Origin of the sequence: Planococcus sp. SSTMD024 (assembly GCF_041320495.1) — a bacterium.
Taxonomy (GTDB): domain Bacteria; phylum Bacillota; class Bacilli; order Bacillales_A; family Planococcaceae; genus Planococcus.
Genome location: NZ_JBGGNS010000023.1, coordinates 141,885 through 257,227, shown reverse-complemented (window position 1 = coordinate 257,227; position 115,343 = coordinate 141,885). Strand labels below are relative to the sequence as shown.

Sequence of the window (115,343 nt, the reverse complement as noted above, 5' to 3'; positions counted from 1 at the left end):
GGCGTCGCGCAGATCGTGCCCATTGCCGCGTTCACTTCATTGGTCGCGACGGCTTTGCTGACGGCATCAAGCAGCAGGTCGCCGGATAGGCTATTGCCTTGCTGCATGTATTTTTGGAGAAGCACTGCGTCGCCACCGGTCAAGCCGGAAACGGAATGGACGCCTTTTAGCCCTTTTTCGACCGCTTCTTCCATGACAGTCAAATTGCGCTCCATTTGCTGCATGATATCTTCCCGCGAACGGTCTGTGATGAGCATCTCCTGTTCGATCATGATCTCGGAAATGAGCTTGCCTTCTTTTTCTGCCCGTTCGACGAGCTCCCTTACATTTCGGAATAGAACATCCATTTCTCTTACCTCCAGTTTAGTCGGCGATGCGCGTGACTTGCGTAATATTCGGCAACTCGCGCAACTCGCCCATCACTTCTTGATCGACTGTCTGATCGACTTCGATGACCATCAACGCCATGTCCCCGCGCTCTTTGCGGGATACTTCCATATGGCCGATGTTGATATCGTATTTATATAAACAATTCGCTACGTTTGCGATACAGCCCGAGCGGTCGTCATGGACGACGAGGATCGCCGGGTGGTTGCCGGATAGCCTGAGCGGGAAACCGTTCAGTTCCGTAATTTCAATTTTGCCGCCGCCGATGGAAATTCCCATCATCGACATTTCGGATTTTTCATCCCCGATGACAATGCGTGCAGTGTTCGGGTGATCGACATGTCCCGTTTCCGGGATGAATTCATAGCTCATGCCGATCTTCTCCGCTTCTTCGAAAGCAGTTTTAATGCGTTCATCGAAGGTATCGTAATCCAATAAGCCGCCGATAATCGCCACGTCGGTCGAATGCCCTTTATAGGTTTCGGCGAAAGAACCGTACAAATGGATCTTTGCCCACGCCGGCTGCCTGCCGAACAAATCCCGCGCTACCCTGCCGATGCGTGCGGCACCCGCGGTATGCGAAGATGAAGGCCCGATCATGACCGGGCCGATTATATCAAAAACAGATTTGAACTTCATGCTCAAACCCCTCACTTTCCGTCTCGTATAATTTCATTTTACATGAAAAGCGCTTTGGAAACAAAGATAATAAAGCGCATACATTGTCTTAACCGTGGGCTTTCCCTGCCCCCTGTGAAAGCTTTTGCTGTTTTGCACCCTTCTCCACTTCACTTGGCACTTTTCTATTTTGCGAAAATAAAAAAACGGAAGCCCGGTGTCTTGTTCCCGGACCTCCGCCTAACATTATTCAACTGCCAAAATATATGGATAAAGCGGCTGCTTGCCGTTGTGGATTTCCACTTCGACGTCGTCGTTCAATGATTCGATGAACGCGCCGAGTTTTTCGGCATCCGCTTCACTCACGTCCTCACCAAAGAGGATCGTGACGATCTCTGCATCCGCATCAACCAGCTTTTTGCATAATTCTTCTGTAACTTTTTCAAGGCTTTCATCCGACACGACGATCTTGCCTTCTGAAATTCCCATGAAATCGTCTTTCTTGATGGAAACGCCGTCGATCGATGTATCGCGCACCGCGAAAGTGACCGACCCCGACTTGACGTGCTGGATCGCATCTTTCATTGCCTGCTGGTTGTCCGCGACAGCGGCTTCGGGATTGAAAGCGAGAAGTGCCGACATGCCTTGCGGGACATCTTTTGTCGGTACAACGGCCGCTTCGATGTCGAGCAGCTCTGCCGCTTGTTCTGCTGCCATGATGATGTTTTTGTTGTTCGGCAAAATCAGCACGCGCTCTGCCCCGATCGAACGGACGGCATTGACGATATCTTCCGTGGACGGGTTCATCGTCTGGCCGCCTTCAATGACATAGGAAGCGCCGATTGAACGGAGCAATTCCGCTACGCCTTCGCCCATCGCGACCGTAACGATTGCATATGGATGCTTCGCTTCTTCAACTGCCGCTGCCTTTTTATGGCCTTCGCCGACAATATCGGTATGCTGCTGGCGCATATTTTCGATCTTCATGCTGATCAGGCTTCCGTATTCCTGGCCGTATGTAAGGACTTTCCCCGGCTCTTCGGAGTGGATATGGATTTTCGCGATCTCGTCATCTGAAATGACGAGAAGCGAATCGCCGTAAGCGCTCAAATCCGTCCGGAACGCCGCTTCATTGAATGAGCGTTTGCCGTCTTCGAATTTGACCATGAATTCCGTGCAGTAGCCGAATTCGATATCTTCCGTATTCATAAAGCCAGCGATGTTCTTATGGTGCTCAGCGCTGACCAGTTCATCCATCGAATTGTCGACATGCTTCTCCGGCAACTCTTCACCTTTCAATGAGGCAAGGAAACCTTCATAGACATAGACGAGGCCTTGCCCGCCGCTGTCGACGACTCCGACTTCCTTCAAAACCGGCAACAGGTCCGGCGTTCTTTCGAGTGACGCTTTCGCTTCCGTAACGACCGCTTCGAACAGGACGACGATGTCCTCTTCACTGTCCGCCAGGCTCATTCCTTTAGCCGCCGCATCTTTGGCGACGGTCAGAATGGTGCCTTCGACCGGTTTCATGACTGCTTTATACGCGGTCTCGACACCATGTTGCAAGGCTTCAGCCAATTTTTTGGAAGAAAGTTCCGGCTCATCGGCGATAAATTTGCCAAATCCGCGGAACAATTGGGATAAAATAACGCCCGAGTTGCCGCGCGCGCCCATAAGCAAGCCTTTCGATAGCGCGCCGGCCGTTTTCCCGATATGTTCTTGTGCATGGGATTCTGTCTCTTTCGCACCGGATGTCATCGATAAATTCATGTTCGTCCCGGTATCGCCGTCCGGCACCGGGAAGACGTTCAATGCATCTACATAATCCGCATTTTGGTATAGATGGTGCGAACCCATCTGCACCATTTCAGCGAATTTCACTCCGTTTAATGACTTCATAACCGAATTTTCCTCCTCTTACGGGTTCGTCACACGAACGCCCTGGACATAAATGTTTACCGCACTAACCGGCATGCCCAATGTTTTTGTAATTGTATATTTCACTTTGGATTGGACTTGATACGCCACTTCCGAAATTTTCGTTCCGTAGCTGATGATTACGTACATATCAATAACCAAATCGCCATCTTCCTGGCGCACAAGGACTCCTTTGGCAAAGTTCTCTTTGCGGAGAATGTCCGTGAGGCCATCGCGGATCTGGTGTTTGGTTGCCATTCCTACGATGCCGTAGCATTCAATCGCAGCACCGCCGGCTATTTGGGCTATCACATCATTGGAAATATCGATTTGACCATATTCATTGTTCAACTCAATCGACATTAAAATTCCTCCTCGAGTCCTATTTCACTCTTTTCATTCTACATGAAAGCCCTTTATAAGAAAAGCCAACGTTTTGCACTGTAAAGGTTTTTTTCTTGAAAGGCTATGAATTTCACTTGCGCCCCTGTTTTTTCTATGGTAAATTATTAAAGTATGTGAAACGAAAAACGAACTGAAATTCTATTATAATTTTCAGCTTCACTTGTGAGGAGGGACTTACATGCCAAAAGTATGTGCAGTATCTGGACGTAAAGCTCGTTCTGGAAACAGCCGTTCACACGCGTTGAACTCGACAAAACGTACATGGGGAGCAAACCTTCAAAAAGTTCGCATCCTTGTAGACGGCAAGCCGAAACGTGTATGGGTTTCCGCGAGAGCATTGAAATCAGGAAAAGTTGAGCGCGTCTAAACCGCTCATGAATAATGCCAGGTCTGACAATTGTCAGCCTGGCATTTTTTCGTGCGTTCAATCCGAACTTTCGATGACGATCAAATGGCCGCCCGTAAACTCAAGCTTTCCATCTTCCAACAATTCATTGCTGATAAAACGGGTCGAACCGAACGGGATCCGCTCATCGTTCACGGGATACTTGAATCCCTCTATCGTAAAGCCGCTCACTTCTTCGGCAAATGGATAGAAGGAAACGTAATTGAAATCTTGATCCACTTTCATCTGATACGTTCCGGGTTCCATGAAACGGATGCGGTTTTGTTTGTTCAATACTATGAAATCGATATGCGGATAGCTTCTTTGGTAAGCGAAAACGATGTGCAAGGCAGCCATGTAATGGTCGAGCCTGCCTCCGGTCACCCCGGTGACGATGACAATGTCCGGCTCATAATGCATCGCTTTCTTCAAGGCAAGTTCCGTATCCGACTCATCCTTATCCGCCGGCGACCGTTCAAGCGACGGAAAAGCCGAGCGGATTTTTTCGTACTCGCTGTCCGTCACCGAATCGAAATCCCCAATCGCTTCCATCGGTTCGATGCCTAGCCCGAGCAGCGTCATGACCCCTGCATCCACCCCGATATGCACCGCCCCTTTATACGAAGAAAGGTCCGGCAATTCATCTGCCGGACCCCCTGCTGTTAAGACGACAATCACAAGATAACTCCTTGCCCCGCTTTTTTGATCGCTTGCAGAGCTTGTGTGCGGTCTTGTTTGCCGAAAATGGCAGATCCGGCCACAAAAACGTTCGCTCCTGCTTGTGCACACGGAACAATTGTTTCTTCATTGATGCCGCCATCGATTTGAATATCGATGGACAAGCCTTTGTCTTTAATTAGCTGCGACAATGCCGCAACTTTCGGGACCACTGAATGGATGAATTTCTGCCCGCCAAAGCCAGGATTGACGGTCATGAACAGCACCAAGTCAATATCTTCCAGGACATGCTGGATCGTTTCGATCGGCGTGTGCGGATTCAAGACGACTCCCGGCTTGACGCCAAACGACCGGATCAATTGGATTGTGCGGTGAAGATGCGGGCATGCTTCGACGTGTACGGTAATATAATCCGCGCCAGCTTTGGCGAAATCCTCGATATAACGGTCGGGGTTCTCGATCATTAAATGAACATCGAGCGGAAGCTGTGTCAACGGGCGCAGTGCATCGACCACAATCGGCCCCATCGTGATATTCGGGACAAAGTGGCCGTCCATGACATCGATATGGATCCAATCGGCTCCAGCTTTCTCGACTTCCAGTACTTCTTGCCCAAGTTTGGCAAAATCTGCTGCTAAAATTGACGGTGCGATTTTAATCATGTGAATACCTCGGCTTTCGATTCATTATTTCTTCCAAAAATTTCAAGTAATGCTTGTATCGGTATTCCGGAATGTCCCCATTCTCTACCGCTTTTTTGATGGCGCATTTCGGTTCGTTCAAATGCAGGCATTCGCGGAATTTGCAGCCGCCTGAGCGCTGTTCCATTTCCGGGAAACAGGCCGAAAGTTCCTCTTTTTCTAGCTGGTCGAAATCGAACGAGCTGAATCCGGGCGTATCCGCCAGCAAGCCGCCGTTCACTTCGATCAATTCCACATGGCGCGTCGTATGCTTGCCACGGTTCAATGCTTGCGAAATGTCATCGGTCTTCAACTTCAATGATGGCAAAATCGTATTCAGCAAAGTCGATTTTCCGACTCCGGACTGCCCTGCAAGAACGCTTGTCTTGCCTTCTAGCACCGGGATCAGCCTTTCTTGCAATGTCGGGTCGTCCATGAAAGATTCAATGACTTCATAGCCGATCGTCCGGTAATCATTTGCATAGCGATCCAGTTCTTTTTGCTCTGATTCCGATAATAAATCGATTTTCGTCAGGCAAATGACCGGCTGGATATCGAACGATTCAACAGCGACGAGGAAACGGTCCAATAACAGCGGGTGGAAATCGGGCTGCTTCGCTGAAAACACCAAAATTGCCTGGTCGATATTCGCAATCGGCGGGCGCACCAGTTCGTTTTTGCGTTCGTCGATATCCAATATCGTCCCTTCCCGGTCGTTATCCGCTTTGTATTCGACAAAATCCCCGACGAGCGGCGTGATTTGGCGGTTGCGGAAAACTCCGCGGCCCCGGCATTGGGTGTAACGTTCCCCGTCATCATCCAATACATAATAGAAGCCGCTCAACGCTTTTCTGATCTGACCTTTCGGCATAGCACCACTCCTTATCCATTCATTGTAGTTGTATTAATCTGCGTTCTCATAGTCCACTGTCTTCTCCAGGATGATCGTGGCATCCCTAACGATACGGTAGGAAGCGCTTGCGCCTTCAACGATCTGCATTTCAATCTGGTGTTCGGTCGTTTCCGTGATGGTGAATTCCTCGACCGGTTCGACCATGCTTTGGTTCTGGTCCTGGATATAGACGCGAATCATCTGTTCGACCGGATCTTCGCCTTCATCCGCAGGTTCAGCCGGCTCATAAGGGATTTCCACGGTTTCGACATATGTCTTTACCGGAAGCTCTGCACTGCCTGAAGACAAAACGACTTCAATCGTGCTTCCGACTTCGAGCATCTCTCCGCCCGCGACGTTTTGCGACAACACCAATCCCGCTTCTACAGAATCGGATTCTTCTTCACGGACGATGCGGATATTGAATCCCGACGAACGTGCATATTCGTTCAACTCCGCTTCGCCGTATCCGCTCAAATCTTCCACTTCACGCATGTCGGGCCCTTTGCTGACCACAAATTCGACTTCGGTCTCGCTGATGACGACTTCACTTCCCGCTTCAGGGCTTTGGCTCAGAATCGTGCCTGGCGCTTCATCGGAAAATTCTTCCCGTGAATCGACCGAAGCATAATTCGAACCTTCGAGCATGCGCTGGGCCTGTTCAAGCGAATCGCCGACATAATCACCGAACTCGGCCGTTTCTTTGCCCAGGCTGATAAATAAGCTGATGCTCGACTCGGGGTCGCGCATCTTCCCTGCTTCGGGAATGGTGCGGATTATATGGTTTTCATCGACTTCTTCAGAGAATTGTTCGGATTCTTCCGCGACGACAAAGCCGGCAGCGGCCAGCTCTTCATGCGCCGCTTCCCGCTCCATGCCGGAAACATCGGGAACGGCGACTTGCCGCGGCTGGAATAGTCCCGGAAATGCCAATGCGACAATCAACCCAGCCAATACTAAAGCAGTGAAAATCCCGAGGACAATCGGGGTTTTCTTGCGCTTTTTCTTCTCAGCCGGTTTTTTCGGCTCTTTCTTATCCTCTTTGAGAGGAAGTGCCATCGTTTTCGTTGCATCGGCCTGCTCGTAAGTTCCGGAATCTTTGATCGCCGGCATCGCACGGGTTTCCCCTTCATCTATCGGCACCGCAAACTTCGGTTCGTTGAGCCTTTCGGGAGTTAGCGCCGTCGAAAGGTCTTCCGCCATTTCATCTGCTGAGGCATAGCGGTATTGCGGGTTTTTAGCAGTTGCTTTCAATACGATATTTTCCAGGCTTTGCGGAAGGTCAGGTACGGTTGCCTTCAGGGACGGCGTTTCCGTCTGCAAATGTTTCAAGGCGATGGCGACGGCCGATTCACCTGAAAATGGCAGCTTACCTGTCAATAACTCGTACATGACGATGCCGAGCGAATAAATATCGGATTTTTTATTGGCCGTGCCGCCCCTCGCCTGTTCAGGGGATAAGTAATGAACAGTGCCAAGCACTGAATTGGTCTGCGTATAGGACGTGGCACTCAATGCCATGGCTATACCGAAATCCGAGATTTTGACATTGCCGTCTTCATCCACCAGGACGTTCTGTGGCTTGATGTCCCGGTGGACGATGTGGTTGTGGTGGGCATGGGCGAGTGCCGATGCCAATTGCTTCATGATTTCCACGGCACGTTCCGGTTCTACCGGGGAATGTTTGATGATGTATTCTTTCAATGTATCTCCTGGCACATATTCCATGACGAGATAAGGCAAGGCATTGTCTTCCCCGACATCGAAAATGCCGACGATGTTCGGATGGTCGAGGCTCGTAGAAGACAGCGCTTCCCGTTTGAAGCGCCGCCGCAATTCCTCTTCATTGCTGAAGTCGTAGCGCAGCACTTTGATAGCGACATCGCGGTCGAGGATCATGTCATGCGCCAAATAGACATTCGACATGCCCCCGCTGCCGATCGCTTCAAGCACTTTATAACGGCCATTGATTCGTTTTCCGACCAGCATTGCTACACCCCCTCACCAAGCGCCGTCAACAATACGAATGAAATATTGTCTTCACCGCCGAGGTCATTGGCAAGCGCAATCAAAGCTTTGCCTTTTTGGGACAGCGAAGCTTTCGAACGGACAATCGAGGAGATGTCCCGCTCGCTCAATTTATTGCTCAAGCCGTCCGTGCAAATAAGGAAATACGGGATGCCGGCGAGCGAAAAATGATGCATTTCCCGCTCGATATCGGGCTCCGTGCCAAGAGAGCGCAAAATCCAGTTTTTCTTCGGATGGTCTTCTGCCTGCTGTTGGGTGATTTCCCCGCTATCGACCAGCACGTTGACATAGGAATGGTCGCGTGTCATTTGCGTCATCGATGGCCCGATGAGATACGCACGGCTGTCGCCGATATGGCATAGCACGCAATCGTCCCCTTCAATCAATGCGGCAATCAGAGTCGTGCCCATCCCTTTGCATTCGCTATGGGTGACGGAATGTTCATAGACTAGCCGGTTGACTTGCAACACTTGGCCAGATAGCCAAGCCATCTTTTCTTCCGTAGTCCCGAACGTTTCTGCGTCCGCCTCCATAAATCTTCTGCCGAGCTCATCAACTGCCATCCGGCTTGCGACATCTCCTGCATTATGGCCGCCCATGCCGTCTGCAACCAGTGCGAGCAATAAACCCCCGGGGCGTTTAAGCACAGCGACTCGGTCTTCGTTGACTTCTCTTTTTCTACCGGTATCGCTTTCAATTACATACTGAAACAATAGTGGACACCCCGCTTTTTAGCTTTCGGCAACTTTGCCGTCGGTTTTTCTGAAACTTGCGATAAAAAATCCGTCACTCCCGAAATCCTGCGGGAATACTTGGACAAAGCCCTGGCCTTTGCTTTTGAAAGCGGCAGGCAATTCAGCAGGAATCTGTTCCATTTGCGGATGTGTGTTCATGAATTTTTCGGCAGTTCCGCGGTTCTCTTCGGTATCGACCGTACACGTACTGTAGACGAGGACGCCGCCCGGCTTCAAGAGCTTCGCCGCTTCATCAAGAAGCGCAAGCTGAATCGTCTGCAAGCGCCCGAAATCGTCCGGCGTTTTCGTGTATTTGATATCCGGCTTGCGTTTGATGACGCCGAGCCCGCTGCACGGTGCGTCCACCAGAATGCGGTCGAATTTTTCTTCTCCGAAGCGTCCGCTGCTTTCCCGGCCGTCTCCGACTGTGGTCTCGATTGTTTGATGCCCTAAGCGCTTTGCGGTTTCTTCAATCAACTTGACTTTATGGGCGTGCAAATCCATCGCCAGCACTGTCCCGTGCCCTTTGAGCTTTTCAGCGATATGGGTCGTCTTTCCACCAGGTGCCGCGCACATATCCAGCACCATCATGCCGGGTTCCACTTGCAATGCGTAAGCCGGCAGCATCGAACTTTCGTCTTGAATCGTGATGAAGCCTTTTTCAAAAGCTTGCGTGCGCACCGGCTGCCCGCCCGTGACGACGAGGCATTCAGGGATGATTTTGCTTGGTTCGGCAGACAATCCTTCCGACTCGAGCATTTCAATCACTTCGTCAGGAGTTGCCTGGACAGTATTGACACGCACTGTCTGAAGCGGCGCTTTGTTATTCTCCAGTGCCATTTCGCGGGCTTTTTGCATACCGAATTGTTCAGACCAGCGCTTGATCATCCACGCCGGGTGGCTTGTTTCGATGGAAATCTTTTCGATTGGATCGGCGATTTCATTGAATGAACGCACGCCTGACCGCTGGACGGAACGCAATATGCCGTTGACGACAGATGCGATGCCGCCGTGGCCGCGCCGTTTGGCGATTTCCACCGCTTCGTTGATGACAGCATGGAACGGGATGCGGTCCAAGTAAACGATCTGGTAAAGCGATAAGCGCAAAAGCGTGCGCACCCATGGGTCGAGTTTGCCTTTGATATACGGTTCCAAGTAGTAATCCAAGGTCATTTGATGCTGCAGCGTACCGTAAGTGATTTCCGTCAACAAACCTTTGTTTTTGGCGGAAATGCCGTAGCTGTCCATTGTCGAATTCAATAAGAGGTTGCTGTATGCCTGTTTGTTTTCCACGGCATAGAGAATCGACAATGCCGCATCCCTCACATTGCCGTGGATTTTCTTGTTTTTCATTCGAATCGATCCCCTGCCTGTAATTTCGGCCCGCGCAAATAATCTTCGGCCGTCATGCGTTTTTTCCCGGCCGGCTGCAATTCCTTGATGGCGAGCGTGCCTTCGCCGGTTTGGACGATGATGGCATCTTTTGTCAATTCGACGATTTCACCCGGCGCGCCGGTTTTCCCGCTGCCGGCGATTTCCGCCCACCACAATTTGACATTGGCGCCGCCGAGAGTAGTAAATGCGACCGGCCACGGATGCAATCCGCGCACTTGGTTATAGATATCGCGGGCAGATTGGTTCCAGTCGACGCGTTCCTGCTCCCGTGAAATATTGCGGGCAAACGTGACGCGCTCCTCGTCCTGCGGAATCCGCGGGTTGGTCCCGTCAACAATCGACGGCAAGGTTTCTTTCAATAAGTCCATCCCTGCCGCACTCAATTTCTCGAACATGCTGCCGGTATGGTCCGTCTCTTCGATCGGCACCGATTTTTGCGAGATGATGTCCCCCGCATCCAAACGGTCGACCATGTACATGATCGTTACGCCGGTTTCTGTTTTGCCGTCAATGATCGCCTGGTGGATCGGCGCACCGCCCCGGTATTCCGGAAGCAGCGAGGCGTGCACGTTAATGGCGCCGAGTTTCGGGGCTTCCAGCACAGACGTCGGCAAAATTTGCCCGAACGCAGCCGTAACAATCAGGTCCGGGTTAAGGTCGAGGATTTTTTGTGCCTGTTCGGGATCTTTCAGCTTTTCCGGTTGGTATACCGGCAAGCCAAGTTCCAAGGCTTGTTCTTTCACCGGTGTCGGCGTCAGGATTTTCTTCCTGCCGACAGGGCGGTCGGGCTGTGTGACGACCGAAACGATGTCGTATCCTTCTTCGGCAAGCATCTTCAGGATCGGCGCTGAAAATGCCGGCGTTCCCATGAAAACAATTTTGGTCAAAGCGAATCCTCCTCTTCCTGCTGGCGGATCAGTTCATCCAATTCTTCCTGGGTGATGTATTTCTCGATTTTGCTTGTGAACAACACACCGTCCAAATGGTCCATTTCGTGGAGGATGGCGCGTGCTTCGTAGCCTTCCGCTTCCAGTTCATACCAGGAGCCGTCGCGTTCCTGGGCTTTGATTTTGATGCGGCCATGGCGCTCGACTTCGCCGAAAATGCCCGGGAAACTCAAGCAGCCTTCGATATCCGTCTCTTTCCCTTCGAATAACGCGAGTTCCGGATTGATCATTTCAATCGGCTCTTGTCCTTCCTGAAAATCAACGATCGCGACGCGCAGCGAGACCCCCACTTGCGGCGCAGCAATGCCGACGCCGTCCGCTTCGATCATCGTCTCATGCATGTCGTCCAATAAGACTGCAAGCTCGCGGTCGAATTCAGTGACCGTCTTGCATGGCGTTTCTAATACCTTGTTCGGGTGTTTCACGATTTCACGGATTGCCATTTCAATTCCTCATTTCTCTTACATGACTGTTGTCGGATTCATGTCGATGGACAAAGTCGCACCCGTTTTGATCCAGTCGCTGCGGTAGATTTTGATCAATTGCTGCAGCACGTCAGCCAGCTTCGGTTCATTTTTGTATTTTATCAAACATTGGTAGCGATATCTATTGTTCACGCGGGCGATGAGCGATGCGGAAGGCCCGATGATAATGGTTTTGGGCGACAGCCGGTGACGCAAATATTCGGTCATTTGCTCGGCATAGCCCGACACTGTCATCAAGTCCTCATGGGTGAACTGGATATTGACGACATAATAATACGGTGGGTATCCGCTTGCGCGCCGCATGGCCATTTCCTGTTCATAGAACGGTTCGTATAGTTGATCTTTTGCAAGCGTGATCGCATAATGCTCGGGTGTATAAGTCTGCACATACACTTCACCCGGCAGCACGTCGCGTCCCGCGCGCCCGCTCACTTGCGTCAACAATTGGTAGGTTTTCTCGGCTGCGCGGAAATCCGGCAAATGCAAAGTCGTATCCGCCGACAAGACACCGACCAATGTGATATTCGGAAAATCCAGGCCTTTGGCGATCATTTGCGTACCAAGCAGAATATCGGCTTTGCCTTCGCCGAACGCAGACAAGATCTTTTCATGCGCGCCTTTATTGCGGGTCGTATCAACATCCATCCGTAAGACACGCGCATCCGGCACAAGCTTTGCCAGTTCCTCTTCGACTTTTTGGGTTCCTGTGCCGAAAAAGCGGATGTGGTCGCTTTCGCATTCCGGGCAGGTCGTCGGTACGGGTTCGTCGTAGCCGCAATAATGGCATTTCATGCGTTCGCTCGCCCGGTGATAAGTCAGCGAAATATCGCAGTTCGGGCATTGCAAAACGGTTCCGCAATCGCGGCATAAGACGAATGACGAGTAGCCGCGCTTGTTCAAAAACAGCACGACTTGCTCTTTTCTCGCCAGGCGCTCGCGTATCGCTTCCGCCAATTCTACGGAAAACATCGACCGGTTGCCGGTTCGCAGCTCTTCGCGCATATCGACAATATGGACTTCAGGCAATGGCTGGTTTTTCGCCCGGTTTTTCAGCGCCAGTAATTCATAAACGCCTTTTTGGGCGCGCGCATACGATTCAAGTGATGGCGTCGCGCTTCCGAGAATAACGGGGCATTGATGCTGCTGGCTGCGCCAAATCGCTACATCGCGTGCGTGGTAGCGGGGCGAATCGTCTTGTTTATAGCTCGATTCGTGCTCTTCATCGAGGATGATCAAGCCGAGATTTTGAAATGGCGCAAAAATTGCTGAACGGGCACCCACAACGACTTTCACTTCCGCACGCTGGATTTTCCGCCATTCATCGTATTTCTCCCCTGCTGATAATCCACTGTGGAGTACGGCGACCAAATCGCCGAAACGTTCCTTGAAGCGGATGGTCATCTGGGGCGTCAAGGAGATTTCCGGAACGAGCATGATCGCTTCCTTGCCCTGTTCAAGCACTTGGGCAATCGTCTGCAAATAGATCTCCGTTTTTCCGCTGCCGGTGATGCCGTGAAGCAAAAAAGTCTTTTCCGTATTGAGCGAGGATTGAATGGCATCGAATGCCGTCTGCTGCTCGTCCGTCAAATCCAAGGCGATTTTTTGTTCAATCGCTGTCAGAAGTGATGGATCCCTGTACGATTCCATGGACGAAAAATTGGCCAAGCCTTTTTCCGCCAGCGCATTGACCGTCGGAAGGGAGACCCCCGCCTGCTTTTGCAGCTGGGAGGATTCAAAGCTTTGGCCTGCGTGTTTCAGGAAAAATTCCTGCAGTTTCAATTGCTGTTTGGCGTTTGCTCTTATGGAAGTATTTTTTATATTCTCTAGCGATTCTGTAATGTGGACCATGCGTACCTTTTTCACGCCGGTCTTCTGCTGGATATTCGTATCCGCCATCACCGTGCCTTTGTCCATTTCCTGTTTCATGAGCCCGTATACGGTTTCCGCTTCCTGCGCACGGACAAAGTCGCGCGTGCCGAAATACGGATGCAGCTCTTTTGGCAGCTCGTCTATAGGTGCATTCAACACGAACCGCTTCTCGTATTTGGCGCGCAGTGCTGCCGGCACCATGACTTGCAGGGCATCAATTTCAAAACACACCGTCTGGCGTTTCATCCACTGGGCGAGCTCGAGCATTTCCCCGTTCAATACGGGTACGACATCCATCAATTCATGGATCGGCTTTAGCCGTTTCGGGTCAAATTCGGATGTTTCTTTGATAGTTGTAATAAAGCCGAGCACTTTGCGGTTGCCAAAAGGCACTTTGACGCGCATGCCCGGCACGGTGAGGGCCTGGAATTTTTCCGGCACTGCATAATCGAACGGCCGGTCGATCGGATGTGCGGCAACATCGACGATGACTTCGGCAATCATTTTGCAAATTCCTTTTCGGTGATGAGCGATAGCAAATCGAGCGCAAGCGCTTTTTTCGGCATGACCGGGAAGGTCTTTTCGAATTCCCCGCGGCCATATACCGTCACTGCATTGGTATCATGGTCAAAGCCCGCTTGGTCTGCGCTGACGTCATTGGCGATGATATAATCAGCGTTTTTCCGCTCGAGTTTATCTTTGGCGTATTGCGCCACATGATCGGTCTCTGCCGCGAAGCCGACCAGGATTTGATGGTTCTTCATTTGGCCGAGCTGTTGGAGGATGTCTATCGTGCGCTCCAGCTCAAGGACCGAATTGCCTTCTTTTTTCTTGACCTTCTGTCCCGCGATAGCCGCCGGGCGATAATCTGCGACAGCTGCCGTCTTGACGACCAAGTCTGCATTTTCGTATTCGCCAAGCACCGCTTCGAGCATCTGCTGGGCGCTTTCGACTTGAATGCGCTTAACCCCGCTTGGCACCGGCAATGAAACCGGGCCGCTGATCAAAACCGTGTCAGCGCCGAGTTCAGCTGCCGCTTCTGCCATGGCATAGCCCATCTTGCCGCTTGAAAAATTCGTCAAAAACCGTACCGGGTCGATCCGTTCACGCGTCGGCCCTGCCGTCACGACCACTTTCTTGCCTTTTAAAGGCTTGTTTTTCGTGAAATGGCCGGCTACCAGTTCGGTGATTTTCTCCGGTTCTTCCAAACGCCCTTTGCCGACATAACCGCAAGCCAAAAAGCCTTCAGACGGCTCGATGAAACGGATGCCGTCATGATGCAAACGGTCGATATTGCGTTTAACTGCCGGATGGTCGTACATATGCACATTCATCGCAGGCGCAACCCAAATCGGCGCAGTCGTTGCAAGGAGTACGGTCGACACCATATCATCGCCCAGCCCATTGGCCATTTTCGCGATCATGTTCGCCGTCGCAGGCGCGACAATCACAAGGTCCGCCCAGTCCGCCAAATCGATATGGGCGATGACTGAAGAATCTTTCTCATCGAATGTGTCGAAATAGACATCGTTTCTGGACATCACCTGGAACGATAAAGGCTGGACGAATTGCTTCGCTGATTCTGTCATGATGACTTTCACGTCCGCCCCTGCCTGGGACAATTTACTGACAAGTGCGACTGCTTTATAGACGGCGATGCCGCCGCTTACACATAATAGGATTTTTCGATTTGCCAACACCGCTAAACACCCTTTCTAAACAACAAACTCCCAAAGAACAGTTTCGCTCTGGGAGTCGTCAATTGAGATCATTGGTTAAATTTCGTCTTCGTAAATCGCGGATGCATCTTGCTGAACCGGCGTCAATGCGCCTTCTGCAATCTCTTCAAGCGCTTTTCCAACCGCTTTATGGGATGTGTAGGAATCCAGTTTTTCATCGCCATGTTCATGCAATTGGCGGGCTCTCTTGGACGCCAAGGCGACCAGGGAGTATTTTGAATCGATGCGGCTTTTCAATTTATCAACGGATGGGTATAACATCAGGCATTCTCCTTTAGCATATCTAAGTATCTTTTTTCGACGCGTTCCCGCTTGCAATGTTCTGCGATGATGATGGCGTTGATGCGGTCGCATGCATTTTCCACTTCATCGTTCTCGACAACGTAATCATACAGGTTCATCATCTCGAGCTCTTTCCTGGCGGCATGGATGCGGGAGGCGATCACTTCGTCCGATTCCGTGCCGCGGCCGACCAAGCGCTCTTCGAGTTCCGACAGGCTAGGGGGCGCAAGAAAGATAAACAAGCCATCCGGCACCTTATCGCGCACTTGCGCTGCCCCTTGCACTTCAATCTCCAGGAACACATCACGCCCGGCATCACGCATTTTATTGACGTATTCGAGCGGCGTGCCGTAATAATTGCCGACATACTCGGCATATTCAAGCAATTGCCCTTGGTCGATCAGTTCTTCAAACTCATGACGGGTCTTGAAGAAATAATCGACTTCGTCCACTTCCCCTTCACGCGGTGCGCGTGTCGTCATGGAGATGGAATATTCATAATTCGTATCCGGCTGTTGGAACAGCTCTTTTCGCACCGTGCCTTTGCCGACGCCCGAAGGCCCCGACAGCACGATGAGCAGTCCACGTTGTTTTCTCATTTTATCCCTCGCTTGCCTCATCATCATTTTCTTCAATCCGCGCAAGTGCCGTCTCGACCGACAAAGCGGAAATGACCACATGATCGCTATCCATGATAAAGATCGACTTGGTCTTCTTGCCGCCTGTCGCATCGACGAGCAGGCCTTTGCTGCGCGCTTCCTGCATCAAGCGCTTGGAAGGCGCCGAGTCCGGCTGGATCATCGAAACGATGCGGTTCACTGACACCGCATTGCCCGACCCGATGGATATAAACTTCGGCTTTCTCTTCATCTTCCTCACCGCCATCGATGCTCAAGTAATATATTCACGCTTAAAACTAACTGTCTTATTATATCATATTCTTCCGCGAAAATGATAAGATGGAACAAAACGATTTGAAAGAGGGATTTTTCATGGCATTTGATGGATTATTTACGAAAGCGATGACGAGCGAATTGCAACAGCTCATCACCGGAAGGATTTCAAAAGTTCATCAGCCTAATCAGCTCGAACTGCTCCTGCATATACGCGCACAAGGAAAAAACCATAAACTGCTCATCTCGATCCACCCGTCCTATTCGCGGATCCATCTGACGAACACGGCAAACGTCAACCCGTCAGAACCGCCGATGTTTTGCATGCTGCTCCGGAAGCATATTGAAGGCGGCGTCATCACAGGCGTCCAGCAGCACGGATCCGACCGGCTGATCATCCTGCGCATCCGCGCACGCAATGAAATCGGCGACGAGATTGAACGCGAGCTTCATGTTGAAATGATGGGCCGGCATTCGAATATCATTTTAGTCGACGCTGAGCGCGACATGATTCTCGACAGCCTCAAACATTTGCCGCCGAGCGTCAACTCCTACCGGACGATTTTGCCTGGCCAGGATTATATTTTTCCGCCGAATCAAGATAAACAAGATCCATTTGCAGCGGATGCAGACTTCAGCGGGCTCACCGACAAGGAAATCGTCTCCCGGTTTGCCGGCTTTTCCCCGCTGACAGCGAAAGAGCTGAATTACCGGCTCGAGCAGGATCCGGAAAGCGCAGCTGCCTTTTTGCAGGATTTCACTGCTCCGGAACCAAACGGCTATTATGTCGAACAGCAAGGGAAAAGCTATTTTTCTGCGACTGAATTGACGCATCTCGGGCAGGACAATATGCGCTTTGACAATTTATCCGAATTGCTCGACCGGATTTATTATGCGAAAGCCGAACGCGACCGCGTCAAGCAGCAGGCAGGTGATTTGGAGCGCTGGCTGCAGAACGAAATCGCCAAACTGAAATTGAAGCTGAAAAAGCTTCAGAAAGAACAGGATCAAGCGCAAAAACGCGATCAATTGCAATTGAACGGCGAATTGATCATGGCCAATCTGCACACCATCAAAAAGGGAATGAAACAAGCGGAAGTCGTCAATTATTATAATGAAGAAACTGTGACAATCACGCTCGACCCGCGCAAAACCCCGATCGAGAATTCCCAGAAATACTACTCGCGCTATCAAAAGGCCAAGACGGCCGTCGTTAAAACGCATGAGCAAATCGAGAAAACGCAAGAAGACATCCGCTATTTCGAATTGCTCATGCAGCAAGTCCAGCAAGCCGGGCTCTCCGATATCGAAGAGATCCGCGAAGAGTTGGCGGAGCAAGGCTATATGAAGGCACAGAAATCGAAGAAAAAGAAAAAACCGCAAAAACCGAATGTCGAGCATTATGTATCAAGCACCGGCATCCCGATTTCCGTCGGCAAGAACAATAAGCAAAACGATTACGTGACATTCAAAGTCGCATCGAAATCCGATACATGGCTGCACACGAAAGACATTCCAGGGTCGCACGTCATCATCCACTCCCAAGACCCGGATGAAGACACCATCCTAGAAGCTGCCAGCATCGCCGCTTATTTCAGCAAAGCGCGCGAATCGGCTTCCGTCCCTGTCGATTACACCGAAGTCCGCCAAGTGAAAAAACCGAGCGGCGCCAAGCCGGGATTCGTAATATATTTCGAGCAGAAAACCGTTTATGTTACACCTGATGAAGACCTGGTATTGAAATTGAAGAAATGAGTTAAAACCTGCCCGTACTGGCCATCCGCTGGCACGGGCGTTTCATTGAGTTCGTTTTTGTTTACATAATAATATTATAATATCATTAAAATCGACAAAGCATTGCCCCAAGCTATAGTTAATGCTATCTTTTTATAGGACATATTATAAGGAGGCCTATCATTGACTATTTTAACGAAACGAACATACATAACTGCTGCCCTGTTCGGTACGGCAGCGGTTGCCCTATCAGCTTGCGGAGATGATGCTGCTGAAACGGAACAGCCATCGGAATGGGACCGCATCCAGGAAGAAGGCGTGTTGACAGTTGGTACATCCGGCACGCTTTTGGCCACTTCGTTCCGCGACGAAGAAAGCGGCGAATTGACCGGCTTTGAAGTGGAAGTCGTGCGCGAACTCGGCGAACGCTTGGACCTTGAGGTCGAATTCCGCGAACTCGGTTTCGACGAAATGCTGACAAGTGTCAGCACGGGCCAACTCGATATGGCAGCGAACGATATCGAAGTGACAGAAGACATGACCGATCAATTCCTGTTCTCCACACCGATCAAATATTCCTACGGGACAGCGGTCGTCCGAAAAGATGACCTGTCCGGCATCGAATCTTTGGAAGACTTGGAAGGGAAAAAAGCAGCCGGCGTCTCGACATCCGTTTATATGCAGATCGCCCGCGATTACGGGGCTGAAGAAGTGACCTATGACAACGCGACAAATGAAATCTATTTGCGCGATGTGTCGATTGGCCGGACCGACGTCATTTTGAACGATTATTATTTATCGAAGTTCGGTGTAGCCGCTTTTCCGGAATTGAACATCACCATCCATCCCGATATTCAATACTTGCCGTCTGAAGTCGGCCTGGTCGTCAATGAGGATAATGAAGAACTCCTCGAACAAGTGAATGCTGCACTTGAGGAAATGCTATCCGACGGCACGATTAGCGAAATTTCAGCTGAATTCTTCGACGGAGCGGATGTCTCGGTCGAACCGGATATCGAAGAGGAAAATTAAAGGAGGCCCATAGCTATGAGCGATATTGAATGGGGGCTGTTGTTCGACCCGGAGCTTGCGATCAATTCCTTGCCCTATGTGCTTGAAGGCATTTGGCTTACATTATTGATCTCGATGGGCAGCATGCTCGGCGGCCTGGTCATCGGATTTTTCATGGCGCTCGCCAGGACGTCGAAACAGCCGCTGCTCCATCTGCCGGCGCGCCTGTATATATCATTCATGCGGGGAGTGCCGATTCTCGTCATCTTGTTTTTACTGTATTTTGCACTCCCTGTCATCGGCCTTGAATTCACCGCCTTGCAAGCAGCGCTCATCGGCTTCACCATCAACAGCGCTGCCTATATCGCCGAAGTTTTCCGATCGGCACTTGCTTCTGTCGACAAAGGGCAATGGGAATCGTCCACCGCACTCGGACTCAGCTATTGGCAGACGATGCGCAGGATCATCCTGCCGCAATCGGTCCGTATAGCCGTGCCGCCTTTGTCGAATGTCTATTTGGACTTGATCAAGGCCTCGTCTCTCGCGGCGATGATCACGGTGCCCGAGATTTTCCAGAAAGCGCGGATTGTCGGCGCACGGGAATACGACTTGTTGACATTGCTCATCCTGGTCGCGCTCATCTACTGGGCCATTTGCACAGTCATGACCGTGCTGCAGAACTACCTGGAAAAACGCTACGCCGAATACCTATAAACCTAAAACCGCACCGGAAATTTATCCGGTGCGGTTTTATTATTCAAAGGCTTCGTCTTCCATGTACATGACTTCCCATAAATGGCCGTCCGGGTCGTGAAAACTCCAGGAATACATAAACTTATTGTCCATCGGCTCGTTCGCGGAACTGCCCCCTGCTGCCATCGCTTTTTCCACCCATACATCGACTTCTTCACGGCTTGATGCCGACAAGGCAACGATTGCCTCTGCACTTTTGGAGGTATCGGCAATGTCTCTATGGGTGAAGCTTTTGAAAAAGTCCTCCACCAGCAGCATGGCGTACATATTGTGGCCGATGATCATGCAGGTGGCGTTATTATCCGTCATCCGTTCATCGAAATCAAAGCCCATCTCGCCAAAAAACTTCATCGACCTCTCCAAATCCTTAACCGGCAAATTAACGAAAATTTGGTTCGCTTGAATGGCCATGTCTCCGCTTCCCTTCTTTTTCGTTTATCGTTCACTCTTCTATTCGTTGAATGGGTTGAAAATCCTGCTTATCATTTCAGTTTATTCAGCCCTCTTGCATAAAATCCGGCCATCTCTTCTTCAGGCACAAGCGCTCCTCCCGTCAGCCAGACGATATGTGCCGCTTTTTCCGGATCGACGCCATGTTCTTTGGCATAATTTGTCGCTGCCAGCATGAATGGCCCGGCAAACCCGGCTGCTGCAGAAGGTTCGACCTTGACCCCTTCACTGTCTTTCAACATGGCGAGCAGCGGGAACAATTCCTCGTCCTCGACCGTTGCAATGGCCGAAATCAATTGCTCAGAACTCGTCGACGCGAAGCTCGATGCCCTGCCGACTGCGAGCCCGTCCGCTTCCGTCCTGTTGTCGATGCCGATGTCCTGGACACAGATGCCGCTCTTCAAGCCCGTCATGAGCCCGAGCAAGACAGCAGGGGAATGCGTCGGTTCGATGAACACCGGGTGGACGTGATCACCGAACATGTGGCGCAGCCCGAATGCGATACCCCCAGGCGCCCCGCCGACACCGCATGGCAAATAGACGAATAGCGGATGCTCCTTGTCTACCGGAATGTCTCTTTGTTCCAGTTGATGTTTCAAACGGATCGCAGCAACGCCATAGCCCAAAAACAATTCACGGGATTTCTCATCATCGACAAAATAGCCGTTCGGCAGATGGAGCGTCTCTTCGCGCCCTGCCGTGACCGCTTCACTGAAATCACCGTTGAATTCGACAACGCGTACCCCTTTTTTCCGAAGCAACTCTTTTTTCCACGCTTTGGCGTCCGCTGACATATAGACGGAGACCTTGAAGCCGAGTTCAGCGCTGAGTATGCCGATGCTCAAGCCCAGATTTCCTGTCGAGCCGACGCCGACAGAATAGTTTCCGAAGAATTTTTTGGCTTCATCCGTTGCAAACCATTCATAAGCTTCCTCACGCGTGATGTGCCCTTCTTTCAACGCCAGGCTTTCTGCATGGCGCAGCACTTCAAAAAATCCGCCGCGCGCCTTGACCGATCCCGCAACCGGCAATTCATTGTCGCATTTGATAAATAGCTTCCCCGGCAACTGCTCACCATAGTATGTTTCCAATTGGGCTTTCATGCGATCGGCCGGCCGCAATTCCGATTCGATGATGCCGCCCGTTTCAATCGTCTCGGGGAACACTTTCATCAAATACGGAGCGAAGCGCAACCATAATTGTTCTGCCTCTTCCAGGTCATCGATTGTCACCGGCAATCCTTGTAATTGATCCATTTCCCGGCGTTTAGGATTCAGCCAGACGACCGGCTTCAAGTCGAGCAAATCCGCCATCAACGGATATTCATCCGTCCATTTATGGATTTCTTGTTTGGTAAGTCCCATGTCTACCGCCTCCTTATCGTTAGTTGTACCATACCCCTTTTTCTTATTCTTTATTTCCCCGCATGGCTGAAAAAAACCTTCGCCCATCAACAGGATGGGCGAAGGTTTTCTTATGAAGTCAATGCGCCGGCTTTCAGTTTTTCGTGCCACTCGCTGAGCATCGGCAAATCTTCTGCTGCTATCGCTCCGCTTTCCCTGGCTTGTTCAACCAGTGCCGGGAAATCCGTCAAGGTCCGGAAGGTGAAGCCGGCTTCCTGTATCGCTTGCTCTGCCTGTGGCAACCCGTAAGTGAAAATCGCCGCGATTCCCGCAACTTCAAATCCGGCATCTTGTAACGCTTGTGCCGCCTGCAGCACCGAGCCGCCTTTCGAGATTAAGTCTTCGATAACAACCGCTTTTTGACCTGGCTCTATTCTTCCTTCGATCAAATTCGATTGCCCGTGGCCTTTTGGTTTCGAACGCACATAAACCATCGGCAAATCAAGGCGTTCCGCCACCCATGCCGCATGCGGGATGCCTGCTGTTGCGGTGCCCGCAATCACTTGCGTACCCGGATACTCGCGGCGAATCGTATCCGCCAGCCCATCCGCGATTGCCTTGCGGACTGCTGGATACGACATCGTCAGCCGATTGTCGCAATAAATCGGCGATTTGACGCCTGATGCCCACGTAAAGGGATCATTCGGGCGCAGCTCCACTGCGCCGATGGACAGTAGTTGTTGTGCGATTTGCTTTTTCATGAACGACCGCTCCATTCTCCGTTAATATAGTCATAGCTTTTTTGCGGGTTTTCCGAGCGGGTGATGGCTCTCCCGACGACAATATGGGTTGAGCCTTGTGCTTTTGCATCACCAGGCGTTGCGATGCGCTTTTGGTCGTGGCTTTCCGATGCAGCCGGGCGGATGCCCGGTGTGACGCGCAGGAAATCTTCGCCGCATGCCTCGCCAATCGCTTTTGCTTCATGCACCGAACAGACGACACCGTCAAGCCCTGCCTGTTTGGCGAGTTTCGCATAATGCAAGACCGACTCTTCCAGGCTCACCGGAATCAATTGCTCTTGTTGCATTTGCTGCTCACTGGTCGAGGTCAATTGCGTTACCGCAATCAACTTTGTTCCGCTGCCCGAAAGCCCGCGTTTTGCGGCTTCCATCATGGCCAACCCGCCTGCTGCATGGACATTGACCATATCAACGCCAAGCTCTGCTATGCGGCGCATGGCCGATTCGACGGTATTCGGGATGTCATGCAATTTCAAATCCAGGAAAATGTCATGGCCATAAAGGTTCAATGTATCGACGAGCTCCGGCCCTTCCTGATAGAACAATTCCATTCCCACTTTCAGAAACAAGGGTTCCGTGAACTCCGACAAGAATTCTTCCACATCGAGTTTCGACGGGAAATCGAGTGCAATAATCGGTTTGGTGGTCATAAGCGATGGCTCCTTCCGGTGAGTTCTTGAACGGATTCGTAACCAAGTTCATGCAAGCGTTCCGGCAGTTTGTCGATCAGTTCAGGGCACACGAACGGGTTGACGAAGTTTGCTGTACCGACTGCGACCGCATTCGCTCCCGCCGATAAAAAGTCGATGACATCATCCACTTCCGCAATGCCCCCCATGCCAATGATTGGCAAACCGGTATGGCGCCGCACTTCATATACCATGCGCAGTGCCACCGGTTTGATCGCAGGTCCTGACAAACCACCTGTGATATTGGCGATGACCGGTCGGCCCGTTTTCGCATCAAGCCGCATGCCGAGCAGCGTATTGATCATCGTGATCCCATCCGCCCCGCCTTCTTCGACCGCTTTTGCCAGGTGGACGACATCGGTAACGTTCGGCGATAATTTCACATAGACCGGCACGTCCGAGACGTCTTTTACCATGCGCGTCAATTCTTTCGCGACATTCGGGTCCGTCCCGAATGTGATGCCGCCTTGCTTGACGTTCGGGCAGGAAATATTCAACTCCAGCGCATGGACATTCGGCGCTTTGGAAATGGTTTTTGCCACTTCAACATAGTCTTCTGCGAGTGAACCGGCCACGTTGGCGATGATCGGCACGTCGAATTGATTGAGCCACGGCAGTTCTTCGCCGAACACTTTTTCAAGCCCCGGGTTTTGCAGCCCGATGGCATTGAGCATGCCGGAGGAAGTTTCCGCAACGCGCGGTGTCGGGTTGCCAAGACGCATCTCGGCAGTTGTCGCTTTGATCATGATTGATCCGAGTTTCGACAAATCATAGAGCTGGGCGTATTCTTTTCCGAACCCGAAGCAGCCGGATGCCGGCATGATCGGATTTTTCAAGTCAAGGCCAGGCAATTTCACGCTTAAATCCGTCATGAAATCACCACCCCTGCTGGAAATACGGGGCCATCTGAACACACTTTGATGTAATCCGTTTCGCTTCTGGTCGTCCGGCAGACGCATGCAAAGCATGCCCCGATGCCACAGCCCATGCGCTGTTCATACGATAAAAACCCTTTTTTCTCTGGGTACGCCCATTGCACCGCTTCAAGCATCGGTGTCGGCCCGCAAGAATAATACGTGTCGAAATCGCTCGGCAACGCGTTTAAAATATGCGTCACGAAGCCTTCTGTCCCGTGCGAACCGTCGACTGTCGCAATATGCGTATCGCCGAGAGCGCGGAATTTATCTTCGTAAAACACCGCTTCACTGCTTTCAAACCCGAGAATGTGGACGGTTTCCACACCTCTTGCATTCAACTGCCGCGCCAGTTCGTAAAGCGGCGGCACGCCAATCCCCCCACCGATCAAATAGGCTTTCTTTCCAGCTTCATCAACCGGGAAACCATGGCCCAGAGGCCCCAGCACATCCAATGTGTCACGTTCTGTCTTTTGGGACAATAAGCCGGTTCCGCGCCCTTCCGACCGGTAGATCATTGTGAAGCTGGATGCTTCCTTATCGATTTTTGCCACTGAAATCGGCCGGCGCAATAACGGTTCGAAACTGTCCGCCACGCGCACATGGACAAATTGCCCTGGCTCTTTCATTTCCTGTACCAAAGATCCCGTGACGGTCAGTTCGAAAATGTTCTTGGCGATTTCAACTTGGGAGACGATCGCCATGTTCTCCTGTTTGATCATACACCTGCCCCCATTTCCTCTGCCTGGAAGGTCATCGATTCGATGACTCTGAGCATCGCTTCCGCTGTATCGAGTGAAGTCAAGCACGGAACGCCGTTTTCAACCGATTCCCGGCGGATGCGGAACCCGTCGCGCTCCGGCTGCTTGCCTTTTGTCAAAGTGTTGATGACGATCTGCGCATCGCCGTTCTGGATGACATCCAGCAAAGTGCGGCCTTCCGCACCGATTTTTCCGACTTCTGCCACGGCAATGCCGGCAGATTCGAAAGCTTGCGCCGTGCCGCCAGTTGCCATAATTTGGTATCCGATGTCCCGGAAGCGTTTCGCGAGCCCAACGGCTTCTTCTTTATCCTTATCCGAGACGGTCAGAAGCACGGTGCCATGGTCTTTCACTTCCATGCCGGCCGCAGCCAATCCTTTATAGAGCGCTTTTTCAAGCGTCACGTCTTTGCCCATCACTTCCCCAGTCGATTTCATTTCCGGCCCGAGCGTGATGTCGACGCGGCGCAGTTTCGCGAATGAGAACACCGGCACTTTGACGTAGACGCCTTTTTTCAGCGGCGCAAGGCCCGTTGTATAGCCTTGGTCGACAATGCTTTGCCCCAAAATCGCTTTGGTCGCGATATTTGCCATCGGGATGCCGGTGATTTTGCTGAGGAACGGCACCGTGCGGCTTGAGCGCGGATTGACTTCGATGACGAACACCTCGCCTTTTGAGATGACGTACTGGATGTTCAAGAGGCCGACAATGTTCAAGCCTTTGGCAAGCCGTGTCGTGTAATCGGTCAAGGTTTCGATTTGCTGCGGCGAAATATTTTGCGGCGGATAAACCGCAATCGAATCTCCAGAGTGCACGCCTGCCCGTTCGATATGTTCCATGATCCCCGGTATCAAAACGTTTTCTCCATCGCTGATGGCATCGACTTCAATTTCTTCCCCCGTTAAGTAGCGGTCGACTAATACCGGATGTTCCGGGCTTGCTTCGACTGCGTGCTCCATATAATGGATCAAGTCGCCTTCGTTGTAGACAATTTCCATCGCACGCCCCCCGAGTACGTAAGACGGGCGGACCAGTACCGGATATCCGATGTCGGAAGCGATAACAACTGCTTCTTCTGTCGACACCGCCGTTTTGCCGAGCGGCTGCGGGATGCCGATTTCATGGAGCGCCGCTTCGAACTTGTTGCGGTTTTCCGCACGGTCGATGTCTTCTAAAGTCGTACCAAGAATCTTCACGCCGTTTTTCTCGAGCTTGTCGGCCAAGTTGATTGCGGTCTGCCCGCCGAATTGGACGACGACGCCTTTCGGTTGTTCGAGGTCGATGATGTGCATGACGTCTTCAATGGTCAAAGGCTCGAAGTAGAGCTTGTCGGAAATCGAGAAATCCGTCGACACCGTTTCCGGGTTGTTGTTGATGATGATCGCCTCATACCCGGCTTCTTTGATTGCCCACACGGAATGGACCGTTGCGTAATCAAATTCGACGCCCTGTCCGATGCGGATCGGGCCCGATCCGAGCACGATGACACTTTCTTTGTCGGTGCGGATCGATTCATTTTCATCTTCGTAGCTGCCGTAGAAATAAGGCGTTTCCGATTCAAATTCCGCAGCGCACGTGTCGACCATTTTATAGACCGGCATCAAGCCCTGCTCTTTTCGCCATCCGTATACTTTTGCTTCTTCCGATGTCCATAACTTGGCGATTGTTCTATCCGCAAAGCCCATGCGTTTCGCTTTTTTCGCCGTCTCATAATCAAATGGGTTTTGCTGCAAGGTTTCTTCAAAGCGCACGATCTTATCGAACTTCTCGAGGAAGAACAAATCGATTTGGCTCCAGTCGTGGAGCGTTTCGATCGTCACGCCGCGGCGGAGTGCTTCGCCGATAAAGAACAGTCTTTCGTCGCCCGCTTTGCGGATGCGTTTTTCTATCCATTCGTCGCTCATGTCCGTGCCATTTTTCAGCTCCAAGTGGAATTGCCCGGTTTCCAGCGAACGGACCGCTTTCAGCATCGACTCCTCGAACGTCCGGCCCATTGCCATGACTTCGCCGGTCGCTTTCATTTGCGTACCGAGGTTGCGTTTGGCCGCTTCGAATTTATCGAATGGCCAGCGCGGGATTTTCGATACGACATAGTCAAGTGCTGGCTCGAACGCGGCGTAAGTACGCCCTGTCACCGGATTCATCATTTCGCCAAGCGTCAAGCCGACAGCGATTTTGGCTGCCAGTTTCGCGATCGGGTAACCGGTCGCTTTGGAGGCAAGCGCTGAAGAACGGCTGACGCGCGGGTTCACTTCGATGATGTAATAATCGAAGCTGTATGGGTCGAGTGCGAGCTGCACGTTGCAGCCGCCTTCGATTTTCAAGGCGCGGATGATTTTCAACGACACATTGCGGAGCATTTGGTATTCGCGGTCTGATAAGGTCTGGCTCGGCGCCACGACGATCGAGTCGCCGGTATGAATGCCGACGGGATCGATGTTTTCCATATTGCAGACGACGATGGCGGTGTCTTCCGCATCGCGCATCACTTCGTATTCAATTTCTTTGAAACCGGCGATCGATTTTTCCAGCAAGCATTGCGTCACCGGGCTGTATTTCAAGCCTGATGCGACGATTTCCTGCAATTGCTCGTCGTTGTGGCAAATGCCGCCGCCCGTTCCGCCGAGTGTAAACGCCGGGCGGACGATGACCGGATAGCCGATCCTTTCCACAAAACGCTTCGCTTCTTCCATATTGTGGATGATGTCAGATTCCGGTACCGGTTCGCCGAGCTCGTTCATCAAGGTGCGGAACAAATCGCGGTCTTCCGCTTTATGGATCGCTTCCAGCTTGGTCCCCAAGATTTCAATCTCCAGTTCATCCAAAATCCCTGATTCGTCCAGTTCAATGGCCATGTTGAGCCCTGTTTGCCCGCCAAGTGTCGCAAGCAATGCATCCGGGCGCTCTTTTCTAAGGATGCGGCTGACGAATTCCAAAGTGATCGGCTCGATGTACACTTTATCGGCGATTTCGGTATCGGTCATGATCGTTGCCGGGTTGGAGTTGATCAAAATGACGCGGTAGCCTTCTTCTTTCAGAGCGAGGCAGGCTTGTGTACCGGCGTAGTCAAATTCTGCAGCTTGGCCAATGACGATCGGGCCTGAACCAATTACGAGGATGCTTTTGATATCTTGTCTTTTAGGCATGTTGTTGCTCCTTCCGCTGTGCGTTCATCATTTCCAAAAATCGGTCGAATAGATAATTCGAGTCTTCCGGCCCCGGAGAAGATTCCGGGTGGTATTGCACGGTGAAAGCTGGGTAATCGAGATGCGCCAGCCCTTCGTTCGTTCCGTCATTGATTGCGGTGTGCGTCACTTTCAGCCGCGTACCTTGCAAGGTCTCTTCATCGACTGCATAGCCGTGGTTTTGTGACGTGATTTCGATTTTGCCGGTCACCAGGTCGCGTACCGGGTGGTTGCCGCCGCGGTGGCCGAACTTCAGCTTGAACGTCTCGGCTCCGCACGCTCTTGCGAACAATTGATGCCCGAGGCAAATCCCGAAAATAGGCACTTCACCGAGCAATTCGCCGACGACTTCCACACATTCCGGAACGTTTTTCGGATCTCCCGGGCCGTTCGACAACATGACGCCGTCCGGGCCCCAGGCGAGAATTTCCTGCGCGCTCGTATTGTGCGGCACGACGATAACGTCGCATTTGCGTTTGTTCAGTTCGCGCAAAATCCCGTGCTTCATGCCGTAATCGATCAAGACGACGCGCTTGCCGCGTCCCGGGCTTGGATAAGGGCGTGTGATCGACACTTGCGCCACTTGATCGGTCGGCAAGTGGGTTTCTTTCAGCTTCTCGACCACTTGTTCTACATTCGGTTCTTCCCCAGCAGCCGTCAAGATGCCTTTGATCGACCCGTTAACGCGAATCAGCCGCGTCAGCTTCCGCGTATCGATTCCGGCGATTCCCGGGATGCCCTTTTTCTCGAGCAATTCGCTCAAGCTCATCGTGCTTCTGAAATTTGACGGGAAATCAGCTGCTTCCCGGACGACCATGCCTTTGACTGCCGGGTCGATCGATTCGAAGTCGTCGCTATTGATGCCGTAATTGCCTTGCAGCGGGTAAGTCATCGTGACGATCTGCCCGCAATACGATGGGTCGGACAAAATCTCCTGATAGCCGGTCATGCTCGTGTTGAACACCACTTCCCCGAATGATGCCGATTGTGCGCCGAACGCTTCCCCCGCGAATACTGTTCCGTCTTCTAAGATCAAATAACGTTTCATCAGTTTTCCTCCTGCCATACGATGTCACCGCCGAAAATGGTCATGACTGGCCAGCCGGTGCAAGTTTGTCCGCCAAATGGCGTATTCGTTCCTTTGGAAAGGAACTCTTCCGTGCGGATTTCCTGCTGTTTCTCCAAGTCGAGCAGTACTAGGTCGGCCGCTTGCCCTGCCTCGAGCGTCCCGTAAGGAAGGCCGAACACATCCGCCGGCTTTTTCGTCAGCCAGCCGATCAATTGGCCGAGTGTCCATTTGCCGCTTTGCACAAATTCCGTATAAAGGAGCGGGAACGCTGTTTCGAATCCAACGATGCCGAATGGCGCTTTTTCCATGCCGTTCGCTTTTTCTTCCGCAGCATGCGGGGCGTGGTCAGTCGCAATGAAATCGAGCGTGCCGTCGAGCAGCCCTTCGTGAAGCGCTTCGTAATCTTCTTGTGCGCGAAGCGGCGGGTTCATTTTGTAATTCGCATCGTCGCCCGGGATGTCCTCTTCCGTCAACAAGAGATGGTGGGGTGTCACTTCTGCTGTGACGCGGACGCCTGCCCGTTTCGCATCGCGGATGACGCGCACCGACTCTTTTGTGCTGACGTGGCAGACGTGATAGTGGGCCCCTGCTGCTTCAGCGAGGAGAATGTCGCGTGCGATATGGACCGATTCCGCAACGGACGGGATTCCCGGCAAGCCCAGCTCGCGGCTTCGTTTGCCGTCGTGCATGACCCCGCCGTAGATCAAGCTATTGTCTTCGCAATGCGCGATCACAGCCATATCGAGTGCGGCCGCTTCTTTCATCGTCTCGAACATCATCCCCGCTTCCTGGATGCCCACCCCGTCGTCAGTGAACGCAAAAGCGCCGTGTTCTTTCAGTTCCTTTAAGTTCGTGCGTTCTTTGCCTGCTTCGCGAATCGTGATCGATGCATAAGGCAAAACCCGGATGAGCGCATTTTTTTTGATCAAGCCATTGACGTGATCGAGATTTTCTTTCGTGTCGGGTACCGGCCGTGTGTTCGGCATCGCGCAAATGGTTGTGTAACCGCCGCGCGCTGCTGACTTCGTGCCGCTTTCAATGGTTTCTTTCTTTTCTCCCCCCGGTTCACGCAAATGGACATGGACGTCCACAAATCCTGGTGCAATCATTCGGCCTTTGCCGTCGATTTCCGTTTCTCCTTGCCCGTTCAACTGTGCGCCGATCTCCTCGATACGGCCCTCCTTGACACGGATGTTCGTTTCCTCCAAGTGTTCCCCGTTCAATATTTTTACGTTCTTAATAAATAATCCCATTTTATTCTCTCCCTTTCATTGCATATTCAAGTACAGCCATTCGGACGAAAACGCCATTTTCCATTTGTTTGAAGATTCTGGAACGCTGGCATTCGACAAGCGAATCCGCGATTTCCACTCCCCGGTTGATCGGCGCTGGATGCATGATGATGGCGCCATTTTTCATTTTGCGTTCGCGCGCTTCTGTCAGCCCGAATTCTTTATGGTAGCGTTCTTTGGAAAACAGCGCGGAGACGGCGTGCCGTTCATGTTGCACGCGGAGCATCATGACGACGTCCGTTTCGCCGATCAAGGCATCCAAGTCATCGCTCGTCTCGTATTCACCGCTCCACTCCTCCGGGCAGACGAAGCTGACGTTCGCGCCGAGCTGTTTCAGCGCGGCCGCATTCGATTTGGCGACACGGCTATGGGCGATGTCGCCGACAATCGTCACGTGAATGCCGTCAATGCGGCCGAATTCCTGTTGGATCGTATACAGATCGAGCAATGATTGCGTCGGGTGCTGGCCAGAGCCGTCGCCGCCGTTGATGACCGCTACCTTGCAGCCTGCTAGCTGCTCGTAATACTCTTCTTCTTCGTGGCGGATGATCACCGCCTTGACGCCGATCGCTTCCATCGTTTTCACCGTATCATAGAGCGTTTCGCCTTTGAGAATACTGGAAAAGGCCGTTTCGAATGGCAGTACGGAAAGCCCGAGCCGGTGTTCAGCCATCTCGAAGCTCATTTTCGTCCGTGTGCTCGGTTCGAAAAATAAATTGACGACCGCCCCGTCGAGTGATGCTGTCTCACCCTTTTCGAACTGCTCGGCACGCTTCAGCAAGTTCATGATTTTTTCATTCTCGAGATTGTTCATCGTTAACAGATTCGGCAATTTGCTCACGCCCTTTCGTTGACTGTACAAAAAAACACCTTCCCAGGGGCAGGAAGGTGTAAGGAAATAAGGGTAGACTGCACCCCTATCCATAACCCTTTCCATGCCTCTCTGGACATTCCTTAAAAGGTAAGTTTATTCAGTTCCATCATCCAACTCCTGTTTATCAAGCCCAGGCAGGATCAAGTTCAAGATTACGCCGACGATGGCAGCGAGCGCCATTCCTTCGATCGCGAACGATTCGCTGAACTCCAGTTTCGCACCGCCAATCCCGATGACCAGGATGACCGACGAGATAACCAAGTTGCGGTTGTTGCCGAAGTTGATGCCGTTATCGACAAGCATCCGCAGCCCGGACGAGGCGATGATGCCAAACAACAGGATCGAGATGCCTCCGAGCACTGCTGTCGGAATCGTGTCGATGACCGCCATCAATTTTCCGAAGAAGGAGAACAGGATGGCGAATACCGCAGCACCCAGAATGACGTAGACGCTGAACACTTTCGTGATGGCCAGTACTCCGATGTTTTCGCCGTAAGTCGTTTTCGGCGGCCCCCCGACAAGCGAGGAGATGAACGTTCCGATGCCGTCGCCCAAAATCGAGCGGTGCAGGCCCGGGTCTTTTATGTAATTGCGCTCGACGATCTTGCCGAGCACCAGCTGATGCCCGATATGCTCAGAGATCGTGACGATGGCGATTGGCACCATGACGAACAGCAAGGTCGGCGTCACTTGGAAAGAATAATCGACGCCCGGCAAGAGAAATTCCGGTACTTGGACCCAATTTGCAGCAGCCACCGGGCTGAAGTCAATGATGCCGATCAGCGCCGAGTAAGCGTAGCCCGCGATGATGCCGATCAGGATCGGCATGAGCGAGATGATGTTCTTGAAATAAATATTGCAGATGATCGCAGTAGCGAGCGTGACGAGTGCCGCTGAGAAATGCAGCAGGCTGTACTCAGAACCGCCGTCTGCCGTCGGGATGTTCATGGCCATGTCGACCGCTGTGCCGGACAGTGCCAGCCCGATGACAATGATGACGGGGCCGACGACAATCGGCGGCAAGAGTTTCATGAGCCATTTGTAGCCGGTCTTCCAGATGATCAGCGAGACGATCGCGTAGACGAGCGAGACGAACATCGCGCCGATCATCGCCGAGCCGATGCCGCCTGTTTCCGTCGCAATCTGTATCGGGACGATAAAGGCGAATGAAGACCCGAGGTAAGCCGGCACTTTGAATTGCGTGATAAGGACAAAGATGATGGTGGCGATGCCGCTCGTCAATAGCGCGATCGCGGGGCTCAAGCCAACCAGCTGCGGTACCAGGATCGTGGCGCCGAACATGGCGAACATGTGCTGCAGGCTAAGGGAAATCCATTGCCCCGTTTTTGGTTTATCGTGTATGTCTAGAATGGCATTGCTCAAGCTGTTTCTCCCCTGTCTCTGTAGTAATTCTTAGTCGTTGATGGTGACGCGGTCGGTGCTGTCGCTTTCTGTCATCTCGACGACAATCCGTTCTTCGCTCGATGTCGGGATGTTTTTCCCGACGTAATCGGAACGGATCGGCAACTCCCGGTGCCCCCGGTCGATCAGGACGGCAAGCTGGATTTGTGCCGGCCGCCCGAGGTCCATGACCGCGTCCATTGCTGCGCGGACAGTGCGGCCCGTGTAGAGTACGTCGTCTACTAGGATGACTTTCTGGTCTTTGATGCTATGTTCGATATCGACTTGTTGGACAAGCGGTTCCTGGCCTGGGTTTTTCTGGCTTAAATCATCCCGGTAAAGCGTGATGTCCAGTTCCCCTGTCAGAATGGCTTTGCCTTCGATTTGTTCGATTTTCTCCGCCAAACGCTTGGCGATGAATGCGCCCCTTGTCTTGATGCCGACTAGGATGCACCCGTCGATTCCTTTATTGCGCTCGATGATTTCGTGGGCGATCCGTGTAATCGCGCGTCCAATCGCCTTGTCATCGAGAATGACCGCTTTTTCTGCCATGTGTTCCACTCCTTTGTGATTGCATCGAAATTTCTGCATGAAAAAAACCCTCCGCCGAAGAGGCGAAGGGTGCATAAGCGCAGAAAAAAACCTTCCGGAAGACACACTTCCGGCTTTGCGAATATCCCTTTTCAGCCTCTCTGGACTGTTCTTAAAGGTGATGCGTATTCAATTGACTGGTCTTAGTATAAAGAACAGCCCTTTCATTTGTCAACCCCCTCAGCGGAGAGTCTCGAGAAGTTCTTCGAATTCAGCTGGCAAAGCCGACGAGAATTCCAGGTATTCCTTTGTCCGCGGATGGATAAAGCCAATCACTGCCGCATGCAAAGCCTGGCCCCCGATATCCATCGTCTTTCTCGGGCCATATTTCGGGTCGCCGGCAAGCGGGAAGCCGATATAACGCATGTGGACACGGATCTGGTGTGTACGGCCTGTTTCAAGCCGGCATTCCACCAATGTGAAATCACCGAAACGCTCAAGCACGGTGAAATGCGTTACCGCATGCTTTCCTTTATCGACCACAGCCATCTTTTGGCGCTCTTTCGGGTCACGTGCAATCGGCGCATCAATTGTGCCTTTGTCATGGGCGATATGCCCGTGGACAAGTGCGATGTATTTGCGCGTCACGGATTTTTCGACCAATTGGTCCACCAAGGATGCATGGGCAAGGTCGTTTTTCGCGACCATCAACAAACCCGACGTATCTTTATCGATGCGGTGGACAATTCCCGGGCGCACGATGCCGTTGATGCCGGAAAGATCGGTGCAATGGTACATGAGGCCGTTGACGAGCGTCCCGCTCGCATGTCCCGGCGCAGGGTGGACGACCATGCCCTTCGGTTTGTTGACGACGAGCACGTCTTCATCTTCGTAGACGACATCGAGGTCCAAATTTTCCGGTTCTGCATCCAATTCTTCCAATAGCGGCGGCGCGATGATGATTTCATCTTCCAGCCGCACTTTGTAATTCGGTTTCACTGTTTCGCCGTTCACTTTGATATGGCCGTCTTTGACCCAATTGCTGATCTGTGAGCGCGACCATTCCTCATCGATGGCGGAAATCACTTTGTCGATTCGCTCGCCTTTTTGTTCTTCTGTAATGTTTATTGTCAGTTCTTCCATTAAGACACCTTTTTCTTTTGTTGTTTTTCATCCATGATCACATAAATGACCATTAAGACGACGCCAATGGTCAATGCAGCATCCGCTACATTGAAGATCGGAAAATCATAATTGATTACTGGAATCAGCACATCGACAAAATCGACGACTTCCCCGCGGTACATCCGGTCGATGAAATTACCGATTGCGCCTCCCAACAGCACCATCAGCGCCAATTGAAACAGCGGCTGCCCTCCGGCATGCTTGTGGAAATAATACAGAATCGCCACGATCACCACAACAGTGATGAGGGCAAACAGCCACATCTGCCCTTCTAGCATCCCCCAAGCCGCGCCGCGGTTGCGGTGGGAAAGCCATCCGAGATACGGTTCGAGCACAGGAATCCGTTCCCCGAGCTCCATATTTTTGACGACCAGCCATTTGGTCCATTGATCCAACGCAATAATTAGTAGAGCAATCCCATAATAAATCACTTGTATTTCCTCCATCATTCATCAGTCTATTCATTTTAACACAGAGCAGGCGAAAAAAGAAAAAAGTCCGAAAACCGGATAACCGGCTTTCGGACCGTTCAAACTTAAGCGTATTCGATTTCAACGACTTCTGCACAACGCGGGCAAAGCTCAGGGTGTGCTTCCGATTCGCCGACATGCTTCGAGATCGTCCAGCAGCGGCCGCATTTCTCGCCTTGTGCTTTTTCGACGACGACTGACACTTCATCAAGTGACAATGCGTTTTCCGGCGCCTGCTCTCTCGTTCCGCCGAATTCATATTCGGAAACGATGAACAATTGCGCCAGATTCGAATCGATCGCCGGCAATAAGTTCGCCAACTCGTCACTTGCAAAGACCGTCACTTTCGCTTCCAGTGATTTCCCGATCGTTTTCGCAGCACGCGCTTCTTCCAAAGCTTTCAAGACATCGTCGCGGACGTCCATGAAACGGCTCCATTTTTCTTCGAGATCCTTGAATTCTGGGCGCTCTTGGGCTTTCGGGAAGTCGGTCAACTGGACGCTTTCTTCTGAAGCGGCTTCCAGATACGACCACATTTCATCCGCCGTATGCGGCAAGATCGGGGATGCAAGCTTGACAAGTGCCATCAAGCTGTCGAACATGACTGTCTGCATCGCACGGCGGTGCGGATGGTCAGCGCGTTCGATATAGACGACGTCTTTTGCGACATCGAGATAGAACGAGCTGAGGTCATTGGCGCAATAGCTGTTCAATGCCAGATAGACAGATGCGAATTCATAGTTCTCGTAGCCTTTTGTCGCTGTTTCGATCAATTTATTCAATTTCATCACCATGTATTGGTCCATTTCACGCATGTCTTCAAACGCTACGCGGTCTTTTGTTTCATCGAAATCAGCCAAGTTGCCGTGAAGGAACTTCAGCGTGTTGCGGATTTTGCGGTACACTTCAGACACTTGCTTGAAGTTGTCATCCGATACGCGCACATCCGCCGTGTAGTCGACAGAAGAAACCCACAGGCGCAAGATGTCTGCTCCCATTTGGTTCATGACTTTTGCCGGCACGATGACGTTGCCAAGCGACTTGCTCATTTTGCGGCCATTGCCATCCAATGTAAAGCCATGGCTCAAAACGCCTTTGTACGGGGCGATGCCGTTGATGGCGACGCTCGTCGTAAGCGAGGAGTTGAACCAGCCGCGGTATTGGTCAGAGCCTTCAAGGTACAGGTCCGCCGGGTATTGCAGGTCTTCGCGCTCATCGAGCACTGCCTGGTGGGACGAACCGGAATCGAACCAGACGTCCATGATGTCCATTTCTTTCGTAAAGATGCCGTTCGGGCTGCTCGGATGCGTGAACCCTTCCGGCAATAATTCCGCTGCCGTGCGCTCGAACCAGATGTTCGACCCGTGCTCGCGGAAAAGATCCGCAATATGCGCAATCGTTTCTTCCGTGATGACCGGATCGCCATTTTCCGCATAGAATACCGGAATCGGAACGCCCCATACGCGCTGGCGGGAGATGTTCCAGTCGCCGCGGTCGCGCAGCATATTGTAAAGGCGGGTTTCGCCCCATGCCGGCGTGAAATCCGTCTCGTCGATCGCTTTTAAGATCTGGTCGCGGAACGCATCGATCGATACGAACCATTGCGCCGTCGCCCGGTAGATGACCGGTTTTTTCGTGCGCCAGTCATGCGGGTACGAGTGGGTGATGAATGACAAGGCTTCTAAAGCGCCTGCTTCATCGAGCGCTTCAGTGATCGATTTATTCGCTTTGTCGTAGAACTCGCCCGCAAATCCTGGCGCTTCTTCTGTCATGACGCCGCGCTCATCGACTGGGCACAATACATCCAAGCCGTATTTCTTGCCGATCAAGAAGTCATCTTCCCCGTGTCCGGGAGCGGTGTGGACGCAGCCTGTACCGGAATCGGTCGTGACGTGGTCGCCAAGCATGACGAGTGACGTGCGGTCATACAATGGGTGTTTTGCCTGGATATGCTCCAGTTCCTGGCCTTTTACTGTGCGGACCACTTCGTAATCCGTCCAGTCCAGCTCTTTCGCCACTTCTTCGAGCAAATCTTTCGCGACGACAAATGTCGAACCGCCGTGAGCGACTTCCACGTAATCCAAATCGGCATGGACGGAAATCCCGAGGTTGGCAGGGATCGTCCAAGGCGTCGTCGTCCAGATGACCAGCTTCGTGCCCTCATCCAAAACGCCTTTGCCATCTACCACCGGGAAGGATACATAGATCGATGGCGACTTTTTATCGTGATACTCGATCTCCGCTTCAGCAAGGGAAGATTCACTCGACGGCGACCAGTAGACCGGCTTCAAGCCTTTGTAGATATAGCCTTTGTTGGCCATTTTACCGAATACTTCGATTTGGCGCGCTTCGTATGATGGCTTCAATGTGACGTATGGGTTTTCCCAGTCGCCGCGTACGCCGATGCGTTTGAATTGTGAACGCTGGCTGTCGATCTGTTCGTACGCATATTCCTCGCACAGCTTGCGGAATTCCGCGAGCGACAATTCTTTGCGGTTGACACCTTTATTCGTTAACGCCTGCTCGATCGGCAAACCGTGCGTGTCCCAGCCTGGAACGTACGGGGCATGAAAGCCCATCATGCTGCGTGAACGGACGATCATATCCTTCAAGACTTTGTTTAAAGCGTGTCCCATGTGAAGATCGCCGTTTGCGTATGGCGGCCCGTCATGAAGCACGAAGAACGGGCGGCCTTTCGTCCGGTCCTGCACTTTTTTATAGATATCCATTTCTTCCCACTTTTTTTGCATTTCAGGTTCCCGGTTCGGTAAATTGCCGCGCATCGGAAACTCGGTTTTTGGCATCAATAACGTATCTTTATAATCCATTTTCCATTCCTCCTGTAAGCATAATAAAAAGCCCCCATCCCTGGAAAGGGACGAGAAGCTCGCGGTACCACCCTTGTTGCAGCTAAATGCTGCCAACTCTACACCGTAACGTGGCGGGGACGGGCCCGGTTACTTGCGTTCACCGGTCCAGCTCAGGAGTGATTTTCCAAAACGGCCCCGCGCCAGGCTTCCACCGCCCCCGGCTCGCTCGATCGGATTTCCGTTTTGTACTGTCTCCATCAATGCGTTTATGAGTATGTCGTAATTATAGAAGTAGAATAGATTGCAGTCAAGGTCGGGCTTATTCCTTCGCTGTTGACTCTGCTTCATTTTTTTCGATTTGCTCTAGCTTGTCTGTATCCAAATCGTATTCAAGCAATGTGTTCCAATCTTCCGTTTCGATCAAATCAAGCTGGGCTTCCACCAGCATCTTGAAACGGTTGCGGAAAATCTTCGACTGCTTTTTCAGCTCTTCAATTTCGGTCGCGATGCGGCGCGCTTTCGCAAGGGATTCATTGACAATGCGGTCTGCATTTTTCTCCGCTTCCTGGACGATCAAATCCGCTTCTTTCTGTGCGTTGCGGCGGACTTCTTCCGAAGCTTCCTGCGCCACGAAAATGGATTTCTGCAAAGTCGTTTCCAGGTTCGTGAAATGGCCCATGCGCTCATCCGTGGATTTCATGCGCTCTTCCATTTCAGTACGTTCTTTAATGACTTTTTCGTAATCTTTCATAATCTGTTCAAGGAATTCATTGACCTCGTCTTCTTGATAACCGCGGAATGCACGGCTGAACTCTTTATTATGTATATCTAATGGTGATAAAGGCATCATATCTCTCCTTACTCTCTGAATGGTTACACTCATTATACCTGTCATGGCGAGAAATTTCAGTACTATTCACCACATTCGGCCGTGTTTTATTTTTTCAATTCCAATTTGCCGATCTGCAGGCGGATCTTGTCCTTTTTTGTCCGCCCTTCGATTGCGATGATTTGCACGCGCCCGAGCCCTCTCGCTGAAATCAAATCGGATTCATGCAATTCGAACGACACACTTTCTTGTGCTGTCCAATTGACTTTCACTTTTCCGCCGCCAATCAATGCGGCTGCTTTCTGGCGGGAAATCTTATAGACCGAACTCATGACCGCATCAAGCCGCAGCGAACTGACCGTATGCGCTTCCTCTGTCCACTCCTCGATAACCGGGAGATAATCGGCGGGGTCGGTCACTTCTTCGAGCTGGACTTTCACTTTCCCGGCGCTAATGAAATTGGCACGCAAATACGGCGCAATTTCAGACATTACCGCGAGCTGCACGGTCCCTTCGCCGATCCGGATGTCGCCAAATTTCCCGCGTTCCAAACCGAGCGACATGAGGGCACCGAGAATGTCCGGGTGCTTCAATGTGACGAATTTAACCGGATAGCGCAGCTCGAACATGGTGACTTGAAAATCACTTTCTTCCGGCACGTAATACGCGGGATGCAATAAAACGCGCTGGCGCTCTGCCTGGTTGAACAAGCCGGAAGCGGCCATTTGCACATCCCTCCCGCCGATCAGCGATTTGACGATAAAGCGCTGGCGCGGGTCCAGAAAATCCGTAAGTTTCGGCGCATACATATCTTCTACGTCTCGCAGCCAATCGGATGCCTGTTCGATAAATTGTTGTTCGTCTTTGCGGAAATGCTGGAATATCTCTTCCATGGGCCGTTCCCTCCGGTTTCGTGGATTCGTTCGTTGTTTAACAAGCATTCTACAAACAGCAGAAAAACCCTTTCGCTGTTTGCCGCAAATAAAAAAGACAGAGAAATGGATTCTCCGTCTTCCTCTACCAGCTGCTTATTAGAGAAGATACTCAGCCAATGTAATGATTCCTTGGCTTGCGAGGCTCAATGTGAAAATGGCCACAATCGGCGAGATGTCGATCATGCCGATTGGCGGGATGAAGCGGCGGAAAATATCCAGATAAGGATCGGTAATCCGGGAAATCATCTGCCCGAATGCCGATTCCTTGATGCTCGGCACCCAGCTCATGAAGACGCTGATAATCAGGATATAAAAGTAGATGTTTATAGCGCTTAACAATAAATTTACGAGGAGATACATTCGATTTTTAGCACCTTTCTATTGTTGATCGTCGTGATAATAGTCAGAGATGGCACCATCCACTTCGACCGTGTCCGGCACGCATAGGAAAATGTCGGTTCCGATGCGCTGAATGTCTCCACCTAATGCATAGACAGTGCCGCTCAGGAAATCGATGATCCGAAGGCCTTGGTCCCGTTCAATGCGCTGCAAGTTGACCACGACGGCCTGTTTTGTTTTCAAGCTTTCTGCAATATCCTGCGCTTCCGCATAGACACGCGGTTCCGCCAAGCTGACTTTCGATGAAGAAGCAGATGAATTCTGCAAATTGACTAAATTCTGCACGGTAGGTTCCTCCAAATTCTCACGGCGTTCTTTGACTGGCTTTGGTGTTTTTGGTGCTTTCTTCTGCGGCTGTTCAGCAGCTGCCGGGGCAGGTTTTTCATAACGCTGAACGGGCCGCTGCTTGCGTTCTTCCTGGACGGGTTCTTCCTCGTACTCGTCCAGATAAAAGAAATTCTTGAATTTATCCTTCATGCTCATCTTTCCGCCTCACTTTCCGATCCTACCAATGCGGTCCCGACGCGCACAAATGTCGCGCCTTCTTCAGCCGCAATCAGGTAATCATTGGACATGCCCATCGACAATTCTGTGCAAGGGGCGTGCTTCCAGTTGTTCGCAGCGATTTGCTGCTGCAAGTCTTTCAACCCTTTAAAAGTCGCTCTCAATAAAGTTTCATCTTCTGTGTTCGGCGCCATGGTCATCAAGCCCACCACATGCACCTTATCGAATTCCTTCAAGGATTCAATAAAAGCAGGAACTTCTTCAGGAGAAAAGCCGCTTTTGGAATCCTCACCGGAAACATTGACTTGGATAAAGCAATTGACAGGCTTATCGGCGCGTTTTTGGATTTCTTTCGCCAGACTCAGCCGGTCCAGTGAATGAAGGTAATCGATGAGGCCGATCACTTCTTTGACTTTCCGCGACTGAAGCGTGCCGATATAATGCCAAACAACATCGCCTTTGATCTCACCATTTTTCAGCTTGAGGCCTTCCGGGCGGTTTTCGCCGAGGTGGCGGATGCCTGCATCGACGGCTTCTTGCGTTCGGTCGATTCCGACTTGTTTGGTGACTGCGACGATTTCAATGCCGCGATGGATTTGATTTAATGTATGGGTCATTTCTTCAAATTTCGGTTTAATCGCTTTCATCTGCTCACAACTTTTCTATAGACGTTCACTTTATTGTACCAAGCCGAAGCTGATTTATCAATTCAGCCTTGCATTAAAACAGTAAAGACACCCATTTTTCAACAAAATTATGAAGGAACCGTGGCAACCGCCTCCAAACAAAATTGCCTTGCCATCTTAAAACAAAAAAAACAGCTGCCATAGCGGCAGCTGTTGTCATATTAACGGCGTTTTTGTCTGTTGCGCAGGAATGTCGGGATATCGAGCGCATCTTCGCTTTGCTTGTCCTGGCGCTGAGGCTCCTGGTTATAGTAAGGAGTTTGCTCTTCGCGGCGCTGGGATTGTTCTTCGCGGCGTGCTTCACGGATGGAAGGAGCCGGGTTTTGCTGTTGGATCGATTGGATGCGGTTTGCGTTCAATCCAGACCCACGCGGCGCGCGTCCAGCAGGGTTCAATTGTTCTTCATTGAAACCAGTAGCGATGACCGTTACGACGATTTCATCTTTCAAGTTGTCGTTGATAACAGAACCGAAGATCATGTTCACTTCTTCATCGGAAGCGGAAGCGACGATATCGGCTGCTTCCTGTACTTCATACAAGCTCAAGTTCGACCCGCCTGTAATGTTCATCAAGACGCCTTTTGCCCCATCGACAGATACTTCAAGCAATGGGCTCGATACAGCTTTTTTCGCCGCTTCGGCAGCACGGTTTTCTCCAGAAGAGACACCGATCCCCATAAGTGCTGAGCCTTTGTTCGACATGATCGTTTTCACGTCGGCAAAGTCAAGGTTGATAAGACCAGGAACTGCGATCAAATCGGAAATGCCTTGTACACCTTGGCGAAGAACATTATCCGCTTCACGGAACGCTTCAAGCATCGGCGTGTTCTTGTCGACGATTTCAAGAAGACGGTCGTTCGGGATGACAATCAAAGTATCGACCGATTCTTTCATCGTCGCGATTCCGCCGATAGCTTGAGTCGAACGCTTGCGCCCTTCGAATGTGAACGGGCGAGTGACGACACCCACTGTTAGTGCGCCAAGCTCTTTTGCGATGCCTGCGATGACAGGTGCAGCACCCGTACCGGTGCCTCCACCCATACCGGCAGTTACGAAGACCATGTCGGCTCCACGCAAAGCTTCTTCGATCTGTTCTTTGCTTTCTTCCGCCGCTTTTTTCCCGACATCCGGGTTAGCGCCGGCGCCAAGGCCGCGCGTCAATTTCCCGCCAATTTGCAGGCGTGTTTCCGCTTTTGAAAGGTTCAAGGCTTGTGCGTCAGTGTTGACAGCGATGAATTCCACGCCTTGAACTCCATGTTCGATCATCCGGTTGACTGCGTTGTTTCCGCCGCCACCGACACCAATGACTTTAATTACGGCTAATGCATCGATATTTGTATCAAATTCCAACATTCTTTTTTCCTCCTAAGATTGCTCAGCTTTTGAACATAAGCCGGACACAATGATGATTTTATTCAAAAAAACGATCAAACATTTTTTTGGCTTTGCTTACGACACCTTCATTTTCCTGTTTCGGTTGTTTCGGCTGTTTTTGCTTTTTCGGCTGCTGCTCCACATACTCAGGTTTCTGAGAATGTGCAGCCGCCGCTGAACTATGGCCGACGTTCCCATAGAATAAATCCTCTGCATATGCGTATTGGATCAAGCCGACCGCTGTTGTGTACTGCGGCTCGCGAACTCCGATGAATTCAGGCGTGAACAGGCGCACCCGTGTTTGGAGGATGCTTCTTGCCAGTTCTGGCAGGCCGTCCATTTTGGCCATTCCGCCCGTCAATACGACGCCGCCAGGCAGCTCATCGACGCCGAGGCGGTATAACTCATCCAAAATCAATTCGAAAAGTTCTTCCATGCGAACTCCGATTATTTCAGATATGTATTTTTGGCTGTATTGTTCTCTTGAATCCGAACCGATCACCGGCACTTCGAATACCTCTTCTTCAGAAGCGTCGTCGAAGAACGCGTGGCCGTGCTCGAGCTTGATTTTTTCTGCCTGCTCTGTCGGGGTTTTCAAGACGATCGATAAATCTTTCGTCACATGGTCGCCTCCGACTGGAATGACGGATGCTGCACGAAGATGGCCGTCCCGGAATACTGCGATGGAAGTCGATCCGCCGCCGATATCGATGCAGGCCGTGCCGTGGTTTTTTTCGTCTTCTGTCAATGCATAGCTTCCGGCTACTAGCGGCTGGACATAAATCTCGCGGATTTCAAGGCCTGCGCGTTCAACACAGCGAAGCACATTGTGCAAGACTGTTTTCGAAGTCGTCACCATTGTACCATCCATTTCAAGGCGGATGCCGATCATGCCTCTAGGGTCTTTGATCTCGCCCAAGTGGTCGACGACATATTCTTCGGGAATGATGTTGACCAGCTCACGTTCCGGCGGAATCGACATCACTTGTGCCGCTTCCAAAACGCGTTCTAGGTCCTCATCCGTAATTTCACGGTTTTCGCTGTTTACTGCAACGATTCCTTTAACCGGCTGCAATGCCACCTGGTTAGCCGGAATGCCCAGCACAACTTCGTGGATTTCTTTGCCGATCATGCGCTCTGCCTGATCGACGGCTTTTTTAATGGACTGTACAGTTGCATCTATATCAACAATCGCACCTTTTTTGATTCCATTAGATTTGACGTTGCCAACGCCGATGACGTGCAACGATTTATTGGTCATTTCCCCGATCAATACTTTGACGGAGGAAGACCCGATATCCAAACTTACATATAATTCTGATTGACTCAACTCGTGGCACCTCCTTATAAAACTTCTCTACATTACATTCTATTGTAAAATACACACCTTGTCTAAGTAAAATAGCGAAACTTAGAAAATTTTCCTGCAATTCGTCAATTTGCCTCACCAAGCTTCTTTTTTTCAGCCCATTTCGAAAGCAAAATGCGGCGGATCACTGCAATGTTCTGGAATAGCCGCACGCCGAACGCGAAAATAGCGGCCAAATACAAATCTACACCTAAATGAACACCGAGAAAAGCCAGGCCTGCTGCAAGCACAATATTAAAGAAAAAACCGGAAACGAAAACTTTATCATCATATACCTGCTGCAAGTGCGCCCGTATGCCCCCAAAGAGCGTATCGAGCGATGCCAGCACCGCTATCGATAAATAACTGGCGTATTCAGGCGGTATTTGGATATCCGTCAGCAAGCCGAGCGAAATGCCTAGCAGCAATCCTAAAATCGATATCCACATCTCTATTCCCCCTCCCCGGCTTCAAGATGCTCCATATTGATCTCTTCATCAAAGGATGGCAGCGCCAATTCTTCCTGCGGCTCAGAAATAGTTATTGTCAAATCGTCTATGTAAAAATCATCGTGAATTGCGGAAGCTGTCAAATAACTAGAAAGTTTTCGCGCTTCTTCCATGCTCGCTGCCGCAATGCCGATCGTAAACGGCGGCGTCGAGATGGGCTCTGTATTTACCGTGGTATAGCCATTAATATCGCGTATGGCCGTCGTGTTGATAACCCGCTCCCCCGCAATCGCTAACTCGATGCCGTCAAAGCGGTTGATTTCATTTACCAAGCGGATCAATAAATCCGGCGGAATTTCCGTTATTTCGGTTCCAAGCGCAGTCGCTTCAAGCGATGGGCTGATCTCGAGTTCAATTCCCGGACCAGTCACTTGCGAAAGGCCAGCGGAGATCCGTAAATCCTCGACCGTCTCTTTCAAAACCGCCTCTGGATCTTGAGTCGCTTGATCGCCATATTTGCCGATTGTCTCGTCAAGCAGGCTGATTTCCGACAGCAACTCGGAATGGAGTTGCTTTTCCCGCGATAATTGCTGGCGGATTTCCCATGTATCCCGGGAATCCCGGGTATTATCCGTGTTCACCGTATTGTATTGTGTCGCAGTCATAAAACCGATGACAAAAAGAATGACCGTGAAACGGCCAGTAATGCGTTTTTTCATCGCCATCCCCCTGTATCCAACTCCGACAAAAGCGCCGGCATGCGTATGGCTTTCCCTGAATCGAGCGTCACAATGATGTTGTCGTTGACGAGCTGGTCCTGGACGCCGCCAGAAAGCTGCAGGGAGGCAGTCAAAACTTCAGGGCTGCCAATTGCTTCGATCGTAAACGGCGCAGGATGCTTGACGCCATCCACTGTAATGACGGGGCCTGTGCAGACGATATGGGAATTGCCGTGAATGCGTTGCCCATTCACGGCAATCGCCTCGGCTCCGGAAATATAGAGTTCGTTGATCACTTGGAACACATGGCTTTCATGGACAATATAATCGTTCGGGTTTACATGGTCAGCTGTGTAATCGCCGTCTTCGAGAGTCACTTTCAAGCCTTGCCCCTTAACCGGAACAAGCCCGAGGAAGCGTCTCAATTCTTCTGCTTCCCGGGCGTATGCCTTATAGTTTTCTTCGCCATCCACCACAGACCGTTCGAATTCCTGAACGGCTTTTTGCTTGTCGTCAAGCTCTGCTCGCAATTCTTTGTTGCGCTCTTGCTGTTCGATCAATTCTTTCCGATATTGTTCCTTTTGCTCAAAAAAGTTAGCTCCAGTAAAATCATTTTCCGCTTCCCGCTGGTTCGATAAACTATAGGAATAGGCCATGATGAATCCGACAACCAAGAAAACGAGCGAGAAGATAATCGACTTGCTGATGCTTTTGCGGTCATTCTTCTTCGGCATTTCCAAGTTCCTCACCCGCTTCCGCCAATCCGAACACATCGTTATAGGAACGGAAATAGATGCCGACTTCCATGTCGATAATGCCTTTGCGGTCTTCTAATTGGGCGGTGACTGACGGATAATAATTTATCTTCTCTGCCAAAGTCGATAAAATCGCCTTGATTTCATTTCCGTCATTCATATAGATTGTGATGTAATCTGCACGTTCCTGTTCCGTATCCAAAATGACTTGAGAGATGAGATTTTGCACTTCCGGGTCGGTTTTAATTAATTGCTCAATCAATGCTTCCCGTTTCGCTTCATCCTCGAAATTCGAAAAAATGGGTCCTTCAACGACACTGATCGGCTGGTTGAGCACGACGCCATTCGACAAGACCACCTGATAGCTATTGCCTTGATCCAAATACCCCATCTCGACAAATTCCTCGATTTCGATTTCAACGGAAGTCAGCCATTTCTTTTCGACAGTTGCCGATTCGACCCATTCAAGCGATTCGATTTCTTGTTCGATCTCACCACTGTCAAATGACCACATCGAATCCCCAACTTCCAACGTGCTGGCCTGCTTATAACTCTCGCCACCGAATAATTCAGCGCCTGTTACTTTGATGTCGCGAATCTCACTATAAGTGGACTGGCTGTACAAAAGAATGAAGAGCAACGAAACGAAAAGGGTCAACAAAGCCGCAAACTTGCGGTTCGACCTTTTTCTGCGCCGCTCCCGGAGCGTTGGTATGCGTTCTTCGATGTCTATAACTTTGTCCATATCCGCCGCTCCTTCACCTTATTCGTTCGCTTCTGTATATTTTCGGGCCGCTTCGATGAATGCATCGCCACGGACCTCAAAACTTTCGTATTGATCCCAGCTCGCACAGGCAGGAGACAATAGGATCGTATCCTGCGGGGATGAACTGCTGACCGCTTTTTCGACAGCATCGTCCATTAAACCGGCTTTGATGACAGTCGGGACATGGCAGCTTTCTGCAAATTCAACAAAACGGTCTGCCGTCTCGCCGAAAGTGACGAGCACTTTCACGCGATCCATGTATGGGCGCAACTCTTCCAGGGAATGCTGGCGCTCCAATCCGCCTGCAAGCAAAATGATGTTATCGCTGAATGCTTCCAGCGCACTTTTGGTGGCCAGTGCATTCGTCGCCTTTGAATCGTTATAAAAGCGGCGCTCCTGCCATTCCCCCACAAACTGGGAACGGTGCTTGACTCCAGTGAAAGAAGTCAAGACGCGGATGATGGTTTCTTTTGTCCCTCCGGAAAGGAGTGCTGCTGCAGTGGCGGATAGAATATTCTCGAGGTTATGCTCACCGGCCAGCATGATTCGTTTGCGTTCGATCAACGGTTCGCCTTGCCAATAAATATACTCGCTGTCTGCGCTGATGCTTTCTTCGGTCCGCCCTTTCAACGTAAAAGGAATCCCTTGTGCTTTGACCGTTTTGGCATGATCCACGAGAATCTGCTGGTCGGCATTGTAGATAAAATAATCTTCACTCGTCTGGTTTTCGGTAATTTTCTTTTTCGACCCGATATAATCTTCGAGCGATCCGTGATAATCGAGATGTGCTTCGTATAGATTGGTGATGATCGAGATATGCGGGCGGAAGGATTCCGTGCCTTTTAATTGGAACGACGAGAGCTCTGTGACAATGACGTGGTCAGCTGTCGCTTTTTCTGCTACTCCGCTTGCCACCGTGCCGATGTTTCCGGCAATGAGCGGCGACTTGCCGTCCTGATTTAGCATATGGAACAACAATGTCGTTGTCGTGGTTTTGCCGTTCGATCCTGTGATGCCAATAAACGGCGCTTCACTGATGCGGTAGGCCAGCTCGATTTCCGTCCACACCGGAATGCCTTTTTCCAGTGCTTTCTGGATGAGATGGTTACGGTATGGAATTCCTGGATTCTTGATGACCAGTTCAAAACCTTCGTCCAATAGATCTTCAGGATGGCGCCCGCAAATGACGGTGACCCCCAAATTCAACAGCTCCTGGGCTTCTGGGTTTTCTTCGAATGGTTTGGAATCATTGACCGTTACAAATGCGCCGAGTTTATGTAAAAGGCGCGCAGCCGTGAAGCCGCTTTTCGCCAATCCGAGCACAAGCACTTTTTTTTGATGCAGTTGCGGCAAATCCTTCATTTACATGACCTCCAATAAAACGGCAATCGCGGCGCTGATGAAGCCGACACCCCAAAAGACGGTGACGACTTTCCATTCAGACCAGCCACTCAATTCAAAATGGTGATGGATCGGGCTCATTTTGAAAATGCGTTTTTTCCGTAGTTTAAAGCTTCCGACCTGCAAGATGACCGAAGCGGTTTCAATGACGAACACCAAACCGATCAACAGCAGTAGCAATTCCTGTTTTAAGAGGATTGAAACCATGGCAAGCGCTCCGCCGAGAGCCAAAGAGCCTGTATCGCCCATGAATACTTTTGCCGGATATTTGTTGAAAACGAGGAATCCAATCAATCCGCCTGCTACGGCAAACGTGAACAACGCGATTCCGGTTTCCTGCTGGATGATCGCCAGTAGGCCGAATGCAGCAAAAGCGATGGATGCTGTTCCCGCGACCAGCCCGTCAAGCCCGTCCGTCAAATTGACGGCGTTTGAGAAGCCGACCAGCCAGAACACAATGAACAAGACGTATACCCAGCCAAGTTCGATGGAGGCATCCGTAAACGGAATGCCTAGCGCCGTATCAAATCCATTTGCGCGAAGCAAAAAGAATGACAAAACGGCGATGACGATTTGCGCCAGCAATTTCTGGAGCGATGTCAGCCCCAAATTGCGTTTCAGCACCACTTTGATGAAATCATCCAAAAATCCGATCAATCCATAACCGAATAGGACAATCAGCAAAATGACCACTTGCGTATCCAATTCTTCATTAAATGCAGCGACTACCAATACAGTCGCGATGATTGAGATCAGAAACACCAATCCGCCCATCGTCGGCGTCCCTGTTTTTTTCAAATGCGATTCCGGCCCTTCCTCACGGATGCTTTGGCCGAATTTCATGCGTTTCAATAGCGGGATGAATACAGGCATCAATGCGACTGTCATGACCAATGCCATCCCAAATCCAAATATAGTTACAGCTTCCATTAATAGAGCTCCTTTGAAGACGAGTACACTCGTTCATTTATTCATTTTCGTTATTTATCGGTTGTTCCGTTTGTTCTTCTGTTGGTTCTTCTGCTATTGGTTCTGTTGCGGGTTCAGTGGCTTCTTGGCCATCCATTCCTGCTGGTTCCGTAACAGGCGGCTGTTGTGCCTCTTCGGCATTCAGCGATTGCTCTGGATAGAACACTTCCGGTGGCTGCAATTCGATGATAACAGATTCTCCGCTCTCTGGCACTGTGCCCTCCGCAACATTTTGCGTCATGGCAAAGCCCTGGCCTGCGATTTCAAGCGGCAATCCGCTGAGTGCTTGGAAGGCCAAAAGCTCACGTTTCGACCACCCTGTAAAATCAGGGATGGCCGTTGTGCCGCCAGTTCTTAAGATGATGTTTTCTCCGGCCACCAGCTTCTCGCCGGCTTTTGGGTATTGGTCGCTTATTTGAGAATTATCGCCGGCAATGACCGGGTTCAACCCCTTGGCCTTGAGCTGAGTGACTGCTTCTTCCATAGGAAGCCCTTTATAATCGCCGATTTCAACCGTTTTTGCTTCTACAGAGTTCTCAGGTGCAATGTTCAAATACTTCAATCCGTTTTCCATGACAGAAGTGAAGATTTTTGAAACCGGCACAGAGCCGTATTCATCCGCAGGCAATTGAGGCTGCTGCACACCGATATAAATCAATAGTTCCGGATCTTCTGCCGGTGCCATTCCGAGGAAGGAGAACAAATAATTATTCGTACCCGTCATGTATCGCCCGTCTTGACCGGGAACTTGTGCGGTACCGGTCTTCCCGGCAACAGAATAGTCCTGCAAGGCGAAGCCTTGCGCAGAGCCGACTTCCGAAGTGACAGTGGAAGCCATGATGTCACGCACTTTTTTCGCCGTTTCTGCTGAAATCGGCGTGCCTGCTTGTTCAGGTTCGGATTTCACTGTCACGTCGCCCGTATCCGGATTTTTGATTTGATCGATGATATACGGCTTCATCATCGTGCCGTCACCTGCAATGGCTGTAGCTGCCTGGATCATTTGGATCGGTGTGACAGTAGAGCCCTGCCCGTAGGAAGTGGTCAATTTATTGATCGGGTATTGATCGAGGATTTTTCCTGCCGCTTCATTCGGCAAGTCAATTCCCGTTTTTTCGCCAAAACCGAATGCATCAATATAAGTCATGAAATTATCCGCGCCGAGGCGCTCAAGCAAATAACCCATCGATACGTTGGATGAACGCTGGAAGCCTTCAAGAAACGTGATGCTGCCCCATCCACGGCCGCTGTTATGGTCGCCGATCGTACGGTCCAGCAATGTATAGGTTCCGGAATCGTAATAGGCATTCGGGTCCCATTTGCCTTCTTCGACAGCCGCTGCCAAGGTGAAGACTTTCATCGGCGAGCCTGGCTCGATCGTCAGCTCGATGCTTTCGTTCAGCCAGTTGTCCGATAAGCCTTCACGCGTATTCGGGTTGAATGTCGGACGCTGGGACATGCCCAAAATTTCGCCTGTATCCGGATCTGCGATCACGGCGATCATGCGTGCGGGATTGTATTCTTCCTGGACGCTCGACATGGCATCTTCCAAAAAGTTCTGAAGCGTGCGGTCCAGCGTCAATTGGAGATTGGATCCATCGATAGCGGGAGTGACAGCTTCTTGGCTATTCGGCAATAAATAACCCCATTTATCAGTATCGAACTCCATTTTCCCGTTCTTGCCCGTCAATATTTCATCATGGATCGACTCCAAGCCCATCTTGCCTTTGGTCTTCACTTGGCCATCTTCGAACTCTTCTTTCATGGCAAAGCCAATCAAATGGGATGCGAACACACCGTTCGGGTAAAGGCGTTTAAGGTCCTTGACGAACAATAAGCCCGGTAAGTCTTTTTCTTTCATCTCAAGCATTTGGGTATGGCTGATTTCACGTCCGGCTGCGCCGAATTCCACCTGGTAGCGGTCTTTTTCCATGCCATTCTCCAAAATGCTTACCAGCTCTTCTTTCGGCGTCCCCAATTGCTCTGAGAGGTACGCTGCCGTTTCTTCGGCATCGATAACGTGGTTCGGTTCTTTTGGATTTGCCGTCACCGATTCATCCAGCACGGCCACTAATTTATACGTCAATGTATCTTCTGCAATGACTTCCCCGTTACGGTCCAAAATCTTCCCGCGTTCTGCGGTCAATACTTCTTCCTGGCTGTATTTTGCTGCCGCCCGGGCAGCCAATTCCTGCCCTTCCACTTTGCCCGTCGCTTGAATTGTGATTATTCTGGCCATTAAAAGGAAAAAGAGCCCTGCAAATAATAAAAATAGCAGAAAGGCTCCTCCTTGAAAACGAAATTTTTTCTTCATTGTCCCGGCACTACCTTTACATTTCGCTCATTTAATTTTAAGCCGTAATCCTTTGCTTTCGACCAAATGCGCTCATATGAAGACAGTTCACTTACTTGCACGGACAAATCGGTATTTTGTTTCGTCGTTTCATTGATTGAATTTTCAATTGTCTGGATTTCCTGCGTGGAGGCTTGGATTGTCGACTGATTTTGCAAGACGAGCAATGCGCACATGATGCAGACCGCCAGGAAAGCTGTATAAAGGATTTTCTCGCCTTTGGTGATGCGTTTTTTCTTTTTTGCCGGCTGTCTATTCGGACTTTGCGGAACGGCCGGCTGTTGGATGTAGGTTTGGGTTCTCGCATTCAACGCCATTTAAACACGTCCTTAGAGTTTGATTTTCTCCGCAATCCGCAACTTGGCGGAACGCGACCGATTATTATGCGCCAATTCTTCTTCCGATGGCAATATAGGTTTTCGTGTAATTAATTTCAATTTCGGTTCAAGACCGTCCGGGATGACCGGCAAATTCGGCGGCAGTTCCGGAAGCGATGAAGCTTCCTTGAATAAAGCCTTCGTCAAGCGGTCTTCAAGTGAATGAAAAGTGATGACGCTGATTCTTCCGCCAATTGCGAGCAGGTCGATCGCATCTTGCAAGGAAGTTTCAGCAGCGCCCAGCTCATCGTTTACTGCGATACGGATCGCCTGGAATACGCGTTTTGCCGGATGGCCGCCTTTACGCCTTGCGGGTGCTGGAATGCCGTCCTTGATGCACTCGACCAGCTGCGCTGTCGTTTCGATCGGTTGCTTTTCACGGGCAGCTTCAATTTTCCGTGCAATCTGCTTGGAGAATTTTTCCTCCCCGTAGCGGTAGAAAATGCGTACGAGGTCTTCAAAGCGCCATTCATTCACGACATGGTAAGCGCTCAATTCCGCACTTTGGTCCATGCGCATATCGAGCGGGGCGTCATGATGATAGCTGAATCCGCGTTCCGGTGTATCGAGCTGGGGCGATGAAACGCCCAGGTCGTACAAGATGCCGTCAACTTTCACGACTCCGTGCTTTTCCAATTCTTCCTTTAAATACTTAAAATTTGCATGGATAAAAGTGATCTTATGTAAATGGTCTTTCAGTTTTTCTTTTGCATGTTCGATTGCTGTTGCATCCTGATCAAAGCAGTACAGATGTCCCTGATCGGATAGCTGCTGGGCCAAATATTCGCTATGGCCCGCGCCGCCGAGTGTACAATCTACATATATGCCATCAGGACGAATGTTCAGCCCATCGACAGTTTCATGCAGCAAAACTGTAGTGTGATTGAACAACCCAGTCCCCCCGTTCATTTATTTAAAAATCAAAGTCAGTTAAGTTTTCGGCAATTTCATTAAAGGATTCTTCGGATTCTTCGAAATACGCTTCCCATGCGCCTTTTGCCCATATTTCAAAGCGATTGGAGACGCCAAGGATGACGCATTCCTTTTCGATTTTCGCATATGATAAAAGGTTGGCAGGTATATTGACGCGCCCCTGCTTATCAAGTTCCACTTCCTGGGCCCCTGAGAAGAAAAAACGGGTGAATGCGCGTGCATCTTTTTTCGTAACTGGCATTTCTTTTAGTTTTTCTTCAATTTTATTCCATTCATTCATTGGATAACCAAATAAGCACTGATCCAGGCCCCGAGTGATCACAAAATGCTCACCAAGCAATTCACGGTATTTTGCAGGTACGATTAATCTGCCCTTAGCATCAACATTGTGTTGAAATTCGCCCATGAACATGCCTTTCACCCCACTTATTATAATTAATGTACCACATTCCCCCACATGCCACCACTTGTTTTTGAAATATTTCACTATTGTTACAGCATTTCATCTCAAAGAGTTTACTTCACATAAAAAAAGCCTGCGTATGCAGGCTTTTCCAAGTTAAAGAATGACAATTTTGTGGGTAGTATCATATTTCATCGGCAGCGCTAATAGGTCTTCCACTAAAGCTTTGCCATACTGGTTTAAATATGGGATCGGGTTATAAATCCGCTCCTGCAAACCTGATTCAGGCAACAAGGCGTTTTCGATCGCCGTCAGCTGGTTGAACTGCGTGCTGTTCTGGATTGCCACTTCGTCTTGCAGCTTGTGTTTCAGGAAATCCAGCTGAGCCAAGTGGATGCGCAAGTTCTTCTCAGCCAAAGGCGTAAGTCCGGCGCTGACCGTTGTAACACGGCTGATCAGTTCTTCGTACTCTTCAGTCAACGCTTGCTTGACTTCATCGATTTTCGCTTCCGTCTCTTGGTCTCTTATGTGATCGAAAAGTTCATTGCGCAATTGGGGAATTTTCCGCTCAACGACGACCTCTTCAAAACTCAAGTGCTGTTTCTCCAAAAGCGCCGCAGTCCGCCGGTCGACCAAGCTGACGCTGAGCCGCGGCATGACAATCGGCATTTCCATTCCCATCAGATCGAATGCGCCTTTCAACGCCGCCCAATACGCGATTTCTCCTGGCCCCCCGACAAAAGCGAGCACCGGAAAGACAAGATCCTGCATCAACGGCCGGGTTACAACATTATTGCTGAGACGTTCCGGCTCATTCTTGGCAATCTCCAAGAGTTCCGGTTTTGTAAAGCTTAGCGCCGTATTCTTGACGGCAAAACGGCTTCCATCCCGCTCAAGCAATAGGCGTTCGCCTTCGATGGTGATGAAGAGATGCGCCGCTTCCTCTTTGCCATCGATCCCTGCTGCGTAGCCATCCTTTTGAAGCGCAGTTTCAGTTTCCACGACCGTCTTTGCTATCGCTCCGCTGTTTTCGATAAGCCGGGTGAAAAAGCTTGATTCATAGGCGCGCAATTGCTCATACGCCGCGTCGATATAAAGCAAGCCTTCTTGATTGAAGAAATGGTTGAGCAAGCTTGTGAAAAACGCAGTAAATGTCTCAGCTTTCTCCAGATGGCTAAACACTAAGGAATGGATCTCCTTCGTATGGGCGGTTTCAGGCAAACTGCGGAAATATTCTTCCAAAAACGTCTCGATTTCATCCGCTTTCAACGGGGCGTGTGAAGCAGCGCATTTCCCCAGTTTGGCGTGGGGATAATTCAGCTTTTCGACACGGCCGTTCGTTTCGCGGTAAATATGGCAAATCTCGGCCAAATCATGGTCTTCCCCGGCGATCCAAAACACCGGCACAACCGGTGTATCCAGCTTATCAGAAGCTTCTTTCGCCAATAAAATCGCAGAGATCGCTTTGTGCACCGTATACAAAGGGCCTGTCAATAACCCGGCCTGCTGGCCAGTCACGACGACCGATGCACCTTTTTCGAAACGCTCAAGATTTTGCCTCGCCGCTTCAGAGATCCCGAAATTCTCCATATAACTTGCGATAATGGACACCAGTTTTTCCCGGTCGACCGGATGGCTTTCAAGGGTTTCAAGCCTTTTGCGGGCTTGATCCAAAGAAGGGTGATAGGAAAAATATTGCAGTATATTTTGTTCTTCGTTCGTATAATCAGCCATCAATTTGGAGGATGGCGGTATGTATTTCTCCTCTAATTTCATGAATTTGAATCCCCTTTTCGCTTTACATTCAAAGACTACTATAACAAAAGGAGGATTGCTTGAGAAAAAATCCGCTTAGCGGAATGACTGGACCGCTAAAAAGATAAGCCCGGCAAGCCAAGTGGCGGCATAAATGGCGGATAACGCCAAGAAACAAATCCGCCAGACTTTGCGCAGGAATTTGATGACTTCCAGTTCTTTCTGGGTTTTCCATTCACGGATCAGCAGAAAAATGGCAAGCAATAACGCCGCCATGAAAATGAATGGCTGAACTTCCACGCCGTACAGCAATTCGATTGATGCCGGCACGGAAAAGAATAATAGAAAAGCGGTGACATCGGCAGCGATGCCGAGTGCTTTGCGTTTTTTGGATTTATAGGTCAACACGTAGACAAATAAAAACAAGATAAATGGGACGTAGAGCAACACGTTCCCTGCAGTAGATATCCATTCCATCAGTTTTCCTCAACAGTCTTCAATAAATGGTAGAACGCTTTAAACAAAGGCAGATCCAATTTCGAAATTTGCAGTATATACAGCATCAGCCCGTCCACATCCATCGGGTCATTGGCCATGCGGTCTGCTAGCATAGACGATATTTCTTCCGGCCGTGACGCGCAATAGGCAGCAACGCGTTCGATCGGCTGCAAGCTTTCGATTTCCGGAAACGCCAAATACATCTCATTGTACAGGTTGCGAAATAATTCATAAGCATTCGGATCGGTAATCAAACGCCCCTTTTCGATCTTCATCAACGCCGTCAATGGATTGATGAGGCTGTCCCGCAACAGCTGTTCAAACAGCCGCTTCTCGATGTCCTCTGTCCATTGCACCGTCATATGGGCCATTTTCGCGAGCGCCTCAAATTGCGCAGGCTCGCCTTTCAACAAGCCCAGGCTGAGCTGCGGCGTTTTCGTGTAGCTAATTTCATGCGCATTGACTTTGACCGCGTCGCAATCCAAAGTGCCGGCTGCGATTTGGCGATGTGCCAATAAACGGGCTTTTTCGATATAGAGCATTCCTTGCTGCACAAACACGAGCGGATTGCCCGGCCGGCGGATTTTTAACAGCCTTAATATTGGCGGCAGTTCATCTGAATGAACCGTAATAAATATGTATGCATCCGGGTCCACCTGTTCAAGATCGGTATAAACGGCGATTCGCTGTTGTTCTGTCCCGCATATGAGGCCATGCGTGTTTAGCTCAGCGGCTTGTTCTTCATTCGTTGTGATCAGCTGAACATCGCCTTGTTTTTTCAATAGATGCGCCAGCAGCAATGCCTGGGCGTTTCCGCCGATAATTGCGAATTTCATGGAAACCCCTCCTTTTTTCAGAGCAATCGTAGGTAGGAGACGCCCTGTCGTGCCGAGCGTCTGCTAAAAAAGAAGCCTGCCTTATTAGGCAGACTCCACGTCTATTACTCATTATACAGGAATGATCGGATGTTTTCGATATGGCAAAGGCAAATCTTTCGTCGCATAAATCGACAAGCGCTTGGACAATTCGTCGCGAAGTGCATACGGCGCGACGATTTCATCGACGATGAGTTCTGATGCCAAACGGTAAATATTAATTTCTTCTTTGTATTCCTGGTGCTTCTGCTGCACATAGGCCAGGCGTTCTTTCAGGTCTTCAATCGCTTCGATCTTGTTGGAATAGACCGCATTGACCGCCGCTTCAGGGCCCATGACGGCTATTTGGGCCGTCGGGAGCGCAATGCATACATCCGGTTCGAACGCTGGCCCTGCCATTGCATACAACCCGGCGCCATATGCTTTACGCACGACGACCGAAATCTTCGGCACAGTAGCCGAACTCATCGCAGAGATGAATTTGGCCCCGTGGCGGATGATTCCTGCGCGTTCCACTTTCGTGCCGATCATAAATCCAGGCACATCCGCGAGGAATAAGAGCGGAATCGAGAACGCATCGCATAAGTTGATGAACTTGGCGCCTTTGTCCGCAGAATCCCCGAACAGCACGCCGCCTTTCACTTTCGGCTGGTTGGCGATGATGCCGACCACTTGCCCATCGATGCGTGCGAGGCCGGTGATCAATTCCGGCGCGAACAGTTTTTTGATGTCGAAGAAGCTGTCTTCATCGATCAATTGGTCGATCAATTCATACATATCAAACGGGGCATTCTGGTTTTCCGGAATGATTTCTTCGAGGCTGCGTCCCGCTTTCTTCGCTTTCGCTTCGAGCACTGCAGGCTTGCCGGCAAAGTTTGCCGGGAAGAAGGCCATATAGCGGCGCGCTTCCGAAATTGCCTCTTCTTCAGTGGAGACCAAAACATCGCCGACGCCGCTGACGGTACAGTGCATGCGGGCGCCGCCCATTTCCTCGAGTGACACTTTTTCACCGATGACTTTTTCCGCCATGCGCGGCGATCCCAAATACATGGAAGCGTTGCCTTCGACCATGATGACGATATCGCAAAATGCCGGGATGTACGCTCCGCCTGCCGCAGATGGGCCGAACAACAAGCATACTTGCGGCACCATGCCGGACATGCGCACTTGGTTGTGGAAAATGCGCCCTGCGCCGCGGCGGTTCGGGAACATCTCCAATTGGTCGGTGATGCGTGCGCCTGCTGAGTCGACCAAGTAAAGCATCGGCACTTGCATCTTTTCAGCTGTTTCCTGGATGCGGATGATCTTTTCCACTGTCCGTGAACCCCATGATCCGGCTTTAACGGTCGAATCGTTCGCCATGACGCAAACGGTTTCGCCGTTTACTTTGCCGATCGCCGTCACGACGCCATCAGCCGGAAGATCTCCCGCTTCCACATTCGCGAAGCGGCCATCTTCAATATAATCGCCGTCATCGAACAGCAAGTTCAAGCGGTCCCTGACGAACAGTTTATTGCTTTCTTTCAACTTCTCATGGTATTTCTCGTGGCCCCCTGCAAAAATCTTCGAAAGTTTTTCTTCGAGCCGTGCATTATATCCTGTTGTTTCAGTCGTTTTCGTCATTTCTTCCACCCCTTTGGATTCAAATGCCTTATTCGCCGAGCGTCACCAGTGTGTCCCCTTCGTTGACAAAGCTGCCAACTTCCACATCGACTTTTTCGACTTTCCCGCCGAATTCCGCTTCTACCGGTATTTCCATTTTCATCGATTCAAGAGTCATGACGGTCTGCCCCGCTGATACGGAATCCCCTTCGTTGACTGAAATATTCAAGACCGTCCCCGCCATAGATGCTGTTAGTTGTTTCATACTGTTTTTTCCTCCTTTTGTTGTGTAAGCCACTGAGCCAATACGGCCGTCGCATAATTTCCTTCTCTAAATGATTTGGATTCGATGAATTGATCAAATAACGGCAAATTGGTCTTTACCCCTTCAATCGCCGTTTCGTCAAAGAACTTTCTGGATTTCTCCAAGACTTCTTCCCGCGAAGTTCCGGTCAAAACCACCTTGGCGATCATCGGATCATAGAACGGCGTCACTTTATTGCCTTCTTCGTATCCCGTTTCAATGCGTGCGCCAGCACCCCATTTCAAGATGGATAATGTTCCTGGCGACGGGAAGAACGTTTTCGGGTCTTCCGCATAGATGCGGTACTCAATTGAATGGCCGTTTGTATGGATCGTGTCCTGCCCGGGCAAGGTTTCGCCCCTGGCCACATTTATTTGCCATTCGACAAGGTCGACACCTGTTACTTCTTCCGTAATCGGATGTTCCACTTGCAGGCGGGTATTCATTTCCAGGAAATAGAAGTCGTTATTTTCATCGACGATGAACTCGACCGTTCCCGCATTTGTGTAACCGACCGCGCGCGCAGCTTGAACGGCTGCTTCACACAGCTTGGTTCTTGCTGATTCCGGCAAGTCCGGAGACGGCGATTCTTCGATAACTTTTTGATTGCGGCGCTGCACAGAGCAATTGCGTTCATACAAGTGGACGATATGGCCTGACGCATCACCGAAAATCTGCACTTCGATATGGCGTGCATTGGCAATGAATTTCTCCAAGTAGACGATGTCGTTCCCAAAGTAGGCTTTGGCGCGGTTTTTGACCGAATCAAACTGTTGAGTGAGCGCTTGCTCATTTTCACACAACACCATGCCGATGCCGCCGCCTCCCGCACTCGCTTTGAGCATTAACGGATAACCAATTGCTTTTGCTTCCAAGACAGCTGCATCAATATTAGATACCCCTTCGGCTGTCCCAGGAACGACGGGCACACCGGCCTGTTTCATCGAACGCCGCGAGCCGAGCTTATCCCCCATCGTTTCGATGACTTCGGGTTCCGGGCCGATGAAGATCAGCCCGGCTTGTCTGACCTTGCGCGCGAAATCCGCGTTTTCCGATAGCAGGCCATAGCCTGGATGGATCGCTTCAGCGTTACGCTTTACAGCTTCTTCAATGATTTTATCTGCTTGTAAATAAGATTGCGCGACCGGGTTCGGGCCGATCGCTGCCGCTTCTGTCGCTTCTCTCACATAAGGCAGTTCCCCGTCCGCCTCAGAGTGGATTGCGATGGTTTCGATGCCGAGGCGGTCGCATGTGCGGATGATGCGCCGTGCAATTTCGCCCCGGTTGGCAATCAGGATTTTTTTCATGTATGAAATACCCCCTAAGTTTTCTCCCTTCTCTAGCATATACGAATTTTGTAAGCGATTTCAACTATTGAAAAAAATATTTTCCATAATGTTCCGTCTGCTTTGTTCTATCACATAACGGAGCCGTCGTTTATCCATAAATAAAAGCCCCCGCAGGAGCCTTATTTTTTATTTTTGTTCAAGAACCCCTCCACAGCGTGATGATGAGCTTCTTCTGCCCACAATCTGGCGCACTCGCGGATTTCCTGATCGACCCGCGGTTTCAAATTCGTTTCCTCCCATTTGCGTAGCGCGATTTCTTTATACGCGCGGTGCACGGCCGGCAGGACACGGTTCATCGACGCCAAAAATCGTTCAATATCCCCGTCCTCTTCGATGATGGCACTGGCCCATCCGTTCTCAAGCAATTCAGCCGCTGTGTAGGCGCGCGCATCACTGAGCATTTTAAGTGCCGCATCGTGCTTCAAAGTTTCAAATAGATAAGTGCCGCCGCCCCAGCCGCTCGTGATAGCCAGTGCCCCTTGGATAAAGCCGCATTTGGCATGGCCCTTCACCAGCCGGTAATCACACGCCGTCGCAATCTCACAGCCGCCGCCGACCGCGGTGCCATTAATAAGCGCAATGACCGGAACCGGAATCGTCTTGATGCGGTACAGGGCTTCGCCCATACGGCTGAGCATCGGCCACGCCTGCTGTTCTGTTTTCAGTTCATGAAATACCGACAAATCGCCGCCTGAACAAAAGGCCTGCTCGCCTGTTGCCGTGATGATGACATAGCGGATGTCTTCTGTTCTTGCGCGCGTTGCGAGTTCTTCAAACCCTTCCATCACCTCACTGTTGATAGCGTTGCGAATATGGGGCCGGTCGATCGTAAACGTCATTACCTGATTTTTTGTTTCGATTATGTATGCCATGTTTTGACTCACCTCTGGCTCTAGTTTACCTGTTTTTCGGCAAATGAAAAAGGTTATCCGGAGCCATGGCCTCCAGATAACCTTTTTCTAAGCAAATACTGTTTTATTTGCTAGCTACTACTTCTTTGCCTTTGTATGATCCACATGCTTTGCAGACATGGTGAGCCAATTTACTTTCGCCACAGCTTGGGCACGCTACCATACCAGGTACGGATAGCTTGAAATGCGTACGGCGTTTTCTTTTAGCGGTTTTGGATGTTCTTCTGAACGGTACAGCCATTGGTGACACCTCCTTACAATGATTCTATTCATCTGTCTGATCGAAATACTTGGCTAAATCAGCCAGTCTTGGATCCGGTTTTGATTGCGCTTCTTCCTTCTTGGCCAGAACTTCTTCATCTGACAAATAAGACCAGTCGTTGCCGCCTTTGATGACGGTTTGTTCTGAGTCTTCCTTGAAGACCTGTATTGGGACTTCAAGGGCGATCAGCTCTTCCAAAATCGGCTGAAGATCAATGACTTCAGTCGTTACCGCGTGGACATATTCGTCCTCGCCTTCTTCACGGCCTTTTTCAGACCAATCGAAGATTTCCACGGTGTCGATGCTGACCGGATATTCGACATCTTCCCAAGTTCGTGCACAGGGCAGCGTAAGCGTCCCTTCAAGATGAAGCATGCACGTCATTTGTTGCGAACCAATCGTACAGTGTCCTGTGACGTGTATAGGAGATACGGCGCGAATATCGCTATTGCGCTTTTTCGCCTCATCCAATTGAACATACTGGTCAATTGGCATCCCGTCGTTACGATACTTTTGTAGCTGTTGAATCGCTATTTTCATAAGTAATCACCTCAAGACAACAAAGTTGATTATATAATGTAGAACAAACGATGTCAAGAAAAAATCTTGTCACCATAATTCGCTCATCGTTATACTATATAAGTTGAACAAATGCTTTAATAATTTAATATAAAACGATATTCCGCAAAACAGCTAGCTTTCCTGGGGGCTTGCGCTGAACTAATTCGGGCTAGCCGCCCGAATGGATTTCAGCACTTCGTCGAAACGGAGTTGAAAAACCGCCTCCGTTTCTGCTCCCCAAGGAGTCTGCGCTATTTTGCTCCATATCTGCTAAATATCTCAAATGAAAGAGTGGAAAGCGTCCGTCTCGAACGGTTTCATTTCTAACTTTTACGGATTATAAAATTTTTGTTTAACTTATATACAACCAATCATACCAAAAGAAGGTGCTGTAATGAAAGCGACAGGAATCATTGTTGAATATAACCCTTTCCATAATGGCCACTTGCATCATGCGGCGAAAGCAAAAGAGCTGTCAGGGGCTGATGTAGTGGTCGCCGTCATGAGCGGCCAATTCCTCCAGCGCGGCGAGCCGGCGTTTGCTGATAAATGGACGCGCACGGAAATGGCACTCTCGGCTGGGATCGATGTGGTCATTGAATTACCCTACGCTTTTGCGACCGCGCAGGCTTCGGAATTCGCGCGAGGTGCCATCGAATTACTCGATGCAGCAGGATGCGCCTGTTTTTGCTTCGGCAGCGAACAAGGCGAGATCGAACCGTTCCTGGCCAGCCTGGAGTTATTGGATACAGAAAGGGAGCAATACGAACATGTCATCCACGACAAGGTGCAAACCGGCATCAGCTACCCGAAAGCACTGAATGATGCGTACCTGTCTTTAACGAAAGGCAGCGGCCGTTACGCCGACTTGACCAAACCGAACAATATTCTCGGCTATCATTATATAGAAGCAGCCCGCGCGATCAACAGCGCGATGGCACCATTGACAATACAGCGCATCGGTGCAGGCTACCACGATCCGCTAGAGCCCGGCGTCGCGATCGCCAGTGCAACCGGCATCCGCAATGCCTTTTTCGAAGGCGAGGAGCTTGGAGAATTGGCCCCTTATTTACCGTCGAGCAGCCTCCATTTGCTTGAACGCGTCCACGCGGAACAACAAGGCTTCGTCGATTGGCAACGATTCTATCCCATGCTGCGCTTCACGATTTTGCGCGAAGGGCCAAAAGCACTGGCACGGTTTGCCGAAGTGACGGAAGGCATCGAGAACTTGATTCACGAGTCGGCGAAGCGCTCGGAAACCTTTGACGCATTCATCAGCCGAGTGAAGAGTAAACGCTTCACACGGACTCGTATACAGCGCATGCTGACCCACATCTTCACGAGATACACACAGGTGGAAGCACAAGCTGCCAAACACCCCGAATACATCCGCTTGCTCGGCATGACACACGAAGGCAGGCGTTATCTGAACGAACAGAAAAAAGCCATCCCGCTCCCTATCATCAGCCGCGCTGCGGATCTGACAGGAAATATGGGACAGCTCGATATTCGTGCGTCAGCACTTTACCTTCAAGCGATTGGTGCAGACTCATTAAAAAAAGAATACACGACACCACCCATTTACCTGGGCGGCAGTACCGATAAGTAATCAAGTGCATCATTGATGTCAGCGACCGGGACGATGTCCATCTCGGTGCCGATTTTCTCTGCCGTTTCCACGGCTTGGTCAAAATTGCTCGGCAACTTCGAACCGGCCTCATCATCCGGTGCGAAGAAAATATCGATGCCGGCACGGTCTGCCGCAATGACCTTTTGGTCGATTCCGCCGATGCGCCCGACCGTTCCGTCGCTTTCCATCGTCCCCGTGCCCGCGATGTCATACCCGCGGGTAATGTCTTCATCGAGCAATTGATTCAAGATTTCCAAAGTGAACATCAATCCGGCAGACGGCCCGCCGATAGTATCGGAATCGATCGAAACATCCGGAGTCGTTTCGATTTCCTTGTCCTCTACAAAGGAAATGCCGATGCCCGCGCGCTCAGGTTCTGTCGGCAGCGGGGCCAGCGTGACCGTTTGGTTGATTGTACGTTCATCGCGCTCGATTGCCAGTTCCACTTCATCCCCGACTTTCTTATTGCTCAAGTAATCAAGGAATTCTTCCATCGAATCATAAGCTCGACCATCGATTTCCATCAAGCGGTCACCAGGCGACAATAAACCCGCAGCCGCCCCGTCTTCCAGCACATTCAGGATGAAGACGCCGTTGCTCGATACTTCATACGGCTTGCCCGCCTCTTCAAAAGCCACTTGCAGCGCATTGACCTGGGAATCGGACATCAGCTTCAATTGCCTGACATTGTACTCCTCATCGCTTTCATGGGGGCTTCTTACTTGTTCGGGGTCGAGCACTTTATAGCCTTCCTGGAATTGCGCCATGATGTACAAGGCAGGCGTTGCATTGAACATCGTCACGGTCATCAAGCTGAGTGTGCCTACATCGTCTTCATCACGCCCCTCCACTTCCACAAGCGGCGTTAGCTCGTATGCATCGCCTGGGCGTGATATATATGCATCCAGACGGTAGGAGCTGACAAACACGACGAGCGCCATCACCAGCACAAAAAACCAAAGTTTTTTATTTTTCATCGCATATTCTCTCCTTTTTGTTCGAACCACAACAAAAAGCCACGTGTCACGTGACTTATTTGAACTTTTCTATTAATGCTTTTTCCACCGCTTCCGGGACCAGCCCGGAAATCTTGCCTTGATATTTCGCCACTTCTTTGACGATGCTCGAACTGAGGAAGGAATATTGGTTGTTTGACACCATGAACAAAGTCTCGATGTTCTCATTCAAAAAACGGTTCATGGACGTAATCTGCATCTCGTATTCAAAATCCGAAACCGCCCTCAAGCCGCGGATGATCGCATTCGCTTCTGCCTCCACCGCATAGTCGATCAACAAGCCGGCAAAAGAATCCACTGTCACGTTTGGAATGGCTTTCGTCACTTCGGCAATCAAGGCCATCCGTTCATCTACATCGAACAATGGATTTTTGGATGAATTGTTCATGACCACCACTTTCACTTCGTCGAAAATCGATGATGCCCGTTTGACGATATCCAAATGGCCCATCGTAATCGGATCGAAACTCCCCGGTACTACTGCAATTTTAGTCAATGCGTTCTCCCTCTTCCCCCTGGTAGCGGTAAATTGAAATAACGGTATTTCCATATAGCTCCTTTTTAAACCGGATGCACCCAGCTGTTTCGTCCGGCAAATCAATATCCCGTTCATGCTCGCATACAATGATCGCCTCGTCTTCAAGCAGGCCCAGTTCAGCCGCTTTTCCCATCAGTCCATATGCTTTTTCCATATGATAAGGCGGATCGAGAAACAATAAGCGTGCCTTCACGCCATTTTTCTTCATGGCTTTCAATCCGCGTTCAGCATCAGCGCGGTACACTTCCGCCGATTCTGTCAATTTGGTTTTTCCCAAATTGGCCTGGATGGTCTCTACGGCTTTTTTGTCTTTATCGGTAAAGATCGCATGGTCAACGCCACGGCTTAAGGCTTCAATCCCAAGCCCGCCGCTGCCGGCAAACAGGTCCACTGCCGTTCCGCCATCAAAAAATGGGCCGATCATATTGAAGATGGATTCTTTCACTTTATCAGTCGTCGGCCTCGTCGAATTTCCCGGAACCGCTTTCAAAGGCAGGCCTTTCGCCTGTCCTGCTACTACACGCATACTATCGCCTCTTACTTTATCATTTTAGTACTGCAATTGCCGCCCACAATGGTAGAATGGATTCTGGAAAGGACGTGTTTTAGATGATACAACGTTTTATCGAACTTGGAGAAGGGTACGGCGATATATATGAACTTCGCCAATTGATGGAAAGCAACAAAGAGCGGTTCATGCACGGATTCGTTTTCGTTTCAAAAACGAAAGACGGCCAGCCCGTCGTATCGATCGCCGCAGCATTCCAGCCGGCCCAAGAAGGCAATTTCATGCCGATCTATCTATGCCGTGAAGGCATACCGGACGGGTCTAAGCGCCTGGCTGTGTTCGAGGATGCCGTCAAGAAGATGGGGCATGAGCCGATTCGCATGGACGTCAAGCATTCTTCGCAATACGCAGACACCCAACTGTATTTCGGCCATCTCATCGCCATTCTCAGGCTCAACCATTATATTCCGCCGATGCAATGATCACAAGCCGATTTTATAATCGTATTCTTTCGCTTTGTCCGGCTTGGCATTTTCATATTCCGTCTTAAGGAAAGGACGCTGGGACTCCAACACTTTCTTAACATACGGCAGTTTGGATAATTTTTCTTTTGTGGCTTCGATTTTGTCCTGGTCCATGTAGACGACAACATATTTCAATTTGCGGGAAATAAAATGGACATGCCCATACTTCCGCAATGATTTTGCTTGTTTCAGCTGATGCACATAGACAATCAGACCTTGGCGATCATGCATATCTATCCCTCTTTTCTAAACTCTAGAATACCATAGGTCTAAAAAAAGCCGCAACCGAATAAACTGACAGCAAGTAGAGCGTTCCGCTATAATGTGGATACTACCAAAACAGGGGGTTATACATATATGGGTAAGAAAACGAAAATCGGCCTGGCCGCTGCCGCAGTCGGTGCCGCTGCATGGGCCGGCTCTAAAGCATTTACGGAACCACAAAAGCGGCCGCAAAAAGCCGTGCTCGATTATGGGCATCCAATCGTCCTGGCCCACCGCGGCGGCAGTTCACTCGCACCGGAACATACGATGGCGGCATTTGACCGCGCGGCAGAACTCGGGGTCCACGGGTTTGAAATCGATATCCGCATGACCAACGACGAGGAAATCCTGGTCTTCCATGATGAGTTTGTCGACCGCACGTCCGGCTCAGCTGGCCGTGTAGCTGAAATGACAATCGAAGAATTGCGTGCGCTTGATTTTGGCTACCATTTCGTGGATGACAAAGGTGAAAATTCCTATCGCGGCCAAGGCGAGAAAGCCGTCCTGCTCCGTGAACTGTTGGAAAAATTCCCGCAGATGTACATCAATATCGACATCAAAGACGCACCCGACACATATGAAGGCAGCCTGGTGCCATCGAAACTGTGGCGCTTGATCGAATCACTCGGTGCGGAAGACCGTGTCGTCGTCACCAGCTTCTACGACGAACAAATCGACCGCTTCAATTTATATGCACAAAACCGCGTCGCTCTCGGCGCTGGCGAAAACGAAGTGCGCAAAGCGTTCACTTCCTTCAATAGCCAGTTCGGCCATCTGTATGTGCCGCGTGCGGATGTTGTGCAGATTCCGGTGAAGCATTCAGTATTCCGCCTTGACTCGGCACGGTTCATTGCCTTCCTCGACCGGTTGAATGTCCCGGTTCATTACTGGGTCATCGACGACAAGGAAGCGATGGAGAAATTGATCAACGCCGGAGCTCAAGGCATCATCACCGACCGGCCTGATATCGCCATCGAATTGATTTCGGCACTGGAAGAAAAACGCCAATAAAAAAAGTGCAACCCGTTGAGGTTGCACTTTTTTTATTATGCGGAACAGGAACAGCCGCCGCCTGTGCCGCAGCCGCTTCCGCACGAGGAATCCGATGAAAAGAACGGATTGCTCGAAGGAATCTTGACCGCTTCTGACACCGAGCGGCCAAGGATGAAGCTGACTTGGTCCATCAAGTCTTGCAGCTCATTTTCCGCAAGCCGCAGCTCAGCCACCTTTTCATTGAGGTCCAGCCGCCGTTTGTCCACGCGGATTTGCTTCATCACCCGTTTGTAATCCGGGTGGTATTTACCGAAGCGCTGCACTTCTTCGTACAGCTCTTTCAGCCTGGCGAAATCGTGGATCTCTCTCGCCAATAGTTTATCGCTATAGACAGAGTCATAGGCATCGCGGTATTTCGCAGCCTGCTCTGATTGCAGTATCATTTCACTCAGCTCGTCCGCAGAGTCAGTTATACCGACCCATTCGTAGGTCATGATCACTTTGCATTCCTCCTCTACGCTTACATCATATCAGATTGTTTTCCAGATTCATACACCGATTACTCCTGAAAGCAACTGAAAATGAACGTTTACGTTTGCCCACTTGCCGGCTCTTGGCCTTATTGGCTTTCATAGACGCCCGGATCCTGCTTCAACAGAATCTGGCTGTAATAGTTGCCGAACACGCCGACGCCGACCTGGTTGTATTGTGTACTCAATAAGGTTCCCCTATGGCTCGGAGAGTTGAACCAGCCATGGAGTGTCTCAGGCGCATCGTAATAGCGTGAAGCTGTATTGATCGCTGCCAGGTCAAATGGGATGTCCGCTCCTTGCAGGCGGGCTTCCAAGTCTCCCACTTCCATCTCCGCGGAAGTGAACTCCATGCGCGCCATTTCCTCGCTCGTCTGCTCGGCCAGTAGACTGATGCCCACATTTTCTTTGACTAAGGAGCGCTGATGGCGAAGCCGGTACACATTGGTCAAATCGACCAATTGCTTAGCGTTCGCATCATCAATGGAGCGCTGCAAAGTCGAGGATGGCCTTGGGGTTACCAATAAATCTCCAGAATACATCATATCGTAAGGTTGGTGTCGGATCAGCGTTTCTGCATCCATGAACCTGACCGCTTCTAATTGCTGGTCTTCGGCATCGATATACAATTGTGCATAGAGATCTTCAAAGCTGACCAAAATCCGCTTGTCCATGTCCTGCTCACTTAAATTGAAGGTATAAGTATTGGTGCCGTATTTGACGGTCACTTCGTTCTGGACGATCGTAAACCTGTAAAGCTCTTCTATCGTCTGGCCGATTTCATATGGTTCGATATCTGTTGATTCGCCAGCTGCATACACTTGGACAACGCGCCCTTCCTTTACGCCGACCATGACGAAATTGGAATATGCGGCATCATATACCCACCACTCATAGCCAAAAGCGGATGGCTCGATACGGTCGGGCTGGCCATGCTCTGACAACCAATCTTCCGACGGTTCTCCGACGTGTATGGAAAGCCCACTCGACGGCCTTTCGACATCGAGTACCGATTCCGTCAAGTTATCGGCCGGCAAGGGATCGGCCGGACGCGGCGCTTCAAGCAATTCATTTTCACTGATTGACGGGTCCAAGTAAAACAGTCCAATCAGGACAATCGCCAAGAAAATCATGATGCGTAACAAGTCCTTCACTGAATCAGCTCCTGACACCCATTTTCCCCATTATAACAGCCGCCTGCATTCTGACACAATCTAGCCATTGCATGTACCCAAAATATGATCTATTATTAAAGGAGCATTCAGTCTTTTTTTGTTATAGAGGAGGAGATCCCATGTATTTTGAAAATACAGGATTAGAGAACATCGAAGTGGATATTACATTGCTTGAAGACATCATGAACAAGCATGGCTTGACGAAAGAAGGCCAGTGGGATTATGAGCGTGTCACTTACGACCGCAAATTCATCGTCCGTGAAGGCACTTATTATTTGCGCGTTTTCGCTTATGCCATCGACGGAGATGTTGATGCTAACGATGCGACCGTACGCGTCTTGAAGCCGGTCATGGGCAAGCACTACTACCCGCACGGCATCGAATATGGCGAAGACGAACATTTCCCGGATCACCTATTGAAAACTGGCGCTGAAATTTTGGCTTCCATCAAAAAAGAAATTACCGAGTTCGAAATCAAAGCGTAAAATTTCCGCAGTTCAATACGAACTGCGGTTTTTTTAAACAAATGCTTTGCCGCGGAATTTCATCTAGTCAATTGAAGGAGGTTTATTGTGGGCAAGTGGTTTAATAAAAAACTGGCAACCATATTGCTGGTCATCGCTATTGTGGTTTTAATCTCTATATACATATTGCCGATCGCTGTTCCGTTGATCATCGCCCTGCTCACCGCCATCTTCCTCGAACCCTTCGTCAAATTCGTGCAGAGAAGGTTCAAATGGAAACGTAAAGGCGCAGTCATCACAGTGTTTATCCTATTCCTCGTCATCGCATCCGGCTTGGTTTACTGGATCATCACCCAGTTGGTTGGACAAATTATACAATTCTCAAAAATGGTTCCAGAGTATACAAATTCCCTCTCCCATATGTGGGGCGAAGTAGAAGCCTTTTTCCTGCGTTCCACCGCCGAAATGCCTGTCGAAGTTGTCAATTCATTCGAAACGGAAATGATCGCTTTTGCGGAAGGCATCCGCGATTGGATCCTAACATTCGTCAATTATGATACGGTCACCAATTTATTGACGGGCATCCCTTCATTTTTGGTCAGCTTCATCGTCTTCCTCATCGCATTGTTCTTATTCATGCTCGATTTGATGGAGTTGAAAGGCATGATGTTCAACCGCTTGAAGGAGTCGACAGCTGAGAAAGTGCGCTTTATGAGCGCCAGGCTGAACAATGTCGTTTTCGGCTTCCTGAAAGCCCAATTCCTTGTCAGCTTGATCATCTTTGCGGTTTCATTGATCGCTCTATTATTTATCGCTCCTGAATACGCCTTGGTCATGTCGCTGGTCATTTGGGTTGTCGATTTCATCCCGATCCTCGGTTCGATCATCGTATTGACTCCATGGTTCATTTACATGTTCATCGTCGGCGATATCGTCCAAGGAACGCAGCTTGCAATTTTGGCCTTGGTGTTATTGGTCATCCGGAGAACGGTTGAGCCGAAAGTGATGGGAACCCAAATCGGGCTATCCCCCCTCGCCACATTGATCGCCATGTTCATCGGGCTTCAACTGATCGGCTTTCTTGGATTCTTCATCGGGCCGCTATTGGTTATTCTCTTTACTTCGGCACGCGAAGCCGGAATCATCAAAATGGAGTTTAAAGTTTAAAATGCACAAAAAAGCACTGAGCAACTTATGCTCAGTGCTTTTACGGTTTTTCGAGAAAGGTTAGACACCGTATTTTCCGAAGCTTATCGCACGACTCCGTGGGCTCGCGCCCAAGCCTCCTCAGCCGCTATCGAAAACCCTTGTGCTCCCACATCTGCTCAACCCTCACGATGTTCGTGCATCGCAAAAAAGATTTGCAAGCAGATGCGTCGCAAATGAATGTGCTCAGCATAGCTTCGCTCATTCATTGCTTGCGGGGTCTCGGTCGTCTCGCTGATCCACAGGAAAGATAAGGTCGACCTACGGGAGACATTATCTTTGCGAAAGTAATGCGTAGCATTATTGAGCAGAAGGGGTTACGAGCGAACGCTTCTCCAAATACTTGCATAGAACATTGATTTTTGAATGTGGAATAAGCGGTCTCCTTTTTCATTTATAGCGAATTACAGATTTCTTCAACACTCTGAAAAAACACTGAGCAAGTTATGCTCAGTGCTTTTTTTATCCGCCCAGAATCGCTTTGAAAACGGAAGTCGTGTGCCCGCCTTCGTAGAATACATAAAGCAATAAATAAACGGTTACTCCTGTAATGGCGGTGAAGAACCAGACCACGCTCGTGAATGGCCCGATCTTGCGGTGTTTGTCGAGGCGATTTTTCAAGCCCCAGTAAATAGTCACCAGCCCCATCACAGCCCCGATCGTTGCGAGCGTGATATGGAAAATCAGAAAGACGGTGTAATAGATCTTCAACTCGTCCGGCCCGCCGAATGCGGTATTTCCGACAAATAAAGTGCGCGAGACATAGATGATGAAAAACGTAAGCGCAGCAGCCCCGGCGCCGAGCATCACTTTTTTATGTGCTTCAATGCGGCGTTTGAGGATCAAGTTCCATCCGATCGCCACCAATACGGCGCTCAAGACGATAAAGAATGTACTGATGGTTGGCAATAGCGGCAAATTCATTTAATTAAACTCCTTTTGGGTCATTGCCCATTATGTCTGTAATACGCCATATCTTTGCGGTCCTGCAAAACTTTGGCCGTAATTTCATCGGCATTGGCTGTTTCATTTTTGAGCCACTCATGGAAGACCAGCCAAATGAATACGGTGAAGACCAATTCCTGGATAATCTTCATCGTGATGCCACCTGTGCGCTGGTCTTCGATCAACGACATGTTCGTGAAAAGTTCCGGCCCGGACAGGTTGAGCTGTGCCAATGTTCCTGCAGGTACGCATAAGGCCATCGCCTGCATCCAAGCTTCCCCGTCTGAATAGGTGGCATAAAATGGTGACGTGCTGAAGATGATCAATGCACAAGCTGGTGTCATTAAAACGCTCAAGCCGAATAAATAGCCCAACTTTTTCAGGCCGTGAAATTTATGCATGCCTTCAAGATTGTTGACCACCGGCCACCAGTAAAGAAGTGCCGATACGAATAACAAAGTGCTGACGATGCTGTGGATGAGCATGTCCTGCTTGACGAAGTCGAAGACAAGCGGCAAATGGTAAACCGAGAAGAACAAGCTGAACAACAGCAAGGCAATCAATGGTTTAGTGAAAAACATGAACAAAGGGTTAATGACCGGCAAAGCAATGAACGCCCGCCAAATATAGGATGGGATCCCCATGATGATGAGCGGGGCAGCCAATAGCAGAAGCAAGCCCATCTGAACCATATGCATCGTCAAGGTAATGTGTCCAAGCAAATCGACCGGTGAGCCTTTCAAGATGTAAATCAAAGCCATTCCTGACACAAAGAGCAAGGCCTGCTTGGGTTGAAGCGGTTCACTATCGGTGAATTTATTTCTCCACTTGGTGGTGACTAGAAAATATAAAAGCGTAATCAGTACGAGAAATCCGAAATACCAGGGGCTCCATAATGCCTCGAAGCCAAAAATGCTGATCGGCATTAGACCGTACCTCCTTTTTCCTTAAGTAACCTCATTATATAGGGGTTGCCTAGCCATATCAATGAACGAATCATGACATTTGCCGATACACACCGTTTAGGCACAAAAAAACTCCGGACTGTTAAAGTCCGGAGTTTTTTCATTTTACCACCAAACGATGGCAACCATTGCAAGAACGATCGTAAAGGCTACGAACATTCCGCTGAACATGAAGAATGCCATCATGCCGTGGCCTTTATTGCTCATGTGCATGAAATGATACAGCTGAAGTACAACTTGGATTGCAGCCAATAGCAAGATAATCGGCACGATCAAGTAATTCGAGAAATCAGCTGCCACTAAAGTGAATGCGATCAATGTCAGGAAAATCATCATAGCGAATGACGTCAACTGGCTACGCATTTCAGCAGCGCGCTTTTTCTTTACGAATTCGAATTCAGCTCTGGATCTGTGAATGTCATGAGTATCGTGTGCCATATTAACCGATCACTCCCATCAAGTAGACTACAGTGAAGATAAACACCCATACTACGTCAATGAAATGCCAGTAAAGAGCGGCAAGATAGAACTTCGGTGCATTGTACATGTTCAATCCGCGTTTAGCGTTGCGGAGCATCAAGGCGATGAACCAGCTAAGCCCGAAGACTACGTGGGCGCCGTGTGTTCCAACTAGCGTATAGAAAGCCGAACTGAAAGCACTATTGGTGTAGCCGAAGCCCAGATGTACATAATGGTTAAATTCATAAATCTCCAAACCTAGGAATGCGAGACCTAAAAGGACGGTAATTCCTAGCCATGCTTGCATCGCTTTGAAATTATGATTCTTCATATGATAGATCGCGTAAACACTCGTCAACGAAGATGTCAAAAGAATCATCGTCATGGCAAAAACAAGTGGCAGTTCGAACAAGCCGGCAGCGGAAAATTCCATTCCGCTTGGGCCTTTGTCTTTCAACGCAAGATAAGTTGCGAAGAGAGAGGCGAAGGTGACGGTCTCAGCTGCCAACAGCAGCCAGAACCCAACGAACTTGTTCTTCCCTTCGAGCGTCGCCGTTTCAGGATGATCGGGCCAGGTTTGTGGGGTATATCGCTTATTTAAGTCCACCTTTTTTGCCTCCTTCCAGCGCTCTTGCTTCTCTTTGAATGCGTTCGTTATCCTCAATCAATTCTTCTTTCGTTACATGGAAACCAAGGTCATCTTTCAAAGAACGCACAAGCATGGAGCCGAATGTTATCGCAAGGCCGCCGATCAATACCGGAAGCGCCCAAGCTTGCCCATCCACGTGGTACATCGCGCCAAACGCCGCGATGAACATGCCAAGTGAGATGACGAAAGGAATGAATGAACCGTTCGGCATGTGGATATCGCCGAGTGGCTCAGCATAGACCATGCCTTCTTTATTGCCTTCCATTTTCTCGATCCAGTACGGGTCAAGTCCACGGACAAGCGGTGTTTGTGCAAAGTTATAAAACGGCGGTGGTGACGGGATCGCCCATTCAAGCGTACGTCCGTCTCCCCATGGGTCATTACCGACGCGCTCATTCTTCGCAACCGTCATGACAACGTTGATGAGAAGGATGATTATGCCGATTGCCATGAGCAAGGCACCAGCCGAGCTGATTGCGTTAAATAGATCCCAACCTTGGTCTGCTCCGAACGTATAAACACGGCGAGGCATACCCATGAGGCCGAGGAAATGCTGGATAAAGAATGTCAAATGGAATCCGATAAAGAAGAACCAGAATGTCCATTTCCCAAGTTTTTCGCTCAACATCGTACCGAACATTTTCGGCCAGTACAAATGCGTACCTGCCAAAATAGCCAATACAACACCACCAACGATTACGTAGTGGAAGTGGGCGACGATAAAGTAAGAATCGTGGAGCTGGTAATCAAGCGGCGCAATCGCCTGCATGACACCTGTTACCCCACCGGCAACGAATGACGGAATGAACGCAACTGCGTAGATCATCGGCACTGTGAAGGAAATGCTTCCTCCCCAGATCGTCAATAGCCAGTTAAAGATTTTGATCCCTGTCGGAACTGCGATGATCATCGTTGCAAGGGCGAAAACCGCGTTAGCTGTCGGTCCAAGACCAACTGTAAACATGTGGTGAGCCCAAACCATGAATCCGTAGAAACCGATCAGGATTGTCGCAAATACCAATGCCGTGTAACCGAAAAGGCGTTTGCGGGAGAAAATCGCAAAGATTTCAGAGAAAATACCAAACGCTGGCAAGATCAAGATATAAACTTCGGGGTGACCGAAGATCCAGAAGAAATGCTCCCAGATGATCGTGTTACCGCCCATCGTTACATCGAAGAAGTTAGCCCCGAACAAACGGTCAAATACCATGAAGAAGATACCGACAGTCAGTGGAGGGAACGCCAAGAGAATCAACGCGGACGCTACGAAAGTCGTCCAAGTGAAAAGCGGCATTCTCATATACGTCATACCCGGAGCACGCATGTTGATGATTGTAACAAGGAAGTTAATCCCCGCAATCAAGGTACCGAAACCGGATATCGTCAAACCAAGCGAGTAGAAATCGATTCCGTGGCCTTCAGAGGCAAGTGCCAAAGAAGCATAGTTTGTCCATCCTGCATCCGGTGCTCCCCCTAGGAACCATGAAAGGTTCAGGAATACGCCCCCGAAGAAGAACAGCCAGAACCCAAGTGAGTTCAGGAAAGGAAACGCTACGTCACGCGCACCGATTTGCAAAGGTGAGACGGCGTTCATGAATGCCAAAAGGATTGGCATGGCTGCAAGGAAGATCATGGTCGTTCCGTGCATTGTTAAAACTTCGTTGTATGTTCCGGCGCTGAGGAAATCGTTTCCGGCTTTCATAAGCTGAATCCGGATCATCATCGCTTCTACGCCGCCGACTAGGAAGAAGAATCCGCCGGAGATCAAGTAGAGGATCGCGATTTTCTTATGGTCTACTGTTGTTAAGTAGTCCCATATTGTAGCGCCGAAACCCTTTTTCTGAGAGTTAGAACTCACAATAGTTTACCTCCTTTTTTAACTTTTACTCTTCAACTTTCAAGCCCATCAAGTATGCAGCAAGTGCATCGAGCTCTTGATCAGAGAATGGTTCTCCGTTATTCAAAGATTCAGGGTTAGGCATCAAGTTGCCTGGCTTGTATTGCTGAGGATCAGCAATCCAGTTTTTCAATGTTTCTTCATCGTGTTCCATAAAGCCGGCGATTGTATTGCGGTCACCGAATGTTGCAAGGTTCGGCCCGACTCCAGGAGCCGCTCCTGTCGCGTTAGTTGCGTGGCAGGCGATACAGCTCTGCTCGAAGATCTCCTGTCCTTCTTGAGCAACAGTTTCTGTAGGTGCAGCTTGTTCTTCCTGCATTGCAGCTACCCATGCATCAAAGTCTTCGCGGTTAAGCGTTTTGACCTTGAAATCCATCAAAGCGTGGGATGGCCCGCAAAGCTCGGCACATTTACCGAAGTAAACGCCTTCTTCAAGTTCTGAAGATTCTTTGTCGAATTCCAGGTAGAACGTGTTGACGTTTTCAGGGTTGACGTCGAGCTTGCCGCCAACAGAAGGGATCCAGAACGAGTGCTTAACGTCTGCGGCAATCAAGTTGAAGTAGACGCGTTCGCCAGTCGGGACGACCAGTTCCTGTGCAGTGATGATTTCCTGTTCAGGATACTCGAATTCCCACCAGTAAAGTTTACCGGTAACATTAACCGTCAAATTCTCAGCCACGCCATCTTCGTCCTGTGCGTCCATCGCCGTGACATCAGCCAGGTCGAATGTTGAGTAGACCGTCGGAACAGCGAGGATCAAAAGCAGGACGATTGGAATTGCTGTCCAGATAAACTCAAGACGTGCGCTTCCTTCGACTTGTTCAGGGATCATGTCCTCCCCTACTTTTGAACGGCGGAATTTTACAATTGCCAATACATAGATGATAGTAACGACGACGATAACGAATAACATGACAATGGATGACAAAATCAGCAAGTTGAACTGATCTTGCGCAACCTTACCAGCCGGTATCAGCGTCGAGATCTCTTCACGTCCGCAGCCTGAAAGAAAAACAAGCAATGCGGTCATCAAGGCGAAGAGGCGCCATTTCTTAGGTCCTTTCATCATAGCTTTTCATACCCCTCTCTGAATAAAGTGTTTTACAGTTAAGTAAAAAAAGAATTTAGGCGAATACAGCGAAAATGATCATCGAGACAAACAGAATCGTCATATAGTTCAATGAATAGATGAACATTTTCTTCGCCCATTTCAAATCATCAGCCGCTTTGAAGCCACGGATCGCAAGAACAAGCCATCCGATATTCAACGCTGTAGCCAAGATGATGAAGCCTATCCCAAGTTCCATAAGCAAGAACGGCAATGGGAAAAGCAGTAAAACCCATGCAAGCATCGATTTTTTTGTCCGGTGGAATCCTTTGACCACCGGAAGCATCGGAATATTTGCGGCCCGATACTCTTCCGTCCGTTTCATGGCTAGCGCATAAAAATGCGGCGGCTGCCAAATGAACATGATCAGAAACAGCGCCCAAGCGCCCGTACCGAGCGTCGGCTCCACCGCAGCCCAGCCGATAAGCGGCGGAATTGCGCCGGAAATGCTGCCGACGATCGTATTGCCGACATGCCGTCTCTTTGACCACATCGAGTAGAGGACAACATAAGCCAGGATGCCGGCGATTCCAAACAGACCTGCTGAAACAGAAGCGGAAAACAAAAAGAGTTCGCCTATAACAATGAAAGAAATGGCGAGTGCCAAGACAGCGGATGGCTTGAACCTGCCCGTAACTGTCGGACGGGCTCTCTTGCTAGCCATCAATGGGTCAATATCTGTGTCGATATAATTATTCATCGCCGCAGACCCCGCAATGATCAATGCCGAACCGACGATGGTGTAGACAAGAATATCCATATGGTCAAGGAAATTCTTATCCGAAAACTGGAAAGCGAGCCACAGTCCCGTAAAGACGGTAATTAAATTGGAATTGACAATTCCAATCTTAATAAGTGCCAGAAAATCTTTAGTGAACGTGCTCGATTCTACAGCATCGGTCGGTTCTGCAGACATAGACCGGCCGTTTGACATATAACTCCCTCCTTTCAAAGTTGTAAGCATATTCCGCTAACCATAACTATATCTAAATTCCAGCTTCTTTTCTACATATTACTGAAATTTCCTGATATAAATGATGATTTCACGCAATTGGTCTTACAAATATTCATCTCTAATCATACAGTAGCCTCCTCGTTATTTTAAGATAGAAAAAACCTTGTTTTTGAACAGTTTGTGAAGGTCGCTAGTATTATGTCCAATTCTTGAAAGTTTAGGCGAACGCTGATTTCTCGTTGTATTTTAAACATAGTTTCGCTATCATCGAGTATGCAGGTTATCGTTAACGCTAAAAGTTTTTCTAAAAAAAGTAGGTGGCAATTTGAAAAGCAACATCTATATAAAAATATTCGGGGTTCTAGCATCAATCGGCATGCTGCTCATCCTCCTCGGCGGGGCTTTAGTGACCAAAACCGACAGCGGCATGGGCTGCGGCCGAAACTGGCCAGACTGCAACGGCAATTTGATTCCGCGGGAAATCACCCCTGAAGTGCTGATCGAGTTCTCCCATCGCCTTGTAACAGGCGTAGTCGGGATTTTGATTGTGATTTTGGCTGTATGGGCGTGGCGCAAGTTCGGCCATGTGCGCGAAACGAAGTTCCTCGCTTTCATGGCTGTCTTCTTCCTCGTGCTGCAAGCTTTGATCGGCGCGGCGCAAGTGCTATGGGGCCAAGGCGATTTCATCCTCGCGCTCCACTTCGGGATCTCCCTTCTGTCGTTCGCTGCGGTGCTTCTTTTGACCTTGCTCATCTTCGAAGTCGATCGCAAGTTCGATGCGGACCGCGTGCAGATCGGACGCACATTGAAGTTCCATACGCTCGGCGTTGCCTTGTATTCTTATGTCGTCGTCTACACAGGAGCACTCGTCCGCCATACGGAATCGAGCCTGATTTGTTCCGATTGGCCTTTATGCCGCAACGACCAATTCGCGCTGCCAAACAATATGTATGAATGGGTCCAGATGGGCCACCGTTTTGCCGCTGCGCTGATCGTCATCTGGCTCGGCGTGATTGCACTCCATGCGTATCGCCATTACCGCGACCAGCGGGTCATCTACTGGGGCTGGTTGATCGCCTTCATCATCGTGCTTCTCCAAGCAACGAGCGGCATGCTCGTCGTCTTGACGAAGTTGAATCTGGCTGTCGCATTGCTCCACTCCTTGCTCATCTCGATGCTTTTCGGATTATTGTGTTACATGGTCCTTCTCGTCTCCAGAAGCAAGTTCATCAAATCCAAATAAAAAATCCGGTGCGAAATTCGCACCGGATTTTTTCATGTTATTTCGATTCCATTTCAATGAGCAAATCACCTGTTGAAATGCCATCGCCAGCTGTCACGTAAATTTCCTGGATCGTTCCGTCAAACGGCGCTTGGACGGTCGTTTCCATCTTCATTGCTTCCGTCACCAGCAGATGGTCGCCCCGTTTTACTTTCAACCCTTTTTCACCGACTACTTTCAGGACAGTGCCAGGCATTGTCGCTGCAATATGGTTTTCTTTGGTCGGGTCGGCTTTCGGTTTGGCGGCTGAATCGGTTTCCACGGTCATATCCTGGATGCTGATTTCACGTGGTTGTCCGTTCAATTCGAAATAGATGATGCGCGTGCCGTCTTTTTGCGGTTCGCCGATGGACACGAGCTTGATCATCAGGGTCTTTCCTTTTTCGATCTCGACTTCGATTTCTTCGCTTAGGCGCATGCCGTAAAGGAAGGTCAGGGTATCAAGGACCGATACATCCCCGAACGTTTGGTTCGTCACGCTGTACTCTTCGAAAACCTTTGGATAAAGTGCATAGGCCAGCACTTCATGACTCGTGACCGGGCGCTGCAGCCGCTCGAACAGTTTCTCGCGGATGGCGTCAAAGTCTGCCGGTTCGAGCAGTTCGCCCGGGCGCACCGTAATCGGCTCGCGTTCTTTCAAGATCACTTTTTGCAATTGTTTCGGGAAGCCGCCGTGCGGCTGGCCGATATAGCCTTCGAAGAACTCGATGACCGACTCAGGGAAATCGATATTCTCGCCGCGTGTCAGCACGGTTTGTTCATCCAGTTCGTTCTGGACCATGAACAAAGCCATGTCCCCAACCACTTTCGATGACGGCGTGACTTTCACGACATCTCCGAACAGCATGTTGACGCGGGAATACATTTCCTTCACTTCTTCCCAGCGCATACCGAGGCCGACCGCTTTCGCTTGCTGCTGCAAGTTGCTATACTGCCCGCCCGGCATTTCGTGGACATAGATTTCCGAGTGCGGGCTATTCATTCCGCTCTCGAAATCACTGTAATACTTGCGGACATCTTCCCAATAATGGGACATGGTCTCAAGAGACTCGATATCCGCTCTGATTTTCCGCTTGCCGCCGCTCATCGCATAATACAGCGAGTTGGCGCTAGGCTGAGACGTAAGCCCCGCCATGGTGCCAAGGGCGGTATCTACAATATCGACGCCTGCTTCAATCGCTTTGGAATAAAGGTAAATGCCGTTTCCGCTCGTATCATGCGTGTGCAAATGAATCGGCAAGGACACCGTATCCTTCAATTCAGAAACGAGTCGGTACGCAGCTTCCGGCTTCAAAAGCCCGGCCATATCCTTGATCGCCAGGATATGGGCGCCTGCTGCTTCCAGTTCCTTCGCCATATCTTTATAATACTGAACCGTGTATTTGTCGCGGCTCGGGTCAAGGATGTCGCCGGTATAGCAAATCGCCGCTTCTGCGACTTTTCCGGAATTACGGACTTCGTCGATGGCAACTTCCATCCCTTTAATCCAGTTGAGGCTGTCGAAAATACGGAATACGTCGATTCCAGCTTCAGCGGATGTTTTTGCAAACTCGCGGATGACGTTATCCGGATAGTTTTTATAGCCGACCGCATTCGCTCCGCGGAACAACATCTGGAACAAGACGTTCGGAATGTCTTCGCGCAACTTGATGAGGCGCTGCCACGGGTCTTCCTTCAAGAAGCGGTATGAGACATCGAATGTCGCTCCGCCCCACATCTCCATTGAGAACAAATCGCTTTGGAGCCGGGCTGTTTCTTTCGCGACTGCAAACATATCGTGTGAACGCATGCGCGTGGCAAGAAGCGATTGATGGGCATCGCGCAAAGTCGTATCCGTCAGGAGAACATCGTCTTGTTCAAGTATCCATTTCGACAATCCTTCCGGTCCGCGCTCATCGAGGATTTGCTTGGTGCCGGCTGGAACTTCCGTAATAATGTCGATTTCCGGTTTGCGCGGTGCGGCATGGATCGGTTTCTGTTTCTTCTCGATGCCAGGGAAGCCGTTTACCGTCACATTGCCGATATAGCTGAGCAATTTCGTTCCGCGGTCTTGGCGTACCGGGAATTTAAACAGCTCCGGTGTGCTGTCGATAAAGCTGGTATCGAAATCTCCGCTGATGAAATTTTGATGTTTTACCACATTTTCAAGGAACGGGATATTCGTCTTGATTCCGCGGATGCGGAATTCCTGCAAGTTGCGGTCCATTTTCGCTGCGGCTTCTTTGAACGTTGTCGCCCATGTAGACACCTTAACGAGCAATGAATCGTAATAAGGGGAAATGACCGCTCCTTGGAAGCCATTTCCGGCATCCAGGCGCACGCCAAATCCGCCGCCTGAGCGGTACACCATCAAACGCCCCGCATCCGGCATGAAGTCATTCAATGGATCTTCCGTCGTCACACGGGATTGGATGGCAAAACCGAACAACGGGATATCTTCTTGTTTCGGGATGCCGATCACTTCACTGTGAAGCGCATGCCCGCGAGCGATATTGATTTGGGCATGGACGATGTCGATTCCTGTAACCATTTCCGTAATCGTGTGCTCTACTTGGATACGGGGATTGACTTCGATGAAATAAAACTCATCGCCCGCTACCAAAAACTCGACGGTTCCCGCATTTATGTAATCAATGTTTTTCATCAGTTTGACAGCCGCATCGCAAATTTCATTGCGCAAGCTATTGCTGATTGAGTTTGAAGGCGCAATTTCTACCACTTTTTGATGGCGACGCTGAATCGAGCAATCACGCTCGTATAAATGGATGATATTGCCTTCTGCATCGCCGAGGATCTGCACTTCGATATGTTTCGGTTTGTCTACGAATTTTTCCACGTACATCTCGTCGGAACCGAAAGCAGCCTTCGCTTCGGATTTCGCACGCTCGTAAGACGATGCCAATTCACTTTCGTCTTTGACGATGCGCATGCCGCGGCCGCCGCCGCCTAGTGATGCTTTGATCATCAACGGGAACCCGGCTTGTCCAGCAAACGCTTCCACTTCAGCCAGCGATTCGACAGGGCCGTCCGTGCCCGGAATGACAGGAATGCCTGCAGCGATCGCTTGGTCACGGGCTTTGACTTTGTCCCCGAACATATCGAGATGGCGCGAGGTCGGCCCGATGAATACAATACCTTCCTCTTCACAGCGGCGCGCAAAATGCACGTTTTCGGATAAGAATCCGTACCCTGGGTGAATAGCGTCCACTCCTGAGTCTTTAGCGATGCGAATGATATCTTCAATGTCCAAATAAGCATCGATCGGCTTTTTTCCTTTGCCGACTAAATACGATTCGTCAGCTTTGTAACGATGAAACGAACCGCTGTCTTCCTGCGAATAAATCGCAACTGTCCGAAGATTCAGTTCTGTACAGGCGCGGAAGATCCGAATTGCAATTTCTCCGCGGTTGGCTACTAAGATCTTGTTAATCTCTTTCACTCCGACGCACACCCTTTACTTTTTCGTTTTTTCGTATTTATTGAACATGGAAACATTCATTAATACTCCCATAGCTAACGATAACAAAATTACCGAGGTTCCGCCATAGCTTATAAACGGAAGTGTCACCCCTGTCAGCGGAATGATGCCCGATAGCCCGCCAAGGTTGACGAACGACTGGATGCCGATCATGCTTGCGACACCGGCTGCGAGCATGCGTGCAAGTGGGTCGCTGGTCGTCATGGCAATCCACAACCCGCGCAGGACGACGAAGCCGAGGCCGCCGATGACGACGAGGACACCCAAAACGCCAAGCTCTTCCGCGATGACCGACATGATGAAATCGGTATGGGGTTCCGGCAAATAGCCGAGCTTCTGGATGGATTGGCCGAGCCCAAGGCCGCTAAGCCCTCCTGAGCCGATTGCCAAATACCCATTGACGATCTGGAAGCCGAATCCGAGCTCATCGGAAAACGGGTTAAAGAAGGCGTCGATGCGGCCTACCCGTTTTTCTGTAAAAATCAGGTCTTTGGCAAAAATCATCGCCGGCACGATAAAGACGGCCGCAGCTGTAATGACGATGCCCGCCAATTTCACGAACGGTTTCAGGCGGACACCTGATGCCGCCATCACAGACAGGCCGACCGCGCCGATGATCACCATGGAGCCCAAGTCAGGCTCAAGGAAAACCAGCAGCAAGACAGCGGTCAAAATGATGACCGGCGGGATGATCGATTCGTTCAGTTTGTTGATGGACCCGTTGCGGTATTTATTGGAGAATACGCCCGCTAAATAAAAAATCAACCCGACTTTGGCGACTTCCGATGGCTGGATATTGGCAAAGCCGAGGCTGATCCAACTTTTCGCACCGCCTGCCGCAAAGCCGATAAAATGAACCAGGATGAGCCCCGTAAAGATGACCGCGAGAACGGTCGCCATCATCCATTTTTTCTTGAAATGCTTATAGGGGAAGACGGCGGCGAGCAGGAATGCAGGATAGGCGATGGCCAAGTTGATCAATTGCTGTATGTAGAAGCGGTCCGGTGAGTCATTATAATAGTTTACGGACCAGGCCATGCTCGAGGAGTAAATCATGATCAGCCCGAAAATAGTCAGGGTCAGGTATGTAAAGAGAAGCGGATAGTCTATGTACTTGCCGTATTTCTTGATGTAGGATTTCATTGTTTTATACCTCATTCAATTGGATTCATTAGTAAAAAAACTCAAACTGGAATCGTTTGAGTTTTGGGTCATTTATTTGTATACGCATCGTGGAGGATGGACAGTTTCTTCTCCAGCGTATCCATTAAATTTTTACCGGTCTCACGTTCAATCAAGCCGAGTTTGACGGCGAAGTCGATTTCCCGTGATAAGCCAAACATTTGCGTATCAAGAACTTCTTCATATAAAGGGCAGGAAGGCAATGTAAGATGATCCATCTGCACCTTGATCAATTGCTCAATTTTCTCTGCATCAGCTTTAAGGAGTTCCAGCGCTTTTTCCTGATAAGTCTGTTCTTCTGTATGTTCCATGAGGACTCCCCCATCACTTGTATTTCTGCTCCATTAGCCTGTTTAAAGTGTATCTTTTACGCTGTCAAATTGCAAGTCTCTCATAAAAGGGATTAAACCCTTTGGGAATCGGGGCCGAACAGTTATACTGAAGAGGAGAGCTACTATAATGGAGGGTTTTATTTATGGAATTCATCATACCGTTCAAAGGGGAAGTCCAATACAAACTGACCTTGGATCCGACCGTGTGGATTTTCGATGACCGCAAAGTGGATCTTCGGACTTTCTTTACAGAAGAGCACGTCGATAAAGATGATCTGGAAGAATACAAACGCGGCATGGGCGAACATTGGTCGCGTGAAATCATGGAAGGCGCTACCGTTCCGCCGACCTTGAATTCAGAGAAAAAGTACAAGCGCCAGGAAAAACAAGACATGCTGACAGGCACATTCGGCATGCGGTTCCAGCCATTCCTCGAAAACGCAGAGCCAGCTAACGGCGCCTCGCAAGTTGTTTTCGAAACCGCTTCGGGCGAACACGCCTTCCCGATCGAAGAGGCCAAGCAATTGATTTTTAAATTCAGCCAGGATGGGAAGCCTCTCCGTGAAGACGGGCCGGTCCATATCCTATTGCCGGATGGCTCAAATACCGATCAGCCCATTACCCATGTCTCCGCCATCCGGGTCGAATAGGAGGAATAACTATGCGTGTTCAATGCGTCATCTGCGATAAGATCGAAGAACTGGAAGACGATACCTTGCAAGCCAAGCGCCTCCGCAACCGGCCGATCCACACCCATATGTGCGAAGAATGCCACGACCGGATCACCAAACGGACAGAAGAGCGTCTAGCAACCGGGCGTTTCCATTTCTTCCGCAGTTCCCGCAGCATCGAGGATGATTTCTGATGAAAGTATTGAAGGGCTTGTGGATCGGTTTCTGGAGCGGCCTCATTCTCGGATTGTTGCTGAAGTGGATGCAGGCAGTGACCGGCGTCCGAAATTATGAATTGTTATTGAACGTCGACTTTATTCCGCTGGTCAATCAAGTGAACTGGTCGGAGCTGACTGAATTCGTTTTCCATTTAATCATCTCGCTGGTGATCGGCATTGTCTATGTGTATATCGCCAAACGCCGCAACTATACATTCGGCCAGCTGACGATCATCAGCTTGGTGCTGACTTTGCCGACTTACATCCTGTTTTTCCCGCTCGCCATATTGGCGGTGGAAGCCGATGTCCCGGAACCGACCGATATGGGAGCGTTCCTTTACTGGATTTTGGCTCATCTGACATATGCACTGCTGTTGCCGATCCTTTATAAAACATTTGAACGCAAAAACGCTGCCTCTCATTGAGAAGCAGCGTTTTCGCGTTTTTCGCGCCATAGGCGGATTTTGTAAAGGATGAGAATCAATGCGGCAATGACCAAGCCCTCGACAACGGGCAGGAAAAAGGCTAAGAACGTCAGCCCTAATCCTCCCGCAGCCAGGAACAAGATGATGACAGCATTTTTTCCGATCGATAGTTTCTTGGCAAAGCCCAGTTTGTACACCAGTGCCGATAACAGGAAGATGACGGCAAACAAGGCATATCCCGCCACATCGAAGTTCGGCAAATTTTGGTAGAGAATACGGGCTACCGGATACATATTTTCATAGACAAAAGCTTGCTCGTCCACTGATTATACATCCTTCCAGTTGTTTATTCTTCGATGGCTACTTTCTTTTTCTTCGCCATGCGTTCGCGCTCGTTCTTATCAAGAATCTTCTTGCGCAAGCGGATCGACTGAGGAGTGATTTCGCAGTACTCGTCGTCGTTCAAGTATTCCAGAGCTTCTTCAAGGCTCATAAGACGCGCTTTTTTCATCGTAGTCGTCTGGTCTTTGTTGGCAGAACGGATGTTAGTTGCCGCTTTGATCTTAACGATATTGACCGTCAAATCGTTGTCGCGGTTATGTTCACCGACGATCATGCCTTCGTAGATTTCAGTGCCGACTTCAACAAATGAAGTTCCGCGGTCTTCGATGCCCATTAAGCCGTATGTTGAAGATTTGCCGCGCTCCATTGAAACGAGCACGCCTTGGCGACGGCCGCCTACGCGTCCTGATGCAACTGGCTGATAGCTGTCGAATGTGTGGTTGATGATTCCGTATCCGCGTGTTTGCGTCAGGAATTCAGTTGTGTAGCCGATCAATCCACGTGCAGGGACATTGAATACTAAACGCACTTGCCCGCTTCCGTTATTGATCATGTCGAGCATTTCACCTTTGCGTTCACCGAGTGATTCGATGATTGCGCCAGTATATTCTTCAGGAACATCCACTTGAACGCGTTCAATCGGTTCGCAGCGTACGCCATCCACCATGCGGACGATAACTTCAGGTTTCGATACTTGAAGCTCGAATCCTTCACGGCGCATGTTTTCGATCAAGATCGATAGATGCAGCTCTCCGCGGCCTGAAACGACCCATGCGTCAGGAGAATCAGTAGGCTCGACGCGCAAGGAAACGTCTGTTTCCAATTGGGCATCCAATCTTTCCTGGATTTTTCTTGAAGTAATGAATTTGCCTTCTTTACCAGCGAACGGGCTGTTGTTGACGAGGAATGTCATTTGCAGCGTCGGTTCGTCGATGCGTAGAATCGGCAATGCTTCAGGATGATCTTGTGGGCAAACGGTCTCGCCGACGTTGATGTCTTCGAGGCCAGAGATTGCGATCAAGTCGCCTGCTTCGGCTTTTTGGATCTCAATGCGCTTCAAGCCCATGAATCCGTGGATTTTCGTGATACGGAAGTTTTTGACAGAGCCGTCCAGTTTCATCAAGGAAACGGATTGCCCAACTTCAATCGTGCCGCGGAATACGCGCCCGATACCGATACGGCCAACATAATCGTTGTAATCAAGAAGCGCCACTTGGAATTGCAATGGCTCTTCGCGGTTATCGATCGGTGCTGGTACGTGGTCCATGATGGCATCATAAATGACTTGCATGTTTTCTTCCTGGTCAGCCGGGTCAGATGACAGACTTGCAGTTCCGTTCATGCCTGATGCGAAAATGACCGGGAATTCCAATTGGTCGTCGTTTGCTTCAAGTTCGATGAACAATTCGATGACCTCGTCGACAACTTCGTCAGGACGCGCAAAATCGCGGTCGATTTTGTTGACGACTACAATCGGCTTCAAGTTTTGCTCTAGCGCTTTTTTAAGTACAAAGCGTGTCTGTGGCATACAGCCTTCATATGCATCGACAACGAGCAAGACACCATCAACCATTTTCATGATACGCTCCACTTCACCGCCGAAATCGGCGTGTCCAGGAGTATCCAAAATGTTGATTTTAGCGTCTTTATATTGAATCGCGGTATTTTTCGCCAGGATTGTGATTCCGCGTTCTCTTTCAATGTCGTTTGAGTCCATCGCCCGCTCATCAACATGTTCGTTTGATCGGAAGATTCCTGATTGCTGAAGCAACTGATCCACCAATGTCGTTTTGCCGTGGTCAACGTGTGCGATAATTGCAATGTTGCGTAAATCGTTTCTTAGGTTAGTCATACTTTCACTCCAATATTCTTTTTTCGAGCCTATAACTGTGCTAGTATAGCACATATAGGGGAAAAACCCTACGATTTTATTTTCTCGTATGCAGGAGGTTAGATGGTATGAAAGAAGCGATTATTGAATCGTGGCATAATATTAAATGGATTTTTGTACTATATTCATTGGCGGCAATCGGGGCAATGGTGCTTATCGGCGTCGCAGTGGCACTTCGCAGCGTAACCGGCATGTTCCTTTCCATCCTATTGTTATTGGTCATCATGGGCTTTGGGTTTAAACGGAAAAAAGAAATGCGCGAAGCAGGCGCATTGTAAACACCAAAAGGGGCTGTCCAAAAAGTCATATTCCATGACTTTTTGGACAGCCCCCTTTTTTTGCATTATAAAAAACACATAAAATATCGTCCTTTCTGTTAAACGGGAATTATTAACCCCCCACAGAAAGAACGGCTTTTATGCGCAATCAGTTTATAGATTCGGTTAGTTATGCTTCGGCTTGATATACTCTTCCAGCAATTTTCCGTGGATGGACGGGTTAGCGGCGACGAATGTATCCGACTTCAACAAGTTTGCAGGTTCGCCTGCAAAATTGCTCGCAACAGCCCCCACTTCGTTTGCCATGACCAATCCCCCGGCGATGTCCCACGGCGATAGCCGCATGGAAATATAAGCATCGATTCGCCCGCTCGCAAGATAAGCGAGTTCAAGCGCCGCCGAACCGTACGAACGCATGCCGCGCGCCTCATGGACGAGGCGGATGGTGGCTTCATGCTCCACATGCCGGTTCGGCGTTGCCCACATGGCATTCATGCCGATGATCGATTCGCTGATGTCTGTCTCAAAGAGCGGCTGCAGGCGTTCGTCGTTATAATACGCGCCCCCGCCTGCAATCGCATGATACAGATCATCGTTGACGACATCATAGATATAGCCCATCTTGCCGATCCCATCTACGTAGATGCCGAGCGAAATGGCAAAATTGCGTCGTTGGTGCACAAAATTCATGGTGCCATCAATCGGGTCGAGCATCCATACGGTGCCGCTCAATTCTTCGATTGCGTCGCCAAATCCTTCTTCGCCAAAAACGCGGTGGCCCGGAAAATCTTCCCGGATATGGTGGATGAAGAACTTCTCCACTTCCTTGTCCACGTTTGTGACCAAATCATTTGCATGGGCTTTCGTATCTACCGAGATGTCACTGAGAAATGAATTGCGGATCCGGTGCCCTGCTTCTTTGATCATTGATTTTATGTAACGGTCCATTGCATGCTGGTCCATAAATGAGCGCCTCCTTATTTCTTTCCAGTATAACGAAAAAAGCATCCACTGTCTTTTGCCAGCAGATGCTTCTACGGTATGGTCGTCTGTTTACAATGCATGAAGAGCCTCCAGTTCTACTTGTATTTCTGCCAGCCGTTTCTTGCTCTTGTCCTTTTGGCTGCTGTCATTTTGCTGCATTGCATCATACAAGGTGGCCAATTCGTAATCAAGCTCCAGCTTCAAGGTATTGATATACTCTTTTTCTACATCCGCTTTCCGGATAATCTGTATCATCTGCTTCATAAGTGAGCGCCCCCCTTCCCTCATAATCGGAATATTCCGATTGCGATGTTTGTTACACATCTTTACCCCGTTTTTTCCTCCCGAAAACTTATTTATATTCATTCTTCGCAAACTTCGTTAAAATAAGACCTGATGATTATTTAAGGAGGGATGTCTGTGAATCCATACTGGACTGAACAGGATTTTGAAGTTTTTGAAACTGCAGGGCTTGAAGCGCGCATGGAAGCATTATCGACTCATGTACGGCCAAAATTCGAAGCATTGGGCCAAGACTTCTCCGCTTATTTCTCCGGGGAAACCGGAGACGAATTTTTCCCGCATGTCGCAAAACATATGCGCCGGACTGTCAATCCGCCGAATGACAGCTGGGTGGCATTTGCGCCTTACAAACGCGGCTATAAAGCGGTCCCGCATTTCCAGATCGGGCTTTGGGAAAGCCATGTATTCGTCATTCTTGCCGTCATTTACGAAGCGCCCGGCAAACCGCAAATGGCGAATCAACTGATTTCCACCGGGGCTTTAGCCGATTTGCCGGCTGACTTTGTCGTTTCGGGTGATCACATGAAGCCTGAAGCTGCTTCCATTGCAACGCTTGGCGAAGAAGGCGCCGAAAAGCTGCTGACGCGCCTGCGCGATGTCAAAAAAGGGGAACTCGTCATCGGCAGGCATTTGGCACGCGCTGATGCTGCCGCGCTCGACAAGAATGGATTCTATGCTTTTGCAGAAGAAACATTCCGCGAGCTGCTGCCGGTTTACCGGAAATTGCTTCAAGCAAACGAAAAAACCGCCGTTCATCGCTGAACGGCGGTTTTTTCACCTTTTGATGCGGATTAATTCATCATCTGAAGCTTCTTTCATTTTCTTGACGGCCGTAAAACTGACATAGCCGCTTTCTTCTTCGAATTCACGAAAATAAGTCTTTTCTTCCGCCATCGAGGGCACAACTTTTTTGAACTTGCGGTATTTGTCCATCAGTTCCTGCCGTTTGATACCTTTTTCATAAGCTTTCTCTATCGCTTCGAAAAATTCCACAACATCGACGATTTCATCGGTCGTCCAATCGATGGAAAATGGATATGAATATTCCATTGCCTTCACCTACTCTCTTTCAATAATCCCCCAGCGCTTGCGGATTTCTTCAGTTTGCTGGATCATCCGATCGAACAATTCCTGGACAGTCGGCACATCCCGGATCAATCCCGTCACTTGGCCTGCCCAGCCGAAGCCTTTTTCTTGTTCCCCTTCATAGATATAGCGTTTATTGGCGGTCCCGCTAATATACTCTTTCAGCGCTTCATAGCTCGGCGTTTCTTTTTCAATTTCCAAGATCCGATCCGTCCATGTATTCGACAAAGTCCGGGCCGGTGCACCGATGCTGCGCTTAATGATCACTGTATCGTTTTCGGTGCTGTCAATCAACTGCTGCTTGTACAGCTGGGATGCGTGAACGCATTCTTTCGTTGCGATGAAGCGAGTCCCCATTTCAATCCCTTCGGCTCCGAGTGCATGCGCTGCCATCCACCCGCGGCCATCGCCAATGCCACCCGACGCGATCACGGGAATCGATACTGCATCGACCACTTGCGGAATCAGGACCATCGTGCCGATATCATCACGGCCAAGATGCCCGCCGCCTTCATGCCCGACGACCATGACGGCATCCGCGCCAAGTGTTTCCGCCTTTTCGGCTTGGCGTCTTGCTGCCACCAATACCAATTTCTTGATGTCGGTCCCTTCCAATTGTTCGAAGATCGGCGTCGGGTTGCCGCCAGTCATCGACACCACAGGTACCCGTTCTTCGATTGCTACATCGAGCATATGCGAAAATGCACGCCCATGTTCACCGATCGCAAAGTTAACGCCGAATGGCTTGTCCGTCAATTCTCGCACTTTGCGGATTTCTTCCCGCAATTCTTCCGGCCCCGGAAGGCTCATTGCCGTAATCTGGCCAAGCCCACCGGCATTCGAAACCGCTGCCGCCAGATCCGCATAAGCTAAATATGCCAACCCTCCTTGGATGATTGGATAGTCGATTCCAAGAAGTTCCGTAATTCTTGTCTTAAATGCCATAATCCCACTCCTTTTTTCGTCCTCTATTTGTCTATTCGCTTCAATTACAAAATTCCCTTTCAATCGCATCCACCTTGTGCCATAATCCTGAAAATAAGTCAGACATCTGCACTATAAGTATAGTAACAAAGCGTCTTGCATGCTATAATTTCTCTTGTTTTCATTTTGATAAAGTGAGGTGCACGTCCCATTGTCACAACTCGAAACGCCGCTCTTTGATGCTTTATTGAAGCATCGAAACCGGCATCCTATACAATTCCACATTCCCGGCCATAAAAAAGGCCACGGGGTCGATCCCGCTTTCCGGGAATTTGTCGGCGACAATATCCTGTCGATCGACTTGATAAATATAGCGCCACTCGATGACCTGCATTCTCCAAAAGGTGCAATTAAACAAGCACAGGAGTTGGCCGCGCAGGCATTCGGCGCAGACCACACCTTTTTCTCGGTTCAAGGAACGAGCGGCGCTATCATGACGATGATTTTGAGTGTCGTCGGGCCGAACGATAAAATCCTCGTCCCGCGCAACGTCCATAAATCCATTATGTCGGCTATCGTTTTTGCGGGGGCGATTCCGGTCTTTATCCACCCGGAAGTCGACCCGGAACTCGGGATTTCCCACGGCATTTCACCTGAATCGGTCGAGAAAGCCCTGATCGAATACCCCGATGCCAAAGCGGTGCTCGTCATCAACCCTACTTATTTCGGTGTGGCGGCTGATTTGAAGCGCATCGTCGATATCGCCCATGCCAAATCCATTCCGGTGTTGGTCGATGAAGCGCATGGTGTACACATCCATTTCCATAAATCCTTGCCGGTATCAGCCATGGCAGCCGGAGCGGACATGGCTGCCACATCCGTCCATAAACTGGGCGGCTCCATGACGCAGAGTTCCGTGCTGAACGTGCGTGAAGGCTTGGTGTCGCCGAAGCGCGTCCAGGCGACTTTATCGATGCTGACGACAACATCCACATCCTATCCGATCTTGGCATCGCTCGATACCGCACGGCGCCAGCTCGCAATCCACGGCTTCGACTTGATCGACCAGACAATCCGGCTGGCACAGGACGCGCGCAAGCGGATCAATAAGATTCCACATCTTTTATGTGTCGGAAAAGAGCTGCTCAACTCTTCTGCGACGTACGATATGGACCCGACCAAATTATTGATCAGCGTCAAAAATCTCGGTATCACCGGCCATCAAGCGGAAGAATGGCTGCGTGAGAACGCCAACATCGAAATTGAACTGTCCGATTTGTATAACATTCTCTGCCTCGTGACGCTAGGCGACAGCCGGAAAGAAATCAATTTGCTCGTCAATGCCTTGCAGCGGATGAGCGAAGCCTTGGAGACCGAACACGCGGTTTCGGAACCGATTGTCTTATTGCCTGAAATTCCACGGCTTGCGATGACACCGCGCGATGCTTTTTATGCAGAGACGGAAATCATCCCGATCGATGAAGCGGTAGGCCGCATTTCGGCTGAGTTCATCATGGTCTATCCACCAGGCATCCCGATTTTCATTCCGGGGGAAATCATTACAGAGGAAAACATTTCCTATATCCACACAAACGTCAAAGCAGGGCTGCCGGTACAGGGGCCTGAAGATGATTCGCTCCAAACGCTTCATGTCATCAAAGAACATCATGCATTCCGATAACGATAGACAGTAAGAAAAAAGGTTCCGGCGCAAATTGCGCCGGAACCTTTTTTAGGGTTGGAGTCCTTCTATTTCAGCCGGATCCACAAATTCATAGCCTTGATCGCGAAGCCCTTCGATAATTTCCGGCAGCGCTTCTTTCGTCCATGCCCTATCATGCATCAGCAGATTTCCGCCGTTATTCAGTTCAGGGGCATTGACCATGATATCTGCCAAGGCTTCCGGCTCCATATAGCCTTGCATGAAATCATATCCGTAAGTCCAGTTCATGCGCACCATGCCTTCTTCTTGAACGAGCGCATTGCTGAACTCGGTGTTTACACCAAATGGAGCACGAAAATATTTTGGTGCTTCGCCGATAATCGCTTCCACACGCTCGTTCAGTGAAACTATTTCATCTTGCTGCACACTTTCTGTGGATTGCTTTAAGTTCACGTGGGTGTTTGTGTGATTGCCGATTGCAAAGCCCATATCATGAATTTTAGACAAGGTCTCTTGCTCTTCATCTGTATCAAGGAAATGTCCGTTGACGAAAAAGATTGCTGGCACATCGAGCTCTTTCAAGGTTTCGGCCATTTCGAGTGAATATGTATCCGGTGCATCGTCGATGGTAATTAACACTGCTTGTTCGTTTGCATCGCCGACCGGTTCGACTTTCGAGTTTTGCGGGTTGATGCGATAACGCGGCTCGGCAGCTTGTTCGCCTTCTTCTGACGTTTGCTCTTCCGTGTTTTCCGGCTCTTCTAATTCTGCTTCATCGGATTGTTCACTTGCGGATTGCTCAGATGCCACATCTTCTACATCCGTTTGCGCTGATTCTTCCTGTTTTGTGTCTTCCGGCTCCTGTGCGGCTTCATCAGAACAAGCCCCGAGCAGAAATACGGCACATGCAGGCAATATCCAATTTCGTTTTTTCATAATCACCCTCCTTGTGTAAAATTTTAACATACGCCAGGCATAGAAGGCATAAAAAAAGGACCGCATTTTTTGCGGTCCTTCCCTTACTATTTATTTGATGATGTGAATCGGCGTGCCTAAAGCCACTTCCGCCGCTTCCATTGTAATCTCAGCCAAAGTTGGGTGAGCATGGATTGTCATCGCGATGTCTTCCACAGTCATGCCCGCTTCAATGGCCAAGCCGATTTCCGCGATCATGTCGGATGCGCCCGCTCCAACGATTTGCCCGCCTAATAGCAAGCCGTCTTCTTTACGGGATACCAATTTTACGAAGCCTTCAGAAGAGTTCAATGCCAGCGCACGGCCGTTTGCGCCGAACGGGAATTTCGCCGCTGTCACTTCAAAGCCTTCTTCTTTTGCTTGTTCTTCGGTTAAACCGACACTTGCAAGTTCAGGGTCTGTGAAACAAACCGCTGGAATTGCCATGTAATCGACTTCCGATTTTTCGCCGGCAATCGCTTCAGCAGCGACTTTGCCTTCGTATGATGCTTTATGCGCCAATTGAAGCCCTGCCACGATATCGCCAATCGCATAAATGTTCGAAATGCTTGTGCGGCATTGCTTGTCGACTTCAATAAGCCCGCGTTCGCCCATTTTGATGTTGAGCTCTTCAAGGCCCATTTCATCCGTATTTGGACGGCGGCCTACAGTTACCAACACGTAGTCTGCATCGATTGTTTTCTCTTCGCCGCCAGCTTCGTATGAAACCGATACGCCTGAATCTGTTTCTTCCACACCTTTAGCAGATGCTTTTGTGATAACTTCAACGCCTTTTTTCTTCAAGCCTTTTTTGACGATTGACGTCATTTGCTTTTCGAATCCGGCAAGAATATCCGGTGCGCCTTCAAGAATTGTCACTTCAGAACCCATGTTTGCATAAGCAGTTCCGAGCTCAGTCCCGATATAGCCACCGCCGATGACGATCAGTTTTTTCGGTACCTCTTTCAAAGCAAGTGCTCCACTTGAATCGATGACGCGCTCTGAATATTTGAATGTCGGGATTTCAACTGGGCGTGAACCTGTTGCGATAATCGCGTTTTTGAACTTATACGTTTGGGCAGAATCCGCGTCCATGATGCGGACAGTGTTTTCGTCTACGAAGTATGCTTCGCCGCGGACGATTTCCACTTTATTGCCTTTTAGCAAGGATTCAACGCCGCCAGTCAATTTCTTGACGACACTGTCTTTGAACGCTTGTGCTTTTTCAAAGTTCAAGGAAACTTCTTTTGCCACGATTCCCATATCATCGGAATGTTGGGCTTCTTCAAAGCGGTGGCCAACAGAAATCATTGCTTTTGAAGGGATACAGCCGACGTTCAAACAAACGCCGCCGATGTATTCTTTCTCAACGATGGTCACTTTTTGGCCAGTCTGTGCTGCACGGATAGCTGCGACATAGCCGCCAGGGCCTGAGCCGATGACGAGCGTGTCTGTTTCGATTGGGAAATCTCCTACTACCATAAGTTTTACGCCTCCATTAATAGTAATTCTGGTTCACTTAACAAACGCTTGATGTGATTTAATGCGTGTTGTGCGGTTGCTCCGTCGATCATGCGGTGATCGAAGCTCAATGATAATGCTAACACAGGAGCTGCTACAATTTCACCATTTTTCACTACCGGTTTTTCAGCAATGCGCCCGATGCCCAAAATCGCGACTTCGGGATGGTTGATGACTGGCGTGAACCACTGGCCGCCAGCAGAGCCGATATTCGTGATTGAGCATGAAGCGCCTTTCATTTCAGCAGATGACAATTTGCCATCACGCGCTTTTGTTGCAAGCTGGTTGATTTCGTCTGAAATTGCGAAGACGGATTTGCGGTCTGCATGTTTGATGACCGGCACGAGCAAGCCTTTATCCGTGTCTGCAGCAATCCCGATATTGAAGTAATGCTTGTGGATCACTTCGCCGGTTTCATCGTCGAACGATGTGTTAAGCGCCGGGAATTCACGCAATGTGCTGACCAAAGCTTTGACGACATACGGCAAGTACGTCAACTTGATTTCTTTTTCTGCAGCAATGTCTTTGAACTTTTTGCGGTGTGCCACGAGTTCCGTTACATCGACTTCGTCCATCAATGCGACATGAGGAGCGGTGTGCTTCGAATGCACCATCGCTTTGGCGATTGCTTTGCGCATGCCGGACATTTTTTCGCGGGTTTCCGGGAATTCGCCTTCTGGGGCTGCTGCCGCAGGGGCTTCTTTTGTTTCTTTTGTTTCTTGTGTTTCTTGTGCAGCTGTTTCCTGCTCTGCTGCAGGGGCTTCTTGCTGTTGCCCGCCGTCCAAGAACGCTTCGATATCTTGTTTCATGATGCGCCCGTTGTCACCGGACCCTTTGACTTTCTTGATATCGACATCTTTTTCTCGTGCGAATTTGCGCACAGATGGCATCGCGATGACGCGTTTGTTCGGGTCGCTGTCTGCTTCATCTGCTTGCGGCTGTTCGCCTGCTCCGGTTTCGCCTTCTGGCTTGCTTTCCGGTGCCGGCTCTTTGTCAACGTTTTCGCCTGATTCAGCTGTCCCTGATTGGACTTGCTCTTCTGTTTCTTCCTGCTGACCTTCTTGTTTTTCTTCAGGTGCAGGTTTTTCCTCGTCGTCTTTTCCGCCTTTGAAGTGGACATCGTCCGCATCCGGGGAATCGATTTTCACGAGTACGTCTCCGACGACTGCGACAGTTCCCTCTTCTACCAGCACTTCTTCAATTGTTCCTGAAACAGGAGACGGAATTTCTACGACCGCTTTATCGTTCTGTACTTCACACAGAATATCGTCTTCTTCGATCGTGTCTCCGGCCTTGATAAACCATTTTACTATTTCACCTTCGTGGATACCTTCCCCGATATCCGGCAAACGAAATTCAAAAGCCATTCTAGTCACCCTTTCTATTGTACATTCCATGCAGCGCACCATACAGAATGCTGTTGTTAAGAATGATCCAGCACGGGCTCCCGGCAATCAGGGAGTCCGGTTGTGCTGAATTCGTGCTGTTCCCTAATTTCGCACTGGAACGGGCGGCGTTATGGAACCGCTATCCGGAAATTAGAAATTCAGTACTTTTTTCGCTGTTTCTACTATATCCTTTGCATTCGGCAGCCAAACTTGTTCAGCTTGCGAGAATGGGAAGACTGAATCCGGCGCTGTTACGCGGAGTACAGGAGCTTCAAGGCTCAGGATTGCGCGGTCATTGATCTCCGCTACAACATTCGCTGCAATGCCAGCTTGTTTTTGGGCTTCCTGAACGACGATTGCGCGATTTGTTTTTTCAACCGATGCGATAATCGCTTCGATATCGAGCGGCTGGACGGTGCGCAAATCGATGACTTCAACGGAATGGCCGTCTTTTTCCAATTCTTCTGCCGCTTTGATGCTTTCTTGCACCATCGCACCGTATGTGATGATGGAAAGGTCTGTTCCTTCACGCTTCACATCAGCTTTGCCGAGTGGGATCGTGTATTCTTCTTCCGGCACTTCTTGGCGGAACGAACGATACAATTTCATATGCTCAAGGAAAATGACCGGGTCGTTGTCACGGATGGCCGAAATCAACAATCCTTTTGCATCATAAGGTGTTGCCGGAATAACTACTTTCAAGCCTGGCTGTGCAGTCATGAGCCCTTCGAGTGAATCAGCGTGCATTTCCGGCGTGTGTACGCCGCCGCCGAATGGTGAACGGATTGTTACCGGCGATGTCAACGTGCCGCCGCTGCGGTAGCGCATGCGCGCCATTTGGCCGCTGATGGAATCCATCACTTCGAAAACAAAGCCGAAGAACTGGATTTCCGGAACTGGGCGATAGCCTTGAAGTGCTAGGCCGATCGCCAAGCCGCCGATTCCTGACTCAGCGAGTGGTGTATCGAATACACGGTCTTCACCGAATTCTTTTTGCAAACCTTCAGTTGCGCGGAATACCCCGCCGTTATTACCTACGTCTTCACCGAAAACAAGAACATTTTCATCGTTTTTCATTTCTGTTTTCAGAGCGTCCGTAATCGCTTGGATCATCGTCATTTGTGCCATGAGTTACTTCGACTCCTTTGCTTTATAGATATCGAGTTGTTCCTGTACATTGAATGGAACTTCTTCGTACATAATTCCGAGAAGGTCGGATACTTTTTGCTTCGGCGTGCCGTCTGCTTCTTTGATCGCCGCTTTAATTTCTTCTTTTGCTTTCTCGATCACTTCGTTTTCTTTTTCTTCATTCCACAAGCCTTTTGCTTCGAGGTATTTGCGGAAACGAACGAGCGGGTCTTTCTTTTCCCATTCGCTGTCGATATCTGAAGTACGGTAGCGCGTCGGGTCATCCCCTGCCATCGTATGCGGCCCGTAGCGGTAGCACATCGTTTCGATCAATGTCGGCCCTTCGCCTTTTACTGCGCGTTCGCGTGCATCACGCGTCACAGCGTAAACTGCAAGTGGGTCCATGCCATCTACAAGCACTCCCGGGATCCCTGCAGAAACCGCTTTTTGTGCAATCGTTTTAGCGGATGTCTGCAATTCACGCGGTGTCGAAATCGCGAACTGGTTATTCTGGACGATAAAAATCGCTGGTGCTCGGAATGCCCCGGCAAAGTTGATGCCTTCGTAGAAATCGCCTTGTGAAGATCCGCCGTCGCCTGTATACGTAATCGCGACTGCCTCTTTTTTGCGCTTCTGCATGCCGAGTGCAACGCCTGCTGCCTGGATGAATTGTGCGCCGATGATAATTTGCGGCGGCAAAATGTTCAAGCCTTCAGCCATCTGGTTTCCTTTGAAATGCCCACGGGAGAACAAGAACGCTTGGTGCAGCGGCCAGCCGTGCCAGATCAATTGTGGTACATCACGGTAGCCCGGCAAGATGAAGTCCTCTTTTTCCAACGCAAAATGGGAAGCCAGTTGAGACGCTTCCTGTCCAGCCGTCGGTGCGTAGAACCCAAGACGCCCTTGACGGTTCAATGAAATCGAGCGCTGATCCAAGATGCGCGTGTAAACCATGCGCTTCATCAACTCTTCCAATTGCTCATCAGATAGATTCGGATCGTAATCCTTATTAACAATTTCGCCTTCTTCGTTCAATACTTGAACCATTTCGAACTTTTCTTCGATCGCATTGAGTGTTTCCACCGGATCGAATTGCTGATTCTTTTTCGCAGCCATAAAAGCAACTCTCCTTTATCTGTATTAAAATTTTAACACTAGCTTAGTGATACAATCGCCACATTCTTTTTCAGTATACGCCACCACAATATTACGGTCAATCATAGAAGAACAATACATTATACGTGTATACCCGTTTTTGCAGATCTTAAAAATAACTCCAACTGTACTATAAGAAAAACGGCTTCTGTATTATAATACAAAAAGGATGCACCGCTCTTTTATAGCACAGAAAAAAGCAGCCAAATCAGCTGCTTAGTCGTTGTCTGCATTCATTTTTTCAATGGTTTCGTTTTTCAGCTCATTGAACTGTTCCGTTTGTTCGTTGAAGGCTGTTACGGCTTCTTGGACCAGCTCATTCTGTTCATTCACTTCATTGGTCTTTTCCTGAAGGGTGGCAAGGTCCATATCTTCTTCTGCCACCATTGCATACAATTCTTTCTGGCGTTCGATCAATGCCTCATAAGCGTCCGTGAATTCCCCGTGCTTCATAAAGCGTTCATCCATTTGATCTCTCAGCGCTTCGAGATCTGCCTGGACAGCTCCATCTTCCGTTTCTTCAATCAATTGGTCGATCTGCTTGAATTCCTCGGCGGCGTTTTGCATCGATTCACGCTCTGTTACCAAAAGTTCAAGCCGTTCATCGGCAGAAGCGATCGCTTCTTGAGACTTCTCTTCCACTTCCGCCTGCTGCTCCTTGGTCAAAGCCATGATCGATTCGAAAATCTCTTGCTCATCCTGTTCGCGGCTCTGCAATTCACTTTGCACATTACGATATTCCGCTTCTTTTTCAAAAGTAGTCTCCAAGATTTCATCCAGCTGTTCCTCTGTGGATGCCCCTGAGCATGCCGACAGGAAAACAGTACCTGTCAAAACCATGGCGATGGCTAGTTTCTTCACAATAAAGTCCCCCTTGATTTCCATGAATTAACTATAGAATGATTATCGGCAAAATACAATAACCGGAAGAGCTTTTTCTTTTTTCAAAAACACGATCATACGCTACAATAGGTATACTAGCGAGCACCATGAAAGGATGAACATACGTGATTTTGATGAATGATATTATCCGTGAAGGGCACCCCACTCTTCGCCAGAAAGCCGAAGAGGTCAAACTTCCGCTTTCCGAAGAAGACCGCAAGCTCGGTGAAGAGCTTTTGGAATATGTAAAGAACAGCCAGGATGACGAACTGGCCGAGAAGTATGATTTGCGTCCTGGCGTCGGAATCGCCGCCCCACAGATTAATGTCTCCAAGCGGATCTTTGCTTTGCATTTTGATGAGCATTCCGGTGAGAACTTGAGCCTGGTCGCGGTGAACCCGAAAATCGTCAGCCATTCTGTCGAGAAAGCCTATTTGTCCGGTGGTGAAGGCTGCCTGTCCGTCGACCGTTCGGTTCCGGGATATGTCCCGCGCTATGCACGCATCACCGTCAAAGGCTATAAGCTTTCCGGCGAAGAGTTCAAGATGCGCTTGAAAGGCCTGCCAGCCATTGCCTTCCAGCATGAGCTCGACCATTTGAACGGCATCATGTTCTACGATCACATCAACCCGAACGATCCGTTCCAGGAAGTTGAAAATGCTTCCGCCATCGACCTTCAGACCGAAACCGTGGAATGACAAAACCCCGCCCTCCATTTTTGAGGAGGCGGGGTTTTTCTATGGAAGTTGAAAACTGCTGGCCTGACTAATAAAATTACCGGCTCAGGCCGAGAAACTCGAATGCGCTTGCGAGCCCGCCTTCATCTACATGTCCTGTGATGTGATTGGCGCGTTTTTTCGTTTCTTCATGGCCGTTTGCCATCGCTACGCTAAATCCGGCTATTTCCATCATTTGAAGATCGTTCAAGCCGTCGCCAAAAGCAATCGTATCCTCCATGCGATGGCCAGTGGCGCGGATCAATTGCTTGATGCCTTCCGCTTTGCTGCCGCCTTTTGGAAGAATGTCGCACGATACCCGGTGCCAGCGGACAAAATCCACGTTCTGGAATTCTTTATGGTATTGGCTTTCTTCATGCTCTTCGCAAAAGACCAGCGCCTGGTACACATCATTCGTCCGGTAAAAGTGTTTATCCTTTTCCGGATGCGGGAACTTCAAGCTCTTGATGCTTTCATCGATGTCAGGATGAAAATCGATCGAAGAAACCATTTTATGTTCATTCAGGAAGACCAGCGGATGGTCCCTGCGCTCCGCAAATGCCAACACTTTTTCCAAGGTCTCGGAATCGATAGCCTGTTTATGCACCGCTTCATTTTCAAACGCGATGTACTGCCCATTGAAAGTGATATACGTATCGATTGCTAATTCTTCGAGCAAGGAGCCGATCATAAACGGCGCACGGCCCGTCGCGATGGCCAGCTGGTGACCGTTCGCACGGGCTGCAACCAACGCTTGTTTTGTAGCTTCCGGCAATTGCTTGTTCGTATCGAGCAAGGTGCCGTCGATATCCAATAATAATAATTTCGACATATTCCTATCTCCAATCTTTTAGGGGCTTTTCCTCATACGCCCCCTTTGCTTTTGTCAGAAAAAACAGTATACTATACATAAGGAGTGGTGGGCCATGCTGAAACGGTTGAAACGCAGACTACTCAGACAGCTCAACGGCATTATGAACAAAAAGAAGATAGCATAAGGTTTGTTTCGGCCCTTCTTAATAAATAGGAGGGCTATTCTTTATTTTAAAACAATGACATGATAATATAAAGAAAGTGCATTTATATTGAACGTGGAAAAAGGAGAGCAAAATATGATTTTTAAAGTATATTACCAAGAAAACCGTTTTGAAGTACCAGTTCGTGAAAACACAAAAAGTTTGTATGTAGAAGCTTCCACCGAGCGGGAAGTCCGTCACCACTTGAAGGACCGCAACTTCAACATTGAACTCGTGCAGCTTTTGGAAGGCCAGCATCTCGAATACGAACAAGCCTCCCAAGATTATCAAGTGGAGTCTATCGACGCATAATGAAATTCGTGAAAAATGATCAAACAGCTGTTTTCGCGCTCGGCGGACTGGGCGAAATCGGCAAAAACACATATGGCGTTCAATTCCAGGATGAAATCATCCTCATTGATGCCGGAATCAAATTCCCGGAAGACGATTTGCTCGGAATCGATTACGTCATCCCGGATTACACTTACCTAGTTAAAAACGCCGATAAAATCAAAGGCCTTTTCGTTACCCATGGCCACGAAGACCATATCGGCGGCATTCCTTACTTACTCAAACAAGTGAACATGCCAGTCTATGGCGGTAAGCTAGCACTTGGCTTATTGCGTAAAAAACTGGAAGAACACGGCTTGCTGCGCCAAACGAAAATGATCGAAATCGAAGAGGAAGATGTCATTAAATTCCGCAAAACTTCGGTCAGCTTCTTCCGGACGACACACAGCATCCCGGATTCATTCGGTGTCGTCGTCAAAACCCCACCGGGCAGCATCGTCCACACGGGCGACTTTAAATTCGACTTCACGCCAGTCGGCGAGCCGGCCAACCTTTTGAAAATGGCTCAAATCGGCAGCGAAGGCGTGCTATGCCTGTTGTCCGACTCGACCAATGCGGAGATCCCGAATTTCACGATGTCCGAACGCAAAGTCGGCGAGACCATCAAGGAAATCATGCGGAAAGTCGAAGGGCGTTTGATTTTCGCCACGTTCGCTTCCAATATATACCGATTGCAACAAGTGACCGAGGAAGCCGTGCGCCAAGGCCGCAAAATCGCCGTTTTCGGCCGCAGCATGGACAACGCCATAACGATTGGCCGCGAGCTTGGCTATATTACGGCGCCGGAAGATGCATTTATCGATACCCAGACATTGAACCGGATGCCTGCCGATAAAGTGGTGATCCTTTGTACAGGTTCACAAGGCGAACCGATGGCTGCATTGTCACGGATTGCCAACGGCACGCATCGCCAGATCCAGATCCAGCCGAATGACACGGTCGTCTTCTCGTCTTCCCCGATTCCGGGCAATACGAGCAGCGTCAACCGCACAATCAACCTATTGTTCCGTGCAGGAGCCGATGTCATCCATGGCTCGTTGAATGATATCCATACATCGGGACATGGTTCACAAGAAGAAAACAAATTGATGCTGCGCTTGATCAAGCCGAAATACTTCATGCCAATACACGGTGAATACCGGATGCAGGCTCAACACGCTGAACTTGCAGTCGACTGCGACGTTCCGCGCGAAAATACCTTTATCATGGAAAACGGCGATGTCTTGGCTCTTGGCCAAGATGAAGCTTCTGTTGCGGGCCGCATCCCTTCCGGCGATGTTTACATCGACGGCAGCGGAATCGGCGATATCGGCAACATCGTCCTTCGCGACCGCCGCGTGCTGTCTGAAGAGGGGCTGGTCATCGTCGTTGTGAGCGTCGACAAGAAGAAAAGCCGTATGGTGTCAGGACCTGACCTCATTTCACGCGGATTCGTCTATATGCGCGAATCCGGCACGATGATTTACGAGGCCCAGCAGATGCTGAACCGCCACTTGAACAAAAAAATCCACAGCAAAAATACCGACTGGGCCGAACTGAAGACCGAAATTTCAGATGTCCTCGGGCCGTACCTTTACGAAAAAACAAAACGCCGCCCGATGATTCTCCCAGTAATCATGGAAGTATAAAAAAAGAAGCCCTCAGCGGCTTCTTTTTTTTTTGCCTTATTTAGTTCATGACTTTCTTTTCGAAACGGTTGATGTCGGCATCGGACCCGATGATGATCAGGATGTCGCCCTGTTCGATTTCCATATCCGCCTGTGGTGACACGATGATATCGTCCCCTCTTTTGATTGCGACGATATTGATGCCGTATTTGGCACGAATATCCAATTCAATCAAAGTATAGCCCGCCAGTTTTTCGTTCGCTTTGATCTCCATGATCGAATGCTCATCGGACAGCTCCAGATAATCGAGCACATTATTCGACAGGATGTTATGGGCGATCCGGATGCCCATGTCCCGCTCCGGATGCACAACTTTGTCCGCCCCGATTTTATGCAGCACTTTGGCATGGTAATCGTTTTGGGCTTTGACGGTGATTTTCTTGACGCCGATTTCCTTCAGCATGAGTGTCGTCAGGATGCTCGCTTGGATATTCTCCCCAATCGCAACGATGACCTGTTCGAAATTGCGGACCCCGAGGGACTTCAATACCGATTCATCTGTTGTATCGGCAACGACAGCTTGTGTCGCGATCGAAGCGAATTCATCCACCCGCTCATGGTCTTTATCGATGGCCATTACGTCAGCGCCCTGTTCGATCAATTCCCGGACGATGCTTCCGCCGAAACGCCCTAAGCCTATTACCACGAATTCCTTTTTCATGTCCATCCCCCATCTTCTTGTTTGCTCTTATTCATCATAGCCTTCTTTCTTCCATAAAAAAACCCCCGCTTATTTACGGGGATCGAGTGGGCGTTCAGGACGGTTCTCGCAGTACTCGCAGCTGATGTCGCTGCAGCGCTCTTCGCGCCACTCATTGCAGCTCGCGCAGTAGCTTGCATCGAATTCGTTATCGAAAGTCAATGGGTCCATGCATGTGTGGCAAAATGTATGGACGTCCATCCAATTGATGAACTTCTTGTCGGCTAGTAAGTAAAGCCCTTTTTCATCTTGTTTGTAATTCATGATGGATGGTTTTTGCGCTACCCGGTTTTTCGGGTCGAGGAAAAAATTCATCTTTCCGTTCAAGTTGATCACTCCCGTAGTTGGTTGGGCTTTTATGTCCCTGTCATCTGTCAATTTTGCACAACCGAAAACTTCTATATCAGTCTTTATGGACTTTGTGGTTTTTGCACTTTCTCTATAATAGTAATTGCCTTAGCTGATTGCAATAGATTCGGATTCATTTTCAAAAGTTTTTTTCCCCTTGAATTTCAGCGCAGGTTTTGTATAATGAATAAATACTTTAACTAAACTAAAAGTATATTTTTACTAAACTATCCTTCTGTTCATTTAACCGCCTAAACAAATCGCATTTATTCCATCTGAATGACGGGGCTTGTGCCGTCTATTACATTTTTTTCAATATCGTACCATTACTGAAGAATCGAGGAGACGGTATGCAAATCGGCAAAAAAATCAAGAACCTGCGGCTGAAAAATGGCTTGACCCAGGAAGAGCTCGGCTCGAGGACGGATTTGAGCAAAGGATTCATTTCACAGCTTGAACGCGATATGAACTCCCCTTCCATCGAAACGCTTTTTTCGCTTCTTGAAGTTCTTGGAACGACTCCAAAAGAATTTTTCACGGATGCCGAAGAGGCAAAACTTGTCTTCAAGGAAGAAGATCATACGGTCCACATCGATCGGGAATCGGGCTATGAAATCGACTGGCTCGTCCCGACATCGAATAAAAAGGAAATGGAACCGGTCTACCTGACCTTAGAACCATCCGGGAAGTTCAAGTCTTTTGAGCCCTCGGCATCCGAAACCTTCGTCTATGTCCTCAAAGGCGAAGTCCGCCTGGATATCGGCAGTCGTTTCTATACGGCAAAAGCCGGCGATTCCATCTACTATAGCGCGGATCATGAACACCAATTAGCGAATCATTCGACAGCCCGTGCAGAAATGATCATCGTCGCGACGAAATCTTATTTATAATCCAGGAGGTATATTATGAAGGACCAAGCGATCATCCGCTTTGATAATGTTGTCCAAACTTTTGAAGGTGCGGGCAATGTATTGAACAATATCAGTTTTGAAATGGAAAAAGGAAAATTTTACACCTTGCTCGGCCCTTCCGGCTGCGGCAAGACGACGATTTTGCGATTGATCGCCGGATTTAACCAGCCGACTAGCGGCGACATCTACATCAAAGGCAAGAAAGTCAATAAGATCCCTGCGAATGAGCGCCAAGTGAATACGGTATTCCAGGACTATGCGCTGTTTCCCCATTTGAATGTCTTCGAAAATGTGGCTTTCGGATTGCGCATCAAGAAGATCAAAAAAGCGGAAGTCGAACGCCGCGTCAAAGAGGCATTGGCATTCGTCAACCTGGATGGTTACGAGAACCGCGAGATTCACGAAATGTCAGGCGGCCAGCGCCAGCGCGTTGCCATCGCGCGGGCGATCATCAATGACCCCGAAGTGATTTTGCTCGACGAACCGCTGTCAGCGCTTGATTTGAAACTGCGTACCGAAATGCAATATGAATTGCGCGAGCTGCAGCAGCGACTCGGCAAGACTTTCGTGTTCGTCACGCATGACCAGGAAGAAGCACTCGCGATGTCCGATGAAATCTTTGTCATGAACGCCGGGGAAATCCAGCAGAGCGGCACGCCGATGGACATTTACGATGAGCCGATCAATCGTTTTGTCGCTGATTTCATTGGAGAATCGAATATTGCTGAAGGCGTCATGGTCGCTGATTACCGCGTCCGCTTTGCCAATAAGGAATTTGAATGTGTCGATAAAGGTTTAAGCTCGAACGAACAAGTGGAAATCGTCATCCGCCCGGAAGACTTGGAAATCACCAAACCGGAAAACGGAAAAATGGCGGTCCGTGTCGATAGCCAATTATTCCGCGGTGTCCATTATGAAATCTCCACTTATGACGAAACAGGCAATGAATGGCTGGTCCATTCGACCAAACGTGTGGAAGTCGGCGCACAGATCGGCCTTGATTTCGACCCTGAAGCGATTCATGTCATGCGCATGAACGAATCCGAAGAAGCGTTCGATGCCCGTCTCGAGTCCTACGGAGCCGTTTCCAATGAGTAATCGCTCCTCACGGCCGTGGTACCTGGCGCCTTATTATATATGGATACTATTATTCGTCATCGCCCCGATCGCACTCGTTGTCTATTTTTCGTTTCTCGACCTGGCCGGCGACTTCACTTTGGAAAACTACGCGAACTTCTTTTCATCGACGTATTTCCGCATGACGCTCAGTTCGTTTTGGTATGCCTTCCTCATCACTTTCATTTCGGTGCTGATCGCCTATCCGACAGCTTACTGGCTGACGAAAACAAAGCATAAGCAGCTATGGCTGTTGTTGATCATCATCCCTTCGTGGATCAACCTGTTGCTGAAAGCTTATGCATTCATCGGCATTTTCGGGCTGTACGGGCCTGCCAATCAATTGATCCAGTTTTTCGGCGCAGGACCGTTGCAGATCCTGTTCACCGATTTCAGTTTTGTGTTTGTCGCGGTCTATATTTTCATCCCGTTCATGGTGCTGCCGATCTTCAACTCGCTCGATAAAATCAATCCGGCTTTGATTGATGCATCGCGCGATCTCGGCGCTTCTCAGTGGACGACATTCCGCCGCGTCATTTTCCCGTTGGCGATCAACGGGGTCAAATCCGGCGTGCAGGCCGTCTTCATCCCGGCCTTGTCATTGTTCGTCATTACCCGCCTGATCGCCGGCAATAAAGTGATCACGCTCGGCACCGCCATCGAACAGCAATTCCTGGTCACGCAGAACTGGGGCATGGGCTCGACGATCGCCGTGTTCTTGATTTTATTCATGATCATCATCATGCTGCTCACCGGCCCGAAAGAGAAAGGAGGGGCATTGAATGGCAAAGCTAAGTAAACCCGCCAAAATCTATTTGGCATTCGTCTTTTTTATTCTCTATGCCCCAATCTTCTATTTGATTTTCTATTCCTTCAATAGCGGCGGCACCATGTCCGGCTTTGAAGGTTTCACGTGGGAGCACTACGCGGCCGTATTCAACGACACGCGCCTGCTCGTCATCGTCTTGAACACCGTCATCGTCGCGTTATTGTCCGCGCTCATCTCGACAGCGATCGGCGTACTCGGCGCGATCGGCATCATTTTCTTGCGCAACCGGAAAATGCGCAACGCTGTCTTGTCCTTGAACACCGTGCTGATTGTTAGTCCGGATGTCATTATCGGGGCATCGTTTCTGATTCTCTTCACGATGGTCGGCGTGAAACTCGGCTTTGCTTCCGTCCTGGTCTCCCATATCGCCTTCAGCATCCCGATCGTCGTGATCATGGTGTTGCCGAAGCTGCAGGAGATGAGTTCCAGTTTGATCGATGCTGCGACGGATCTTGGGGCTTCGCAGCGCGATATTTTGACGCGCGTCATCATTCCCTATATCAAACCGGGCATATTCGCCGGCTTTTTCCTGGCATTGACGTATTCCCTCGATGATTTTGCCGTCACGTTCTTCGTCACCGGCAACGGCTTTGCGACATTGTCCGTCGAGATCTATTCGATGGCCAGAGCAGGCATCACGCTGACGATCAATGCGCTGTCCGCTTTGATTTTCGTCGTCACGCTCGGTCTTGTCCTCGGCTATTATTTCTTTAATCAGCGCTCCGCAGTGAACGCTGGAACAGGGGGGCCACGTCCATGAAAGGCATCATGAGAGCAAGCGCAGCCATCGTCATCATTTCCGCTATCCTTTTCTATGCCGTGCATCTTCTTGAGAGCAGCTCGGCAACGACGGGCAGCGGTTCGATATCGGTCTATAACTGGGGCGAATACATCGACCCGGAATTGGTCAGCCAATTCGAAGAGGAAACCGGCATCCAAGTCATCTACGAGACATTTGATTCGAACGAATCGATGATGACGAAAATTGAACAGGGCGGCACGTCTTATGACGTCGCCATGCCATCGGAATACGCCATCGAAAAAATGAAGGAAAATGATTTGCTGTTGCCAATTGACCATAACAAGATCCCGAATCTCGAAAACATCGACCCTTATTTCTTGGATTTGCCATTCGACCCGGGCAATGAGTATTCCATACCGTATTTTTGGGGCACTGTCGGCATCGCCTACAACCCGACGCTCCTTGAGGGGCAGACGTTCGAAAGCTGGGATGACCTGTGGGATCCCACGCTTGAACAGGAAGTGATCCTGGTCGACAGCGCACGCGAAGTCATCGGCATGGGCTTGAACAGCCTCGGCTATTCGCTGAACTCAACCGATCTTGGGGAATTGCGCGAAGCGACCGACAAACTGAAAACGCTTGGGCCGAATGTCAAGGCGATCATCGGCGATGAAATCGTCGAAATGATGCGCCGCGAGGAAGCAGCTGTGGCCGTCACCTGGTCCGGGCAAGCGGCGGATATGATGTGGATCAATGAAGACATCGATTATTCGGTTCCGGAAGAAGGTTCCAATCTTTGGTTTGATAACATGATCATCCCGTCGACAGCCGGCAATGTGGACGGCGCCCACCAATTCATCAACTTCATGCTCGACGCGGAAGTGGCGGCACAAAATGCTGATTACGTCGGCTATTCTTCCCCGAATGCGGAAGGTATCAAGTTGATGGATCCTGAAGTGACAGAAGACGAACGCTTCTATCCGACTGAAGAAATGCGCGACCGCCTCGAAGTTTACGAAAACTTAGGTCTGGAAATGCTCGGCGTCTACAACGAGCTATTTTTGGAATTCAAGATGGATATGGAAAAATGACAGGCAGAACTTCTGCCTGTTTTTTTCTGTTTAAATAAGGTATAGTAAATAAGTTCATAACACCAAAGTTTAGCTACACGAAATAATAACGGAGGAAGGTTAGGCTCATGGCCGTTAAATCAACTAAATTCGCCTTATACATTCTCATGTTCAATATGTTCATTGCCATGAGCGGGATTGGCCTCATCATCCCGATCATGCCGGCATACTTGGAAACGTTCGGCGTTGCAGGCCAGGCGCTCGGTACCTTGATCGCCACTTTCGCTTTTGCCCAATTCCTTTTTTCGCCGATTTCCGGGGAACTCTCCGATAAATACGGGCGCAAGAACTTGATCATTTTCGGCCTGGTCGTATTTGGCTTGTCACAGCTCCTATTCGGCATGGCAACCGAATTATGGGTCCTCTACCTTGCACGTTTCTTCAGCGGCCTCGGCGGCGCATTCCTGATCCCGCCGATGATGGCATTTGTGGCCGATATCACGACATACGAAGAACGGGGCAAAGGAATGGGCTTGCTCGGCGCGTCGATGTCCCTTGGCTTCATGATCGGGCCTGGCATCGGCGGTTTCCTGTCTGAAGTCAGCCTGCAGTTCCCGTTCTATGTCGCAACTTCTGTCGCTTTGTTGTCCGCTTTGCTCTCCTATATCGCCTTGCCTAACGTCAAACCGGCCGTACAGGCTGTGGACTATAAACGCGAGAACCTGTACCAGCAGATGAAGCGCTCTGTCTACACACCGTATTTCGTCATGCTGCTGGTCATGTTCATCTTTGCATTCGGGCTGTCGAATTTCCAGTCGACGATCGCCTTGTATGTCGATAAACAGTTCCAATTCACGCCGAAAGAAATTTCGGTCGTCATCACTGTCGGCGGCTTTGTCGGCGTAATCGTGCAAACTTTCGTCATCGACAGCTTGTTCAAGCGTTTCGGCGAGATGCGCGTCATCCTTGTCAATCTGCTCATTTCAGCCGCAGCAATGATTGGCATTCTGTTCGTCAATACTTTCTGGACGATCCTATTCGTGGCAGCAATCTTTTTCACAGCCGCCTCCCTCCTGCGCCCTGCAATCAATACGCTCATTTCAAAACTCGCTGGCGATTCGCAAGGATATGCGGCCGGCATGAACAATGCCTACATGAGCCTGGGCAATATGATTGGCCCGGCACTTGCCGGGATCCTGTTCGATATCGACATGAGCTTCCCGTATATTACCGGAACCTTCATTTTGCTCGTCTGCTTCTTTATCGCCTTTAACTGGTCGACGCGAAAAAAAGAGCTGCTGCAGGAAAGCCGCAGCAGCTGAATACTTAATTAAGTTAAACAAAAAGCGAGACGCCATAAGCGGCATCTCGCTTTTTTTATCGTTGCTTGAAATAATCATAAATGAACTTGGGCATGAACGACAGGAGCCTCTCGTCCGGCGCCAGTTGGGCATGGTGCAAGCCGTATTCCGATCCGGCCCCTGCCCAGAACATCAAAGCCGGCAGCTGTTCGGTGAAATAGCCGAAATCTTCACCTGTCATAGCGGCTTTGCTGCGGACTGCTTGAATGTCCGGCGTGCCCTGTGCATAGCTCAAAAACGATTCGGCAAGCCATTCGTCATTGTCTACTTGGCGATAATTGGACCCGTAATCAATCGACACACGGCATTCATAGCCTTCTTCGATCGAGCGGCACAGCGATTCGACGCGTTTTTTTACGCTTTCCATCGACTCGGGCGTCAAGGTGCGGATTGTACCTTCCAGGCGCGCCCGTTCAGCGATGATGTTCTGCACCGTGCCGGCCGACATCTTCCCGACCGTCAATACGGCTGAATCCATCGGGTCGACATTGCGGCTCACGATTGTCTGCAATTGCATCAATAAAGCCGCTGCAGCCACCGCCATATCGCGCGTCTGATGCGGATATGCCGCATGGCCGCCTTTGCCGTGCAGATCGATGAACAATTCCGATGTGTTGGCAAAGAGCAGCCCAGGCTTCGTTGCGACAGTGCCGACCGGCAGTTCAGGTGCAATGTGGAGGGCAAATAGTTCATCCGGCAAGAGATCCGGACGCTCTTTTTCAAGCCATTCCAAAAGCGGCTGTGCACCGCCCGGCCCTTCTTCTGCAGGTTGGAACAAGATCACGACATCATTATCAATCGGGTGTTCAACTAACTGTTCCAGCAAGCCAAGCGCGACTGTCATGTGGACATCGTGCCCGCATGCATGCATGAACCCTTCGTGGCGCGAGGAAAATGGCAGTCCGGTTTCCTCGCGGATCGGCAATCCGTCGATATCCGTGCGCCAGCCGATTGTTTTTTCGGGCGAGCTGCCACTTACTTTGACAACCAATCCTGTGCGCCATTCAATTAGCTCGATGCGACCTGAGGCCATTTGCGAAATAATATCTTTCAAATAGCTTTGCGTTTTAAATTCCTGAAATCCGATTTCCGGAATTTCATGAAGCTCTCTTCTGATTCGAATAAGATCCATAATTGCCCTCTTACAGCTGGCGGAGTTCTTGCTTGATTTCTGTTTTCGAACGGGTCTTTTCATCCATCAGCTTCAATACGCGTGCTGGCGTGCCGCCGACAACTGCGTTTTCAGGCACATCTTCGATAACGACAGCCCCCGCAGCGACGACGGAGCCCTTGCCGATGCGGACGCCTTCCAATACGACTGCGTTCGCGCCGATCATGACATCGTCCTCAATGATTACCGGTGTGGCAGATGCAGGCTCAATCACGCCTGCCAATACAGCGCCGGCGCCGATATGGCAGTTTTTCCCGACTGTCGCGCGGCCGCCCATGATGACGCCCATGTCGATCATCGTGCCATCACCGATGACAGAACCGATATTGATGACAGCGCCCATCATGATGATGCAATTGTTGCCGATTTCTACGTTTTCACGGATAAACGCACCGGGTTCGATGCGGGAGTTGATGTTTTTCAAGTCGAGCATCGGGATCGCTGAGTTTCTGCGGTCATTTTCCACTACGGAATCTTCGATGACTGAGGCGTGCTGCTCAAGTGCTTTTTCCACTTCCGCCCATTCGCCGAACACTGTGGCATGATTGCCTTCACCGAATACTTTCGAGCCTTCGCCAAAATTAAGCGCAGCTACGCCTTCACCTTTGACATATACTTTTACAGGCGTCGATTTCTTCGCATTCTGTATGTACGAAATAATTTGATTTGCATCCATTTGTTCCATTGATCAAAACCTCTTTCTCTCATGTAATGGTGTTATTATATCTGAGTCAGTATAATAATACATTCTTTAGTCTAACAGAGTGGCGTGTTTTTTGACAATATCGACAAAGGCTTCGACCTGCCGGAGCTGGAAAGAAGATTCATAGCCGATTAGCCACGTATCGCGTGTCAGCTCAAGTTCCTCTTCGCTATTCGTCAGCGGCACCGTGTGGACATCCTCCGATCCGGTCAAAGTGATCGATGGCAAAATGGCATAGCCGATGCCATTGACTGCCATCTGTTTGCACGTTTCGATCTGATCGACCGTAATTTGCCGTTTCGGATTGGAAGCGAAATGCTTCTGCCACCATTGCTGGATTTCCTCGTAATACGTGGAATCGCTTTTAAATTGGATGAACGGCCGTTCCGTTTGCATTACTTCTTCCAAGGAACTGATTTCCTTATCAACTAAATACAAAGTGTCTTTGAACAAATGGATCTTCGGGCCTTTCCAGTCGGTCTGTCCCCGGACAATGCCGATATGGGCTTCGCCGTCGTATAGGGCGCGGACAATCTCTGAACTCCAGCCGGTGATCAATTGCACTTTCGCTTCCGGATACAAGGTGATGAAATCTTTCAGCACTTTCGGGAGCCAGTTCTGGCCGATGATCGACGCGCAGGCGATTTTCAAAGTGCCGTGTACTTTTTCACTTAAAGTGTGCAGCTGTTCGAAAATCTCTTCCCGGCGCACAACCGCTTCTTTTGCGTATTGAATGACCAATTCTCCAGCCGGCGTCGGCGTCAGCCCTTTCTGGGAACGCACGAACAATTGCTGGCCCCACTCTTTTTCGATGGATTGCAATCGCTGTGACAAAGCAGGCTGCGATAAGAAAAGCCGTTCTGCCGCTTTTCTCATATTGCCTTCTTCAGCGAGGACTTTAATTATCATTTCTTCATTTGACATCCGGTTTCACTCCTTTCAACCCGCGCAAGCCGAAAATCAGCAGGAAACTGAGCAAGGCGCAGAGCAATGCAATGCTATAGACGTTGCGCAGCCCGAAAGCCAAGGCTTCCTGCAGCACCAGCTTATCCCCTTCCGGCAGCTGCACGCGGCTATCGATGCTCAAAATCGAGTTGACCGATTCCAGCGTTAAGCTATTGCCCGAATCATCCAGCCGGTTCAATAGCGAGCTGTTCAATATGCTGCCAAGAAGCGCAACGCCGATCGTGCTGCCAAGGTTACGCATGAACATATTCGAAGCGGTGGCCGCCCCCCGCTTATCGTAAGACACTGCGGATTGGATCGAGACGATAAAGGCAGTACTGGTCAATCCCATGCCGACACCGACGAAGAAACTCGACATCCCTGCCCACAGCGGCCCAAATCCGGGCTGCATCAGGACAAACAACGCCGTTCCGAGCAGAAGGAACGTACCTCCCATAAGCGAAGTACGGAAATAACCGATGTTGATCAAAAGCCTTCCGGACAGGACAGAAGCGATTGGCCACCCGATCGACATCGTCGTCAACGTAAATCCTGCGATTGCCGCTGGCTGCTCCATCACCCCCGTCACATAAGCCGGCAAATAGCTGGAAATGCCGATCAATATAATTCCCGTCGCGAGCGAAACCAAATTTGCGTAGAGAATCGCCCGATTTTGCCAAATTTCAAACGGCATCATCGGATCGCTCGATGCCCGCTCTGCTTTGACAAACCAGAACAGGAACAAGGCGCCGATCGTTGCAAGCAAATAAGAAGGAGTCGAGAGCCAGCCAAAAGACACGCCCCCTTCGATTAGCAGATACAATACGCTGCTAAGTGCAACCGTCAAAAACAAGGCGCCTCTGAAATCGACTTTCGCCCGCTCCCTGCGCACCGGTTCTTTCAAATAAACCAAGATGCCAAGCAGCGACAAGATCCCAAGCGGCAAGTTGACCCAGAAAACGTATTGCCAGCCGATCGTCGCAACGAGAACACCACCGATCGCAGGGCCGGCGATGGCCGATATCCCCCATACGCTCGACAAATACCCTTGTATCCTCGCCCGTTCTTCAGGAGAATAAATATCCCCCACAATCGTTGAGGCAATCGGCATGATAGCCCCAGCACCCGCTCCTTGGATAAAGCGGAAAGCGATTAACTGCTCCATCGAATCGGCCAACCCGCAGAGCCAGGAGCCAATTAAAAACAACAGCATGCCAAATGCAAAAATCGCTTTCCTGCCGACAAGGTCCGCTAATTTCCCGTACAACAGCACCGTCACTGTGCTCATGAGCAAATAAGCGGAAAACACCCAACTGTATTTCGAAAAACCGCCGAGGTCTGCGGCAATGCTCGGCATCGCTGTCGAGACAATGGTCGCTTCGACCGCGGCAACGAACATCGCCAGCATAACCGCAATCAAGATGAGCGGGCGTTTCGATTGTTCCATATCGATCCCTTCTTTCAACCAGCAGAAAAAAAGGCCTCAATGGATGAGACCTTTTTCAGGGTGATTATCGTTTGAACTGGTAAAGTTGTTTTTTCAATTGCTTCAAGACGATCCGTCTCGTCAAAATCCCCATAAACATTCCGTCATCATCCACTACACAAAGAAAGTTTTGGTCAATCACCAAATCCAAGGCTTTTTGGAAGCGGTCATTCAAATGAATCAGCGGCAGGTCGGTCTGCATAATCTCCTCAACTCGAATATCGCCAAGTTTCTCATACTCTATATGGTCCATTCCAAGAATGGCGTCTGTGATGCGCTGGGCATTAATCAAGCCGTGAAACCGGTACTTTGCATCCAAAACCGGGATGGCGGAATAGCCGGTCTTCGTCAAAACCAATAAAGCATGCTCGGCGCTATTGCCGATTTGGACATGTGCTACTTTTTCGGACGAGATGACAAATTCTTCGATCGGGGTTTCAAGAAAATCTTTGCTCGGTAATGAAATCATGTGCTCTACTCCTTTTGCATCTCATGGTCTGATGCTGAAACACTTCGATTACATCATAACATAACACGATTCCCGAAACTATTTAATTGGGGATTTTGGCTTAAAAAGGGAATTTATTCAACCACTGGCCACCGTCTAAGGTCACGATTTCCCCGTTCATGTAAGCCGCTTTCTCTGACATGATGAATGCTGCCAGCTCTGCCACTTCTTCCGGTTTTCCAAGCCGCCCTAAAGGGACAGATTTCAAGGTCCGCTGCATCGCTTCTTGAGACTCGAAAAGTTTATCTGCGCCCCCAGTGCGTTCGATCGGGCCGGGAGCGATCCCGTTGACACGGATGCCGTATTGCGTGCCCCATTCCACCGCCAGCGTCCGGGTCAGCGACATGACCCCGGCTTTCGCGGCGGCGGAATGTGCGACGCCTGCGCCGGCATTCCAGGCATATGTAGCCAGCATATTAAGTATATTCCCCTTTGTGCCATTTTCAATCCAATAATTGCCCACTGCGTGGGAACAGAAAAATGTCCCATTCAAGACGATGTCAATAACAGAGCGCCATCCATTCGGCGATAATTTTTCAGCATGGACGATGAAATTCCCTGCCGCGTTATTGACTAGCCCATCGATCCGCCCAAATTTCTCATGCGCGAAATTGACCATCGCCTTGGCATGTTCAGGTTCACGGACATCCATCTGGAATGCTTCCGCTTGCCCGCCAAGCCCCGATAATTTCGTCAACGATTCGTTCAGTTTTTCCATATCCCGTCCCGTAATGATGACGTTCGCCCCTTCAGCGGCAAACTTTTCCGCCATATGAAAGCCCATCCCACTGGAGCCACCGGTCACGATTATTGTTTGTTCACTCAACATCTCAACATCCCCTTTTTTAGAATCATTTCCAGCGTCTTG

At 49.9% G+C, this 115,343-nt stretch carries 120 protein-coding genes and 1 other annotated feature (1 of these 121 only partly in view); of the genes, 25 read left to right on the top strand and 95 right to left on the bottom strand.

The window, feature by feature from the left end; all coding sequences use genetic code 11:
• From sdaAA to AB9R92_RS15485, 4 genes are all read right to left on the bottom strand, one after another.
• Nucleotides 1-347 carry the 5' portion of an L-serine ammonia-lyase, iron-sulfur-dependent, subunit alpha gene (sdaAA, locus tag AB9R92_RS15500; protein ID WP_274843906.1) on the bottom strand. Its footprint begins 553 nt before the window's first position, so 347 of the gene's 900 nt are visible here — the first part of the coding sequence; the start codon lies at nt 345-347; its stop codon lies beyond the left edge, outside the window.
• Nucleotides 348-363: 16 nt separating this feature from the next.
• Complete coding sequence (gene sdaAB, locus AB9R92_RS15495; protein WP_370670339.1) at nt 364-1,026, bottom strand: L-serine ammonia-lyase, iron-sulfur-dependent subunit beta; 663 nt, start codon at nt 1,024-1,026, stop codon at nt 364-366.
• A 225-nt stretch (nt 1,027-1,251) separates the two neighbouring features.
• Nucleotides 1,252-2,904 carry a DAK2 domain-containing protein gene (locus tag AB9R92_RS15490; protein WP_370670338.1) on the bottom strand — a complete coding sequence of 551 codons (1,653 nt, stop codon included), beginning with the start codon at nt 2,902-2,904 and terminating at the stop codon, nt 1,252-1,254.
• An 18-nt stretch (nt 2,905-2,922) separates the two neighbouring features.
• A complete protein-coding gene (locus AB9R92_RS15485) occupies nt 2,923-3,285 on the bottom strand; it encodes an Asp23/Gls24 family envelope stress response protein (RefSeq protein WP_058383552.1) in 363 nt (120 codons plus the stop codon).
• 220 nt (nt 3,286-3,505) lie between these two features.
• Between AB9R92_RS15485 and rpmB the strand changes: the two genes are divergently transcribed.
• Complete coding sequence (gene rpmB / locus AB9R92_RS15480) at nt 3,506-3,694, top strand: 50S ribosomal protein L28 (RefSeq protein ID WP_084632821.1); 189 nt, start codon at nt 3,506-3,508, stop codon at nt 3,692-3,694.
• A gap of 57 nt (nt 3,695-3,751) precedes the next feature.
• Here the strand turns inward: rpmB and AB9R92_RS15475 are convergent, their stop codons facing one another.
• From AB9R92_RS15475 to AB9R92_RS15415, 13 genes are all read right to left on the bottom strand, one after another.
• Nucleotides 3,752-4,390 carry a thiamine diphosphokinase gene (locus AB9R92_RS15475; RefSeq protein WP_370670337.1) on the bottom strand — a complete coding sequence of 213 codons (639 nt, stop codon included), beginning with the start codon at nt 4,388-4,390 and terminating at the stop codon, nt 3,752-3,754.
• Entirely contained in the window at nt 4,387-5,052 is a 666-nt protein-coding gene (gene rpe, locus AB9R92_RS15470) for a ribulose-phosphate 3-epimerase (RefSeq protein ID WP_370670336.1), read from the bottom strand. Before rpe ends, AB9R92_RS15475 begins: the two co-directional genes overlap by 4 nt.
• A complete protein-coding gene (gene rsgA / locus AB9R92_RS15465) occupies nt 5,045-5,941 on the bottom strand; it encodes a ribosome small subunit-dependent GTPase A (RefSeq protein WP_370670335.1) in 897 nt (298 codons plus the stop codon). Before rsgA ends, rpe begins: the two co-directional genes overlap by 8 nt.
• A 33-nt stretch (nt 5,942-5,974) precedes the next feature.
• A complete protein-coding gene (pknB, locus tag AB9R92_RS15460) occupies nt 5,975-7,951 on the bottom strand; it encodes a Stk1 family PASTA domain-containing Ser/Thr kinase (RefSeq protein ID WP_370670334.1) in 1,977 nt (658 codons plus the stop codon).
• Nucleotides 7,952-7,953: 2 nt separating this feature from the next.
• Nucleotides 7,954-8,703, bottom strand: coding sequence for a Stp1/IreP family PP2C-type Ser/Thr phosphatase (locus AB9R92_RS15455; RefSeq protein WP_370670333.1), 750 nt, complete (start codon nt 8,701-8,703; stop codon nt 7,954-7,956).
• Between the two features lie 18 nt (nt 8,704-8,721).
• On the bottom strand, nt 8,722-10,077 hold the full coding sequence (gene rsmB, locus AB9R92_RS15450) for a 16S rRNA (cytosine(967)-C(5))-methyltransferase RsmB (protein WP_370670332.1): 1,356 nt from the start codon (nt 10,075-10,077) through the stop codon (nt 8,722-8,724).
• Complete coding sequence (fmt, locus tag AB9R92_RS15445) at nt 10,074-11,006, bottom strand: methionyl-tRNA formyltransferase (RefSeq protein WP_370670331.1); 933 nt, start codon at nt 11,004-11,006, stop codon at nt 10,074-10,076. Before fmt ends, rsmB begins: the two co-directional genes overlap by 4 nt.
• Nucleotides 11,003-11,509, bottom strand: a complete 507-nt coding sequence (gene def / locus AB9R92_RS15440) for a peptide deformylase (RefSeq protein ID WP_370670330.1) — start codon at nt 11,507-11,509, stop codon at nt 11,003-11,005. The genes fmt and def (AB9R92_RS15440) overlap by 4 nt, the downstream gene beginning before the upstream one ends.
• 18 nt (nt 11,510-11,527) lie before the next feature.
• Entirely contained in the window at nt 11,528-13,924 is a 2,397-nt protein-coding gene (gene priA, locus AB9R92_RS15435) for a primosomal protein N' (RefSeq protein ID WP_370670329.1), read from the bottom strand.
• Nucleotides 13,921-15,120, bottom strand: a complete 1,200-nt coding sequence (gene coaBC / locus AB9R92_RS15430) for a bifunctional phosphopantothenoylcysteine decarboxylase/phosphopantothenate--cysteine ligase CoaBC (protein WP_370670328.1) — start codon at nt 15,118-15,120, stop codon at nt 13,921-13,923. Before coaBC ends, priA begins: the two co-directional genes overlap by 4 nt.
• Before the next feature lie 75 nt (nt 15,121-15,195).
• Nucleotides 15,196-15,420, bottom strand: coding sequence for a DNA-directed RNA polymerase subunit omega (gene rpoZ / locus AB9R92_RS15425; protein ID WP_370670327.1), 225 nt, complete (start codon nt 15,418-15,420; stop codon nt 15,196-15,198).
• The gene (gene gmk / locus AB9R92_RS15420; RefSeq protein ID WP_068869430.1) at nt 15,420-16,040 is read right to left on the bottom strand and encodes a guanylate kinase; all 621 of its coding nucleotides are present in this window, start codon (nt 16,038-16,040) and stop codon (nt 15,420-15,422) included. Before gmk ends, rpoZ begins: the two co-directional genes overlap by 1 nt.
• A gap of 1 nt (nt 16,041) precedes the next feature.
• Nucleotides 16,042-16,311 (bottom strand): extracellular matrix/biofilm biosynthesis regulator RemA family protein, encoded by a 270-nt coding sequence (locus tag AB9R92_RS15415; RefSeq protein WP_370670326.1) that lies wholly within the window; start codon nt 16,309-16,311, stop codon nt 16,042-16,044.
• Nucleotides 16,312-16,433: 122 nt separating this feature from the next.
• Between AB9R92_RS15415 and AB9R92_RS15410 the strand changes: the two genes are divergently transcribed.
• The 3 genes from AB9R92_RS15410 to AB9R92_RS15400 all read left to right on the top strand — a co-directional run bounded on the left by AB9R92_RS15410 (nt 16,434) and on the right by AB9R92_RS15400 (nt 19,793).
• The gene (locus AB9R92_RS15410; RefSeq protein ID WP_370670325.1) at nt 16,434-18,089 is read left to right on the top strand and encodes an Rqc2 family fibronectin-binding protein; all 1,656 of its coding nucleotides are present in this window, start codon (nt 16,434-16,436) and stop codon (nt 18,087-18,089) included.
• A gap of 168 nt (nt 18,090-18,257) precedes the next feature.
• A complete protein-coding gene (locus AB9R92_RS15405; RefSeq protein WP_370670615.1) occupies nt 18,258-19,100 on the top strand; it encodes a transporter substrate-binding domain-containing protein in 843 nt (280 codons plus the stop codon).
• 15 nt (nt 19,101-19,115) lie between these two features.
• Nucleotides 19,116-19,793 (top strand): amino acid ABC transporter permease, encoded by a 678-nt coding sequence (locus tag AB9R92_RS15400; protein WP_058383536.1) that lies wholly within the window; start codon nt 19,116-19,118, stop codon nt 19,791-19,793.
• Nucleotides 19,794-19,832: 39 nt separating this feature from the next.
• Here AB9R92_RS15400 and AB9R92_RS15395 read toward each other — a convergent pair whose 3' ends face one another.
• From AB9R92_RS15395 to AB9R92_RS15195, 41 genes are all read right to left on the bottom strand, one after another.
• On the bottom strand, nt 19,833-20,243 hold the full coding sequence (locus AB9R92_RS15395; protein WP_370670324.1) for a VOC family protein: 411 nt from the start codon (nt 20,241-20,243) through the stop codon (nt 19,833-19,835).
• Nucleotides 20,244-20,314: 71 nt separating this feature from the next.
• Nucleotides 20,315-21,646 (bottom strand): D-serine ammonia-lyase, encoded by a 1,332-nt coding sequence (locus AB9R92_RS15390; protein WP_370670323.1) that lies wholly within the window; start codon nt 21,644-21,646, stop codon nt 20,315-20,317.
• Nucleotides 21,647-21,756: 110 nt separating this feature from the next.
• Nucleotides 21,757-22,386, bottom strand: a complete 630-nt coding sequence (pyrE, locus tag AB9R92_RS15385) for an orotate phosphoribosyltransferase (RefSeq protein ID WP_370670322.1) — start codon at nt 22,384-22,386, stop codon at nt 21,757-21,759.
• On the bottom strand, nt 22,383-23,075 hold the full coding sequence (pyrF, locus tag AB9R92_RS15380) for an orotidine-5'-phosphate decarboxylase (protein WP_370670321.1): 693 nt from the start codon (nt 23,073-23,075) through the stop codon (nt 22,383-22,385). Before pyrF ends, pyrE begins: the two co-directional genes overlap by 4 nt.
• On the bottom strand, nt 23,072-23,986 hold the full coding sequence (locus tag AB9R92_RS15375) for a dihydroorotate dehydrogenase (protein WP_370670320.1): 915 nt from the start codon (nt 23,984-23,986) through the stop codon (nt 23,072-23,074). Before AB9R92_RS15375 ends, pyrF begins: the two co-directional genes overlap by 4 nt.
• Entirely contained in the window at nt 23,983-24,750 is a 768-nt protein-coding gene (locus AB9R92_RS15370; protein ID WP_370670319.1) for a dihydroorotate dehydrogenase electron transfer subunit, read from the bottom strand. The genes AB9R92_RS15375 and AB9R92_RS15370 overlap by 4 nt, the downstream gene beginning before the upstream one ends.
• The gene (gene carB, locus AB9R92_RS15365) at nt 24,747-27,935 is read right to left on the bottom strand and encodes a carbamoyl-phosphate synthase large subunit (RefSeq protein WP_370670318.1); all 3,189 of its coding nucleotides are present in this window, start codon (nt 27,933-27,935) and stop codon (nt 24,747-24,749) included. The genes AB9R92_RS15370 and carB overlap by 4 nt, the downstream gene beginning before the upstream one ends.
• Nucleotides 27,928-29,022, bottom strand: coding sequence for a carbamoyl phosphate synthase small subunit (locus AB9R92_RS15360; RefSeq protein ID WP_370670317.1), 1,095 nt, complete (start codon nt 29,020-29,022; stop codon nt 27,928-27,930). Before AB9R92_RS15360 ends, carB begins: the two co-directional genes overlap by 8 nt.
• Entirely contained in the window at nt 29,022-30,296 is a 1,275-nt protein-coding gene (locus tag AB9R92_RS15355; protein WP_370670316.1) for a dihydroorotase, read from the bottom strand. Before AB9R92_RS15355 ends, AB9R92_RS15360 begins: the two co-directional genes overlap by 1 nt.
• 1 nt (nt 30,297) lies before the next feature.
• On the bottom strand, nt 30,298-31,167 hold the full coding sequence (locus tag AB9R92_RS15350; protein WP_370670614.1) for an aspartate carbamoyltransferase catalytic subunit: 870 nt from the start codon (nt 31,165-31,167) through the stop codon (nt 30,298-30,300).
• 135 nt (nt 31,168-31,302) lie between these two features.
• Nucleotides 31,303-32,592: a solute carrier family 23 protein gene (locus tag AB9R92_RS15345; protein ID WP_370670315.1), complete on the bottom strand. Its 1,290-nt coding sequence runs from the start codon at nt 32,590-32,592 to the stop codon at nt 31,303-31,305.
• 30 nt (nt 32,593-32,622) lie between these two features.
• On the bottom strand, nt 32,623-33,162 hold the full coding sequence (pyrR, locus tag AB9R92_RS15340) for a bifunctional pyr operon transcriptional regulator/uracil phosphoribosyltransferase PyrR (RefSeq protein WP_370670314.1): 540 nt from the start codon (nt 33,160-33,162) through the stop codon (nt 32,623-32,625).
• Between the two features lie 219 nt (nt 33,163-33,381).
• Complete coding sequence (locus AB9R92_RS15335; RefSeq protein ID WP_370670313.1) at nt 33,382-34,284, bottom strand: RluA family pseudouridine synthase; 903 nt, start codon at nt 34,282-34,284, stop codon at nt 33,382-33,384.
• Nucleotides 34,284-34,757, bottom strand: coding sequence for a signal peptidase II (gene lspA / locus AB9R92_RS15330; RefSeq protein WP_216968808.1), 474 nt, complete (start codon nt 34,755-34,757; stop codon nt 34,284-34,286). Before lspA ends, AB9R92_RS15335 begins: the two co-directional genes overlap by 1 nt.
• A 104-nt stretch (nt 34,758-34,861) precedes the next feature.
• Nucleotides 34,862-37,624, bottom strand: a complete 2,763-nt coding sequence (gene ileS / locus AB9R92_RS15325) for an isoleucine--tRNA ligase (protein ID WP_370670312.1) — start codon at nt 37,622-37,624, stop codon at nt 34,862-34,864.
• A gap of 43 nt (nt 37,625-37,667) precedes the next feature.
• Nucleotides 37,668-37,876, bottom strand: a binding site (T-box leader).
• A 49-nt stretch (nt 37,877-37,925) separates the two neighbouring features.
• On the bottom strand, nt 37,926-38,453 hold the full coding sequence (locus tag AB9R92_RS15320) for a DivIVA domain-containing protein (RefSeq protein ID WP_370670311.1): 528 nt from the start codon (nt 38,451-38,453) through the stop codon (nt 37,926-37,928).
• 89 nt (nt 38,454-38,542) lie between these two features.
• Complete coding sequence (locus AB9R92_RS15315; protein ID WP_370670310.1) at nt 38,543-39,328, bottom strand: YlmH family RNA-binding protein; 786 nt, start codon at nt 39,326-39,328, stop codon at nt 38,543-38,545.
• Between the two features lie 138 nt (nt 39,329-39,466).
• Nucleotides 39,467-39,730: a YggT family protein gene (locus AB9R92_RS15310; RefSeq protein ID WP_121297754.1), complete on the bottom strand. Its 264-nt coding sequence runs from the start codon at nt 39,728-39,730 to the stop codon at nt 39,467-39,469.
• 18 nt (nt 39,731-39,748) lie between these two features.
• The gene (locus AB9R92_RS15305; protein WP_370670309.1) at nt 39,749-40,252 is read right to left on the bottom strand and encodes a cell division protein SepF; all 504 of its coding nucleotides are present in this window, start codon (nt 40,250-40,252) and stop codon (nt 39,749-39,751) included.
• Nucleotides 40,249-40,920, bottom strand: a complete 672-nt coding sequence (locus tag AB9R92_RS15300) for a YggS family pyridoxal phosphate-dependent enzyme (RefSeq protein ID WP_370670308.1) — start codon at nt 40,918-40,920, stop codon at nt 40,249-40,251. The genes AB9R92_RS15305 and AB9R92_RS15300 overlap by 4 nt, the downstream gene beginning before the upstream one ends.
• Before the next feature lie 200 nt (nt 40,921-41,120).
• A complete protein-coding gene (gene ftsZ, locus AB9R92_RS15295; protein ID WP_058383516.1) occupies nt 41,121-42,311 on the bottom strand; it encodes a cell division protein FtsZ in 1,191 nt (396 codons plus the stop codon).
• A 58-nt stretch (nt 42,312-42,369) separates the two neighbouring features.
• Nucleotides 42,370-43,662 (bottom strand): cell division protein FtsA, encoded by a 1,293-nt coding sequence (gene ftsA / locus AB9R92_RS15290; RefSeq protein WP_370670307.1) that lies wholly within the window; start codon nt 43,660-43,662, stop codon nt 42,370-42,372.
• 104 nt (nt 43,663-43,766) lie between these two features.
• The gene (locus tag AB9R92_RS15285) at nt 43,767-44,129 is read right to left on the bottom strand and encodes a small basic family protein (RefSeq protein ID WP_101190574.1); all 363 of its coding nucleotides are present in this window, start codon (nt 44,127-44,129) and stop codon (nt 43,767-43,769) included.
• A gap of 2 nt (nt 44,130-44,131) precedes the next feature.
• Nucleotides 44,132-44,848: a DUF881 domain-containing protein gene (locus tag AB9R92_RS15280; RefSeq protein ID WP_370670306.1), complete on the bottom strand. Its 717-nt coding sequence runs from the start codon at nt 44,846-44,848 to the stop codon at nt 44,132-44,134.
• Nucleotides 44,845-45,588 (bottom strand): DUF881 domain-containing protein, encoded by a 744-nt coding sequence (locus tag AB9R92_RS15275; protein ID WP_370670305.1) that lies wholly within the window; start codon nt 45,586-45,588, stop codon nt 44,845-44,847. The genes AB9R92_RS15280 and AB9R92_RS15275 overlap by 4 nt, the downstream gene beginning before the upstream one ends.
• Nucleotides 45,566-46,348 (bottom strand): cell division protein FtsQ/DivIB, encoded by a 783-nt coding sequence (locus tag AB9R92_RS15270; RefSeq protein ID WP_370670304.1) that lies wholly within the window; start codon nt 46,346-46,348, stop codon nt 45,566-45,568. The genes AB9R92_RS15275 and AB9R92_RS15270 overlap by 23 nt, the downstream gene beginning before the upstream one ends.
• An 18-nt stretch (nt 46,349-46,366) precedes the next feature.
• Nucleotides 46,367-47,731: a UDP-N-acetylmuramoyl-L-alanine--D-glutamate ligase gene (murD, locus tag AB9R92_RS15265; RefSeq protein ID WP_370670303.1), complete on the bottom strand. Its 1,365-nt coding sequence runs from the start codon at nt 47,729-47,731 to the stop codon at nt 46,367-46,369.
• Nucleotides 47,732-48,700 carry a phospho-N-acetylmuramoyl-pentapeptide-transferase gene (gene mraY / locus AB9R92_RS15260; protein ID WP_370670302.1) on the bottom strand — a complete coding sequence of 323 codons (969 nt, stop codon included), beginning with the start codon at nt 48,698-48,700 and terminating at the stop codon, nt 47,732-47,734.
• Nucleotides 48,701-48,737: 37 nt separating this feature from the next.
• Nucleotides 48,738-51,053 (bottom strand): penicillin-binding protein, encoded by a 2,316-nt coding sequence (locus AB9R92_RS15255; RefSeq protein ID WP_370670301.1) that lies wholly within the window; start codon nt 51,051-51,053, stop codon nt 48,738-48,740.
• Entirely contained in the window at nt 51,050-51,409 is a 360-nt protein-coding gene (gene ftsL, locus AB9R92_RS15250; protein WP_058383507.1) for a cell division protein FtsL, read from the bottom strand. Before ftsL ends, AB9R92_RS15255 begins: the two co-directional genes overlap by 4 nt.
• 12 nt (nt 51,410-51,421) lie before the next feature.
• Nucleotides 51,422-52,360: a 16S rRNA (cytosine(1402)-N(4))-methyltransferase RsmH gene (gene rsmH, locus AB9R92_RS15245; protein ID WP_370670300.1), complete on the bottom strand. Its 939-nt coding sequence runs from the start codon at nt 52,358-52,360 to the stop codon at nt 51,422-51,424.
• Nucleotides 52,361-52,382: 22 nt separating this feature from the next.
• On the bottom strand, nt 52,383-52,814 hold the full coding sequence (mraZ, locus tag AB9R92_RS15240; protein ID WP_370670299.1) for a division/cell wall cluster transcriptional repressor MraZ: 432 nt from the start codon (nt 52,812-52,814) through the stop codon (nt 52,383-52,385).
• A gap of 147 nt (nt 52,815-52,961) precedes the next feature.
• Nucleotides 52,962-54,581 (bottom strand): bacillithiol biosynthesis cysteine-adding enzyme BshC, encoded by a 1,620-nt coding sequence (bshC, locus tag AB9R92_RS15235; RefSeq protein ID WP_370670298.1) that lies wholly within the window; start codon nt 54,579-54,581, stop codon nt 52,962-52,964.
• 75 nt (nt 54,582-54,656) lie between these two features.
• Nucleotides 54,657-55,037 (bottom strand): DUF3397 family protein, encoded by a 381-nt coding sequence (locus AB9R92_RS15230; RefSeq protein ID WP_370670297.1) that lies wholly within the window; start codon nt 55,035-55,037, stop codon nt 54,657-54,659.
• On the bottom strand, nt 55,037-55,894 hold the full coding sequence (locus AB9R92_RS15225) for a ketopantoate reductase C-terminal domain-containing protein (protein WP_370670296.1): 858 nt from the start codon (nt 55,892-55,894) through the stop codon (nt 55,037-55,039). Before AB9R92_RS15225 ends, AB9R92_RS15230 begins: the two co-directional genes overlap by 1 nt.
• Before the next feature lie 111 nt (nt 55,895-56,005).
• Nucleotides 56,006-57,556 (bottom strand): acyl-CoA carboxylase subunit beta, encoded by a 1,551-nt coding sequence (locus AB9R92_RS15220; protein ID WP_370670294.1) that lies wholly within the window; start codon nt 57,554-57,556, stop codon nt 56,006-56,008.
• A gap of 28 nt (nt 57,557-57,584) precedes the next feature.
• Entirely contained in the window at nt 57,585-57,800 is a 216-nt protein-coding gene (locus AB9R92_RS15215) for an acyl-CoA carboxylase biotin carboxyl carrier protein subunit (protein WP_370670293.1), read from the bottom strand.
• Nucleotides 57,797-59,146, bottom strand: coding sequence for an acetyl-CoA carboxylase biotin carboxylase subunit (locus AB9R92_RS15210; protein WP_370670292.1), 1,350 nt, complete (start codon nt 59,144-59,146; stop codon nt 57,797-57,799). The genes AB9R92_RS15215 and AB9R92_RS15210 overlap by 4 nt, the downstream gene beginning before the upstream one ends.
• A gap of 161 nt (nt 59,147-59,307) precedes the next feature.
• Complete coding sequence (locus AB9R92_RS15205) at nt 59,308-60,060, bottom strand: enoyl-CoA hydratase/isomerase family protein (protein WP_370670291.1); 753 nt, start codon at nt 60,058-60,060, stop codon at nt 59,308-59,310.
• Between the two features lie 103 nt (nt 60,061-60,163).
• Nucleotides 60,164-60,340 (bottom strand): 50S ribosomal protein L32, encoded by a 177-nt coding sequence (gene rpmF, locus AB9R92_RS15200; protein WP_082799159.1) that lies wholly within the window; start codon nt 60,338-60,340, stop codon nt 60,164-60,166.
• 24 nt (nt 60,341-60,364) lie between these two features.
• Nucleotides 60,365-60,901: a YceD family protein gene (locus tag AB9R92_RS15195; protein ID WP_101190589.1), complete on the bottom strand. Its 537-nt coding sequence runs from the start codon at nt 60,899-60,901 to the stop codon at nt 60,365-60,367.
• A gap of 415 nt (nt 60,902-61,316) precedes the next feature.
• Between AB9R92_RS15195 and AB9R92_RS15190 the strand changes: the two genes are divergently transcribed.
• On the top strand, nt 61,317-62,531 hold the full coding sequence (locus AB9R92_RS15190; protein WP_370670290.1) for a nucleotidyltransferase: 1,215 nt from the start codon (nt 61,317-61,319) through the stop codon (nt 62,529-62,531).
• Here AB9R92_RS15190 and AB9R92_RS15185 read toward each other — a convergent pair.
• From AB9R92_RS15185 to rsmD, 3 genes are read right to left on the bottom strand one after another with little or no spacing between them, the layout of a single operon-like run.
• On the bottom strand, nt 62,504-63,529 hold the full coding sequence (locus AB9R92_RS15185; RefSeq protein ID WP_370670289.1) for a SepM family pheromone-processing serine protease: 1,026 nt from the start codon (nt 63,527-63,529) through the stop codon (nt 62,504-62,506). The genes AB9R92_RS15190 and AB9R92_RS15185 overlap by 28 nt on opposite strands.
• Nucleotides 63,530-63,584: 55 nt before the next feature.
• Nucleotides 63,585-64,064 (bottom strand): pantetheine-phosphate adenylyltransferase, encoded by a 480-nt coding sequence (gene coaD / locus AB9R92_RS15180; RefSeq protein ID WP_370670288.1) that lies wholly within the window; start codon nt 64,062-64,064, stop codon nt 63,585-63,587.
• Nucleotides 64,057-64,632, bottom strand: a complete 576-nt coding sequence (rsmD, locus tag AB9R92_RS15175) for a 16S rRNA (guanine(966)-N(2))-methyltransferase RsmD (protein WP_370670287.1) — start codon at nt 64,630-64,632, stop codon at nt 64,057-64,059. The genes coaD and rsmD overlap by 8 nt, the downstream gene beginning before the upstream one ends.
• 83 nt (nt 64,633-64,715) lie before the next feature.
• Between rsmD and AB9R92_RS15170 the strand changes: the two genes are divergently transcribed.
• Nucleotides 64,716-65,096, top strand: coding sequence for a DUF7147 family protein (locus AB9R92_RS15170; protein ID WP_370670286.1), 381 nt, complete (start codon nt 64,716-64,718; stop codon nt 65,094-65,096).
• Here AB9R92_RS15170 and AB9R92_RS15165 read toward each other — a convergent pair whose 3' ends face one another.
• Nucleotides 65,097-65,369, bottom strand: a complete 273-nt coding sequence (locus AB9R92_RS15165) for a YlbG family protein (protein WP_058383491.1) — start codon at nt 65,367-65,369, stop codon at nt 65,097-65,099. It lies immediately after the preceding gene.
• 126 nt (nt 65,370-65,495) lie between these two features.
• Between AB9R92_RS15165 and AB9R92_RS15160 the strand changes: the two genes are divergently transcribed.
• Entirely contained in the window at nt 65,496-66,413 is a 918-nt protein-coding gene (locus AB9R92_RS15160; protein WP_370670285.1) for a glycerophosphodiester phosphodiesterase family protein, read from the top strand.
• A 35-nt stretch (nt 66,414-66,448) separates the two neighbouring features.
• Here the strand turns inward: AB9R92_RS15160 and AB9R92_RS15155 are convergent, their stop codons facing one another.
• Together AB9R92_RS15155 and AB9R92_RS15150 are read right to left on the bottom strand one after the other, a co-directional pair.
• The gene (locus AB9R92_RS15155; RefSeq protein ID WP_058383489.1) at nt 66,449-66,895 is read right to left on the bottom strand and encodes a YlbF/YmcA family competence regulator; all 447 of its coding nucleotides are present in this window, start codon (nt 66,893-66,895) and stop codon (nt 66,449-66,451) included.
• A 119-nt stretch (nt 66,896-67,014) separates the two neighbouring features.
• Nucleotides 67,015-68,079: a CAP domain-containing protein gene (locus AB9R92_RS15150; RefSeq protein WP_370670284.1), complete on the bottom strand. Its 1,065-nt coding sequence runs from the start codon at nt 68,077-68,079 to the stop codon at nt 67,015-67,017.
• Nucleotides 68,080-68,219: 140 nt separating this feature from the next.
• On the opposite strand from AB9R92_RS15150, the gene AB9R92_RS15145 reads away from it, so the two are divergent.
• Entirely contained in the window at nt 68,220-68,585 is a 366-nt protein-coding gene (locus AB9R92_RS15145) for a YugN family protein (RefSeq protein WP_370670283.1), read from the top strand.
• An 87-nt stretch (nt 68,586-68,672) separates the two neighbouring features.
• Entirely contained in the window at nt 68,673-69,731 is a 1,059-nt protein-coding gene (ytvI, locus tag AB9R92_RS15140) for a sporulation integral membrane protein YtvI (RefSeq protein ID WP_370670282.1), read from the top strand.
• A gap of 501 nt (nt 69,732-70,232) precedes the next feature.
• On the opposite strand, the gene AB9R92_RS15135 is transcribed toward ytvI, so the two are convergent.
• The 7 genes from AB9R92_RS15135 to cyoE form a co-directional block, all read right to left on the bottom strand.
• Nucleotides 70,233-70,694, bottom strand: coding sequence for a DUF420 domain-containing protein (locus AB9R92_RS15135; protein WP_101190597.1), 462 nt, complete (start codon nt 70,692-70,694; stop codon nt 70,233-70,235).
• 20 nt (nt 70,695-70,714) lie between these two features.
• Nucleotides 70,715-71,641, bottom strand: a complete 927-nt coding sequence (gene ctaG / locus AB9R92_RS15130) for a cytochrome c oxidase assembly factor CtaG (RefSeq protein WP_370670281.1) — start codon at nt 71,639-71,641, stop codon at nt 70,715-70,717.
• Nucleotides 71,642-71,785: 144 nt separating this feature from the next.
• A complete protein-coding gene (ctaF, locus tag AB9R92_RS15125) occupies nt 71,786-72,118 on the bottom strand; it encodes a cytochrome c oxidase subunit IVB (protein WP_370670280.1) in 333 nt (110 codons plus the stop codon).
• A gap of 1 nt (nt 72,119) precedes the next feature.
• Nucleotides 72,120-72,746, bottom strand: a complete 627-nt coding sequence (locus tag AB9R92_RS15120; RefSeq protein ID WP_370670279.1) for a cytochrome (ubi)quinol oxidase subunit III — start codon at nt 72,744-72,746, stop codon at nt 72,120-72,122.
• Entirely contained in the window at nt 72,733-74,646 is a 1,914-nt protein-coding gene (locus tag AB9R92_RS15115; RefSeq protein ID WP_370670278.1) for a cytochrome c oxidase subunit I, read from the bottom strand. The genes AB9R92_RS15120 and AB9R92_RS15115 overlap by 14 nt, the downstream gene beginning before the upstream one ends.
• 25 nt (nt 74,647-74,671) lie before the next feature.
• Entirely contained in the window at nt 74,672-75,754 is a 1,083-nt protein-coding gene (gene coxB / locus AB9R92_RS15110; protein WP_370670277.1) for a cytochrome c oxidase subunit II, read from the bottom strand.
• A 55-nt stretch (nt 75,755-75,809) separates the two neighbouring features.
• Nucleotides 75,810-76,727: a heme o synthase gene (gene cyoE / locus AB9R92_RS15105; RefSeq protein ID WP_370670276.1), complete on the bottom strand. Its 918-nt coding sequence runs from the start codon at nt 76,725-76,727 to the stop codon at nt 75,810-75,812.
• A 346-nt stretch (nt 76,728-77,073) separates the two neighbouring features.
• Between cyoE and AB9R92_RS15100 the strand changes: the two genes are divergently transcribed.
• Entirely contained in the window at nt 77,074-77,991 is a 918-nt protein-coding gene (locus AB9R92_RS15100) for a COX15/CtaA family protein (protein WP_370670275.1), read from the top strand.
• Between the two features lie 37 nt (nt 77,992-78,028).
• On the opposite strand, the gene pyc is transcribed toward AB9R92_RS15100, so the two are convergent.
• The 3 genes from pyc to AB9R92_RS15085 all read right to left on the bottom strand — a co-directional run bounded on the left by pyc (nt 78,029) and on the right by AB9R92_RS15085 (nt 83,001).
• The gene (gene pyc, locus AB9R92_RS15095; RefSeq protein ID WP_370670274.1) at nt 78,029-81,469 is read right to left on the bottom strand and encodes a pyruvate carboxylase; all 3,441 of its coding nucleotides are present in this window, start codon (nt 81,467-81,469) and stop codon (nt 78,029-78,031) included.
• A gap of 15 nt (nt 81,470-81,484) precedes the next feature.
• On the bottom strand, nt 81,485-82,651 hold the full coding sequence (locus AB9R92_RS15090; protein WP_370670273.1) for an FtsW/RodA/SpoVE family cell cycle protein: 1,167 nt from the start codon (nt 82,649-82,651) through the stop codon (nt 81,485-81,487).
• A 68-nt stretch (nt 82,652-82,719) separates the two neighbouring features.
• A complete protein-coding gene (locus AB9R92_RS15085; protein ID WP_058383475.1) occupies nt 82,720-83,001 on the bottom strand; it encodes an Fpa/YlaN family protein in 282 nt (93 codons plus the stop codon).
• Between the two features lie 164 nt (nt 83,002-83,165).
• On the opposite strand from AB9R92_RS15085, the gene AB9R92_RS15080 reads away from it, so the two are divergent.
• Genes AB9R92_RS15080 through AB9R92_RS15070 form a run of 3 tightly spaced genes read left to right on the top strand, consistent with a single transcriptional unit; the run spans nt 83,166 to nt 84,336 of the window.
• Nucleotides 83,166-83,672, top strand: coding sequence for a peptidyl-prolyl cis-trans isomerase (locus tag AB9R92_RS15080; protein WP_370670272.1), 507 nt, complete (start codon nt 83,166-83,168; stop codon nt 83,670-83,672).
• A gap of 11 nt (nt 83,673-83,683) precedes the next feature.
• The gene (locus AB9R92_RS15075; RefSeq protein WP_370670271.1) at nt 83,684-83,887 is read left to right on the top strand and encodes a YlaI family protein; all 204 of its coding nucleotides are present in this window, start codon (nt 83,684-83,686) and stop codon (nt 83,885-83,887) included.
• Nucleotides 83,887-84,336 (top strand): hypothetical protein, encoded by a 450-nt coding sequence (locus AB9R92_RS15070; RefSeq protein ID WP_370670270.1) that lies wholly within the window; start codon nt 83,887-83,889, stop codon nt 84,334-84,336. Before AB9R92_RS15075 ends, AB9R92_RS15070 begins: the two co-directional genes overlap by 1 nt.
• On the opposite strand, the gene AB9R92_RS15065 is transcribed toward AB9R92_RS15070, so the two are convergent.
• A complete protein-coding gene (locus AB9R92_RS15065) occupies nt 84,330-84,659 on the bottom strand; it encodes a YlaH-like family protein (RefSeq protein WP_370670269.1) in 330 nt (109 codons plus the stop codon). The two genes, AB9R92_RS15070 and AB9R92_RS15065, sit on opposite strands and share 7 nt — an antisense overlap.
• A gap of 23 nt (nt 84,660-84,682) precedes the next feature.
• Nucleotides 84,683-86,530 carry a translational GTPase TypA gene (typA, locus tag AB9R92_RS15060; protein WP_370670268.1) on the bottom strand — a complete coding sequence of 616 codons (1,848 nt, stop codon included), beginning with the start codon at nt 86,528-86,530 and terminating at the stop codon, nt 84,683-84,685.
• 107 nt (nt 86,531-86,637) lie between these two features.
• On the opposite strand from typA, the gene AB9R92_RS15055 reads away from it, so the two are divergent.
• Complete coding sequence (locus AB9R92_RS15055; RefSeq protein WP_370670267.1) at nt 86,638-86,847, top strand: YlaF family protein; 210 nt, start codon at nt 86,638-86,640, stop codon at nt 86,845-86,847.
• Nucleotides 86,848-87,012: 165 nt separating this feature from the next.
• Here the strand turns inward: AB9R92_RS15055 and AB9R92_RS15050 are convergent, their stop codons facing one another.
• Nucleotides 87,013-87,810: an inositol monophosphatase family protein gene (locus AB9R92_RS15050; RefSeq protein WP_370670266.1), complete on the bottom strand. Its 798-nt coding sequence runs from the start codon at nt 87,808-87,810 to the stop codon at nt 87,013-87,015.
• 90 nt (nt 87,811-87,900) lie between these two features.
• Nucleotides 87,901-88,095 (bottom strand): hypothetical protein, encoded by a 195-nt coding sequence (locus AB9R92_RS15045; RefSeq protein ID WP_058383467.1) that lies wholly within the window; start codon nt 88,093-88,095, stop codon nt 87,901-87,903.
• Nucleotides 88,096-88,251: 156 nt separating this feature from the next.
• On the opposite strand from AB9R92_RS15045, the gene AB9R92_RS15040 reads away from it, so the two are divergent.
• The gene (locus AB9R92_RS15040; RefSeq protein WP_370670265.1) at nt 88,252-88,896 is read left to right on the top strand and encodes a YktB family protein; all 645 of its coding nucleotides are present in this window, start codon (nt 88,252-88,254) and stop codon (nt 88,894-88,896) included.
• Nucleotides 88,897-88,908: 12 nt separating this feature from the next.
• Here AB9R92_RS15040 and AB9R92_RS15035 read toward each other — a convergent pair whose 3' ends face one another.
• Nucleotides 88,909-89,184 carry a UPF0223 family protein gene (locus AB9R92_RS15035; RefSeq protein ID WP_370670264.1) on the bottom strand — a complete coding sequence of 92 codons (276 nt, stop codon included), beginning with the start codon at nt 89,182-89,184 and terminating at the stop codon, nt 88,909-88,911.
• Nucleotides 89,185-89,193: 9 nt separating this feature from the next.
• Nucleotides 89,194-90,165 (bottom strand): NAD(P)H-dependent flavin oxidoreductase, encoded by a 972-nt coding sequence (locus tag AB9R92_RS15030; RefSeq protein WP_370670263.1) that lies wholly within the window; start codon nt 90,163-90,165, stop codon nt 89,194-89,196.
• Nucleotides 90,166-90,355: 190 nt separating this feature from the next.
• On the opposite strand from AB9R92_RS15030, the gene AB9R92_RS15025 reads away from it, so the two are divergent.
• A complete protein-coding gene (locus AB9R92_RS15025) occupies nt 90,356-91,825 on the top strand; it encodes an aminotransferase class I/II-fold pyridoxal phosphate-dependent enzyme (RefSeq protein ID WP_370670262.1) in 1,470 nt (489 codons plus the stop codon).
• A 51-nt stretch (nt 91,826-91,876) separates the two neighbouring features.
• On the opposite strand, the gene AB9R92_RS15020 is transcribed toward AB9R92_RS15025, so the two are convergent.
• From AB9R92_RS15020 to AB9R92_RS14995, 6 genes are all read right to left on the bottom strand, one after another.
• Nucleotides 91,877-92,743 carry a polysaccharide deacetylase family protein gene (locus AB9R92_RS15020; protein WP_370670261.1) on the bottom strand — a complete coding sequence of 289 codons (867 nt, stop codon included), beginning with the start codon at nt 92,741-92,743 and terminating at the stop codon, nt 91,877-91,879.
• 90 nt (nt 92,744-92,833) lie between these two features.
• The gene (gene lpdA / locus AB9R92_RS15015; RefSeq protein ID WP_370670260.1) at nt 92,834-94,243 is read right to left on the bottom strand and encodes a dihydrolipoyl dehydrogenase; all 1,410 of its coding nucleotides are present in this window, start codon (nt 94,241-94,243) and stop codon (nt 92,834-92,836) included.
• A 5-nt stretch (nt 94,244-94,248) separates the two neighbouring features.
• On the bottom strand, nt 94,249-95,649 hold the full coding sequence (locus AB9R92_RS15010) for a dihydrolipoamide acetyltransferase family protein (RefSeq protein ID WP_370670259.1): 1,401 nt from the start codon (nt 95,647-95,649) through the stop codon (nt 94,249-94,251).
• 171 nt (nt 95,650-95,820) lie between these two features.
• The gene (locus AB9R92_RS15005; protein WP_370670258.1) at nt 95,821-96,798 is read right to left on the bottom strand and encodes an alpha-ketoacid dehydrogenase subunit beta; all 978 of its coding nucleotides are present in this window, start codon (nt 96,796-96,798) and stop codon (nt 95,821-95,823) included.
• Nucleotides 96,799-96,801: 3 nt separating this feature from the next.
• Nucleotides 96,802-97,914 (bottom strand): pyruvate dehydrogenase (acetyl-transferring) E1 component subunit alpha, encoded by a 1,113-nt coding sequence (gene pdhA, locus AB9R92_RS15000; RefSeq protein WP_370670257.1) that lies wholly within the window; start codon nt 97,912-97,914, stop codon nt 96,802-96,804.
• A 255-nt stretch (nt 97,915-98,169) separates the two neighbouring features.
• The gene (locus AB9R92_RS14995) at nt 98,170-98,814 is read right to left on the bottom strand and encodes a YkyA family protein (protein WP_370670256.1); all 645 of its coding nucleotides are present in this window, start codon (nt 98,812-98,814) and stop codon (nt 98,170-98,172) included.
• A gap of 146 nt (nt 98,815-98,960) precedes the next feature.
• Here AB9R92_RS14995 and def (AB9R92_RS14990) point away from each other — a divergent pair, with 146 nt between their 5' ends.
• Complete coding sequence (gene def / locus AB9R92_RS14990; protein WP_370670255.1) at nt 98,961-99,533, top strand: peptide deformylase; 573 nt, start codon at nt 98,961-98,963, stop codon at nt 99,531-99,533.
• A gap of 76 nt (nt 99,534-99,609) precedes the next feature.
• Here the strand turns inward: def (AB9R92_RS14990) and AB9R92_RS14985 are convergent, their stop codons facing one another.
• Nucleotides 99,610-100,383, bottom strand: coding sequence for a Cof-type HAD-IIB family hydrolase (locus AB9R92_RS14985; RefSeq protein WP_370670254.1), 774 nt, complete (start codon nt 100,381-100,383; stop codon nt 99,610-99,612).
• A 280-nt stretch (nt 100,384-100,663) separates the two neighbouring features.
• Here AB9R92_RS14985 and AB9R92_RS14980 point away from each other — a divergent pair, with 280 nt between their 5' ends.
• Together AB9R92_RS14980 and rnjA are read left to right on the top strand one after the other, a co-directional pair.
• On the top strand, nt 100,664-100,879 hold the full coding sequence (locus tag AB9R92_RS14980; protein ID WP_370670253.1) for a DNA-dependent RNA polymerase subunit epsilon: 216 nt from the start codon (nt 100,664-100,666) through the stop codon (nt 100,877-100,879).
• A complete protein-coding gene (rnjA, locus tag AB9R92_RS14975) occupies nt 100,879-102,546 on the top strand; it encodes a ribonuclease J1 (RefSeq protein ID WP_370670252.1) in 1,668 nt (555 codons plus the stop codon). The genes AB9R92_RS14980 and rnjA overlap by 1 nt, the downstream gene beginning before the upstream one ends.
• Nucleotides 102,547-102,586: 40 nt before the next feature.
• Here the strand turns inward: rnjA and AB9R92_RS14970 are convergent, their stop codons facing one another.
• Both AB9R92_RS14970 and AB9R92_RS14965 read right to left on the bottom strand, forming a co-directional pair.
• On the bottom strand, nt 102,587-103,246 hold the full coding sequence (locus tag AB9R92_RS14970) for a potassium channel family protein (protein WP_370670251.1): 660 nt from the start codon (nt 103,244-103,246) through the stop codon (nt 102,587-102,589).
• 69 nt (nt 103,247-103,315) lie between these two features.
• Complete coding sequence (locus AB9R92_RS14965; protein ID WP_257983492.1) at nt 103,316-103,621, bottom strand: hypothetical protein; 306 nt, start codon at nt 103,619-103,621, stop codon at nt 103,316-103,318.
• A 362-nt stretch (nt 103,622-103,983) separates the two neighbouring features.
• On the opposite strand from AB9R92_RS14965, the gene AB9R92_RS14960 reads away from it, so the two are divergent.
• The 6 genes from AB9R92_RS14960 to AB9R92_RS14935 all read left to right on the top strand — a co-directional run bounded on the left by AB9R92_RS14960 (nt 103,984) and on the right by AB9R92_RS14935 (nt 109,623).
• A complete protein-coding gene (locus tag AB9R92_RS14960) occupies nt 103,984-104,523 on the top strand; it encodes a helix-turn-helix domain-containing protein (RefSeq protein WP_370670250.1) in 540 nt (179 codons plus the stop codon).
• A gap of 15 nt (nt 104,524-104,538) precedes the next feature.
• Entirely contained in the window at nt 104,539-105,642 is a 1,104-nt protein-coding gene (locus AB9R92_RS14955) for an ABC transporter ATP-binding protein (protein WP_370670249.1), read from the top strand.
• A complete protein-coding gene (locus tag AB9R92_RS14950; RefSeq protein WP_370670248.1) occupies nt 105,635-106,459 on the top strand; it encodes an ABC transporter permease in 825 nt (274 codons plus the stop codon). The genes AB9R92_RS14955 and AB9R92_RS14950 overlap by 8 nt, the downstream gene beginning before the upstream one ends.
• A complete protein-coding gene (locus AB9R92_RS14945) occupies nt 106,443-107,249 on the top strand; it encodes an ABC transporter permease (RefSeq protein ID WP_370670247.1) in 807 nt (268 codons plus the stop codon). Before AB9R92_RS14950 ends, AB9R92_RS14945 begins: the two co-directional genes overlap by 17 nt.
• Complete coding sequence (locus AB9R92_RS14940) at nt 107,246-108,322, top strand: ABC transporter substrate-binding protein (RefSeq protein ID WP_370670246.1); 1,077 nt, start codon at nt 107,246-107,248, stop codon at nt 108,320-108,322. The genes AB9R92_RS14945 and AB9R92_RS14940 overlap by 4 nt, the downstream gene beginning before the upstream one ends.
• A 107-nt stretch (nt 108,323-108,429) precedes the next feature.
• Entirely contained in the window at nt 108,430-109,623 is a 1,194-nt protein-coding gene (locus AB9R92_RS14935) for an MFS transporter (RefSeq protein ID WP_370670245.1), read from the top strand.
• A 55-nt stretch (nt 109,624-109,678) separates the two neighbouring features.
• Here AB9R92_RS14935 and AB9R92_RS14930 read toward each other — a convergent pair whose 3' ends face one another.
• The 6 genes from AB9R92_RS14930 to fadH all read right to left on the bottom strand — a co-directional run bounded on the left by AB9R92_RS14930 (nt 109,679) and on the right by fadH (nt 115,304).
• Nucleotides 109,679-110,794, bottom strand: a complete 1,116-nt coding sequence (locus AB9R92_RS14930) for an N-acetyldiaminopimelate deacetylase (RefSeq protein WP_370670244.1) — start codon at nt 110,792-110,794, stop codon at nt 109,679-109,681.
• 10 nt (nt 110,795-110,804) lie between these two features.
• Nucleotides 110,805-111,518: a 2,3,4,5-tetrahydropyridine-2,6-dicarboxylate N-acetyltransferase gene (dapD, locus tag AB9R92_RS14925; RefSeq protein ID WP_370670243.1), complete on the bottom strand. Its 714-nt coding sequence runs from the start codon at nt 111,516-111,518 to the stop codon at nt 110,805-110,807.
• A 66-nt stretch (nt 111,519-111,584) separates the two neighbouring features.
• Nucleotides 111,585-112,460, bottom strand: a complete 876-nt coding sequence (locus AB9R92_RS14920; RefSeq protein ID WP_370670242.1) for a transcriptional regulator CcpC — start codon at nt 112,458-112,460, stop codon at nt 111,585-111,587.
• Entirely contained in the window at nt 112,450-113,928 is a 1,479-nt protein-coding gene (locus AB9R92_RS14915; protein ID WP_370670241.1) for an MDR family MFS transporter, read from the bottom strand. The genes AB9R92_RS14920 and AB9R92_RS14915 overlap by 11 nt, the downstream gene beginning before the upstream one ends.
• 64 nt (nt 113,929-113,992) lie before the next feature.
• The gene (gene cbpB, locus AB9R92_RS14910) at nt 113,993-114,436 is read right to left on the bottom strand and encodes a cyclic-di-AMP-binding protein CbpB (protein ID WP_370670240.1); all 444 of its coding nucleotides are present in this window, start codon (nt 114,434-114,436) and stop codon (nt 113,993-113,995) included.
• A 100-nt stretch (nt 114,437-114,536) separates the two neighbouring features.
• Nucleotides 114,537-115,304 carry a 2,4-dienoyl-CoA reductase gene (gene fadH / locus AB9R92_RS14905; RefSeq protein WP_370670238.1) on the bottom strand — a complete coding sequence of 256 codons (768 nt, stop codon included), beginning with the start codon at nt 115,302-115,304 and terminating at the stop codon, nt 114,537-114,539.
• Between the last annotated feature and the right edge of the window lie 39 nt (nt 115,305-115,343).

Coding starts and splice junctions, on each gene's coding strand:
- sdaAB (WP_370670339.1), bottom strand. CDS start 1,026: ATGAAGTTCAAATCTGTTTTTGATATAATCGGCCCGGTCATGATCGGG.
- AB9R92_RS15490 (WP_370670338.1), bottom strand. CDS start 2,904: ATGAAGTCATTAAACGGAGTGAAATTCGCTGAAATGGTGCAGATGGGT.
- AB9R92_RS15485 (WP_058383552.1), bottom strand. CDS start 3,285: ATGTCGATTGAGTTGAACAATGAATATGGTCAAATCGATATTTCCAAT.
- rpmB (WP_084632821.1), top strand. CDS start 3,506: ATGCCAAAAGTATGTGCAGTATCTGGACGTAAAGCTCGTTCTGGAAAC.
- rpe (WP_370670336.1), bottom strand. CDS start 5,052: ATGATTAAAATCGCACCGTCAATTTTAGCAGCAGATTTTGCCAAACTT.
- rsgA (WP_370670335.1), bottom strand. CDS start 5,941: ATGCCGAAAGGTCAGATCAGAAAAGCGTTGAGCGGCTTCTATTATGTA.
- pknB (WP_370670334.1), bottom strand. CDS start 7,951: ATGCTGGTCGGAAAACGAATCAATGGCCGTTATAAAGTGCTTGAAGCG.
- rsmB (WP_370670332.1), bottom strand. CDS start 10,077: ATGAAAAACAAGAAAATCCACGGCAATGTGAGGGATGCGGCATTGTCG.
- def (WP_370670330.1), bottom strand. CDS start 11,509: ATGGCAATCCGTGAAATCGTGAAACACCCGAACAAGGTATTAGAAACG.
- priA (WP_370670329.1), bottom strand. CDS start 13,924: ATGATTGCCGAAGTCATCGTCGATGTTGCCGCACATCCGATCGACCGG.
- rpoZ (WP_370670327.1), bottom strand. CDS start 15,420: ATGTTATACCCATCCGTTGATAAATTGAAAAGCCGCATCGATTCAAAA.
- gmk (WP_068869430.1), bottom strand. CDS start 16,040: ATGAGAAAACAACGTGGACTGCTCATCGTGCTGTCGGGGCCTTCGGGC.
- AB9R92_RS15415 (WP_370670326.1), bottom strand. CDS start 16,311: ATGAAGAGAAAGCCGAAGTTTATATCCATCGGGTCGGGCAATGCGGTG.
- AB9R92_RS15410 (WP_370670325.1), top strand. CDS start 16,434: ATGGCATTTGATGGATTATTTACGAAAGCGATGACGAGCGAATTGCAA.
- AB9R92_RS15400 (WP_058383536.1), top strand. CDS start 19,116: ATGAGCGATATTGAATGGGGGCTGTTGTTCGACCCGGAGCTTGCGATC.
- AB9R92_RS15395 (WP_370670324.1), bottom strand. CDS start 20,243: ATGGCCATTCAAGCGAACCAAATTTTCGTTAATTTGCCGGTTAAGGAT.
- AB9R92_RS15390 (WP_370670323.1), bottom strand. CDS start 21,646: ATGGGACTTACCAAACAAGAAATCCATAAATGGACGGATGAATATCCG.
- pyrE (WP_370670322.1), bottom strand. CDS start 22,386: ATGAAAAAGCAAATCGCACAACAACTACTGTCCATCGGCGCAGTGGAG.
- pyrF (WP_370670321.1), bottom strand. CDS start 23,075: ATGACCACCAAACCGATTATTGCACTCGATTTCCCGTCGAAACTCGAT.
- AB9R92_RS15375 (WP_370670320.1), bottom strand. CDS start 23,986: ATGACGGATTTAAGCGTGAAATTGCCTGGCCTTGACTTGAAAAATCCG.
- AB9R92_RS15370 (WP_370670319.1), bottom strand. CDS start 24,750: ATGATCAAACAGGAGAACATGGCGATCGTCTCCCAAGTTGAAATCGCC.
- carB (WP_370670318.1), bottom strand. CDS start 27,935: ATGCCTAAAAGACAAGATATCAAAAGCATCCTCGTAATTGGTTCAGGC.
- AB9R92_RS15360 (WP_370670317.1), bottom strand. CDS start 29,022: ATGAAACGTTATTTGATCTTAGAAGACGGAACAGTATTCGCGGGGGAA.
- AB9R92_RS15355 (WP_370670316.1), bottom strand. CDS start 30,296: ATGGGATTATTTATTAAGAACGTAAAAATATTGAACGGGGAACACTTG.
- pyrR (WP_370670314.1), bottom strand. CDS start 33,162: ATGGCAGAAAAAGCGGTCATTCTCGATGACAAGGCGATTGGACGCGCG.
- AB9R92_RS15335 (WP_370670313.1), bottom strand. CDS start 34,284: ATGGAAGAACTGACAATAAACATTACAGAAGAACAAAAAGGCGAGCGA.
- ileS (WP_370670312.1), bottom strand. CDS start 37,624: ATGGATTATAAAGATACGTTATTGATGCCAAAAACCGAGTTTCCGATG.
- AB9R92_RS15320 (WP_370670311.1), bottom strand. CDS start 38,453: ATGCCTTTATCACCATTAGATATACATAATAAAGAGTTCAGCCGTGCA.
- AB9R92_RS15315 (WP_370670310.1), bottom strand. CDS start 39,328: ATGGAAGAGATATTCCAGCATTTCCGCAAAGACGAACAACAATTTATC.
- AB9R92_RS15310 (WP_121297754.1), bottom strand. CDS start 39,730: ATGTATCTCCTCGTAAATTTATTGTTAAGCGCTATAAACATCTACTTT.
- AB9R92_RS15305 (WP_370670309.1), bottom strand. CDS start 40,252: ATGAGCATGAAGGATAAATTCAAGAATTTCTTTTATCTGGACGAGTAC.
- AB9R92_RS15300 (WP_370670308.1), bottom strand. CDS start 40,920: ATGAAAGCGATTAAACCGAAATTTGAAGAAATGACCCATACATTAAAT.
- ftsZ (WP_058383516.1), bottom strand. CDS start 42,311: ATGTTGGAATTTGATACAAATATCGATGCATTAGCCGTAATTAAAGTC.
- AB9R92_RS15285 (WP_101190574.1), bottom strand. CDS start 44,129: ATGTGGATATCGATTTTAGGATTGCTGCTAGGCATTTCGCTCGGCTTG.
- AB9R92_RS15280 (WP_370670306.1), bottom strand. CDS start 44,848: ATGAAAAAACGCATTACTGGCCGTTTCACGGTCATTCTTTTTGTCATC.
- AB9R92_RS15270 (WP_370670304.1), bottom strand. CDS start 46,348: ATGGACAAAGTTATAGACATCGAAGAACGCATACCAACGCTCCGGGAG.
- murD (WP_370670303.1), bottom strand. CDS start 47,731: ATGAAGGATTTGCCGCAACTGCATCAAAAAAAAGTGCTTGTGCTCGGA.
- mraY (WP_370670302.1), bottom strand. CDS start 48,700: ATGGAAGCTGTAACTATATTTGGATTTGGGATGGCATTGGTCATGACA.
- AB9R92_RS15255 (WP_370670301.1), bottom strand. CDS start 51,053: ATGAAGAAAAAATTTCGTTTTCAAGGAGGAGCCTTTCTGCTATTTTTA.
- ftsL (WP_058383507.1), bottom strand. CDS start 51,409: ATGGCGTTGAATGCGAGAACCCAAACCTACATCCAACAGCCGGCCGTT.
- mraZ (WP_370670299.1), bottom strand. CDS start 52,814: ATGTTCATGGGCGAATTTCAACACAATGTTGATGCTAAGGGCAGATTA.
- bshC (WP_370670298.1), bottom strand. CDS start 54,581: ATGAAATTAGAGGAGAAATACATACCGCCATCCTCCAAATTGATGGCT.
- AB9R92_RS15230 (WP_370670297.1), bottom strand. CDS start 55,037: ATGGAATGGATATCTACTGCAGGGAACGTGTTGCTCTACGTCCCATTT.
- AB9R92_RS15225 (WP_370670296.1), bottom strand. CDS start 55,894: ATGAAATTCGCAATTATCGGCGGAAACGCCCAGGCATTGCTGCTGGCG.
- AB9R92_RS15220 (WP_370670294.1), bottom strand. CDS start 57,556: ATGACGAAAACGACTGAAACAACAGGATATAATGCACGGCTCGAAGAA.
- AB9R92_RS15215 (WP_370670293.1), bottom strand. CDS start 57,800: ATGAAACAACTAACAGCATCTATGGCGGGGACGGTCTTGAATATTTCA.
- AB9R92_RS15210 (WP_370670292.1), bottom strand. CDS start 59,146: ATGAAAAAAATCCTGATTGCCAACCGGGGCGAAATTGCACGGCGCATC.
- AB9R92_RS15205 (WP_370670291.1), bottom strand. CDS start 60,060: ATGGCATACATAATCGAAACAAAAAATCAGGTAATGACGTTTACGATC.
- rpmF (WP_082799159.1), bottom strand. CDS start 60,340: ATGGCTGTACCGTTCAGAAGAACATCCAAAACCGCTAAAAGAAAACGC.
- AB9R92_RS15195 (WP_101190589.1), bottom strand. CDS start 60,901: ATGAAAATAGCGATTCAACAGCTACAAAAGTATCGTAACGACGGGATG.
- AB9R92_RS15190 (WP_370670290.1), top strand. CDS start 61,317: ATGAAAGCGACAGGAATCATTGTTGAATATAACCCTTTCCATAATGGC.
- AB9R92_RS15185 (WP_370670289.1), bottom strand. CDS start 63,529: ATGAAAAATAAAAAACTTTGGTTTTTTGTGCTGGTGATGGCGCTCGTC.
- rsmD (WP_370670287.1), bottom strand. CDS start 64,632: ATGCGTGTAGTAGCAGGACAGGCGAAAGGCCTGCCTTTGAAAGCGGTT.
- AB9R92_RS15170 (WP_370670286.1), top strand. CDS start 64,716: ATGATACAACGTTTTATCGAACTTGGAGAAGGGTACGGCGATATATAT.
- AB9R92_RS15165 (WP_058383491.1), bottom strand. CDS start 65,369: ATGCATGATCGCCAAGGTCTGATTGTCTATGTGCATCAGCTGAAACAA.
- AB9R92_RS15160 (WP_370670285.1), top strand. CDS start 65,496: ATGGGTAAGAAAACGAAAATCGGCCTGGCCGCTGCCGCAGTCGGTGCC.
- AB9R92_RS15145 (WP_370670283.1), top strand. CDS start 68,220: ATGTATTTTGAAAATACAGGATTAGAGAACATCGAAGTGGATATTACA.
- AB9R92_RS15135 (WP_101190597.1), bottom strand. CDS start 70,694: ATGAATTTGCCGCTATTGCCAACCATCAGTACATTCTTTATCGTCTTG.
- ctaG (WP_370670281.1), bottom strand. CDS start 71,641: ATGCCGATCAGCATTTTTGGCTTCGAGGCATTATGGAGCCCCTGGTAT.
- ctaF (WP_370670280.1), bottom strand. CDS start 72,118: ATGGCACACGATACTCATGACATTCACAGATCCAGAGCTGAATTCGAA.
- coxB (WP_370670277.1), bottom strand. CDS start 75,754: ATGATGAAAGGACCTAAGAAATGGCGCCTCTTCGCCTTGATGACCGCA.
- cyoE (WP_370670276.1), bottom strand. CDS start 76,727: ATGTCAAACGGCCGGTCTATGTCTGCAGAACCGACCGATGCTGTAGAA.
- AB9R92_RS15090 (WP_370670273.1), bottom strand. CDS start 82,651: ATGAAATCCTACATCAAGAAATACGGCAAGTACATAGACTATCCGCTT.
- AB9R92_RS15085 (WP_058383475.1), bottom strand. CDS start 83,001: ATGGAACATACAGAAGAACAGACTTATCAGGAAAAAGCGCTGGAACTC.
- AB9R92_RS15080 (WP_370670272.1), top strand. CDS start 83,166: ATGGAATTCATCATACCGTTCAAAGGGGAAGTCCAATACAAACTGACC.
- AB9R92_RS15075 (WP_370670271.1), top strand. CDS start 83,684: ATGCGTGTTCAATGCGTCATCTGCGATAAGATCGAAGAACTGGAAGAC.
- AB9R92_RS15070 (WP_370670270.1), top strand. CDS start 83,887: ATGAAAGTATTGAAGGGCTTGTGGATCGGTTTCTGGAGCGGCCTCATT.
- typA (WP_370670268.1), bottom strand. CDS start 86,530: ATGACTAACCTAAGAAACGATTTACGCAACATTGCAATTATCGCACAC.
- AB9R92_RS15055 (WP_370670267.1), top strand. CDS start 86,638: ATGAAAGAAGCGATTATTGAATCGTGGCATAATATTAAATGGATTTTT.
- AB9R92_RS15050 (WP_370670266.1), bottom strand. CDS start 87,810: ATGGACCAGCATGCAATGGACCGTTACATAAAATCAATGATCAAAGAA.
- AB9R92_RS15045 (WP_058383467.1), bottom strand. CDS start 88,095: ATGAAGCAGATGATACAGATTATCCGGAAAGCGGATGTAGAAAAAGAG.
- AB9R92_RS15035 (WP_370670264.1), bottom strand. CDS start 89,184: ATGGAATATTCATATCCATTTTCCATCGATTGGACGACCGATGAAATC.
- AB9R92_RS15030 (WP_370670263.1), bottom strand. CDS start 90,165: ATGGCATTTAAGACAAGAATTACGGAACTTCTTGGAATCGACTATCCA.
- AB9R92_RS15020 (WP_370670261.1), bottom strand. CDS start 92,743: ATGAAAAAACGAAATTGGATATTGCCTGCATGTGCCGTATTTCTGCTC.
- lpdA (WP_370670260.1), bottom strand. CDS start 94,243: ATGGTAGTAGGAGATTTCCCAATCGAAACAGACACGCTCGTCATCGGC.
- AB9R92_RS15010 (WP_370670259.1), bottom strand. CDS start 95,649: ATGGCTTTTGAATTTCGTTTGCCGGATATCGGGGAAGGTATCCACGAA.
- AB9R92_RS15005 (WP_370670258.1), bottom strand. CDS start 96,798: ATGGCACAAATGACGATGATCCAAGCGATTACGGACGCTCTGAAAACA.
- pdhA (WP_370670257.1), bottom strand. CDS start 97,914: ATGGCTGCGAAAAAGAATCAGCAATTCGATCCGGTGGAAACACTCAAT.
- AB9R92_RS14985 (WP_370670254.1), bottom strand. CDS start 100,383: ATGTCGAAATTATTATTATTGGATATCGACGGCACCTTGCTCGATACG.
- AB9R92_RS14980 (WP_370670253.1), top strand. CDS start 100,664: ATGATTTTTAAAGTATATTACCAAGAAAACCGTTTTGAAGTACCAGTT.
- rnjA (WP_370670252.1), top strand. CDS start 100,879: ATGAAATTCGTGAAAAATGATCAAACAGCTGTTTTCGCGCTCGGCGGA.
- AB9R92_RS14970 (WP_370670251.1), bottom strand. CDS start 103,246: ATGAAAAAGGAATTCGTGGTAATAGGCTTAGGGCGTTTCGGCGGAAGC.
- AB9R92_RS14960 (WP_370670250.1), top strand. CDS start 103,984: ATGCAAATCGGCAAAAAAATCAAGAACCTGCGGCTGAAAAATGGCTTG.
- AB9R92_RS14955 (WP_370670249.1), top strand. CDS start 104,539: ATGAAGGACCAAGCGATCATCCGCTTTGATAATGTTGTCCAAACTTTT.
- AB9R92_RS14950 (WP_370670248.1), top strand. CDS start 105,635: ATGAGTAATCGCTCCTCACGGCCGTGGTACCTGGCGCCTTATTATATA.
- AB9R92_RS14945 (WP_370670247.1), top strand. CDS start 106,443: ATGGCAAAGCTAAGTAAACCCGCCAAAATCTATTTGGCATTCGTCTTT.
- AB9R92_RS14940 (WP_370670246.1), top strand. CDS start 107,246: ATGAAAGGCATCATGAGAGCAAGCGCAGCCATCGTCATCATTTCCGCT.
- AB9R92_RS14935 (WP_370670245.1), top strand. CDS start 108,430: ATGGCCGTTAAATCAACTAAATTCGCCTTATACATTCTCATGTTCAAT.
- AB9R92_RS14930 (WP_370670244.1), bottom strand. CDS start 110,794: ATGGATCTTATTCGAATCAGAAGAGAGCTTCATGAAATTCCGGAAATC.
- dapD (WP_370670243.1), bottom strand. CDS start 111,518: ATGGAACAAATGGATGCAAATCAAATTATTTCGTACATACAGAATGCG.
- AB9R92_RS14920 (WP_370670242.1), bottom strand. CDS start 112,460: ATGTCAAATGAAGAAATGATAATTAAAGTCCTCGCTGAAGAAGGCAAT.
- AB9R92_RS14915 (WP_370670241.1), bottom strand. CDS start 113,928: ATGGAACAATCGAAACGCCCGCTCATCTTGATTGCGGTTATGCTGGCG.
- cbpB (WP_370670240.1), bottom strand. CDS start 114,436: ATGATTTCATTACCGAGCAAAGATTTTCTTGAAACCCCGATCGAAGAA.
- fadH (WP_370670238.1), bottom strand. CDS start 115,304: ATGTTGAGTGAACAAACAATAATCGTGACCGGTGGCTCCAGTGGGATG.